Annotated in this window: 90 protein-coding genes and 3 pseudogenes (1 of these 93 running past the window's edge); 48 read left to right on the top strand and 45 right to left on the bottom strand. The window is 72.2% G+C overall.

Features of this window, described 5'->3' with window-relative positions; all coding sequences use genetic code 11:
- The 3 genes from ABZ725_RS06870 to pgm form a co-directional block, all read right to left on the bottom strand.
- Nucleotides 1-430, bottom strand: the 5' end (the start) of a protein-coding gene (locus ABZ725_RS06870) for a heavy metal translocating P-type ATPase (RefSeq protein ID WP_358801680.1). Its footprint begins 1,847 nt before the window's first position; the window shows 430 of its 2,277 coding nt (coding positions 1-430); its start codon is at nt 428-430; the stop codon falls past the left edge of the window.
- Nucleotides 430-729, bottom strand: a complete 300-nt coding sequence (locus tag ABZ725_RS06865; RefSeq protein ID WP_358801679.1) for a hypothetical protein — start codon at nt 727-729, stop codon at nt 430-432. Before ABZ725_RS06865 ends, ABZ725_RS06870 begins: the two co-directional genes overlap by 1 nt.
- A gap of 146 nt (nt 730-875) precedes the next feature.
- Nucleotides 876-2,516, bottom strand: a complete 1,641-nt coding sequence (gene pgm / locus ABZ725_RS06860; RefSeq protein WP_358801678.1) for a phosphoglucomutase (alpha-D-glucose-1,6-bisphosphate-dependent) — start codon at nt 2,514-2,516, stop codon at nt 876-878.
- A 200-nt stretch (nt 2,517-2,716) separates the two neighbouring features.
- Here pgm and ABZ725_RS06855 point away from each other — a divergent pair, with 200 nt between their 5' ends.
- Nucleotides 2,717-3,370 carry a lysophospholipid acyltransferase family protein gene (locus ABZ725_RS06855; RefSeq protein ID WP_358801677.1) on the top strand — a complete coding sequence of 218 codons (654 nt, stop codon included), beginning with the start codon at nt 2,717-2,719 and terminating at the stop codon, nt 3,368-3,370.
- Between the two features lie 494 nt (nt 3,371-3,864).
- Here the strand turns inward: ABZ725_RS06855 and ABZ725_RS06850 are convergent, their stop codons facing one another.
- Nucleotides 3,865-4,914: a LacI family DNA-binding transcriptional regulator gene (locus ABZ725_RS06850; protein WP_358801676.1), complete on the bottom strand. Its 1,050-nt coding sequence runs from the start codon at nt 4,912-4,914 to the stop codon at nt 3,865-3,867.
- Nucleotides 4,915-5,173: 259 nt separating this feature from the next.
- Here ABZ725_RS06850 and ABZ725_RS06845 point away from each other — a divergent pair, with 259 nt between their 5' ends.
- The 5 genes from ABZ725_RS06845 to ABZ725_RS06825 all read left to right on the top strand — a co-directional run bounded on the left by ABZ725_RS06845 (nt 5,174) and on the right by ABZ725_RS06825 (nt 12,749).
- A complete protein-coding gene (locus ABZ725_RS06845) occupies nt 5,174-6,100 on the top strand; it encodes a sugar ABC transporter permease (RefSeq protein ID WP_351913600.1) in 927 nt (308 codons plus the stop codon).
- Between the two features lie 3 nt (nt 6,101-6,103).
- Nucleotides 6,104-7,027, top strand: a complete 924-nt coding sequence (locus ABZ725_RS06840; protein WP_358801675.1) for a carbohydrate ABC transporter permease — start codon at nt 6,104-6,106, stop codon at nt 7,025-7,027.
- Nucleotides 7,028-7,119: 92 nt separating this feature from the next.
- The gene (locus ABZ725_RS06835; protein WP_358801674.1) at nt 7,120-8,457 is read left to right on the top strand and encodes a sugar ABC transporter substrate-binding protein; all 1,338 of its coding nucleotides are present in this window, start codon (nt 7,120-7,122) and stop codon (nt 8,455-8,457) included.
- Nucleotides 8,458-8,559: 102 nt separating this feature from the next.
- Complete coding sequence (locus ABZ725_RS06830; protein WP_358801673.1) at nt 8,560-10,608, top strand: beta-galactosidase; 2,049 nt, start codon at nt 8,560-8,562, stop codon at nt 10,606-10,608.
- 113 nt (nt 10,609-10,721) lie between these two features.
- Nucleotides 10,722-12,749 (top strand): glycoside hydrolase, encoded by a 2,028-nt coding sequence (locus ABZ725_RS06825; protein ID WP_358801672.1) that lies wholly within the window; start codon nt 10,722-10,724, stop codon nt 12,747-12,749.
- A gap of 63 nt (nt 12,750-12,812) precedes the next feature.
- Here the strand turns inward: ABZ725_RS06825 and ABZ725_RS06820 are convergent, their stop codons facing one another.
- The 6 genes from ABZ725_RS06820 to ABZ725_RS06795 form a co-directional block, all read right to left on the bottom strand.
- Nucleotides 12,813-12,953: a hypothetical protein gene (locus tag ABZ725_RS06820; protein WP_358801671.1), complete on the bottom strand. Its 141-nt coding sequence runs from the start codon at nt 12,951-12,953 to the stop codon at nt 12,813-12,815.
- A gap of 71 nt (nt 12,954-13,024) precedes the next feature.
- The gene (locus tag ABZ725_RS06815) at nt 13,025-13,912 is read right to left on the bottom strand and encodes an STM4011 family radical SAM protein (RefSeq protein ID WP_358801670.1); all 888 of its coding nucleotides are present in this window, start codon (nt 13,910-13,912) and stop codon (nt 13,025-13,027) included.
- A gap of 10 nt (nt 13,913-13,922) precedes the next feature.
- Nucleotides 13,923-15,263: an STM4012 family radical SAM protein gene (locus ABZ725_RS06810; protein ID WP_358801669.1), complete on the bottom strand. Its 1,341-nt coding sequence runs from the start codon at nt 15,261-15,263 to the stop codon at nt 13,923-13,925.
- On the bottom strand, nt 15,260-16,075 hold the full coding sequence (locus ABZ725_RS06805) for an STM4013/SEN3800 family hydrolase (protein ID WP_358802064.1): 816 nt from the start codon (nt 16,073-16,075) through the stop codon (nt 15,260-15,262). Before ABZ725_RS06805 ends, ABZ725_RS06810 begins: the two co-directional genes overlap by 4 nt.
- 7 nt (nt 16,076-16,082) lie before the next feature.
- The gene (locus ABZ725_RS06800) at nt 16,083-17,297 is read right to left on the bottom strand and encodes an STM4014 family protein (RefSeq protein ID WP_358801668.1); all 1,215 of its coding nucleotides are present in this window, start codon (nt 17,295-17,297) and stop codon (nt 16,083-16,085) included.
- A gap of 11 nt (nt 17,298-17,308) precedes the next feature.
- Nucleotides 17,309-18,265: an STM4015 family protein gene (locus ABZ725_RS06795; protein WP_358801667.1), complete on the bottom strand. Its 957-nt coding sequence runs from the start codon at nt 18,263-18,265 to the stop codon at nt 17,309-17,311.
- Between the two features lie 174 nt (nt 18,266-18,439).
- Here ABZ725_RS06795 and ABZ725_RS06790 point away from each other — a divergent pair, with 174 nt between their 5' ends.
- Together ABZ725_RS06790 and ABZ725_RS06785 are read left to right on the top strand one after the other, a co-directional pair.
- Nucleotides 18,440-18,766 carry a hypothetical protein gene (locus tag ABZ725_RS06790; RefSeq protein ID WP_358801666.1) on the top strand — a complete coding sequence of 109 codons (327 nt, stop codon included), beginning with the start codon at nt 18,440-18,442 and terminating at the stop codon, nt 18,764-18,766.
- A gap of 22 nt (nt 18,767-18,788) precedes the next feature.
- Entirely contained in the window at nt 18,789-19,856 is a 1,068-nt protein-coding gene (locus ABZ725_RS06785) for a DUF6745 domain-containing protein (RefSeq protein ID WP_358801665.1), read from the top strand.
- Nucleotides 19,857-19,880: 24 nt separating this feature from the next.
- On the opposite strand, the gene ABZ725_RS06780 is transcribed toward ABZ725_RS06785, so the two are convergent.
- Complete coding sequence (locus ABZ725_RS06780; protein ID WP_358801664.1) at nt 19,881-20,627, bottom strand: FAD binding domain-containing protein; 747 nt, start codon at nt 20,625-20,627, stop codon at nt 19,881-19,883.
- 178 nt (nt 20,628-20,805) lie between these two features.
- Between ABZ725_RS06780 and ABZ725_RS06775 the strand changes: the two genes are divergently transcribed.
- Nucleotides 20,806-21,732: a GNAT family N-acetyltransferase gene (locus tag ABZ725_RS06775; RefSeq protein WP_358801663.1), complete on the top strand. Its 927-nt coding sequence runs from the start codon at nt 20,806-20,808 to the stop codon at nt 21,730-21,732.
- 32 nt (nt 21,733-21,764) lie between these two features.
- On the opposite strand, the gene ABZ725_RS06770 is transcribed toward ABZ725_RS06775, so the two are convergent.
- Nucleotides 21,765-22,865, bottom strand: a complete 1,101-nt coding sequence (locus ABZ725_RS06770) for a M23 family metallopeptidase (protein ID WP_358802063.1) — start codon at nt 22,863-22,865, stop codon at nt 21,765-21,767.
- A gap of 312 nt (nt 22,866-23,177) precedes the next feature.
- Here ABZ725_RS06770 and ABZ725_RS06765 point away from each other — a divergent pair, with 312 nt between their 5' ends.
- Nucleotides 23,178-24,149, top strand: coding sequence for an STM4015 family protein (locus ABZ725_RS06765; RefSeq protein WP_358801662.1), 972 nt, complete (start codon nt 23,178-23,180; stop codon nt 24,147-24,149).
- An 18-nt stretch (nt 24,150-24,167) separates the two neighbouring features.
- Here the strand turns inward: ABZ725_RS06765 and ABZ725_RS06760 are convergent, their stop codons facing one another.
- Together ABZ725_RS06760 and ABZ725_RS06755 are read right to left on the bottom strand one after the other, a co-directional pair.
- On the bottom strand, nt 24,168-27,542 hold the full coding sequence (locus ABZ725_RS06760; protein ID WP_358801661.1) for a pyruvate carboxylase: 3,375 nt from the start codon (nt 27,540-27,542) through the stop codon (nt 24,168-24,170).
- Between the two features lie 130 nt (nt 27,543-27,672).
- Nucleotides 27,673-29,454, bottom strand: a complete 1,782-nt coding sequence (locus ABZ725_RS06755) for an FAD-binding dehydrogenase (protein WP_358801660.1) — start codon at nt 29,452-29,454, stop codon at nt 27,673-27,675.
- A 228-nt stretch (nt 29,455-29,682) separates the two neighbouring features.
- Between ABZ725_RS06755 and ABZ725_RS06750 the strand changes: the two genes are divergently transcribed.
- The 3 genes from ABZ725_RS06750 to ABZ725_RS06740 all read left to right on the top strand — a co-directional run bounded on the left by ABZ725_RS06750 (nt 29,683) and on the right by ABZ725_RS06740 (nt 37,822).
- A complete protein-coding gene (locus ABZ725_RS06750) occupies nt 29,683-30,840 on the top strand; it encodes a helix-turn-helix domain-containing protein (RefSeq protein WP_358801659.1) in 1,158 nt (385 codons plus the stop codon).
- A gap of 140 nt (nt 30,841-30,980) precedes the next feature.
- Complete coding sequence (locus ABZ725_RS06745; protein ID WP_358801658.1) at nt 30,981-36,158, top strand: family 43 glycosylhydrolase; 5,178 nt, start codon at nt 30,981-30,983, stop codon at nt 36,156-36,158.
- A gap of 86 nt (nt 36,159-36,244) precedes the next feature.
- Entirely contained in the window at nt 36,245-37,822 is a 1,578-nt protein-coding gene (locus ABZ725_RS06740; RefSeq protein ID WP_358801657.1) for a hypothetical protein, read from the top strand.
- Here the strand turns inward: ABZ725_RS06740 and ABZ725_RS06735 are convergent.
- The 5 genes and pseudogenes from ABZ725_RS06735 to ABZ725_RS06715 all read right to left on the bottom strand — a co-directional run.
- Entirely contained in the window at nt 37,805-40,603 is a 2,799-nt protein-coding gene (locus tag ABZ725_RS06735) for a hypothetical protein (RefSeq protein WP_358801656.1), read from the bottom strand. The two genes, ABZ725_RS06740 and ABZ725_RS06735, sit on opposite strands and share 18 nt — an antisense overlap.
- Entirely contained in the window at nt 40,600-41,724 is a 1,125-nt protein-coding gene (locus ABZ725_RS06730; RefSeq protein WP_358801655.1) for an AAA family ATPase, read from the bottom strand. The genes ABZ725_RS06735 and ABZ725_RS06730 overlap by 4 nt, the downstream gene beginning before the upstream one ends.
- Nucleotides 41,725-41,780: 56 nt before the next feature.
- The gene (locus ABZ725_RS06725) at nt 41,781-43,265 is read right to left on the bottom strand and encodes a VWA domain-containing protein (protein ID WP_358801654.1); all 1,485 of its coding nucleotides are present in this window, start codon (nt 43,263-43,265) and stop codon (nt 41,781-41,783) included.
- 8 nt (nt 43,266-43,273) lie between these two features.
- Complete coding sequence (locus ABZ725_RS06720) at nt 43,274-44,635, bottom strand: hypothetical protein (RefSeq protein WP_358802062.1); 1,362 nt, start codon at nt 44,633-44,635, stop codon at nt 43,274-43,276.
- Between the two features lie 69 nt (nt 44,636-44,704).
- Nucleotides 44,705-45,208: pseudogene (locus tag ABZ725_RS06715) on the bottom strand (hypothetical protein); the annotation flags it as partial.
- Nucleotides 45,209-45,438: 230 nt separating this feature from the next.
- Here ABZ725_RS06715 and ABZ725_RS06710 point away from each other — a divergent pair.
- Nucleotides 45,439-47,694, top strand: a complete 2,256-nt coding sequence (locus ABZ725_RS06710; protein WP_358801653.1) for a helix-turn-helix domain-containing protein — start codon at nt 45,439-45,441, stop codon at nt 47,692-47,694.
- A gap of 346 nt (nt 47,695-48,040) precedes the next feature.
- On the top strand, nt 48,041-49,027 hold the full coding sequence (locus ABZ725_RS06705; protein ID WP_358801652.1) for a helix-turn-helix domain-containing protein: 987 nt from the start codon (nt 48,041-48,043) through the stop codon (nt 49,025-49,027).
- 51 nt (nt 49,028-49,078) lie between these two features.
- Here ABZ725_RS06705 and ABZ725_RS06700 read toward each other — a convergent pair whose 3' ends face one another.
- Nucleotides 49,079-49,480, bottom strand: a complete 402-nt coding sequence (locus tag ABZ725_RS06700) for a hypothetical protein (protein WP_358801651.1) — start codon at nt 49,478-49,480, stop codon at nt 49,079-49,081.
- Between the two features lie 64 nt (nt 49,481-49,544).
- A complete protein-coding gene (locus ABZ725_RS06695; protein WP_358801650.1) occupies nt 49,545-50,153 on the bottom strand; it encodes a flavin reductase family protein in 609 nt (202 codons plus the stop codon).
- Between the two features lie 287 nt (nt 50,154-50,440).
- Between ABZ725_RS06695 and ABZ725_RS06690 the strand changes: the two genes are divergently transcribed.
- Both ABZ725_RS06690 and ABZ725_RS06685 read left to right on the top strand, forming a co-directional pair.
- The gene (locus ABZ725_RS06690) at nt 50,441-52,315 is read left to right on the top strand and encodes an NlpC/P60 family protein (RefSeq protein WP_358801649.1); all 1,875 of its coding nucleotides are present in this window, start codon (nt 50,441-50,443) and stop codon (nt 52,313-52,315) included.
- A gap of 102 nt (nt 52,316-52,417) precedes the next feature.
- A complete protein-coding gene (locus ABZ725_RS06685; RefSeq protein WP_358801648.1) occupies nt 52,418-53,602 on the top strand; it encodes a cytochrome P450 in 1,185 nt (394 codons plus the stop codon).
- Nucleotides 53,603-53,652: 50 nt separating this feature from the next.
- Here the strand turns inward: ABZ725_RS06685 and ABZ725_RS06680 are convergent, their stop codons facing one another.
- Complete coding sequence (locus tag ABZ725_RS06680; RefSeq protein ID WP_351911583.1) at nt 53,653-53,826, bottom strand: hypothetical protein; 174 nt, start codon at nt 53,824-53,826, stop codon at nt 53,653-53,655.
- A 126-nt stretch (nt 53,827-53,952) separates the two neighbouring features.
- Here ABZ725_RS06680 and ABZ725_RS06675 point away from each other — a divergent pair, with 126 nt between their 5' ends.
- Entirely contained in the window at nt 53,953-54,588 is a 636-nt protein-coding gene (locus ABZ725_RS06675) for a class I SAM-dependent methyltransferase (RefSeq protein ID WP_358801647.1), read from the top strand.
- Between the two features lie 7 nt (nt 54,589-54,595).
- Here the strand turns inward: ABZ725_RS06675 and ABZ725_RS06670 are convergent, their stop codons facing one another.
- The 5 genes from ABZ725_RS06670 to ABZ725_RS06650 form a co-directional block, all read right to left on the bottom strand.
- A complete protein-coding gene (locus ABZ725_RS06670) occupies nt 54,596-55,171 on the bottom strand; it encodes a phosphatase PAP2 family protein (RefSeq protein ID WP_358801646.1) in 576 nt (191 codons plus the stop codon).
- The gene (locus ABZ725_RS06665) at nt 55,164-56,465 is read right to left on the bottom strand and encodes a diacylglycerol kinase family protein (protein WP_358802061.1); all 1,302 of its coding nucleotides are present in this window, start codon (nt 56,463-56,465) and stop codon (nt 55,164-55,166) included. Before ABZ725_RS06665 ends, ABZ725_RS06670 begins: the two co-directional genes overlap by 8 nt.
- Before the next feature lie 149 nt (nt 56,466-56,614).
- Entirely contained in the window at nt 56,615-58,342 is a 1,728-nt protein-coding gene (locus ABZ725_RS06660) for a hypothetical protein (protein WP_358801645.1), read from the bottom strand.
- A 166-nt stretch (nt 58,343-58,508) separates the two neighbouring features.
- Nucleotides 58,509-60,503: a DUF1996 domain-containing protein gene (locus ABZ725_RS06655; protein ID WP_358802060.1), complete on the bottom strand. Its 1,995-nt coding sequence runs from the start codon at nt 60,501-60,503 to the stop codon at nt 58,509-58,511.
- A gap of 193 nt (nt 60,504-60,696) precedes the next feature.
- Nucleotides 60,697-61,398 (bottom strand): hypothetical protein, encoded by a 702-nt coding sequence (locus ABZ725_RS06650; RefSeq protein WP_358802059.1) that lies wholly within the window; start codon nt 61,396-61,398, stop codon nt 60,697-60,699.
- Nucleotides 61,399-61,726: 328 nt separating this feature from the next.
- On the opposite strand from ABZ725_RS06650, the gene ABZ725_RS06645 reads away from it, so the two are divergent.
- Nucleotides 61,727-62,164 carry a cupin domain-containing protein gene (locus ABZ725_RS06645; RefSeq protein WP_358801644.1) on the top strand — a complete coding sequence of 146 codons (438 nt, stop codon included), beginning with the start codon at nt 61,727-61,729 and terminating at the stop codon, nt 62,162-62,164.
- A gap of 130 nt (nt 62,165-62,294) precedes the next feature.
- Here ABZ725_RS06645 and ABZ725_RS06640 read toward each other — a convergent pair.
- Nucleotides 62,295-62,472, bottom strand: a pseudogene (locus tag ABZ725_RS06640) (phospholipase); the annotation flags it as partial.
- Between the two features lie 228 nt (nt 62,473-62,700).
- Here ABZ725_RS06640 and ABZ725_RS06635 point away from each other — a divergent pair.
- The 6 genes from ABZ725_RS06635 to ABZ725_RS06610 all read left to right on the top strand — a co-directional run bounded on the left by ABZ725_RS06635 (nt 62,701) and on the right by ABZ725_RS06610 (nt 73,039).
- Nucleotides 62,701-63,342, top strand: coding sequence for a lipoprotein (locus ABZ725_RS06635; protein WP_358801643.1), 642 nt, complete (start codon nt 62,701-62,703; stop codon nt 63,340-63,342).
- Nucleotides 63,343-63,445: 103 nt separating this feature from the next.
- Nucleotides 63,446-65,992: a SpoIIE family protein phosphatase gene (locus ABZ725_RS06630; RefSeq protein ID WP_358801642.1), complete on the top strand. Its 2,547-nt coding sequence runs from the start codon at nt 63,446-63,448 to the stop codon at nt 65,990-65,992.
- A gap of 81 nt (nt 65,993-66,073) precedes the next feature.
- Nucleotides 66,074-68,770: a SpoIIE family protein phosphatase gene (locus tag ABZ725_RS06625; protein WP_358801641.1), complete on the top strand. Its 2,697-nt coding sequence runs from the start codon at nt 66,074-66,076 to the stop codon at nt 68,768-68,770.
- Between the two features lie 167 nt (nt 68,771-68,937).
- The gene (locus ABZ725_RS06620; RefSeq protein WP_358801640.1) at nt 68,938-70,302 is read left to right on the top strand and encodes an FAD-dependent oxidoreductase; all 1,365 of its coding nucleotides are present in this window, start codon (nt 68,938-68,940) and stop codon (nt 70,300-70,302) included.
- A 64-nt stretch (nt 70,303-70,366) separates the two neighbouring features.
- Nucleotides 70,367-71,332, top strand: a complete 966-nt coding sequence (locus ABZ725_RS06615; protein ID WP_358801639.1) for a DUF1152 domain-containing protein — start codon at nt 70,367-70,369, stop codon at nt 71,330-71,332.
- A 114-nt stretch (nt 71,333-71,446) separates the two neighbouring features.
- The gene (locus tag ABZ725_RS06610; protein ID WP_358801638.1) at nt 71,447-73,039 is read left to right on the top strand and encodes a serine hydrolase; all 1,593 of its coding nucleotides are present in this window, start codon (nt 71,447-71,449) and stop codon (nt 73,037-73,039) included.
- An 18-nt stretch (nt 73,040-73,057) separates the two neighbouring features.
- Here the strand turns inward: ABZ725_RS06610 and ABZ725_RS06605 are convergent, their stop codons facing one another.
- Nucleotides 73,058-74,755 (bottom strand): serine/threonine-protein kinase, encoded by a 1,698-nt coding sequence (locus ABZ725_RS06605; RefSeq protein WP_358801637.1) that lies wholly within the window; start codon nt 74,753-74,755, stop codon nt 73,058-73,060.
- Nucleotides 74,756-74,967: 212 nt separating this feature from the next.
- Between ABZ725_RS06605 and ABZ725_RS06600 the strand changes: the two genes are divergently transcribed.
- On the top strand, nt 74,968-75,486 hold the full coding sequence (locus ABZ725_RS06600) for a hypothetical protein (protein WP_358802058.1): 519 nt from the start codon (nt 74,968-74,970) through the stop codon (nt 75,484-75,486).
- A gap of 28 nt (nt 75,487-75,514) precedes the next feature.
- Here ABZ725_RS06600 and ABZ725_RS06595 read toward each other — a convergent pair whose 3' ends face one another.
- A complete protein-coding gene (locus ABZ725_RS06595; RefSeq protein WP_351911569.1) occupies nt 75,515-76,003 on the bottom strand; it encodes a roadblock/LC7 domain-containing protein in 489 nt (162 codons plus the stop codon).
- A 211-nt stretch (nt 76,004-76,214) separates the two neighbouring features.
- Between ABZ725_RS06595 and ABZ725_RS06590 the strand changes: the two genes are divergently transcribed.
- From ABZ725_RS06590 to tgmB, 6 genes and pseudogenes are all read left to right on the top strand, one after another.
- Nucleotides 76,215-76,928, top strand: coding sequence for a hypothetical protein (locus ABZ725_RS06590; protein ID WP_358801636.1), 714 nt, complete (start codon nt 76,215-76,217; stop codon nt 76,926-76,928).
- Between the two features lie 25 nt (nt 76,929-76,953).
- Nucleotides 76,954-77,055, top strand: a pseudogene (locus tag ABZ725_RS06585) (GntR family transcriptional regulator); the annotation flags it as partial.
- A 390-nt stretch (nt 77,056-77,445) separates the two neighbouring features.
- On the top strand, nt 77,446-78,660 hold the full coding sequence (locus ABZ725_RS06580) for a hypothetical protein (RefSeq protein WP_358802057.1): 1,215 nt from the start codon (nt 77,446-77,448) through the stop codon (nt 78,658-78,660).
- 262 nt (nt 78,661-78,922) lie between these two features.
- On the top strand, nt 78,923-79,210 hold the full coding sequence (locus ABZ725_RS06575) for a YkvA family protein (protein ID WP_358801635.1): 288 nt from the start codon (nt 78,923-78,925) through the stop codon (nt 79,208-79,210).
- Between the two features lie 225 nt (nt 79,211-79,435).
- Nucleotides 79,436-79,627: a putative ATP-grasp-modified RiPP gene (gene tgmA, locus ABZ725_RS06570; RefSeq protein ID WP_351911565.1), complete on the top strand. Its 192-nt coding sequence runs from the start codon at nt 79,436-79,438 to the stop codon at nt 79,625-79,627.
- A 16-nt stretch (nt 79,628-79,643) separates the two neighbouring features.
- The gene (gene tgmB, locus ABZ725_RS06565) at nt 79,644-80,630 is read left to right on the top strand and encodes an ATP-grasp ribosomal peptide maturase (protein WP_351911564.1); all 987 of its coding nucleotides are present in this window, start codon (nt 79,644-79,646) and stop codon (nt 80,628-80,630) included.
- A 23-nt stretch (nt 80,631-80,653) separates the two neighbouring features.
- Here tgmB and ABZ725_RS06560 read toward each other — a convergent pair whose 3' ends face one another.
- The 3 genes from ABZ725_RS06560 to ABZ725_RS06550 all read right to left on the bottom strand — a co-directional run bounded on the left by ABZ725_RS06560 (nt 80,654) and on the right by ABZ725_RS06550 (nt 83,673).
- A complete protein-coding gene (locus ABZ725_RS06560; protein ID WP_358801634.1) occupies nt 80,654-80,899 on the bottom strand; it encodes a DUF5133 domain-containing protein in 246 nt (81 codons plus the stop codon).
- A 117-nt stretch (nt 80,900-81,016) separates the two neighbouring features.
- Nucleotides 81,017-82,786, bottom strand: a complete 1,770-nt coding sequence (locus ABZ725_RS06555) for an ABC transporter ATP-binding protein (RefSeq protein WP_358801633.1) — start codon at nt 82,784-82,786, stop codon at nt 81,017-81,019.
- A gap of 26 nt (nt 82,787-82,812) precedes the next feature.
- On the bottom strand, nt 82,813-83,673 hold the full coding sequence (locus tag ABZ725_RS06550) for an aldo/keto reductase (protein ID WP_358801632.1): 861 nt from the start codon (nt 83,671-83,673) through the stop codon (nt 82,813-82,815).
- A gap of 319 nt (nt 83,674-83,992) precedes the next feature.
- Between ABZ725_RS06550 and ABZ725_RS06545 the strand changes: the two genes are divergently transcribed.
- Complete coding sequence (locus tag ABZ725_RS06545) at nt 83,993-85,348, top strand: diaminopimelate decarboxylase (protein ID WP_358801631.1); 1,356 nt, start codon at nt 83,993-83,995, stop codon at nt 85,346-85,348.
- A gap of 92 nt (nt 85,349-85,440) precedes the next feature.
- On the top strand, nt 85,441-86,331 hold the full coding sequence (locus ABZ725_RS06540; RefSeq protein WP_358801630.1) for a Gfo/Idh/MocA family oxidoreductase: 891 nt from the start codon (nt 85,441-85,443) through the stop codon (nt 86,329-86,331).
- A gap of 1 nt (nt 86,332) precedes the next feature.
- On the opposite strand, the gene ABZ725_RS06535 is transcribed toward ABZ725_RS06540, so the two are convergent.
- Together ABZ725_RS06535 and ABZ725_RS06530 are read right to left on the bottom strand one after the other, a co-directional pair.
- Nucleotides 86,333-86,668 (bottom strand): hypothetical protein, encoded by a 336-nt coding sequence (locus ABZ725_RS06535; RefSeq protein WP_358801629.1) that lies wholly within the window; start codon nt 86,666-86,668, stop codon nt 86,333-86,335.
- Between the two features lie 43 nt (nt 86,669-86,711).
- Nucleotides 86,712-87,602, bottom strand: coding sequence for a GNAT family N-acetyltransferase (locus ABZ725_RS06530; protein WP_358801628.1), 891 nt, complete (start codon nt 87,600-87,602; stop codon nt 86,712-86,714).
- A 258-nt stretch (nt 87,603-87,860) separates the two neighbouring features.
- On the opposite strand from ABZ725_RS06530, the gene ABZ725_RS06525 reads away from it, so the two are divergent.
- Nucleotides 87,861-88,973, top strand: coding sequence for a PP2C family protein-serine/threonine phosphatase (locus tag ABZ725_RS06525; protein ID WP_358801627.1), 1,113 nt, complete (start codon nt 87,861-87,863; stop codon nt 88,971-88,973).
- On the opposite strand, the gene ABZ725_RS06520 is transcribed toward ABZ725_RS06525, so the two are convergent.
- Nucleotides 88,933-91,176 carry an MMPL family transporter gene (locus tag ABZ725_RS06520; RefSeq protein ID WP_358801626.1) on the bottom strand — a complete coding sequence of 748 codons (2,244 nt, stop codon included), beginning with the start codon at nt 91,174-91,176 and terminating at the stop codon, nt 88,933-88,935. The two genes, ABZ725_RS06525 and ABZ725_RS06520, sit on opposite strands and share 41 nt — an antisense overlap.
- A 132-nt stretch (nt 91,177-91,308) precedes the next feature.
- Between ABZ725_RS06520 and ABZ725_RS06515 the strand changes: the two genes are divergently transcribed.
- The 4 genes from ABZ725_RS06515 to ABZ725_RS06500 all read left to right on the top strand — a co-directional run bounded on the left by ABZ725_RS06515 (nt 91,309) and on the right by ABZ725_RS06500 (nt 95,745).
- Complete coding sequence (locus ABZ725_RS06515; protein ID WP_351911554.1) at nt 91,309-91,515, top strand: hypothetical protein; 207 nt, start codon at nt 91,309-91,311, stop codon at nt 91,513-91,515.
- 57 nt (nt 91,516-91,572) lie between these two features.
- Nucleotides 91,573-92,976: a Si-specific NAD(P)(+) transhydrogenase gene (sthA, locus tag ABZ725_RS06510; RefSeq protein ID WP_358801625.1), complete on the top strand. Its 1,404-nt coding sequence runs from the start codon at nt 91,573-91,575 to the stop codon at nt 92,974-92,976.
- Nucleotides 92,977-93,301: 325 nt separating this feature from the next.
- Nucleotides 93,302-94,774 (top strand): APC family permease, encoded by a 1,473-nt coding sequence (locus ABZ725_RS06505; protein WP_358801624.1) that lies wholly within the window; start codon nt 93,302-93,304, stop codon nt 94,772-94,774.
- 11 nt (nt 94,775-94,785) lie between these two features.
- A complete protein-coding gene (locus ABZ725_RS06500; protein ID WP_358801623.1) occupies nt 94,786-95,745 on the top strand; it encodes a hypothetical protein in 960 nt (319 codons plus the stop codon).
- A 27-nt stretch (nt 95,746-95,772) separates the two neighbouring features.
- On the opposite strand, the gene prcB is transcribed toward ABZ725_RS06500, so the two are convergent.
- A complete protein-coding gene (prcB, locus tag ABZ725_RS06495; protein WP_358802056.1) occupies nt 95,773-96,630 on the bottom strand; it encodes a proteasome subunit beta in 858 nt (285 codons plus the stop codon).
- 71 nt (nt 96,631-96,701) lie between these two features.
- Nucleotides 96,702-97,097 (bottom strand): SgcJ/EcaC family oxidoreductase, encoded by a 396-nt coding sequence (locus tag ABZ725_RS06490; RefSeq protein ID WP_351911550.1) that lies wholly within the window; start codon nt 97,095-97,097, stop codon nt 96,702-96,704.
- A 56-nt stretch (nt 97,098-97,153) separates the two neighbouring features.
- On the opposite strand from ABZ725_RS06490, the gene ABZ725_RS06485 reads away from it, so the two are divergent.
- Together ABZ725_RS06485 and ABZ725_RS06480 are read left to right on the top strand one after the other, a co-directional pair.
- Complete coding sequence (locus ABZ725_RS06485; protein ID WP_358801622.1) at nt 97,154-97,774, top strand: nucleoside/nucleotide kinase family protein; 621 nt, start codon at nt 97,154-97,156, stop codon at nt 97,772-97,774.
- A 41-nt stretch (nt 97,775-97,815) separates the two neighbouring features.
- Nucleotides 97,816-98,451 carry a DUF6461 domain-containing protein gene (locus tag ABZ725_RS06480; protein WP_358801621.1) on the top strand — a complete coding sequence of 212 codons (636 nt, stop codon included), beginning with the start codon at nt 97,816-97,818 and terminating at the stop codon, nt 98,449-98,451.
- On the opposite strand, the gene ABZ725_RS06475 is transcribed toward ABZ725_RS06480, so the two are convergent.
- The 5 genes from ABZ725_RS06475 to ABZ725_RS06455 all read right to left on the bottom strand — a co-directional run bounded on the left by ABZ725_RS06475 (nt 98,441) and on the right by ABZ725_RS06455 (nt 104,962).
- On the bottom strand, nt 98,441-100,273 hold the full coding sequence (locus ABZ725_RS06475; RefSeq protein WP_358801620.1) for a hypothetical protein: 1,833 nt from the start codon (nt 100,271-100,273) through the stop codon (nt 98,441-98,443). The two genes, ABZ725_RS06480 and ABZ725_RS06475, sit on opposite strands and share 11 nt — an antisense overlap.
- A gap of 6 nt (nt 100,274-100,279) precedes the next feature.
- Nucleotides 100,280-101,158, bottom strand: a complete 879-nt coding sequence (locus tag ABZ725_RS06470) for a carbohydrate ABC transporter permease (RefSeq protein ID WP_358801619.1) — start codon at nt 101,156-101,158, stop codon at nt 100,280-100,282.
- A gap of 33 nt (nt 101,159-101,191) precedes the next feature.
- Nucleotides 101,192-102,169, bottom strand: a complete 978-nt coding sequence (locus ABZ725_RS06465) for a sugar ABC transporter permease (protein WP_358801618.1) — start codon at nt 102,167-102,169, stop codon at nt 101,192-101,194.
- A 52-nt stretch (nt 102,170-102,221) separates the two neighbouring features.
- A complete protein-coding gene (locus tag ABZ725_RS06460) occupies nt 102,222-103,553 on the bottom strand; it encodes an ABC transporter substrate-binding protein (protein ID WP_351911544.1) in 1,332 nt (443 codons plus the stop codon).
- Nucleotides 103,554-103,828: 275 nt separating this feature from the next.
- Nucleotides 103,829-104,962, bottom strand: a complete 1,134-nt coding sequence (locus ABZ725_RS06455) for an ROK family transcriptional regulator (protein WP_358801617.1) — start codon at nt 104,960-104,962, stop codon at nt 103,829-103,831.
- Nucleotides 104,963-105,470: 508 nt separating this feature from the next.
- Here ABZ725_RS06455 and ABZ725_RS06450 point away from each other — a divergent pair.
- From ABZ725_RS06450 to ABZ725_RS06430, 5 genes are all read left to right on the top strand, one after another.
- On the top strand, nt 105,471-106,394 hold the full coding sequence (locus ABZ725_RS06450; protein ID WP_351911542.1) for a BadF/BadG/BcrA/BcrD ATPase family protein: 924 nt from the start codon (nt 105,471-105,473) through the stop codon (nt 106,392-106,394).
- 192 nt (nt 106,395-106,586) lie between these two features.
- Nucleotides 106,587-108,497, top strand: a complete 1,911-nt coding sequence (locus tag ABZ725_RS06445; RefSeq protein WP_358801616.1) for a phosphatase PAP2 family protein — start codon at nt 106,587-106,589, stop codon at nt 108,495-108,497.
- 92 nt (nt 108,498-108,589) lie between these two features.
- Complete coding sequence (locus ABZ725_RS06440) at nt 108,590-110,257, top strand: phospholipid carrier-dependent glycosyltransferase (protein WP_358801615.1); 1,668 nt, start codon at nt 108,590-108,592, stop codon at nt 110,255-110,257.
- Nucleotides 110,258-110,358: 101 nt separating this feature from the next.
- Nucleotides 110,359-111,285 carry a MurR/RpiR family transcriptional regulator gene (locus tag ABZ725_RS06435; RefSeq protein ID WP_358801614.1) on the top strand — a complete coding sequence of 309 codons (927 nt, stop codon included), beginning with the start codon at nt 110,359-110,361 and terminating at the stop codon, nt 111,283-111,285.
- Nucleotides 111,286-111,598: 313 nt separating this feature from the next.
- On the top strand, nt 111,599-111,979 hold the full coding sequence (locus tag ABZ725_RS06430) for a hypothetical protein (RefSeq protein ID WP_358801613.1): 381 nt from the start codon (nt 111,599-111,601) through the stop codon (nt 111,977-111,979).
- Nucleotides 111,980-112,000: 21 nt separating this feature from the next.
- Here the strand turns inward: ABZ725_RS06430 and ABZ725_RS06425 are convergent, their stop codons facing one another.
- Nucleotides 112,001-112,672 carry a peptidoglycan-binding domain-containing protein gene (locus ABZ725_RS06425; protein WP_358801612.1) on the bottom strand — a complete coding sequence of 224 codons (672 nt, stop codon included), beginning with the start codon at nt 112,670-112,672 and terminating at the stop codon, nt 112,001-112,003.
- Nucleotides 112,673-112,729: 57 nt separating this feature from the next.
- Nucleotides 112,730-113,557 carry a hypothetical protein gene (locus ABZ725_RS06420; protein ID WP_358801611.1) on the bottom strand — a complete coding sequence of 276 codons (828 nt, stop codon included), beginning with the start codon at nt 113,555-113,557 and terminating at the stop codon, nt 112,730-112,732.
- Between the two features lie 167 nt (nt 113,558-113,724).
- Between ABZ725_RS06420 and ABZ725_RS06415 the strand changes: the two genes are divergently transcribed.
- Complete coding sequence (locus tag ABZ725_RS06415) at nt 113,725-114,573, top strand: bifunctional methylenetetrahydrofolate dehydrogenase/methenyltetrahydrofolate cyclohydrolase (RefSeq protein ID WP_358801610.1); 849 nt, start codon at nt 113,725-113,727, stop codon at nt 114,571-114,573.
- Between the two features lie 121 nt (nt 114,574-114,694).
- A partial coding sequence (locus ABZ725_RS06410; RefSeq protein WP_358802055.1) for a TetR family transcriptional regulator occupies nt 114,695-115,343 on the top strand: 649 nt, incomplete at its 3' end.

Here is a 115,343-nt window from a genome sequence, read left to right as displayed (position 1 = left end):
GCCAGGCGCCCCAGACCGCGACGGGCGCGGCGAGCACGAAGCACAGCCACTGCCAGTTGCGGAACTGAAGGACGGGCGCCATCGACAGGACGAGCACGGGGACCGCGAGCAGGGCGGTGACGACCAGTCGGTGCCGCTGCTGCCGGGCGACCTCGGACTCGCCGCCGCCGTCGTCGGCGGGCTCGCGCTTCTCGGGCGGCCGGGGCAGGGCGGCCGTGTAGCCGGCCTTCTCGACGGTCGCGACGAGTTCGTCCCGGCTGATGTCCGCGGGATGGCTCACGCGGGCCGAGCCGGTCGCGAGATTGACGGTCGCCGTGACGCCGTCCAGCTTGCCGAGCTTCTTCTCGACCCGGGTCACGCAGGCCGCGCAGGTCATGCCGCCCACGGTCAGATCGGTGATGAGCATGGTGCTCACCGGGTCCGCGCCCATCAGCCGCCTCCCCCGTGCATGTCCCCCATGCCACCCATGTCACCCATGTCACTGGTGTCACCGGTGCCGCCCGTGTCGCCGGCTCCCCCGCCGCCGCTGTCGCCGTCGTCGCCGCTGCCCGTGCCGGTTTCGGTGCCGTGCATTCCGGGTGCGACGGGGCCGGCGGCAGCACCGGCCGCGTACGACACCGCGAAGATCAGGGCCAGCAACAGGAGGAAGCCGCAGAGGGCGGGCGGGGGCGCGGCTCTGCGTAAGGCCGCGCCCGCGCCGAGCAGGGAGGATTGCCGGGACTCGTCCATCAACCGCGTCTCCAGACCACGTCGTACGACGTCGTCGGGATCGCGCCGTACCGATTCAGTAGTCGGACCGGCCGAGGACCGAGTTCCGCGGCAAAGATATGGCGCGCGTCACACCGGGGGTGGGGTGAGGTACGCCGTTCCCGGGCTCAGCCGGCCAGCGCCGCGTCCACGACGTCCTTGGCCTCCTCCTGGACGCGGCGGAGGTGGTCGGGGCCGAGGAACGACTCGGCGTAGATCTTGTAGACGTCCTCGGTGCCCGACGGGCGCGCCGCGAACCAGGCGTTGGCGGTGGTGACCTTGATGCCGCCGATGGACGCGCCGTTGCCCGGCGCCTCGGTGAGCACGCCGGTGACCGCCTCCCCGGCCAGGGTGTCGGCGGTGACCTGCGCGGGCGAGAGCTTGCCGAGCAGCGCCTTCTCCTCCCGGGTGGCCGCGGCGTCGATACGGGCGTAGGCGGGCGAGCCGAAGCGTTCCGTCAGACCGGCGTAGTGCTCGGACGGCGTCTTTCCGGTGACCGCCGTGATCTCGGAGGCCAGCAGCGCCAGGATGATGCCGTCCTTGTCCGTGGTCCAGACGGAGCCGTCGCGCCGCAGGAAGGACGCGCCGGCCGACTCCTCGCCACCGAAGCCGAGCGATCCGTCGACCAGCCCGTCCACGAACCACTTGAAGCCGACGGGCACCTCGACCAGTCGGCGCCCGAGGTCGGCGGCGACCCGGTCGATCATCGAGGAGGACACCAGCGTCTTGCCGATGCCCGCGGCGGCGGGCCACTGCTCGCGGTGGGCGTAGAGGTAGGCGATGGCCGCGGCCAGGTAGTGGTTGGGGTTCATCAGGCCCGCGTCCGGTGTGACGATGCCGTGCCGATCGGCGTCGGCGTCGTTGCCGGTGGCGATCCGGAAGCGGTCCCGCTGGTCGATGAGGGAGGCCATCGCGTACGGCGACGAGCAGTCCATGCGGATCTTGCCGTCCCAGTCGAGCGTCATGAACCGCCAGGTGGGGTCGGTGAGCGGGTTGACGACCGTCAGGTCGAGCCGGTGCTGTTCGGCGATCCGGCCCCAGTAGGCGACGGAGGCCCCGCCGAGCGGATCGGCGCCGATCCGGACGCCGGCCGCGCGGATCGCGTCCAGGTCGAGGACGTTCGGCAGGTCGGCGACGTACGTGCCGAGGAAGTCGTACCGGGCGGTCGTGGGCGCGGCGAGCGCCTGGGCGTAGGGGATGCGCCGGACGTCCTTCAGACCGGCCGCGATGATCTCGTTGGCCCGGTCCTGGATCCAGGAGGTGGCGTCGGAGCCGGCGGGGCCGCCGCTCGGCGGGTTGTACTTGAAACCGCCGTCGGCGGGCGGATTGTGCGACGGGGTGACGACCACACCGTCGGCGAGGGCGGCGCTGCGGCCCGCGTTGTGGGTGAGAATCGCGTGCGAGACCGCGGGCGTGGGCGTGTAGCCGTCGGCGTCGTCGATGAGCACGGTCACGCCGTTGGCCGCGAAGACCTCCAGGGCGGTGACCCGGGCAGGCTCGGACAGGGCGTGGCTGTCGGCGCCGAGGAAGAGGGGGCCGTCGGTGCCCTGGGCCGCGCGGTACTCGCAGATCGCCTGGCTGGTCGCGGCGATGTGGTCCTCGTTGAACGCCGTGTTGAGCGAGGACCCCCGGTGCCCGGAGGTGCCGAACGCCACGCGCTGCACCGGGTCGGCCGGGTCGGGGTGCAACGCGTAGTACGCGGTGACCAACCGGGCGACGTCGACGAGATCCTCGGGGCCGGCCGTCTGGCCCGCTCGCTCGTGCTGCATGTGCCCGCTCCTCAACGTCTGTGATCATTGACCTGCAAGTCCCATCCTCCCTTGTGGGAGCGGCCGTCCGCGAGTACGGGGCCGGTTTTCCGTTCCGTGCGTCGACCCGGGACCGGGATCTGAGTAGCCGTACTCAGGCGTGGGCATCGCCGCGCCACGAGACTGGGGCTCCGATCACCTTTCAGCGGAGAGGCTCCCTCGTGTTCAGCCGTGCCGTCATCGCCCTGACGCCGTTCTTCGGGCGGCTCACCGTCACCAGTGAGATCAAGCTGCGTCTGCCCGCGGGGACCATCTTCGTGGCCAACCACGACTCCATGGCCGACCCCGCCGTCGTCATGACCGCACTGCGGCGGTACGAGCTGGAGCCGGTGGTCATGGCGACGGCGGGGCTGTGGCGCATACCGCTGCTCGGCCGGGCGCTGACCCGCGAGGGCCACATCCCGGTCCGGCGCCGGACGGCGCACGCGGCGCTGGCGCTCGACGCCGCCGCCGAGGCGCTGGCGGGCGGACGGCACGTCCTCCTCTACGGCGAGGGCGGGCTGCCGCGCCGCCGGGACGCTGCGGCGACTCCGCCCGAGCCGTTCCGCACCGGCCTCGCCCGGCTGGCGCAGACGACGGGTGCGCTGGTCGTGCCGGTGGGCCACGCGGGCGCCCGCCGCATCGCCTCGGGCTCTACGGCGAAGCAACTGGCAGGCACCCTGACGGCCCCGATCCGCCGCCCCCACTGCCACGTCCACCTCGGCGCGCCCCTGCGCCTCCCCAAGGAAACGGAGAGCGGCACGACAGCCGCCCAGCGCGCGGTCACCACGGCCTGGCGCACAGCGGCCCGCGCCATCGGCGAACACCCGAGGTAACCGAGCCCGACACAGAGCTGCGACTGCGCCCGCCCACAAAGGCCAACAACGGACCCACAGCCGCACCGCCCGCCGCCCCCACAGCCCGGCGCACAGCAACCCCCACCAACGGCGAACACCCGAAGTAACCAAGACCGGCACACGGCTGCGGCCCCGACTGCCCACAAAGGCGAGCAACAACACCACGGCCGCACCCGCCCGCCGCCCCCACAGCCCGGCGCACAACAGCCCGCGCCAACGGCGAACACCCGAGCTAACCGAGCCCGGCACACGGCTGCAGCCCCGACTGCCCACAAAGGCGAGCAACAACACCACGGCCGCACCGCTCGCCCTCCCCGCGCCCTCGGCGCACGGCGGACCTGCGTCGGGCGCGACCACCCCGTGGCGCCCGAGCCCGACCCGCACGCCGAACGCGACCGCGACCGCGGCCGCGGGAGCCAGGGCGAGCGCCACCCCCATCGGCGACGCCGGGGCGCCCCCAACCCCGGTCGCCGCTACGGCTGCCCGGTCCGCGGCGGCGCCGTGCTGTCCCGAAGGACCAGCCGGGTAGGCACCAGCGTCGTTCCCCGTTCCGAGCCGTCCGGGCGCATCTTGCGGAGCACCGCCTGGACGCAGAGGCGGCCGACCTCGGCGAAGTCCTGGTGCAGGGTGGTGAGCGGGGGCAGGAAGGAACCCGCCTCGGGGATGTCGTCGAAGCCGATGACGCTGACGTCCTCCGGCACCCGGCGCCCCCGTTCGTGCAGGGCGCGCAGCAGGCCCAGGGCCATCTGGTCGTTGGCCGCGAAGACCGCCGTGCACTCCTCCCGGGCCGCGAGCTCGAGGCCCGCCCGGTAGCCGGACTCCGCCGACCAGTCGCCCCTGACCAGGGGCGGCGGGGTGCGGCCCGCCTCGGCGAGCGCGGCGCGCCAGGCGTCCGCGCGGCGCTGCGCGGCGAACGAGTCCGCGGGGCCGCCCAGGTGCCAGACGGTCTCGTGGCCGAGGTCGAGGAGATGCTGGACGGCGGTGCGGGTGCCACCGGCCTGGTCGGTGTCGACGACGGTGTAGTGGTCGCCGGCGTCGGAGTCGACCACCACCACCTGGACGTGCGGCGGGAGTTTGACGGTCGCCGCGTCCAGCAGGTGCACCTCCATGATGACGATCACCGCGTCGACGGCGAGTTCCTCCAGCCGGGAGAACGCGCCGCGCACCTCGTCGGTGGTGGGGACGGCCACCGGGAGCAGCGTCACCGCGTACCCCTCGGCGGCAGCCGAGGTGGCGATGGCCTCCAGGGTGCGCACATTGCCGGTGGTGGACAGCGTGAAGGTGATGACGCCGATGGTGCGGAACTCCCCGCGCTTGAGGGCGCGGGCGGCGCTGTTGGGCCGGTAGCCGAGCTCCTTCATGGCCTCGAGCACCTGCTGCCGGGTCTCCTCGTTCACTCCCGCGTAACCGTTGGAGACCCGGGAGACGGTCTGCGAGGACACGCCGGCGAGCCGGGCGACATCCGCCATGGAGGCCGTGGCCCGATGGCGTCCCGGCGCCCTCGCCGGTGTTCTTTCAGCCATGTCCACTCGGTGGGCCCACCTCTCTGTCGGCTCGGGTGTCACGGTCTCCCCAGAGGACCCTCACGCATCGTCAGAGGACCCTTGACCATCGTTATCGGGGCAGTGTAGACATGCCGCCATCAGATGTTTACGTAAACATAACAGTTCACCGAGCCTCTTGCGTGGCTGATGTTTGCGTAAACATCATGGTGTCGGCGGGGCGGCCGGAAACCTCCGCGCAACACCTGCCGGTTCCAGGACTGGACGAGCGAGGAACGACATGACGACGCTGCAACCGCCGGTGGCCGCCGAGCCGCGGCCGGCACCTCCGCCGGCGAAACGGGACCGCCGATCCTGGACGGGCTGGGGCTTCATCGGCCCCTTCGTGGCCGTGTTCGCCCTGGTGTTCCTGGCTCCGATCGCATACTCGATCTACCTGAGCCTCTTCCGGGACCAGCTCATCGGCGGCAACCAGTTCGTCGGCCTGGACAACTACACGCGGGCCTTCCAGGACGACGCGTTCTGGTCGGCAGTCGGCCGGGTGGCGCTCTTCCTGGTGATCCAGGTGCCGATCATGCTGGGCATCGCCCTGCTGGTGGCGCTGGCACTGGACAGCGGCCGGCTCTACGGCAAGAGCTTCTTCCGGATCACGATCTTCCTGCCGTACGCCGTGCCCGCCGTGGTCGCCACCCTGATGTGGGGCTTCATGTACGGCACCAAGTACGGCCTGGTGGGCGACATCAACTCCGCGTTCGGTGTCACCCTGCCCGACCTGTTCTCCCCGGGCTGGATCCTCGCCTCCATCGGCAACATCGTGACCTGGGAGTTCGTCGGCTACAACATGCTGATCTTCTACTCGGCACTGCGGGTCATCCCGACCTCGCTGTACGAGGCGGCGGAGATCGACGGCGCCGGCCAGTGGCGGATCATCAGCTCGATCAAGCTGCCCGCGATCCGGGGCGCGATCGTCATCGCGACGATCTTCTCGATCATCGGCAGCTTCCAGCTCTTCAACGAGCCGAGCATCCTGCGTCCGCTGGCGCCGAACGCCATCACCACGGACTACACGCCGAACTTCTACACGTACTCGCTGTCCTTCAACGGCCAGCAGCACAACTACTCCGCGACGGTGGCCATCATCATGGGCGTCATCACGATGATCGTCGCCTACGCCGTCCAGCTGCGCGGCATGCGCAAGGGAGCGTGACCCGTGAGCACCTCTGTCACCGCCTCCCCCGCGAAGAACACCGCCCCGAGGCTGCGGACCCCCCGTAAGAAGCACAGCCCGAGCAAGCCGAAGCGCAATGTGCTGCTGACGGTGCTGATGGCCCTGATGGTCCTCTACACCGTGGTGCCGCTGATCTGGCTGGTCATCAACGCCACGAAGACCCAGACGGGCCTGGCCGACTCGAACGGCCTGTGGTTCGCCCACGACTTCGCCCTGTGGGACAACATCCGGGACACCTTCACCTACCACGACGGCATCTTCGGCCGCTGGCTGCTGAACACCCTGCTGTACGTGGTGCTCGGTGCGGGCGGCGCGACGCTGCTCGCGGTGCTGGGCGGGTACGCGCTGGCGAAGTTCCAGTTCCCCGGCAAGCGCGCGATCTTCGCCGTGGTGATCGGCGCGGTGGCCGTGCCGGGTACGGCGCTGGCGGTGCCGACCTTCCTGATGTTCAGCAAGATGGGACTGACCGACACCCCCTGGGCAGTGATCATCCCCTCGCTGGTGTCGCCGTTCGGCCTCTATCTGATGTGGGTGTTCGCCGCCGAGGCCATCCCGACCGAGCTGATGGAAGCGGCCCGGATGGACGGGGCGAGCGAGGTGCGGACCTTCTTCCAGGTCGCGCTGCCGCTGCTGGCCCCCGGGATCGTGACCGTGCTGCTGTTCACCACGGTCGCCACCTGGAACAACTACTTCCTCCCGCTGATCATGCTGAAGGACCCGAACTGGTACCCGTTGACGCTGGGTCTGAGCGCCTGGAGCTCCCAGGCACAGACCATCGGCGGCGACGTGATCTTCAACCTCGTGATCACGGGGTCCCTGCTCACGATCCTTCCCCTGATCGCCGCCTTCCTGTTCCTCCAGAAGTACTGGCAGTCCGGCCTCGCCGCCGGAAGTGTCAAGGAGTGACGTGGGCCGCGCCCCCAAGCCCCACATTTGAGCACCACCAGCACCACCCCCACCCTCACCTGTCCCGCCCACGAAGAAGTGGAAGCAGCCCCATGCGCAGAACAACGAGCCGCATCCTGCGCGGCATCGCCCTCGTCTCCACCCTCGCCCTGGGCGCCACCGCCTGCGGCGGCTCGGACGACGACTCCGACACGAAGGCCGTCTCCGCCGGCGACATCCAGGCAGCCCTGGACAAGGGCGGCGACATCACGGTCTGGGCCTGGGAGCCCACCCTGAAGACCGTGGCCGCCGACTTCCAGAAGAAGTACCCGAAGGTCAAGGTCAACCTGGTCAGCGAGCGCTCCGGCGACAAGCACTACACCGCGCTGTCCAACGCGATCTCGGCCGGCAAGGGCGTCCCGGACGTCGCCCAGGTCGAGTACTTCGCGCTCGGCCAGTACTCCCTGACCAAGGGCCTGACCGACCTGGCCCCCTACGGCGCCGACAAGCTCGCCTCGAAGTACACGCCCGGCCCGTGGAACGCGGTCAGCGACGGCGACAAGGTCTACGGCCTGCCGATGGACTCGGGCCCGATGGCGCTGTTCTACAACAAGACGGTCTTCGACAAGTACAAGATCGCCGTCCCGACCACCTGGGACGAGTACCTGGAAGCGGCCCGCAAGCTCCACAAGGCCGACCCGAAGGTCTACATCGCCAACGACACCGGTGACGCGGGCTTCACCACCTCCATGCTGTGGCAGGCCGGTTCGCGCCCCTACAAGGTCGACGGCACCAAGGTCGCCATCAACTTCGACGACGCGGGCGCCAAGAAGTTCGAGACGGTCTGGCAGACGATGATCGACGAGAAGCTGCTCGCCCCGGTCACCGGCTGGACCGACGACTGGTACAAGGGCCTGGGCGACGGCTCCATCGCCACCCTGGCCACCGGCGCCTGGATGCCCGCCAACTTCGTCACCGGCGTCCCGAACGCCAAGGGCCAGTGGCGCGCTGCGGCGATGCCGGCCTGGACCGCGGGCGACAAGGCGAGCGCGGAGAACGGCGGCAGCTCGCTGGCGGTCCCGGCGCTGGCCAAGAACAAGGAACTCGCCTACGCCTTCGCCGAGTACGCCAACGCCGGTGACGGTGTCGCCACCCGCGTCGGCGAGGGCGCCTTCCCCGCCACCAAGGCGGAGCTGGAGTCGCCCGCGTTCCAGAGCAAGAAGTTCGACTACTTCGACGGCCAGGAAGCCAACAAGATCTTCGCCGAGTCCGCGGCCAACGTGGCGAGCGACTGGTCGTACCTCCCGTTCCAGCCGTACGCCAACTCGATCTTCAACGACACGGTCGGCAAGGCCTACGTCTCCGGCACCAAGCTGGCCGACGGTCTGAAGGCCTGGCAGGACGCCTCGATCAAGTACGGCGAGGAGCAGGGCTTCACCATCGAGAAGTAGCAGTACGGCAGTAGCAGAAGTAGCAGTAGAGAAGCAGTAAGCGCCGGGCGGCGCGGCACCTTGGCCGCGCCGCCCCCGTGCACCACCTTCGGAAGGACCGCCATGATCTCCACCCTCCAGTCCCGCATGCTGCGCGGGGCGGACGGTGACCCCGCCGCGCCGCGTCTGGCCTACGGCGCCGACTACAACCCCGAGCAGTGGCCCCGGGACGTGTGGGAGGAGGACGTCCGGCTGATGCAGGCGGCCGGCGTCAACGTCGTCTCCGTGGGGATCTTCTCCTGGGCCCGGATCCAGCCGGGCCCGGACGCCTGGGACTTCGGCTGGCTCGACGAGGTCATGGACCTGCTGCACGCCGGCGGGATCGGCGTCGACCTGGCCACCGCCACCGCCTCCCCGCCGCCGTGGCTGACCACGGCCCACCCGGAGATCCTGCCGGTGACGGCGAACGGCGAGACGCTCTGGCCGGGCGCCCGCCAGCACTGGCGGCCCACCTCGCCCGTGTTCCGCGAGTACGCCCTGCGCCTGGTCCGTGAGATCGCGGACCGCTACAAGGACCACCCGGCCCTGGTCGCCTGGCATGTCTCCAACGAGCTGGGCTGCCACAACGTCTACGACTACTCGGACGACGCGGCCCGCGCCTTCCGCCTCTGGCTGCGCGCCCGCTACGGCACGCTCGACGCGCTCAACCACGCCTGGGGAACGGCGTTCTGGTCGCAGCGCTACAGCGACTGGGAGCAGATCCTGCCGCCGCGGCTGGCCGCCTCGCACCCCAACCCGACCCAGCAGCTGGACTTCAAGCGGTTCTCCTCGGACGCGCTGAAGGACCACCTCATAGCCGAGCGGGAGATCCTGAAGGAGATCACGCCCGGCGTCCCGGTCACCACCAACTTCATGGTGATGGGCAACACCAAGGGCATGAACTACCCGGACTGGGCGGGCGAGATCGACTTCGTCTCCAACGACCACTACGTCCACCCCGGCCCGCAGGACCGCGACGAGCTGTCGTTCTCCGCCAACCTGACCAGCGGCATCGCCGCCGGCCGGCCCTGGTTCCTGATGGAGCACTCCACCAGCGCCGTCAACTGGCAGCCCGTCAACGTCGCGAAGCGGCCGGGCGACCTGGCCCGGGACGCGCTGCTGCACGTGGCGCACGGCGCGGACGCGGTGTGCTACTTCCAGTGGCGGCAGTCGGCGGCCGGCGCCGAGAAGTACCACTCGGCGATGGTCCCGCACGCCGGCGAGGACAGCGACCTCTTCCGCGCGGTGGCCGACCTCGGCGCCAAGCTCAAGGCCCTGGCCCCGGTGGCGGGTTCGGAGCGGGAGTCGGCGGCCGTCGGCATCCTCTACGACTGGCAGTCGTGGTGGGCCAGCGAGCAGGACTCCCACCCCACCTCCCTGCTGGACTACCGGCAGGAGGCGCTCGACTGGTACTCGGCGCTGCTCGCCCTGGGCGTGCGCGCCGACCTCGTCACCACCCGGGCCGAACTCTCCCGCCACCAGGTCCTGATCGCGCCCGTGCTGCACGTCGTCCCGGCCGAGCTGGCGAAGGACCTCACGCGCTACGCCGAGCAGGGCGGCCACCTCGTCACCACGTACTTCTCCGGGATCGTGGACGAGAACGACCACGTCTGGCTCGGCGGCTACCCGGGCGCCCTGCGCGAACTGCTCGGCATCCGCATCGAGGAGTTCGGTCCGCTGCTCGCCGGACAGAGCGTGGAGCTGGACGACTCCGGCGTCGGCAGCCTGTGGACCGACCGGATCACCGTCACCGACGGCGACACCGAGGTCCTGGCGCACTACCGCACCGGGGACCACGCCGGACGGCCCGCCGTGACCCGCCGCTCGACCGGCGACGGCTCGGCCTCGTACGTCTCCACCCGGCTCGGCGTCGACGGGCTGCGCTCGCTGCTGCCGCGGCTGCTGGAACCGGCCGGTGTGCGCAGCGAACTCCCGGCGCAGGCACGGGGGTCGGTCGAGCTGACCGTCCGACGCGGCGCCGAGGAGCGGTTCCTGTTCCTGGTCAACCGGACCGACGACACCGTGCAGGTGCCGGGTCTGGACGGAGCGGCGCTGATCGGCGCCGAGACCGCGGACGGCGTCCTCGTCCTCGGGCCGAGGGAAGTCGCCGTCGTGCGGCAGCCCGGCCGCTGAAGTCCCCCTCACGACTCCTCGGCGCGGTATGCGTCCGTGCCGAGGGCCATCCCCTCCTGCCCGTTCGGCAGGAGGGGCCCACCACAGCGACCGCACCGCAGTTGGGAGCACAGATGGCACGCCGTACCCGCAGCAGACGGACCCTCGGGGCCGCCGCACTCACCGCACTGGCCACCGGGGCCGCCCTGCTCGCCGTCCCCGTGCAGGCGCACGCCGAGGCCGCCGTCACCGTGACGCCGGACCCGTCGTACCAGCAGGAGAAGTTCGAGGGCTGGGGCACCAGCCTGGTCTGGTTCGCCAACGCCACCGGCGACTACCCGCCGGCGATCCGCGAGAAGCTCGCCAAGCTGCTCTTCGACGACGACGGCCTCGCGCTGAACATCGCCCGCTACAACATCGGCGGCGGCAACGCCCCGGACGTCACGGACTATCTGCGGGCCGGCGGCGCCGTCGAGGGCTGGTGGAACGCGCCCGAGGGCACCACCCGCGAGGACACCGACTGGTGGAGCGCGGACGACCCGGCGGACTGGAACAAGGACGCCGACGCCACCCAGCGGTGGTGGGTGGAGCGCATCAAGAAGGACATCACGCACTGGGAGACGTTCAGCAACTCCCCGCCGTGGTTCATGACGGAGAGCGGGTACGTCTCCGGCGGCTTCAACGCCAACACCGACCAGCTGAAGACCGATTCGGTCGACGACTTCGCCGCCTATCTGGCGGGTGCGACGAAGCGGCTGGAGAAGTCCGAGGGCATCAAGGTCGACACGATCGACCCGTTCAACGAGCCCAACACCGGCTACTGGGGCACCCGGCTCGACGCGAACGGGCAGCCCGTCGGCGGTCGGCAGGAGGGCGCCCACATCGGGCCCGCGCTCCAGCAGAAGGTGCTGGCCGCGCTGGCCCCCGCGCTGAAGAAGGCCAAGGTCAAGGCCGAGATATCGGCGATGGACGAGACCAACCCGTCGATCTTCGCGACGAACTGGAACTCCTACTCGCAGGAGTCCAAGGACCTCGTCGACCAGATGAACGTCCACACCTACGGCACCGGGCAGCGCACCACGGTGCGCGACCTCGCCAAGGCCGCCGACAAGCCGCTGTGGATGAGCGAGGTCGAGGGCGACTGGGGCGACGGGCAGAGCTTCACCGACATGCGGCCGGGCCTCGGGCTGGCCCAGCAGATGGTGAACGATCTGCGTGAACTGGAGCCCACCGCCTGGGTGTTCTGGCAGCCGGTCGAGGACTACGACAACATGAAGCCGGGCGGCGAGTCCGCCAAGGGCGGCAACTGGGGTTCCATCCAGCTCCCGTTCAGCTGCACCTCGACGGACACCCTGCAGTCCTGCCCGATCTACACGAACACCAAGTTCGACACGGCCCGCAACTTCACGCACTTCATCAAGCCCGGCGACAAGCTGATCAAGGTGGACGACACCTCCAGCGCCGCCGCTGTGACGAAGGACGGCAAGGGCGCCTCGCTCGTCCACGTCAACAGCACCACCGCGGCCCGCACGGTCACCCTCGACCTGTCGAAGTTCCGGAACATCAAGGGCAACGCGACCGTCACGCCGACCGTGACCAGCGCCGACGGCAAGCTCCAGCAGCAGGCCCCGGTCAAGGTCGTCGACGGCAAGGCGACCTACACCGTCCCGGCCCAGTCCGTGACCTCCTTCGCCGTCAAGGGCGTTTCGGGCGTCGCCAAGAACGCCGGCCTGTTCAGCAAGGGTCACTCGTACACGCTGACCGGCGTCCAGAGCGGCAAGGCGGTCACCGTCTCGGCCAACGGCACGAACCTGGTCATCAGGTCGGCCAACGGCACCGTCGCGCAGCAGTGGCAGCTGGACGCCCGGTACGGGAAGACCGGCGCCCGCCAGCACTACGTCTTCGCCAACCCGGCGGAGGGCAAGCGCCTCGCCGTCCGCGACAACGTGCCCGTGATCGAGCCGGACACGGACGAGCGTGACCCGGCCACCGAGTGGATCATGTCGACGACCGGTGACGGGACGTGGACCCTGGTCAACGTGGCCACCGGGCGCCTGCTCGAGGTCGGCGGCCAGGCGACGAACGAGGGAGCGGCCGTCACGACCTGGCAGGCCAACTCCGGTTCCAACCAGCGCTGGAGGGTCACGGACGTGACTCCGTGACGCCCTGACCCGACGGTGGCCCGCCGCGCGATCCCTCGCGCGGCGGGCCACTCGCGTCGACGGTCACTCGGGCAGCTCGCCCTGGTCCGTGGCGAAACGCTGACGCTGCCCCGAGCCCTCGCCGTCGTCGCTCCGGTGTCCCAGCGCGTCCCGGGGCAGTCGGCAGGTGCTGACGTGGACGGCCTGAGCGACCAGCAGGGTCAAGGGCCGGTAAGAACACCAGCCGAACACCCCAGGAACACCCACCGCCACATCGCGCCCCCGCCCCCCGCCGGTCATCCGGGAAGTACGACCGGCAGCGGGCCGCCGGTCTGCAGGTGTGCGGGGCCCGGTATACGTTCCAGCACTCCGCCCGCGAAGACGTCGTACAGCGGCAGCGTCTCCAGGTGGACATAGCCGATGTGACAGTCGCAGACGGCGAGCGGGCAGGGGCGGGGGCGCAGGGCCGCGCGGTAGGAGCCGTCGTAGAGGTTGCCCAGCTCGGCGCGGACGAAGTGACAGCGGCGGACGGTCCCCTCGCCGTCGACGGAGATCACGGACTCGCCGGTGCGGCAGGGCAGTCCGGCGCTGGTGTGCGGACGACGGCTGTACGGGAAGAGCGGGTCGAGGGCGGTCCAGAGGTCGGCTTCCGCGTCGGTGTACGTGTGTCCGTCGGCCGCGTTGATCCACAGGTAGACGTGCGGGGGCAGGTCGGCCCGCAGCCGACGGGCCGCGTCGAGGTGCTCGGCGAGGCCGACGATCCCGACGCTGAAGCGGATGCCCCGGTCCGTCAGGTCACGGCATTTGGCGAGGAAGCGGTCGTAGGGCGTCTGCCCCGGGTGGTAGGTGCACCACAGGGCGAGCGTGTCGGGGTCGGCCTCGGCCAGCCAGTCGGTGCGGCAGCTGAGGTTGGTCTGGATCGCGACCCGGCGGATGTGCGGGAGGTGGGAGAGCTCGGCGAGGGTACGCCGGTACCAGGAGCGGACCAGGCCCTCGCCCCAGGGGGTGAAGAGGAGGGAGAGCCGGTCGTCGGCCTGGGCGGCAGCCCAGTGCGCGAAGCGCTCCAGGGCAGCGCGGTCGGTACGGAGCTGGGCGGTGGAGTCGCGTCGCTTGGCGAACGGGCAGTAGGGGCAGTCGTAGTCGCAGGAGGCGAGCGGGCCGCGGTAGAGGAGGGTCAGGTCCATGACGGCCGGCTCACTTCCGCTCGTAGGCGGCCATGGCGTCCCGTACGGCCGGGGAGAACAGCTCGGGGCCGATGGCGTCGGAGTGGGCGAGGCCCTCGGGGGTGAGCCGGAGGGTGGTCGGGTCGGCGTCGGTCAGCCAGCCGCGGTCGGCGACGCGTTCGAGTTCGGGGCCGAAGTCGTCGGCGGGCGCGCTGCCCGGGAAGCGGGCGCGGTAGTCGTCGAGGCGCAGGCCCTCGGCCTGGAGCAGCGACTGCAGAAGGTGCCGTCGGCGTGCCTCGTGGGCGTCCATGGCGTAGCCGACCTGCGCATGGGCGAAGTCGGCGGCGGTGCCGGCGACGTAGTCGTCGATGATGCCCCGGATCTGGTGCATGTCGACGGCGTAGTCGAAGGAATAGTGCAGGCCGGCCGTGTAGGAGCGGGCGCCGCAGCCGAGGCCGATCATGCCGTCGGTCTGGCAGGCGTAGTCGTCGGCGCCCTGCGGCGGGGCGTCCGTGCGGCGGAACATGCGCATGGACTGCTGGGTGTAGCCGCGGGCGAGGAGGTGGTCGCGGCCCGCGCGGTACAGACGCAGCCGCTGTTCGTCCCAGGCCGGATCGGGGCCCGTGCGCCGTCTGTCCAGGCCGGTGAGGGGGCGGACGTAGAGGGGGTAGAGGTAGAGCTCCTCGGGGCGCCAGGCGAGGGCCGCGTCGAGGGAGTGCAGCCAGGTCTGCTCGGTCTGGCCGTCGATGCCGTAGATCAGGTCGATGTTGAGGACCGGGATGCGGGCGTCGCGCACGCGGGTGAGGGCCGCTTCCACGTCGGCGCGCCGCTGCGGGCGGACGGCGGCCCGGGCCTCGGAGTCGACGAAGCTCTGCACGCCCAGGCTCAGTCGGGTGGCGCCCCGGTCGGCCAGTACGGCGAGGCGGTCGGCGGTGGCCGTGGCCGGCGAGGCCTCGACGGACAACGGGACCGCGCGCAGGTCGGCGCCCATGCGGTGCTCCGCGATGTCGCAGAGGCGCCACAGCTCGCCGGCGGTGAGGAAGGTGGGGGTGCCGCCGCCGAAGGCCGCCGTGGCGAACCGGACGTCGCCGGTGTCTCCCAGCGCTTCCCGTACGGCGGTGGCCTGGCGTTCCAGGGCGTCCAGGTAGGCGCCGGTCAGGCCGTCGGGGGCGCCGATGCGGGTGAAGAGGTTGCAGAAGCCGCAGCGGACCTCGCAGAACGGTATGTGCAGGTAGAGGGAGAGCGCGTCCTTGGGCTCGGCCGCCCACAGGTCCCGCAGCAGGGGTCGCTCTTCGAGTGCGCGGTAGGCCGTCTTGTGGGGGTAGGCGTAGACGTAGTGCTGGTAGGGGCTGGTGCGCTGGGCGGTGGTCATACGGCGGCCTCGGCGGGGTCGAGGAAGAAGTGGGCGTACGGCACGGTCCACACGGACTCGTGGCCGAGGCGGTGGCCGGTGTAGCCGTCGTCGCCGTAGGCGGTGCCGTGGTCGGAGCAGACGATCGCGAAGCAGCGGCGTCTGCTGCTCGCGGCGGCGAAGAGCCGCCCGATGTGCCGGTCCACGTACTCCAGGGCGGCGGCGTGGGTGGCGCGGGTGTCTCCGGTCTCGCGGGTCGCGCCGGGCAGATGGAACCAGTTCGGCTGGTGCAGCGCGGAGACGTTGACGAAGAGGAACAGCCTTTGTTCGGCGGGGAGTCGGGCGATGACCTGTTCGGCCCGGGCGACCTGGTTCTCGAAGGAGTCGGCTGAGGTGACGCCGAACTCCGGTGTCCAGTGGGACTCGTGGAACAGGCCGGGCAGCACCGAGCCCAGTGGGCCCTGCTTGTTGAAGAAGCCCACTCCCCCGATGCAGACCGTGCGGTAGCCGTTCTCGGCCAGACCGGAGACCAGGTCCGGGGTGTCGTAGACATAGGTCCCCGGGGCGGTCGTCTCGCTGCCCGCGAAGCTCGCCGCGAACAGCCGGGGGTGCGGTCCGGGGGCGGCCGGGGTCGGCAGGAAACCGGCGAAGATCGCCTGGTGCGAGGCGTAGGTGAAGCTGCCCGGGGCGTGTCGCTCCTCCCAGCGGCCGCCGGGGAGATGACGCGCCAGGTTCGGGATGCGGCCGGCTGCCGCCAGCTCGACGGCGACGTCGTACCGGAGCGTGTCGAGCGTGACGAGGAGGAGGTCGTGGCTGCCCACCACCTCGTTCATGTCCGGCTCAGACATGGCGTGCTCCGGAATGGCGTGTTCCGGCATGGGGTGTTCCGGCATGGGGTGTTCCGGCATGGGGTGTTCCTGTTCTGTGCCGGCTTCCGTGCCGGGCGAGGTCGCGTAGGACGGCGGCCACCTGGGCGGCGTACGTGTCGAGGCCCTCCGCGCCGCTGCCGGGCAGCCCGGTGAGCCGGGGCAGCAGATCGCCGAAGGCGTTGACCTCGCCGATCGCGGCGCTGCGCCAGCCGACGGCCGGCAGCAGGTCGACGCCGACGCACAGGGTGCGCGGGAAGCAGGCCGCGGCCCGCTCGCACACATCGAGCACATCGGCCCAACGCGCGCCGGCCGCCTCGAAGGACCGCCGGACGTCGTCGAGATCGCCCCGACGGCCGCCGAGGTGGAGGTTGGTCATGGGTGAGCGGCTGGTACGGACGACCGCATGGGTGGCCCGGCCGGCCACGACGACGACCCGCAGATCGGCGGCCCGGCCCTCCTGGGAGGCCTTCGGCAGCCAGCGTTCGAGGTGCAGTCCGTCCGGGGCGAGCGCGTCGACGATCGCGGCGATGTCTGCCTCGCTCTCGTAGCGGCGGACCTTGAGGGAGTTGTACAGGCATCCGTCGGCGGCGAGTTCCACGGAGGTGGTGGCTCTGACGCGGCCGCCGCCGCCCGACTCGACGGCGAGGACGCCCGACGCCGACGACCCGTGCGGGGGTTTCACGAAGAGCCGGGGCATCCGGTGCTCGCGCATCGCCGCCCGTACGTCGTCCCAACCGCGCACCGGCGGGGCCTGCGGACCCGAGGTGGGCGAGGCGGGGACCGGGACGCCCGCGGCGTCGAGGACGCCGTGGCAGAGCCGTTTGTCGAACAGCACAGCGACTTCGTCGGGGTCGTCGAGGCGGACGCCGCCGCGCAGCGTGCGCACGGCGGCGGTGAAGCGGGCGTACCAACGGGCCGAGCCCTCGACCCGGGTCGGGTCGCCGGGGCCCCGCAGCAGCCGGTCGACCTCGGGGTTCTCGCCGGGCGAGTCGACCCGGACGAGCTCGTCGGCGGCGAAGTCGGCTCCCCCCGCGCGCAGTACGTGCGTCCAGGCGACGACCCGCGGGGCGGGCAGACCGGCCGCACGCACCGCGTCCTCGAACAGGGTGACCCGACGGTTCTGGGGGTTGCCGACGACCGCGAACCGCGGCCCCGGCTCACTCGCCGGCGGCGACACAGTGCCCATGGGTGTGCTGCTCACTCCCCCACGGCCACATAGCGCCAGACCGTGCCGTCGTCGTCCGCGTCCTCTTCGGCGTCGCCGCGGTCGAGGTCCACTTCGACGCCGGCCGGCTCCAGGGTCTGCCGGACCCGCTGCATCAGCGGTTCGCTCAGGTAGTGGTGGTGCAGGTCGAGCTTCTCGAGGTGGCTGAGCGGCTGGCCGCCGAGCAGGGCCGCCGCGCCCTCGTCGGTCAGGACGCCCATGGAGAGGTCCAGCGTCTCCAGACGGGCCACGACGGGGGCGGCGGCGACCGCGGCAGCCACGGCGTCCTGCATCTCGCTGTTGCGCAGGGCCAGATGGCGCAGGCTCGGCAGCCGGGCGCCGGACAGGATCGGCTCCAGGTCGGCCGGCTCGCTGTCGCCGCCGTAGTCGGGGGTGCCCAGCCACAGGTCGAGGCGGACCAGCGCGGGCAGGTCGCTGCCGCCGATTCCGCGCACCACCTCCGCGGGCAGCCCGCCCGTCTCCACCACGAGCCTGCGCAGCGCGCCGTGGTGCAGAGCGGTGAAGCCGAGCCCGGATCCACCGCGCACCCCGAACTCCTCCAGCTCGGGGAACGCGGCCAGGAGGGGGGTGACGTCGGTCTGGTTGATCCAGGAGATCTCGCACTCCTCCCCCACCATGTCCCCGAGGAACAGTGCCCGCAGGGCGGGGAAGCGCTCCCGGGCCGCCACCAGCGCCTCGATGATCTCGGAGGGGTCCTCCTCGTACGCGTCCTCCCAGGCCCCGACGATCAGGGCCTTCACCCGGGTGGTGTCGACGGCGGCGCGGAAGCGGGCGAACACGTCCGTCCACTTCTCCTCGGCGTCGTAGGCCTCGCCGGAGATCCGCCAGGCGACGGCGTCCGGGCCGACGGGGCGCGGCTGGTGCTTGATGCCGGGGAACGTGTACGCGGGCAGCCCGTACAGCGCGTCGAGGTGGTCACCGATGGTCATGCGGCTGCTCCTGGGAGGAAAAGGCGTGCGGTCCGTGATGTGTTCGCAGTTCTACCAACAGGCACTGACAACGCTCCTCGGCGGGGCCTCGGGTTCGGGGCGTTGTCAGTGGCGGCCCGTACGGTCTGGGTTCTGAGGCCGGTGCACGGTGCGCCCGGCGGTGAGGGGAGAGCCATGTACCGGCAGGGAGACGTGCTGATCGTGCCCGTCGACGAGGAGGCGGTGCCGCCGCATGTGGCGGTCGCGCCCAGGGAGCGGCGGGATGCACGGGGCCGGCTGGTGCTGGCCCTGGGCGAGGTGACCGGGCACGCGCACGCGGTGGTGGGCCCGGGTGATCTGGTGCGGGAGCCCGGGCCGTTCGGTCCGCTGCTGCTGCATCTGCCGCAGGGCGGCCGGGTGGTTCATGAGGAGCATGCGGCGATCGCGTTGCCGAAGGGGTGGTTCCGGGTGATCCGGCAGCGGGAGTACGTGCCCGGATCCGTGCGGATCGTGGCGGACTGAACAGAGGGTGGGGGACGGACAGATGACGACTACGGAGATTTCCGAGGCAGTGGTGGCAGTGGTGGAGGGCGCCTCCTCCGACGATGTGCGCGAATGGCGCGCCTGCGCCGCGGCGATCGGGCCCGCCGACCGCGCGGCCGCCGAGGAGGGCGTGCGCCGGGCCTACCGGCAGGCCGGTCTTGCCGAGCCGGAGCTCGTGGTGTGGGCCGGTTCACCGCGCGAGGCCGTCACGCTGGTGCGGGACCTGGCGGACAGGGGCGCGAGTGTGCGGGAGGCCGTGCGCAGCGTGCCGTGGGCCCGCGAACGACAGCGGCTGCACACGGAGTTGGGCCCGGCGGGCTGGGCCGCGCACTGGGCGGCCACGGGCGGGGGCCTGTGGGAATCCACGCAGGCGCTCGTCGACCGGATCCGTGCCGGGGTGCTGGAGGAGCTGGTCGCCGGGGAGCGGAGCGGCTCCGCCGCCGAGACGGAGATCCGGCTGATCCTGCTGGACGCCGTGCTCGGCCAGCACGACGCGCCGTGGCTCGCCGCGTTCCCGACCGACCGCGGCCCGCTCGAGGGGCTGGCCGCGGTCGGCCGCAACGCCGGCTGGTGGTGGCCGTTCGCCCGCGTGGCGGTGGTGTGCGAACGGCCCGTCGCCCTGCACCGCGACGAGGCGGGCCGGCTCGACAACGGAGACGGTCCGGCGCTGGCCTACCCCGACGGTTTCGCCCTGCACGCCTGGCGCGGGATGCCGGTGCCGGCCGACTTCCTCGCGGAGTTGCCGACGCTCGTACCGGAGCGGATCCGGTCCGAGGAGAACGCCGAACTACGCCGGGTCATGCTGGAGTACTACGGCTACGACCGCTATCTGGCAGACTCCGGCGCGCGTCACGTCCATCGCGACGAGACGGGCACGCTGTGGCGGATCGACCTTGCGGACGACGAGCCCGTCGTCATGGTGGAGGTCCTCAACTCCACGCCGGAGCCGGACGGGACCCATCGCACGTACTGGCTGCGGGTACCGCCGGCGACCCGGACGGCGAGAGAGGGCGTCGCCTGGACGTTCGGGCTCCACCCCGACGTGTACGCGCCCGTGCGGGAGACGTGAGCCGGTGAGTTCCCCGGGCGGGCCTCAGGCGGCCGCGGCGCGGGCCAGTACGTCGGCGACCTCGGTGCGGACCACGTCCCGGGCCGTGGCGGGCAGACCGGCCAGGTCCGTGCCCGCCAGGGCGTCGAGGACCTCTTCGGCGCCGGTGCCCGCGTCGTACGGCGTGCTCTCGCTGAGCACCTCGTAGCCGTCGCGCACGGCCACCCGCAGCCGGGCGGGGGCGGCGGGCCCGTCGGAGGCCGCGCCCTCGGTGTGCACCGCGGCGGCGACGACCAGGGGCGGCGGGCCGCCCGCCTCGCCCTCTACCTTGCGGTAGCCGCTGGCCAGGGGCGTGCGCCAGCGCAGGGCGAGCAGCACATGGCGCTTCGCCAACAGCTCGCTCAGGTCGGTGTCGTAGACGCCCTCGGGCTCCAGGACGGTCGCCCGGGCGTCGAGGACGAGCGCTGCCGGGAGCAGACAGCGCAGGGTGCTGCCGACGATGTTGCCGCCGACCGTGGCCGCCCGGCGCACCGCGCCCGTGCCCACGCCGGAGGCCGCCCGGTGCAGCACCTCGGGCACGGTCGCGTCGACGCGGTGCAGCAGCACGGCACCCCCGAGTTCCTCGGGGCCGACCACGCCCGCCTCCGGCAGGTTGCGCAGCGAGACGGCCTGCTCGGGGAAGCCGTCCCGCTGCCAGCCGGCCCAGACCAGCGTGGCGCCGCCTATCGGTACCGCTCCCTCGGCCAGACACCGCTGTGCTTCGGCTATGGAGGAGGGAAGACGCAACTGCACGACAACCAACCTGCCTTCCCGGATAGTTCGTGGGGAGGAGCGTGTCACTCACCCGCATGATCAATGGCAGAACGGATTCTGCCCAGGCGCGCGGGGGCGCATACAGGGCTCATGGCTGCATCTCGCACAACGTCAAATTGCGTTGCGGCGGGTCCTGTCCGCCCGGACCCTGGACTTCATGCCCTACCTCTTGCGCCCCGCCACTCTCGCCGACGCGCCCGCCGTCACCGACCTGCTCAACGAGATCGACCTGCTGGAGATCGGCCGTCCCGAGACGGATCTGCACACCGTCGAGGCGGATCTGAAGCATCCGAAGACCGATCTCGCGCAGGACTCGTGGCTCGCCTTCGACGGGGACCGGCTGGTGGTCTACGGGCTGCTGTGGGACGACTCGGCGGGCGAGCGCATCGACGTCGACCACTATGTGCTGCCCGCTCACCAGGAGGCCGGAAAGCTCGTCCTGGAGGCGATGGAGGCCAGGGCGCTGCGCCGGGCACAGGAGAACGGCGCCGAGCGGGCGGTGGTGCATCTGCACCTGAACGTGCGGCCGACGCTCGACACCGCTCTGCTCCACGAGCGGGGCTGGTCCGCGGTCCGCCGCCATCACGTGCTGCGCCGCGCCGTGGACCCGACGACCGACCGCGCGCCGCAGCCGCCCGCGGGGACACGGCTGCGGCCCTGCGCCACCGAGGCGGACCGGGTCCGCGTCCACGAGCTCCACCAGGCCACTTTCGCGGAGCACTACGACTTCCAGCCCCGCGAGTACCGGCAGTGGCTGCACGACATCGACGCCGAGGGGCTGGACTGGTCGCTGGTGTCGATCGTCGCCACGGACGACCTCGGGGACGCGGGCTTCCTGCTGGCCCGCGACGACCGGGAGGCCATGGGGTGGATCCGCAACATCGGCGTCGTGCCCGAAGCCCGCGGGCGCGGGCTCGCCGGGCTCCTGCTGGGGCACGCCTTCGCCGCGTTCGCCGCCCGGGGGCGGGACACGGTGGGGTTGGGCGTGGACACCTCCAACGCCACCGGCGCTCCGCAGCTGTACGAACGCAACGGGATGACCGTCCACTTCGCCGTGGACACCTGGGAGGCGGTCCTGCGCTGAACCACCCCCCGGGGCCTGTCCGGCTGCCGCCGTCAGCCGTTCGAGGCCAGCCAGGGCTGCGGGTCGGCGTAGTAGCCGTCGTAGATCACCTCGAAGTGGAGGTGCGGGCCGGTGGACAGACCGGTGGAGCCGACCCGGCCGATCGGGGCGCCGGTCTGCACGGTCTGTCCGACGACGACCTCGATGGCCGACAGGTGACTGTACGTCGTCTGCAGCGGCTTGCCGTCGATGGCGCCGTGGTCCACGACGATGCGGTTGCCGTACGCCTTGGTCATGGCCGCGAACACGACCGTGCCCTCGCGCGCCGACGAGACCTGGGCGCCCTGGGGCGCGCCGAAGTCCACGCCGGTGTGGAGCTTGGTCACGCCCGTGAGGGGGTGCTGGCGCGAACCGAACGGGGAGGTGATGGTGAGGGCGGTGACGGGCGCGGCCAGGATCGCGTTCGCCGGTGCGCCGCCGGCGGAGTCGTCCCGGTCGAACTCCTCGTACCGCGCGAACAGCGCCTTCACCTCGGTGAGGTAGGTCTGTGCCTCGGCGGGCACCTTCCCTGCCCCGGCGACCGCGTCCGTGCCGACCGCGTACGCGGCGAGGGTCAGGTCCACGAGTTCGCCGGAGACGGTCCCGTCGGTCCTGAGGTCGGTGATCTTCTCGGCGAGGGAGCAGTCCTGCCGGCCCAGCGCCATGATCGCGTCGGCCTGATCGAGCGGCGAGGAGCTGCCGTTGCCGTCGTCGTCCTTGCCCCAGGTCCGCCATTCGGCGTCGGTGAACGCGGCGATGCCCTGCTCGTCGGCGGCGGAGGCTGCGGCGGTGGCGGGGGCGTCGGTGGCCGTGGCGCTGCCGTTGTCCCAGCCGGAGAGCTGGTCGATCTGGGCGGCGAGGAAGGACGGGGTGACGACCGTGCAGGCTTCGGCCGCCTTGCGCAGCCAGGGCCCGTACGTCGCGTCGACGCCGTTCGCGGCGGACTGCTGCGGGCTTTCGTCCTGCGCCCGGTCCGTGGGAAGGCCGCCGGTGAGGGCGAGGAATCCGGCCACCACCGACAGCGTCAGCAGGCCCGGCAGCACCATCAGGGTGAAAGCGCCGGGCCCGCGTCGACGCGGGGGCGGGGCGGAGGGCCGGGGAGACGGCGGGGGCAAAGTCGCCGGTTCGTCGGTGGCCGTGCGGGTCTCGACGGCGGGCTCGTCGCTCACGCGGAGAACTCCGGACGGTCCGTCACGAGCCGTTCCGGGAAAGTGCTGTTGTTCACGGCCGGACGCTAGTCCGCCGCCCGGCGCACGTCACCGGACGCGGGGGCAGACCCGCTGTCCGCAGGGGCAGACCTGACCGTCGGCGGTCCGGCACGGGCCCGGTCCGGTCGGCGGGGCTTGTCGGAGGGGCTTGATAGAACAGGCGGCGCACGGGCCGGGATCGTCGTCGCCGGCCGCCGCACCGCACGGAAGGCTCCTGCCTTGACCCTGAGTCACATATCGGAACTGCACGGTCTGCCGGTCTACGACTTCCCGCTGCCGGGCCACGCCGCGGACCTGCCGGCGGCGGATTCCGTCGCCTGGAAGATCTCCTGGCACGAGGGGAACGGGAAGGAGGACGACTACGCCGCGTGCTGGGACCGTTTCCTGGAGACCGTGGACCCGGCGGGCGTGCGGGCCCTGGTCCTCGGGGCGGGCGCCTACGGCACCGAGAACGACTACGCCGACCCGCGCGAGACCGCCGAGCAGCTCGCCGCGGCGGCGGACCGGCTCACCGGTCTTCGGGCGCTCTACCTCGCCGATCTCGAATTCGAGGAGTCCGAGCTGTCCTGGATCGTCCAGGACGACGTCAGCCAGTTCCTCGCCCCGTTCCCGAAGCTGGAGGAGCTCGGCGTACGCGGTTCGGGCAACGGCTTCAGCGGCGGCCCGGGGCTCCAGTTCAAGCCCCTGCGTCATGACGGGCTGCGCATCCTGCGCTTCGAGAACGGCGGGCTGCCCGCCCATGTGGTGCACGGTCTCGCCGCCTCCGAGCTGCCCGCGCTGGAGCACCTGGACATCTGGCTGGGAGAGGAGTGGTACGGCCGCAGCACGACCGTCGCCGACCTGGCGCCGATCCTGGACGGCTCCCGCTTCCCCGCGTTGCGCCGACTGGGCCTGCAGAACGCCGACATCCAGGACGAGATCGCCGCGGCCGTCGCCGCCGCGCCGGTCGTCGCCCAGCTCACGGCCCTGCACCTGGGTCGCGGGACGCTCGGCGACGCCGGCGCCGAGGCCCTCCTGAGCGGTCAGCCGCTGCTCCACCTCAAGGAGCTGGACCTGTCGCACCACTACCTGTCGGACGCCATGATGGAGCGGGTGCGGCAGGCCCTGGAGCCGCACGGGGTGCAGGTCGACCTCTCCGAGCAGGAGCGTCCGGAGGAGGACGGCACGCGGTACGTGGTCGCCGGCGAGTGACCGCCGGCGACCGCGGTCTCACCCCACGACGACGAGCAGGTCGCCGCCCTCCACCTGCTGGATCCGGTTGATGGCCAGCCGCGACACCGTTCCGGCGTTCGGGGCGGTGATCGTGGCCTCCATCTTCATCGCCTCGATGGTGGCGACCGTCGCGCCGGCCTCCACCGCGTCGCCCTCGGCGACCGCCAGCGTCACGACGCCCGCGAACGGCGCGGCGACATGCCCGGGGTTGCTCCGGTCGGCCTTCTCGGTCACGGGGACGTCGGAGGCCGCCGCCTTGTCGCGGACCTGGATGGGCCGCAGTTGGCCGTTCAGGGACGACATGACGGTGCGCATGCCGCGTTCGTCGGCCTCGCCGACGGCCTGGAGCTCGATCAGCAGCCGCACGCCCGGGTCGAGGTCGACGGCGTACTCCTTGCCCGGGCGCAGGCCGTAGAAGAAGTCCTTGCTGTCGAGCACGCTGGTGTCGCCGAAGGCCTGGCGGTGGGTCTCGAAGTCGCGCGTCGGGCCGGGGAAGAGAAGCCGGTTGAGGGTGCTGCGGCGGCTCTTCTCCAGGCCCTCGCGGTCCTCGGTGGTCAGGTCCTGCACGGGCTTGGCCGCGGCGCGGCCCTGCAGCGCCTTGCTGCGGAACGGCTCGGGCCAGCCGCCGGGCGGGGTGCCGAGCTCGCCGCGCAGGAAGCCGATGACGGAGTCGGGGATGTCGTAGCGGTCGGGCGTCGCCTCGAAGTCCTGCGGGGACACGCCGGCGCCGACCAGGTGCAGGGCGAGGTCGCCGACCACCTTGGACGAGGGGGTGACCTTGACCAGGTGGCCGAGGATGCGGTCGGCGGCGGCGTACATCGCCTCGATGTCCTCGAAGCGGTCGCCGAGGCCGAGCGCGACGGCCTGCGTGCGCAGGTTGGAGAGCTGTCCGCCGGGGATCTCGTGGTGGTAGACGCGTCCGGTCGGGGAGGCGAGGCCCGCCTCGAAGGGGGCGTAGATCCTGCGGACGCCCTCCCAGTAGGGCTCCAGGTCCCCGACGGCCTGGAGGTCGAGCCCGGTGGGCCGCTCGGAGTGGTCGGTCGCGGCGACGATCGCCGACAGGGAGGGCTGTGAGGTGGTCCCGGCCATGGAGGCCACGGCGCCGTCGACGGCGTCCGCGCCGGCCTGGATCGCGGCCAGGTAGGTGGCGAGCTGGCCGCCCGCGGTGTCGTGGGTGTGCAGGTGCACGGGCAGCTCGAACTCGCGGCGCAGCGCGGACACGAGCTTGGCCGCGGCCGGGGCGCGCAGCAGGCCGGCCATGTCCTTGACGGCCAGGACGTGGGCGCCTGCCTCGACGATCTGCTCGGCCAGCCTGAGGTAGTAGTCGAGGGTGTAGAGGCGCTCGTTGGGGTCGGACAGGTCGGAGGTGTAGCAGAGGGCGACCTCGGCGACTGCCGTCCCGGTCTCGCGGACGGCGTCGATGGCGGGCCGCATCTGGCCGACGTCGTTGAGCGCGTCGAAGATGCGGAAGACGTCGATGCCGGTGGCGGCGGCCTCCTGCACGAAGGCGTCGGTGACCTCGGTCGGGTACGGGGTGTAGCCGACGGTGTTGCGGCCGCGCAGCAGCATCTGGAGGCAGATGTTGGGGACGGCCTCGCGCAGGGCGGCAAGGCGTTCCCACGGGTCTTCGGCGAGGAAGCGCAGGGCGACGTCGTAGGTGGCGCCGCCCCAGCACTCCAGGGAGAGCAGGCCCGGCAGCGTCCGGGCGACCAGCGGGGCAGAGGCCAGCAGGTCCTTGGTGCGGACCCGGGTGGCGAGCAGCGACTGGTGGGCGTCGCGGAAGGTGGTGTCGGTGACGCCGATGGTCGGCGACTCTCGCAGCCAGCGGGCGAAGCCCTCGGGACCGAGGTGGACCAGCCGCTGGCGGGAGCCCGCGGGCGGCTCGCCGGCGGGCAGCGACGGCAGTTTGGCCGTCGGGTCGATCAGCTCGGGCCGCTCGCCGTGCGGCTTGTTGACGGTGACGTCGGCGAGGTAGGTCAGCAGCTTGGTGCCGCGGTCGGCGGAGGAGCGGGCGGTGAGCAGATGCGGCCGCTGTTCGATGAACGACGTGGTGACGCGGCCGGCCTGGAAGTCGGCGTCGTCCAGGACGGCCTGGAGGAACGGGATGTTGGTGGCCACGCCGCGGATGCGGAACTCGGCGACGGCGCGCCGGGCGCGGCCGATCGCGGTCTGGAAGTCCCGGCCCCGGCAGGTCAGCTTGACCAGCATCGAGTCGAAGTGCGCGCTGATCTCGGTGCCCGCGTGGGTGGTGCCGCCGTCGAGGCGGATGCCGGAGCCGCCGGGCGAGCGGTAGGCGCTGATGCGGCCGGTGTCCGGGCGGAAGCCGTTGGCGGGGTCCTCGGTGGTGATCCGGCACTGCAGGGCCGCGCCGTGCAGCTTCACGGTCTCCTGGGAGAGCCCCAGGTCGGCGAGGGTCTCGCCGGCGGCGATGCGCAGCTGGGCCTGGACCAGGTCGACGTCGGTGACCTCCTCGGTCACCGTGTGCTCGACCTGGATGCGCGGGTTCATCTCGATGAAGACGTGGTTGCCGGCCGGGTCCAGGAGGAACTCGACGGTGCCGGCGTTGCGGTAGCCGATCTCGCGGGCGAAGCGGACGGCGTCGGCGCAGATGCGGTCCCGCAGCTCGGGGTCGAGGTTGGGCGCGGGGGCCAGCTCGATCACCTTCTGGTGCCGGCGCTGGACCGAGCAGTCCCGCTCGAAGAGGTGGATGACGTTGCCCTCGCCGTCGGCGAGGATCTGCACCTCGATGTGGCGGGGGTCGACGACGGCCTTCTCCAGGAAGACGGTGGGGTCGCCGAAGGCGGACGCGGCCTCCCGGGAGGCGGCCTCGATGGACTCGCGCAGGACGGCCGGGTTCTCGACGCGGCGCATACCGCGCCCGCCGCCGCCGGCGACCGCCTTCACGAACACGGGGAAGCCGATCTCCTCGGCGGCCCGGACGAGTTCGTCGACGTCGTTGGAGGGGGCGGACGAGCCGAGCACGGGCACGCCCGCGGCGCGGGCCGCGGCCACCGCGCTCGCCTTGTTGCCGGTCAGTTCGAGGGTGCGGGCGTCGGGCCCGACGAACGTGATGCCCGCCTCTTCGCACGCACGCGCGAGTTCGGGGTTCTCGGAGAGGAACCCGTAGCCCGGATAGACGGCATCGGCGCCCGCCCGGCGTGCGGCGCCGACGATCTCGTCCACGGAGAGGTAGGCGCGCACGGGATGCCCGGGTTCGCCGATCTCGTAGGCCTCGTCCGCTTTCTGCCGGTGCAGCGAGTTGCGGTCCTCGTGCGGGAAGACGGCGACCGTGCGCGCGCCCAGCTCATAGCCGGCGCGGAATGCACGGATCGCGATCTCGCCGCGGTTGGCGACCAGCACCTTGCGGAACATCCTGGACCCCTTCAGCCTGACGGTGACGGGACCCATCGTGGCGGTGAGTGACCGGCTTGGCCATGTGAGTCCGGCCACTCACCGCATGTCTCGCTCGTTCGGACCGTGATCGACTACATTCGACGCCCGATCAGGTCGCCGTGGCCGCCGCCGCGGCCCGTCCGGCCTGGCGCCCCGAGTAGAGGCAGCCGCCGAGGAAGGTGCCTTCCAGGGAGCGGTAGCCGTGGACTCCGCCGCCGCCGAAGCCGGCGACCTCTCCGGCCGCGTACAGGCCGGGCACGGGGTTCCCGGCGGCGTTCAGGACCCGCCCGGAGAGGTCGGTCTGGAGGCCGCCGAGGGTCTTGCGGGTGAGGACGTTGAGGCGTACGGCGATCAGCGGTCCGGCGCTGGAGTCGAGGATCCGGTGGATGGACGCCGTACGGCTGAGCGAGTCGCCGGTGTAGTTCAGGGCGTTGCGGATGCCCATGACCTGGACGTCCTTGGTGTAGCTGTTGTCGATCTCGCGGTCGCGGGCCTCGATCTGCCGTTTGAGGTCGGCGAGCTGGATCAGGTTGTCGCCGGTGAGCTTGTTCATGCCGGCGACGAGGTCGGTGAGCGTCGTGGCGACGACGAAGTCCTCGCCCTTGTTCTTGAACTTCTCGATCGGCTCCGGGGTCTGCCAGATGCGGGACAGCAGCTGCCAGATGTTCTTGTTGGTGAGGTCCGGGTTCTGTTCGGAGCCGGAGAGCGCGAACTCCTTGGCGATGATCTTCTGGGTGGTGACGAACCAGGAGTAGTCGTAGCCGGAGTCGGTGATGGTCTTGAGGGTGTGCAGGGTGTCGTAGCCCGGGATGTCGGGGGTGTCGAACCGCTTGCCCTTGGCGTCGAACCACATCGAGGAGGGGCCGGGCAGGATGCGGATGCCGTGGCCGGGCCAGATCGGGTCGTAGTTGCGCAGGCCCTCGGTGTAGTGCCACATGCGGTCGGGGTTGACGATGCGGCCGCCCGCCTTCTCGGTGATGGCGAGCATCCGGCCGTCGACGTGCGCGGGGACGCCGGTGACCATGAACTTCGGCGGGGTGCCCATCCGGGCGGGCCAGTTCTGCCGTACGAGGTCGTGGTTGGCGCCGATGCCGCCGGAGGTGACGACGACGACCGGGGCGCGCAGCTCGAACTCGCCGACGACCGTGCGGGAGCTGGGCTTGCCGCGGGCCACGCTGCTGGGTTCCAGGACGGCCCCGCGGACGCCGGTGACGACTCCGTTGGTGGTGACGACCTCGTCGACGCGGTGGCGGAACTTGAAGGTCACCTTGTTGTCGTCGACCGCGGCCCGCACCTTCTTCTCGAACGGCTCGACCACGGCCGGCCCGGTCCCCCAGGTGACGTGGAAGCGCGGCACCGAGTTGCCGTGGCCCGTCGCGAGGCCGCCGCCGCGCTCGGCCCAGCCGACGATCGGGAACCACTGCACGCCGAGCCCGGCCAGCCAGGACCGCTTCTCGCCGGACGCGAACTCGACGTAGGCCTTGGCCCACTGGGCGGCCCAGTAGTCCTGGCCCTTGGGGTCGTCGACGCCACGGTCGAAGCCGGCCGTGCCCTGCCAGTCCTGCCAGGCCAGGTCGTAGGTGTCCTTCACGCCCATGAGCCGCTGTTCGTCGGAGTTGACGAAGAAGAGGCCGCCGAAGGACCAGAACGCCTGGCCGCCGATGCTCGCCTCGGGTTCCTGGTCGAGGAGCAGCACCTTGCGGCCGGCGGCGGCCAGCTCGGCGGTCGCGACGAGTCCGGCGAGTCCGTGGCCGACGACGATCGCATCGGCGTCCTGCGCGGCGCCGAAGGCCGGGAAGGCCTGGGCCGCGAGGGTCGCGCCCGCGACGACCCCGCCGGCCACGGTGAGGGCGCGGCGGCGGGTGATGGCTGCGGCGGCGGGGATGTCCATGAGCGGCCCTCCTGGGGAAGTTGCAAGGGGCGGTGCTTGGGCGATGCTTGACCAAGGCTTGGGCGGTACATGGGCGCGTGACGCAGGGGTGTTCCTGCGACAGAGGCACTGTTACCGTCGGTAGCCCACAGGAAACCAGGTCGTCACAGCGGTGCGATAGTGCACGGCAGCCAACACGGCCACCGCTTGCTTGTGGCCCGGAGACAGCGGCCGGGCGGGAAGGGAACCATGACCGTCGTTCACGGCCCGGAGCAGATCGCGGCCGTCCTGCGGGGCATGGCCGACGATCCCGAGGTGTGCGGCGAACTCGTCGGGGCCGCCCGCAGCCAGTCCCCGGAGCTGTCCCGGCTCGCCGAGGAGGCGACCCGTTCGCATGTGACGGCGATGATCCGGGCGGCCGGCCCCTGGTTCACGGCGCTGGAGCGGCGGGGCGCGGTCGAGGAGCAGGACTTCACCGCCGCGCTGCTGCTGGGCGCGGACCGTGCCGTCCAGGGGGTCGCGATGACCTCGGTGCTGCGCGGGGTGCAGGCGGCGCTGGCGCGCGCGGCGGAGATCGCCGTCGACCGCTGCCGGGGCGCGGGGGTGCCGGACCGGGTGCTGCTGTCGGTGGTCCTGCGGCTGCAGGAGTACGGCAACGCGGTGGAACGGCATGTGGTGCACGGCTATCGCGCGGCCGAGCACGAGGCCCCGCGCGCGATGGGCGCGCTGCGCACCCGCCTGTTGCGCAGGATCCTGCTGGGCGAAGTCACGCCGCACACCCAGGAGTTGGCGCAGGCCGGGATCCGGGCCGACCCCACTGGCCGGTATCACTGCCTCGCCGCGGTCCCGGCCCGGCGCCGCTCGCTGCGCTCGGCGCACGTGGTCACGGGGACGGTCGACAGACACCTGGCCGGGCTGTGTCCCCGGCCGCCCGGCGCCGACGAGATCGCTCCGGACGCCCTCGTCGTGCTCGCGCCGGTTGCCGCCCTGTCCGAACTGCCCGCGCTGTACCGGCTGTGCGTGCGGGCGGTGGAGCTCGGCCGGGAGCAGGGCCTGCGCGGCCTGTACGACGTCACCGACTTCGCGGCCCGGCTCGCGCTCGCCGAACAGCCGTTGCTGGGTTCGCTGCTGAGCAGCCGGTTTCTCGGGGAGCTCGATCCGGCGAACGAGTTCCATCGCCAACTCGCCCTCACCGCACTGGCGTTCCTCGACAACGGACGCCGCCTGGACCAGACGGCCGCGGCCCTGTTCACCCACCCCAACACCGTCCGCTACCGGCTCGGCCGACTCCGGCAGATCACCTCCGCGTCCCTCGCCGAGGGCGCTCTGGGTCCGATGGACGGGCTCCACTGGTGGTGGGCGCTCACCTCCTGGCTGGACTTCCCGGGACCGGCGACACGCGACTGAGCGGTACGCCTCGGCCCATACCCGCCCCGCATTCCCGATGTTCGACCTGTCGGACATTGTTCGAGATCTATTGACGTGACCCTGCACACCGTTTGACACTCTCGCAACATCACGTCACACGGCTGAAACGGCGGGCGCATATGACGCACAGGGAACGACTCCGCGAACGCGCGAGACGCGGGGCGGGACAACTGGCCGCGCTGACCGCCGTTTCACTCCTCGTGGGCCTCGTCGGGGCCGCGACTCCCGTCCAGGCGACGGAGAGTACGGCCGAGAGCGCGGCCGGGGGCGCGGGCGTCACCGACGGCCTCGCCCTCTGGTACAAACTCGACGGCGCGTCCGGCACGACGGTGCCCGACTCCTCCGGCCACGGCCTGGACGGCACGGTCAACGGCACCGCCGACTGGTCGGCCGACGGCCAGGGGCTCGCCTTCAACGGCTCCGACACCTACGTCAAGGCGCCCAACGACGTACTCAAGGGCCTGAGTTCGATCAGCGTCGCGATGGACGTGAAGCTCGACGCGGCCCAGACCACCCCGTACTTCCTCTACGGCTTCGGCAACACCAGCGGCGGCAACGGCAACGGCTACCTGTTCACGACGGGCAACTCCTACCGGACCTCGATCGCCACCGGCAACTGGTCGACGGAGCAGACCACCAAGCCCGCCGACTCCCACAACCTGACCCGCTCCGTGTGGAAGCACGTCACCTACACCCAGACGGGCAGCACCGGGGTGCTGTACGAGGACGGCGTGGAGGTGGCCCGCAACTCGGCCGTCACCATCACCCCGGGCGCGATCGGCGCCGGCACGACGACCGCCAACTACGTGGGCAAGTCGGTGTACTCGGGCGACAAGCTGTTCAAGGGCAGCATGCGCGACTTCCGGGTGTACGACCGCGCGCTGGACGCCGCCGAGGTCGAGCAGCTCGCCCTCCCCGTGACCACACAGGGCGTCGAGGACGACAAGGCCGCGCTGAACCTCGGCGACACGAGCGCCGTCACGGCCGACCTGTCCCTGCCGAAGACCGGCGCCGCCGGCGGCTCCACGATCACCTGGGCCAGCGACGACACCGACCTGGTGAGCGACGCCGGCAAGGTGACCCGCCCGGCCGCGGGCGAGCCGGACGGCCACGCCACGCTCACCGCGACCCTGAAGAAGGGCACGGTCACCGCCACCCGCGCCTTCGACGTCACGGTCCTCGCCGCGTTCGACGACGCCACCGCCGCCGCGCAGGCCGCCGAGGCGCTCACCGTCCACAACCTCGACGACGTACGCGGCAACCTCGCGCTCCCGGCGACCGGTTCCTACAGCTCGACCGTCACCTGGAGCTCCGCACGACCCGACGTCGTCTCCGCCGACGGCGTGGTCCACCGCCCGGCGCACGGCGCCGGCGCGACCACGGTCGAACTGACCGCGACCGTCGCCAAGGGCACGGCGAAGGCGACCCGCGTGTTCACCGCGAAGGTCCCCGAGCTCCCCGCGAACGAAGCCCTCAAGGGCTATATGTTCAGCTACTTCACCGGCGAGGGCACCTCGGACGGCGAGCAGCTGTACGCCGCGCTCAGCAAGGGCGACGACCCGCTGAAGTGGCGGGAGTTGAACGACGGCAAGCCCGTCCTGACCTCCACGCTCGGCGAGCAGGGCCTGCGCGACCCGTTCATCATCCGCTCCCCCGAGGGCGACAAGTTCTACCAGATCGCCACCGACCTCAGGATCTACGGCAACGGCGACTGGGACGCCTCCCAGCGCACCGGCAGCAAGTCCATCATGGTCTGGGAGTCCACCGACCTCGTCCACTGGACGGACCAGCGGCTGGTGAAGGTCTCCCCCGACAGCGCCGGCAACACCTGGGCGCCGGAGGCGTACTACGACTCCACGCTCGGCGAGTACGTCGTGTTCTGGGCGTCGAAGCTGTACGACAACGAGGCACACTCCGGCGACACCTACAACCGGATGATGTACGCCACGACCCGTGACTTCTACACCTTCAGCGAGCCGAAGGTCTGGATCGACCGCGGCTACTCGGTCATCGACTCCACGGTGATCCAGCACGACGGCACCTACTTCCGGCTGTCGAAGGACGAGCGCAACAACTCCTCCTCCACTCCCAACAGCAAGTTCATCTTCGAGGAGAAGAGCGACTCGCTGCTGAACCTGTCCTGGGACGCGGTCGCCGAGGGCATCGGCAAGGGCGCGATGAACGCGGCCGAGGGACCGCTGGTGTTCAAGTCCAACACCGAGGAGAAGTGGTACGCGTTCCTCGACGAGTTCGGCGGCCGCGGCTACCTCCCGTTCGAGACGACGGACCTCGCGTCCGGCGTCTGGACCCCGGTCGCCGACTACGACCTGCCGGCCAAGCCCCGCCACGGCACCGTCCTGCCGGTCACCCAGGCCGAGTACGACCGGCTGCTGCGCGCCTACCAGCCGGACCAGCTCGTCGAGTCCGTCGAGGACATCTCGGTGCAGACCCGGATCGGCGAGGCCCCGGTGCTGCCCGCGACCGTGATCGCCACGTACGCCGACGGCGTCAAGCGCCCGGTGGCGGTGGACTGGGACGACGTTCCGGCGTCCGCCTACGCACAGGCCGGCACCTTCGCCGTGACGGGCGCTCTGCCGGACAGCGCCGCGCTGCCGGTGCGGGCCGAGGTGACGGTCTCCACGGAGGGCGCCGAGGTGCCCGCCGACCTGCTGCTGCACTACGGCTTCGACGAGACGTCCGGCAGCATCGCCCGGGACTCCAGCGGCCACGGCTACCACGGCACCTACGTCCGCACGCCCGCCTTCGGCACCGGCGTGGACGGCGGCTCGTTCACCATGTCCGGCGCGAGCGACTCGCCGTACGTGAAGATCCCGAACGGCGTGCTGAAGAACGCCGACAGCGTGACGGTGTCGACGTACGCCAAGTGGAAGGGCGGCAGCAGCTTCCAGTGGCTGTTCGGGCTCGGCCCGGACAGCGACAAGTACCTGTTCGCGACGCCCTCCAACGGCGGTTCGAGCCTGTACTCGGCGATCACCAAGGCCAGTTGGTCGGCGGAGTCGAAGCTGACGGCCGGCTCGCAGCTCACGCCCGGCGCGTGGCGGCACGTCACCGTGACCCTCGACGGCACGACCGGCACGATGGTCCTCTACGTCGAGGGCATCGAGGCGGCCCGCACCACGACCTCCATCAAGCCGTCCGAGCTGTACGACGCGAACAAGGACTACAGCGGCTACATCGGCAGGTCCCTGTACTCGGCCGACCCGTACTTCGGCGGCGAGGTCGACGACTTCCGCATCTACGACCGCGCCCTGACGGCCACGGAGGTCATGGAGCTCAGCGGCAACACCGCGGGCATCGCCAAGGCCACCCACCCCGCACTCAAGGTCGACGCGATCGTCGACAACACCGACAGCAGGATCACCCTGCCGCTGAAGGAGGGCACCGACCTCACCGCGCTGGCACCGGAGTTCACCCTGGCCCACGGCGCGGCGATCAGCCCCGCCTCCGGCAGCGTCCAGGACTTCAGCAAGCCGGTGACGTACGAGGTGACCGGCTCCGACGGCAGGAAGCGCAGCTGGACCGTGTCGGCGCTGGTGATGAAGAGCCCGGTCCTGCCGGGGCTCAACGCCGACCCGAACATCGTCCGCTTCGGCGACACCTTCTACATGTACCCGACGACCGACGGCTTCGAGGGCTGGAGCGGCACGCAGTTCAAGGCCTACTCGTCGACCGACCTGGTGCACTGGACGGACCACGGCGTCATCCTCGACCTGGGGCCCGACGTGAGCTGGGCGGACAGCAGGGCGTGGGCGCCGACGATGGCCGAGAAGGACGGCAAGTACTACTTCTACTTCTGCGCCGACGCCAACATCGGGGTCGCGGTCTCGGACTCACCGACCGGCCCCTTCACCGACGCGCTGGGCAAGCCGCTGCTGAAGGCGGGCGACTTCACCGGGCAGATGATCGACCCGGCGGTCTTCACCGACGACGACGGCCAGACCTACCTGTACTGGGGCAACGGCCGCGCCTATGTGGTCCCGCTCAACGACGACATGGTCTCCTTCGACGCCTCGAAGGTCACCGACATCACCCCGAGCGGCTACAACGAGGGCACCTTCGTCATCAAGCGGCAGGGCACCTACTACTTCATGTGGTCGGAGAACGACACCCGGGACGAGAACTACCGGGTCGCCTACGCCACCGGCCCCTCCCCGACCGGTCCGTGGACCAAACGCGGAGTGATCCTGGAGAAGGACCTCTCGCTGGGCATCAAGGGCCCCGGCCATCACTCGGTCGTCCAGGTCCCGGGGACCGACGACTGGTACATCGCCTACCACCGGTTCGCCATCCCCGACGGTGACGGCATGCACCGGGAGACCACCGTCGACAAGCTGGAGTTCGACGCCGACGGCCTGATCAAGAAGGTCGTGCCGACGCTCATCGGCATCGACCCCGTCACCGTCGTCCACGCCGGTCCGGACGCCGGGGGCGTCGAGGGCTCCGCGCTCGCGCTGAACGGCACGGTCTCCGGGGCGGGCGGCGCCAAGTGGACGGTCGAGAAGGGCGCGCCGTGCACGGTCGCGGACGCCGCTGCCGCCCGGACCACGGTCACCTGCACCGACGACGGCGCCTTCACCCTCACCCTGACCGGCGGCCGCAGCACCGACACGGCCGTCGTCACCGTGACGAACGCCGCGCCTTCGATCACGTCCGCCGCCGGGCCGTCGTCTCCGGTCTCGGTCGCTCGGCCTGCCGTCGTCACCGCCCGGTTCACCGACCCGGGCGCCGGTGACACCCACACCTGCACGGTCGACTGGAAGGACGGCGGCAAGCCGACCGCAGGCACGGTCACCGCGTCCGGCTGCCGTGCGGAGCACGTCTACACCTCGGCGGGCATCCGTCAGCCGGTGATCACCGTCACCGACGACGACGGCGGCGCTGCCACCACGACGCTGCCCGAGGTGATCGTGTACGACCGGGCGGCCGGCCCGGTGGTGGGCGCGGGAACCGTCGGCAAGGCGTTCTTCTCCCTCTCCGTCGGATACCTTCCCGGGGCCTCCGCCCCGGCCGGGGCGGTCGCCTTCGACCTCGGTTCGGCCCATCTGAAGTTCCGGTCCGCCAGGACCGACTGGCTCGTGGTCGCCGGCTCCCGGGCCGTCCTCCAGGGCTCCGGCACGGTCAACGGAAAGGCCGGCTACAGCTTCCGGATCACCGCGACGGACGGCCCGGACACCTTCCGCATCAAGATCTGGAAGACGTCCGGCGGCCAGGTCGTCCACGACAGCGGCACAGTGCCGGTCCGCGGCATCGTCACGGTCGGAGTTCGACGCCGGTAGGACAACAGTGAACGGTTAAGGTCATGGGCCCCCCTGCCCTGCGGCAGGGGGCCCGTTCCGTGTTCTTTCCCTGGGGGGTTCGAGACGTGCCGACACCTGACGACATCTGGCAGGACGCCGACCTGCCCACCCGGCGGCTCGCCGGGCTGGCGCTGAATCCCGCCGCTGCGCAGGAGGACCTGCTGCACCTGCTGGCCGAGGCCCCGCTCGCCGCACGGATGGTGCTGTGCCGGGACCGGGTCCTGCCGTCGGCGGTCGTCGACGCCGTGATCGCACACCCCGACCATCGCACCCGCAGCTTCTTCGCCCGCAATCCCCATGCCGATCCGGCCCAGCGGGCACGGCTCCTGCACGATCCGCACTGGTTCGTCCAGGCCCACCTCGCTCAGGGACCCGGGCTGGACTACGACGGGCCGCCACTGCCCGACGACGCCATCGTGCACATGCTCAACAGCTACGAGCAGGAACACCTCGGCGGTTCCTTCTACCGGCAGATCTCAGCCGGGCTGCGCCGATCCATGCACACGCATCCGGATCCGAAGGTCCGCGCCTTGGGCGTCGGCATGCAGTGGACGCCGCTGCCCCCCGAGACATGGGCCGCGCTGCTGACGGACCCCGACGACGAGGTCCGGTCGAGGGCCGAGCGGCATCTGCGCGGCGAGGACCCGGTGTGGGTCGAGAGCGTCCTGCCCGAAAGACCATGTCACGGCCGCACCGACATCCTGATGCACAGGGCGCTCAGCAGGGCGGTCGTGGACGGGGTCCTCAGCACGCCGGCCGGCCCGCAGGACCGGTCGATGATCGCCGGAAACCCGACCCTGCCGCCCGACGTGGTGAGGCTCCTGGCCGCCGATCCGGACCCGGAGGTCCGTGCGGAGATCGCCGGCCGCACCGACCTCGGCCCCGCCGAGCGCCACACCCTCGCCGCCGACCCCCTGCCGGACGTGCGCAGGGCGGTCGCACGCCACCCGGACCTCGGCCTCGCCGAGCGCCAGGCCCTCGCCACGGATCCCGACCCGGGCGTGCGGCTGGCCGTCTCCGTGCACCCCGCGTGGAACGAGGAGGAGCGGGCCGGAATCGACTACGCGGTCCCCTTGGACGGGCTCTTCCTGTTCCGTCCCGAGCCGTTGACGCCCCCGGACCCCGAGGCCGTCCGCCGGGACGCGCTGTCCGGTCACCCGATGCTGCGCCGAAACGCCGCGTGGGTGCACACCCTGCCGGCGGACCTGGTGGCCCGGCTGGCCGTCGACGACGACCTGGGCGTGCGCGTCCTGCTGGCCCAGAACCACCCGGACGCCCCGGCGGCCCTGCTGCTGCGCAGCTTCCTCGAGTACACCGGCCATGAGCGCGACCGCCTCCTCACCCGCCCGGACTTCCCCACCGACGGACTGGCCGGTTACGCCGACGACGAGGATCCCGCCGTCCGGGCGCTGGCCGCCCGCGACCCCGAGGTCCCGCCAGCCGCCGTGGAGCGGCTCACCCGGGACCCCGACCCCGCCGTCCGGGCCGCGTTCGCACGCCACCCGAACCTTGCGCCGTCCCGACTGGCGGAGCTCCTCGACGACGAGGAACTGGTCCACCACGCGGCCGCCAACCCGACATTGCCCGCACCGACGATCCGCGCTCTGGTGAGCGCCTGCACCGGGTCAGCCGACGGCGAGTAGCGCTTCCAGTGCCGTCGCGGTCTCCGGGTGGCGGGCGAGCAGGGCCGCTCCGGCGGGTGTGGCCTCGACGGCCTCCCATGAGCCTTCGCAGCCCAGCAGGTCCGCGAGCGCATCGCAGGTCGCGGGGTGGGCGGTCAGGAGCGGGAGGGCGACTCCGGTGCTCGCCGCCGACTCCAGGCGCAGGCGCGGCGGTTCCTGCGGGAGTCGCCAGGGCGGCACCCAGCTGTCCAGCTCGGCGAGCCGGGCGGGGAAGACCCGGCCGGCCTCGCGGATCAGCAGCGGGGCCAGCTCGCTGCCGCCCGCCCGCAGGCCGGTGATCAGCGTCGGGAGCCAGGGCAGCAGCACCGGGTCCGGGAGCCGGGCGAACGCGTTGGACACCGCCTCGACGACGAAGTCGGCCAGCCCCGGCACCGGTTCCAGGGCGTGCACGAACCCGCTGAGGTAGCGGGGGTAGGCGGGGACCACCAGCGGGTTGCCGAGCAGTTCGGCGCAGCGCGCCCGCAGTGCCGTCCGCGACAGCGTGCCCAGGTGGGTCTGCGCGGCCCACAGCAGTGCGGTGCGGGAGGGCTCGGTCGGGTGGGACTGGGCGAGGGCGAGTTCGAGCTGGGTGCGGTCGCAGCCGAGGGACAGGGCCAGGCTCTCCATGCCGAACAGGAAGCCCAGCATGGCCGCGACCTGGCGGACGGTGGCGTCGTCGTCGGTGAACGCCGTCGGCAGCAGCGTGCAGTAGTGCGCGTAGCCGGCCTTGACGAAGGACTCGATCCAGGGCGGCAGCACCGGTTCGGCGGTGCGGTAGTAGGCCAGCAGCCGGCGCACCCGGCGCAGCACCTCCGGCGCGCCGTCGACGCTGCGTTCGCCCGCCAGCACCTCCAGGGCCCGGGTGCCGAGTTCGTCGGCCAGCCGGCGGCTGCGCAGATGCAGGATCGCGTCCTCGACGGCCTCCAGGACCTGCGCCGCCGTGGCCTGCGGGGCGTACGCGGCGCGGCGCAGCCGCTGTTCGAGGACCTGCTCGATGCTGACGCCCTCGTAGCCGAGCTCGATCAGAGCGCGCTGGTGGGTGCCCAGGGCCAGGTCCCAGGACTCCTGGATGGGGCGCTCGCCGAGCCGTCGCTCGCCCATGATGGGCCGGGCGGCGCCCTCGGGCAGCAGCCGGCGCAGCATCCACAGCAGGTCGGAACAGTGCTCCAGTTCCGGCCGCGAGGCGATGTCCAGCAGGGCGCGCTGCACTCCGCGCTGCTGGAGCTTCAGGTTCAGCGGGGCGAGCCGGTCGTGCACATCGCGGGCCAGCGGCGGCAGCGCGTCGTATCCGACCTGGCCGACGCGGTCGCCGCCCATCATGATCTCGACCAGCCGGCCAACGTCCCGCCGGCCCGGGACGGCGTCCTTCTCGATGCAGGTGACGGCCGCGTCCTGGAAGTCGTACGGCGTCGGCTTGGCGCGCTCGCGCATCCCGGCCAGCAGGATCGACGTCTCGAAGACGGCGATGGCGTCGGCGGTGGACGCGAGATAGCCGTTACGGCGCGCCGCGCGCACGATGTCCACCGACCAGCCGAGCAGTTCGGCCTCGTCGAGGGGGTCGAGCGCGGGCGGGCGTCGGAGGAAGCCGGTGAGCCGGTCGGCGGGCGGCGCCGCCGCGGCCGGGACCGGCGCGGGAAGAGCCTTCCTCGTCGGCTTCTTGGTGCCCGCCTGCCCCGCGAGGCGGAACGGCCGGACGCCGGTGCGCTTGACGTTCTTCGCCCATTCCGTCGCGGCGATGGACACCGAGCCCGCGGCGAGGCCGAACTGCGCCTCGATCGCCGCGTGGCTGGACGGGATCAGACCGTGCCGCCACTTGGTGGGGCTCGGCGGGCTGATGGTGAAGGTGTCGCTGCCGTGCACGCCGAACTCCTCGACCCGGCTGGCCGCGTGGAAGGCGCCGCAGACATAGAGGCAGTCGGCGGGGTCGGCGCCGGTGGCGGCCAGATGCTCGCGCATCCGCGTCCACATGTACCGCTCACGGTCCTCGTCGACCCGCGCCCTGCCCGGGTCGCCGGGGGCGAGACGCCGGAAGAGGCTGCCGATGAGCAGCATCACCTGACGGTAGGTGTCGTGGTCGCTGTCGCCGAGGGGCAGTTCCACGTACTGGTGCCACCACTCCGACCAGTGGCGGACCCGGCCGTGGCGCAGGAGGTGCTCCTCCAGTTCCGCGAAGCGCGGGCGCAGACGGCCGATCTCCACGCCGACGGCGTCGCCGTGCAGGGCGGACTGCTCCTCGGCCTGCGGCACGTCGGAGTCGGCGTCGGCCTCGGACTCGGACTCGGCCACGGAGTCGGTCTCCCACTGGAAGACGTGGTCCGAGGAGCGGTCGACGAGGACCAGTTCGACGCCCGGGGTGTCGAGCGCGTAGGCGATGGCCTGGTACTCGGCGGAGGCCTCGGTGACCGGGGCCACCACGGAGAGCGGCGCCCAGTCGAGCGGGAAGCCCTCGATCTCGCTCGCGAAGGCCTGGACCGCCACCGGGAGACGGCAGTTGCGCAGCTCGGTGAGCAGCGGCGCCATGTCCTCGCACAGCTCCAGATAGACCACCTTCGGCTGCTTCTCGCGCAGCCGACGGGCCATGGCGATCGCCGAGGCCGGGGAGTGGTGGCAGACCGGGAAGATCTCCAGGGGCTCGCGCACCGCGCGTTCGACGTCGTCGACGATGCCCCGCAGGATGCCCTCCAGGGCTCCGGGTCCGTCGGCGAACGCGGTTGCCGCCTCGTGCAGTTGACCGCGCAGCGCCTCGAAGGTGCCGCCGCTCATGACAGGGTCGCGATCGCGTCGCGGCCGCCTTGGAGGAACTCCGGCCAGGAGCCGCCTTCTTCCTTGCTGCGCGGTTCGACCACGCCGTGCAGGTACTTGTTGAGAATGGCGAGGTCCTCGGGCTCGCGCCGGGCCAGGGAGCCGACGAGCGAGGAGGCGAGGGCGTGTGCGGTGAGGGCGCGCTCGCCGAAGAAGTTGCTGTGCAGGATGGCGTCCTCGAGGACGCCGATCTGCTCGGCCGTGGACAGGGCGGACTCCAGCTTCTCGTCGTCGCTGCCGGCGGCGGCCGAGGAGGCCCGCAGGTCTGCGAAGCTCTGCAGCAGCACGTCCAGCAGGGTCGGCGGGACGTCCAGCTCGATCTGGTGGCGGCGCAGCAGTTCCTCGGTGCGGAAGCGGACGATCTCCGCCTCGCTCTTCTTGTTCGTCACCACCGGGATGCGGACGAAGTTGAAGCGGCGCTTGAGCGCGGAGGAGAGGTCGTTGACGCCCCGGTCGCGGCTGTTGGCGGTGGCGATGACCGAGAAGCCGGGCTTGGCGAACACGATGTTGTCGCTGTCCTGGTCGCTGCCCAGCTCCGGGACCGAGATGTACTTCTCGGAGAGGATCGAGATCAGCGCGTCCTGGACGTCGCTGGTGGAGCGGGTGAGCTCCTCGAAGCGGCCGATCGAGCCGGCCTCCATGGCCGTCATGATCGGCGAGGGGATCATCGACTCCCTCGACTGGCCCTTGGCGATGACCATCGAGACGTTCCACGAGTACTTGATGTGGTCCTCGGTGGTGCCCGCCGTGCCCTGCACGACCAGGGTGGAGTTGCGGGAGATCGCCGCCGACAGCAGCTCCGCCAGCCAGCTCTTGCCGGTGCCGGGGTCGCCGATGAGCAGCAGGCCGCGGTCGGAGGCGAGGGTGACGATGGAGCGCTCGACGAAGCTGCGGTCGCCGAACCACTTCTGGGAGATCTCCCGGTCGAGGCCGTCGGCGCGCTCGGAGCCCAGGATGAACAGCCGGACCATCTTCGGGGACAGCCGCCAGGAGAACGGCTTGGGGCTGTCGTCGACGGACTCCAGCCAGTCGAGTTCCTCGGCGTACTTGAGCTCGGCGGGGGCGCGCAGCAGGTCGGACATCGCGGTGCCTTCCAGGAGAGGGGTGATCAGGAGAGAGGGGTGACCCAGAGGGGTGTTCAGGTGAGGAACGTCTTGAGTTCGTGGACGAGCTTGCGGATGTGACCGGAGATCACCGGTGTGCCCTGGTCCTTGAAGCGCTCCCGGAACCACGGGTTGACGCTGCCGCGCCCGGAGCTGGTCACCGAGCCCACGGGGATGAACTTGACCCCGGAGCGGTGCAGGGCGGCCATGCTGTCGAACAGGGGCTGGCTCTGCCACTCGTAGAAGTCGGAGATCCAGACCACTACGGTGTTTCGGGGCTCGGCGACCTTCGGCTGGGCCAGGGCCATCGCGACCGTCCCGTCGGTGCCGCCGCCGAGCTGGGTGCGCAGCAGGCTCTCGAAGGGGTCGTGCACCCACGGGGTGAGGTCGAGCGCCCGTGTGTCGTACGCGATGAGGTGGACGTCCACCTTCGGCAGACCGGCGAAGATCGACGCCAGGATGGTGCAGTTGACCATGGAGTCGACCATCGAGCCCGACTGGTCCACGACCACGATGAGCCGCTGCGGTGTCGTCTTGCGGGCGGTGTGCCGGTAGTAGAGGCGGTCGACGTAGAGGCGTTCCTCTTCGGGGCTGTAGTTGGTGAGGTTCTTCCAGATGGTGCGGTCGAGGTCGAGGTTGCGGAACACGCGCTTGGGCGGGACCGAGCGGTCGATCGCACCGACCGTGGACTTCTCCACCTGGGTGCGCAGCACTTCGGCGACCTCGTCGACGAAGCGGCGGATCAGCGCCTTGGCGTTGGCGAGGGCGACGCCGGAGAGGTTGTTCTTGTCGCGCAGCAGCTGCTCGATGAGCGACATGCTCGGGGTGAGCCGCGCGGCGAGCTGGGGGTCGGCGAGCACCTCGCGCAGGTGCATGCGCCGGACGAGGTCGGCTTCGAGGGCGCCGAGTTCGGGGCCGATCGTGGGGATCAGGTTGCTCAGGTCGGGCGTCCGGCCGGCGCCTCCGGAGCCGGTCGGGCTGACACCGGGGCCGCCCGGCACCCGGCCGCCGCGCAGCTCGCCCGGTGCGCAGCCGAGCGCACGCTCCAGCCAGCCGGCGTCGCTCTGCCAACGGGACAGCTGCCCGGCGCCGACAGCTCCGGAGCCGGTGGCGAAGACGTTCAGCAGCACCTTGGACACCAGGGCCGCGCGCCGGACTTCGGCGGCACGGTCCCGAGGGTCGCCGACGGCCGCGTCCTCGGTGTCGGTCTCGGTCTCGGTCTCGGGGACCATCAACCCGTCGAACTCCGCCGCCAGTTCCGGGTGGCGCTGCACGATCGAGTCGACGGAGGCCTGCGGGTCCAGCAGCGCGGGCGGCAGACCGATGTCCTCGACGACGGCGAGGCTCGCGGACTCCAGGCCGGCCTGCTCCTCGGGGTCGAAGAGACGGGCGAGCAGCCGCCAGTAGAGGACCTGCCGACGGTTGTCGTCGGGAACTGCCGCCGGCACGTCGGCCGCGCCGGCCGTATCAGCCGTGTCGGCTGTGCCGGCCGTGCCGGCCGTGCCGGCCGTGTATTCCATGTCGTCGCTCATTTCCGGAGCAGCCTTCCCGCCCGTTCGCGCAGGACGGTCACGGCGTCGGTGGCGGCCTTCTCGGCCCGGGCGCCGGTCTTGTCGGCGGTGCCGCCGGCCCACGCGCCCGCGTGGAGGGCGACGGCCTTCCTGCGCACGGTGGTCTCGACGGCGAGCGGCTGGAGCCGGAACCCGCCGCCGTCCCAGCGGAGCAGGGCGATGCACGCGCCGGAGGCGGCGACGGCCTCGGGCGTCAGCGGGCTCGCGGTCGGGATGCGGTCGGTGTCGACGGGGAGAGCGCGGCCGGCGACGGTGAAGGTGAGGGTGTCGCCGTCCTGGCTCCTGTCGTAGCCCTCCAGGAACACCGGCTCGGCGATGCGCGCCGGGTGGCGGTCCAGGGGCGCGGTGGGCAGGGCGGTGGCGGTCGGCAGGACGACCCGCGCGGTGGCGAGGGCGTCTGCGGGATCGCCCTGGCGGGCCCTGGCGTCGTCCCACAGGAGATCGCCCTCGTCGGTGAGGGGCATCGCGTCGAGGTCCATCGCCCGGCCTTCGCCGAGGGCCGTGAGCAGCGACAGGTGCGGCCGCAGCAGCTGCCAGACGCCCGCCTCGACGACGGTGTCCGGCTTCGGCGCCGAGACGCTCGCGCGGACCAGTCGGGGTGCGGCGCCGTCGGCGGGTTCGAACACCGCGTGGACCTGGGCCTGTGCGGCGGTGGCGTGTTCGTGCAGGTCCACGCCGAGCGGCAGCAGCCGGCCGGTGACGGCCTCGACCGCGGGCACGTCGGCGGCTCCCGGCCGGGTCAGCAGCAGGGCGCGGGCCCACAGGTCGCCCCAGCGGCGCGCCGGGATCCGGTCCAGGGCCGCGCCGGGGCAGGAGGCGGCGAGCTCGGCGGCGAAACCGTCGAGCAGGGTCGCCAGGCGGCGCAGACCCGGGTCGGGCAGCATGGCGGAGACGATCGGTGCGGCCCCGCCGGCCAGTTCGTGGTCGATGCCCTGCCAGCCGGTGCGCGCGAGGTCCGCCAGCCAACTGCGGGCCGCCGCCGGCAGGTTGGCCTCGGGCCGCGCTCCGACGGCCGTCGGCTCCCGCTCCTCCCGCGTGCGGCCCGTCACCTCGTCGGCGCCGACCGTCAGTGCGTCGTGCACCGCGCCGAGCAGGGCGGTGCGGGCGGCGGCGAGGGCGACGAAGTGGTCCTCGCTCGCGGCTCCGACCGCGGCCTTCTCGGCCGCTTCGGCGACCCGGGCGGCGAGCGGGGTGCCGGCGACGGCGCGGACGAGCTCGGCGAGGTCCTGCACCCGGTCGGGGCGGGGGCGCAGCAGGCCCGCCACGAGGGTCCGGTCGAAGGCGTCGACCGCCGCCAGTGCCTCGTCCAGCCCAGCCACGGGCGCGGCGGGGCAGCCGGTCTCCTCTTCCTCCGCCGGTTCGGGCTCGTCGGCGGGCGTGCCCGTCGCGGCAGCCGCCCGGGTCGGCGGGAACCACTGCAGCTCCGGCAGCGGGGCGGTGACCGGGGCGAGTTCCAGATAGGCCAGGTGGCGCAGGAACCGGCTGAAGACGGACGCCGCGGCCGCCTTTCCGTCCGCCGGCGAGGGCCGGGTGCCGGTCATCGCGGCGGTGAGAGCGGCGGCGTCCGCCTGCGCGCCCCCGGGCTCGACGCGCAGATAGCGGGCGACGCGGTCCGCGCCGTACTGCAGCACGGCCTCGGTGACCAGGGCGCGGATGTGGTTGCAGAACGAGCCCCGCGCGCCGCCGCAGGGGCGGTTGTTGTTGGTGCTGCACGCGAAGGCGTACGTGCCGGCGGCGACCGACGAGACGTACACCCGCTCGATGTCAGAGCCGCTGGAGACCACGCCCTGCAGACGTCCGTCGGCCAGTTCGACGAAGGGGACCTTGGCGAGCTTGCGCGGCCTCGCGGGCGGGACCACCCGGGCCGTACTCGACTTCTCCCAGTCCGACACGCACCATCTCCTTTGCGGCACAAGGCTTCGCGCACGCCGAATCGGCGCAGCGCAGGGGGGTTGTCGCAACCGATCGGCGCAACACTGACGAACTTACCGGCGACCACTGACAACGCCGTCCGAGCACCCGGCGACGGGCGACGAGCCTCAAGCAGGTCCCGGCTCTTCTAGAATTCAGATGATCATGCTCGGGGGCGACGGCAGGGGCATGCCGAGGCGAAGGGGCGGGGTTGAGCGGGGAGCGGGCGGCGTTCGGGGCGCTGCTGCGGGAGTTGCGGCTGTCCGCGTCGCAGACCATCGAGGGTCTGGCGGAGGCGTCGGGCGTGAGCGTGCGGGGCATCGGGGATCTGGAGCGGGGACGGCGGGCGGCTCCGCAGCGGCGGACCGTCGCCGCGCTCGCGGACGGGCTGGGCCTGGACGAGAGCCAGCGGCAGCGGCTGCTGACGGCGGCGCGGGCCGGGCGCACCGGGGGCTACAGCCCGGTGGGCGTACGGGCGTTCCCGCGGGGCGTGGACGACTTCGTGGGCCGGGAACGGGAGTTGACCCGGCTGGCGGCGCTCGCGGCGCAGGAGGCGGCGGCCCAGCCGGCGGTGGTGGCGGTGTGCGGTCCGCCGGGCACGGGCAAGACGACGCTGGCGCTGCACGCCGCCCGGGATCTCGCCGACCGTTTTCCGGACGGGCAGTTGGTCCTGGACCTGCGCGGCACGGACGACGATCCGCCCGGTCCCGCCGAACTCGTGCTCAGCGTGCTCAAGGCCCTTCAGGTGGCCGACCGTGACCTGGCGCAGGCCGGGCCGTCGGGTCATCCCGCGCTGTACCGACGGCTGTTGGCGGAGCGGCGCTGTCTGCTGGTCCTGGACAACGCCCGTGACGAGGGTCAGGTGCGTCCGCTGCTGCCGGCCGCGGGCGCGGGCATGGTCGTGGTGACGAGCCGGCGGATGCTGACCGGTCTGGACAGCGTGCACCGGCTGCCGCTCGGGGAGCTGGAACCCGCGGAGGCGGCCGAGTTCCTGACCTCGCTCGTCGGAGCCGATCGTGCCGCCGCCGATCCGGCCGCCCTCGCCGATGTCGCCGAGCGCTGCGGTCATCTGCCGCTCGCACTGCGGGTGGCGGGCAACTGGCTGGCGACCCGCACCGGTTGGACGGTCCGCCGGCTCGCGGACCGCCTCGCCGTCGAGGACCGCCGGCTGGACGCGCTGGCCGCCGGCGACCTGCGGGTGTCCGCCGCGTTCGACCTGTCCTACCGGCAGCTGACGCCCGCCGCCGCCCGGTTGTTCCGGCGTCTCGCCCTCGTCCCCGGCCCGGACGTCGGTGCGGCCGGCGCCGCCCGGCTGACCGGTCAGCCGCTGTTCGACGCCGAGGACACCCTGGAGGAACTGGTCGAGACCGGGCTGCTGGGCGCGCCCGGGGACCGCTACCGGCTCCACGACCTGCTGCGGCTGTACGCCCGGAGCCGGCTCGAGGCCGAGGAGTGCGCGCCGGACGCCGATCTGGCCCGGGCGGCGCTGTACGACTGGCTGCTGGAGACCACGGTCGTGGCCGGCCGCTGGTTCGAGCCGGACCACGGCAGCCCGCCGCCGACCTGGCAGGGCACGGTCGATCTGTCGAGCGCGGACCGGGCGCGCGGGTGGCTCCAGTCGGAGGGCGCCAACTGGCTGGCCGCCCTGCGCGCCGCCGCGGCCGCCGGTGAGCACACCGCTGTGGTGGAGGTGGCCGAGGCCCTGCACTGGTTCTCCGACCAGTGGATCTTCTGGGGACACTGGCCCGAGGTCTTCGGCGCCGCCGCCGACAGCGCGCGGGCGCTGGGCGATCCCGTCCTGGAGGCGACACACCTCAACTATCACGCCTGGGCGCTGCTGACCTGCGAGGACCGCCCCCATGACAGTCTCGACCGCTCCGCCGAGGCCCTCGCCGCCGCGCTGCGCGCCGCCGACACCCGGCAGCAGGCCTGGGCCCATATCTATCGCGGGTGGGCGCTGCGCCGGCTGGGCGACTTCATACCGGCCGCCGACCACATGCACCGCGCGGCCCCGTTGTTCGAGGCCGTCGACGACCTGCCCGGCAGCCTCCAGGCCCGGCACGGGCAGGCCTCGGCGCTGCTGGACTCCGACGATCCCGAGAAGGCGCTCGTCGCCTACCGCGACACGCTGGCGTTCGTGGACCGGGCCGGTGACCGGCTGCCGTCGCACATCGCTGATTTCTCCCGGGGCCAGCTGCACTCGGGCCTGGGCGCCTGCCATGCCCTGCTGGGGCGGTGGACGCAGGCCGTCGACGACCTGAGCACCTCCGTGGCGATCTCCCGGAAGAGCGGCAACACGGCCATGGAGAGCCGTCAGCTCGTCGACCTGGGCAACGCGCTGCTGTCCGCCGGTCGGCCGACGGAAGGCCGCGAGGCCTTCGCCCGCTGTGTCTCCCTCGGTCTCGACGCCGACCCGCAGCGCGTCGCCGAGGCACGCAGCGTCCTCGCCCGTCTCGACGCGCCCTGAACTCGCCCTCCCGTCCCCGGGGGCGCCGCACCACGGGGAGGGCGGCGGGACGGTGACGGGCACGCGCCATCGACGGGCGAGGGGTCCCCTCGCCGTGCCCCCCATCCTGGTCCCGCGGCCTCCCCCGCGTCTTGTCCCGCAGTGCACCGTGCTGTTCCCTCAGTGCACTGCTGAGCGCAGCTCTGCGCAGGCACGGCGGACGGCCGCGCCCGCGCCGTCCGCATTTTTCTGCCTGCTTCCTGCCTGGAGACCGCCGGGGCCGACTGCTTGGCTGGTGACGGCGGGAGGAACGGGCCGCTGTCCGATCCCTCTCCGCCGGTTACGCACAGGTGGAGAGGAGAGCCAGGTGGCTCTGGTGGTGACGACTGCTTCGGTTCCCGAGGGAGAGAGACTCGCGTACTGGCAGGACGCACTGGGCAGAGCGCTGGTGCCCATGACCGTCACCGCGCGGGGCGACGGCCCGTTCGAGGGCCGGATCTCCACCGAGCGACTGGGCTGTCTGCGCATCTCCACGATCGAGGCCGACGCACACCGCCTGAGCCGCACGCAGGCCCATGTCGCCGACGCGTCCGCGAGCACGGCCACCGCCGGGGGCTGTGTGGCGGTCTGCGTCCAGACGGCGGGCACGGCGACGCTGATCCAGGACGGCCGACGCGCCGTCGTCGCCGAAGGCGACCTCGTCGTCTACGACACCGCCCGGCCGTATTCGCTGGACTTTCCGGGACGCTTCTCCGCCCATGTCGTGCACATGCCCCGGCGGGCGGTGGGTCTGCCCGTCGCGGACCTGCGGCAGGTGACCGGGACCGCGATCGCCGCGACGGAGGGGGTCAGCGCCCTGCTGGTGAGCTTCCTGACCTCGCTGAGCTCGTCGGTCCCGCCCTGCGCCCCGGCCGTGGCCGCCCGGCTGGCCACGGGCGTCGTGGACCTCTTCGCCGCGCTGGTCGACCAGTGCAGCGGGCGGGCCGCGGTGCGGGAGCGGAGCCCGGGCGACCACCACGTACTGCGCGTGCGCGACCACATCGACCGCAACCTCGGCGATCCGGATCTCTCCCCGCAGACCGTGGCGGCGGCGCACCACATCTCCGTGCGCTATCTGCACCGGCTGTTCGAGGGCGAGGGCGTCACGGTCGCCCGGCTGATCCAGCAGCGCCGTCTGGAGCGGTGCGCCCACGAGCTGGCCCGGTCCGACGCCATGGCTCCCACCGTGTCGGCGGTGGCGCAGCGCTGGGGCTTCGCCAACCCGGCCCACTTCAGCCGGGTCTTCCGCGCCGCCTACGGGCTCTCCCCACGCGAGTGGCGCGACGCGCGGCACGATCTGCTGCCGACCGGCTGAGGGCCGCGGCCGAGGACCGCGGCCGAGGACCGCGGCGAGGTCGGCTCGACGTCACGTCGAGGAACGGTCCCGGCTCGCGGTCCACGCGTAGATCAGGGCCGCCCCGGCGATGGTGGCCGCCGCCGGACCGACCGCGCGGAAGCCGCCGCGGGAGCGCCAGGACAGCACCGAATCGACCGAGTGGGCGGACAGCGCCGATCTCGCACTGAGCCAGGAGCCCACGGAGACGAAGGACACGGCGGAGCCGACGGACCCCACGGACAGGAAACTGCCGACCGAGGCGATGGACAGCGAGCTGCCGACCGAGCCGATGGAGAGGAACGAGTCGACCGAGCCGATCGACAGCGCCGAGTTCTTCGACCACAGCGAACGCCAGGAATTGTCGGCACGGTCGACGCCGCAGGAGCCGTCGAGGCCGTTGGAGCCGTCACGCTTCGTCACGGATCTCGTCATGCTCCGATCATAGGCCCGGAAGGCCGGACCGGTCAGGACGGCGGCCCGTCAGGACGGCGACCGGTCAGGACGGCGGTTGGTCGCGGTAGGGGATGCGGGCCAGGTCGCGGATCTCGCCGACGGTGCCCCACTCGTTGCCGCCGAGCCGGGCCAGGGGCCGCAGCCGCCGGATGTCGGGGTGGCCGTCGACGAGGACGTCCTTGCGTACGGCGGCGTGCACGACCTCGCCGAGGACGAGTGTGGAGTCGCCGATGCCCAGGGTCGAGTGCAGTCGGCACTCCAGGGCCACCGGCGAGGCGGCCACGCGGGGCGGCTTCACCCGCAGCGAGGGCTCCTGCTCGATGCCGACCGCGTCGAACTCCCCCTCGTGCGCGGGGAAAGCGGTGGCGGTGGCGTTGATCTGCTCGAAGAGCTCCTCCGGCGCGAGGTTGACCACGAACTCGCCGGTGGCCTCGACGTTGCGCAACGAGTCCTTGCGGCCGACGGAGGTGAACTGGACGATCGGCGGGTCGGTGCAGGCGACGGTGAAGAACGAGTGCGGGGCCAGGTTGGCGGTCGTTCCGTCCGCCGCCAAAGTCGACACCCAGGCGATCGGGCGGGGTACGACGACGGCGGTGAGCAGCCGGTAGAAGGCTCCCGCGCCGAGGGACCCGGGGTCGTAGTCGATGCGCATGTCGGCCAGTTCTACCCGACGCGGGCCCCCGGCAGCGGAACCGGGCCGCGCGCGGCGCTCCGAAACCGAGGCACACGACAACGGTCCGTGACGACAAGAGACGAAGGTCACGAATACGTATCGGACATTTGGCCCTTCAACCTTCACACCAGTCACACATGTTGGCTAGGTTGACGCCTAGCCGTTTCGATTGCCCTTCAGGGCACGGGGCTTGGGGCACCCGCACCAGGGGTCGCCCGGATTCCGCCGCCGACTGGCAGGCGGAGCACGGAAGGAGTACGTCTTCCATGGCGACGGATCGCAGCCCGCGCTCCCCAGGCAACAGCACCGACGAGCCGAGCCGGGCGGAGATCCAGCAGCGGGTCAGTTCCCTCTACGACCGCGCCGAAACCGACACGGGCACCTACAACGCGACTCGCGCCGCGTCGACTCGCTCACGCAGGGGCGGCGGCTCCGGCGGACGCCGGACGGACGATCAGTCACTCGAAGCGGTGGCCAAGCAGTGGTTCGACTCGGCGCGCAGCAAGGTCGGGCCGATCACGCCCGCCGTGCTGCCGGCCGATCGTCAGCCTGCGCGCCCGGCCCGGCCCGCGCGCCCGGCGAGCGCACCGGAGCGTTCGGCCGACAGCCCCGTGGTGCGGGAGCTGGAGGCCGCCACCCGACGGGGTCCCGAGCTGACCGGCCGCGCCGTCGCCGCGCTGCCCGCCGTGCCCGAGCAGCGCCGGGACGAGCCCAAGGCCCTCGCGCCCGCCGCCCTCGCCCTTCCCGCCGCGCCCGCGTCGCCCGCCTCTCCGGCCTCGCCCGCCGCCGCTCCCGCGAACCGGCAGGCCTCGCTCAAGAACACCAAGGAGCAGATCGGGCGGAAGCTCGCCACGGCCCGGGAGGTGCTGGCCCGCGCCATCGCGCAGCCGGTGCAGCCCCAGGCAATGCAGTCCCAGGCCATGCAGTCCCAGCCGATGCAGCCGCAGGCCATGCAGTCCCAGCCCATGCCGCCTGAACCCATGCAGTCCCAGGTCATGCAGCCCCAGACGATGCAGCCCCAGGCAATGCAGTCCCAGGCCATGCAGCCTCAGGCCGCGTCGGCCATGCCCACGGCCGTCCTGCCGGTGGTCGAGGCGCAGCCGGCCGAGCCGCAGCAGGTCCAGCAGCCCTGGGACACGGCGGAACAGCAGGCGTTCCGGGCGGAGATCACGGCCGCGTGGGCGGGACGGCCGACCGCCGCCGCTTCCGGAGCGGCTGCACCGGGCGACACGGGGAGCTTCCTCACAACCGGTGAACTCGGCTTCGCCACACCGGCGTCGGGCTTCGCGACGCCCGAGGTCGCGGCCCCCGCGCCCTCCGCTCCTGACTACCGTGCGTCGGAACTCGGCTTCGGCACACCGCCGTTCGGTCTGCCGATCCCCGAACTCGGCCTGGCCGCACCGGGAACCGCCTTCCCGGCGCCGGGCGCCGGTCCTGCCACGTCCGGCTACCAGCCGTCCGAACTCGACGGCTTCACACCGCCCTCCGGGTTCGCGGTGCCCGAGCAACTCCCCCTCATGACACCGGAGTCCGGCTTCGCGGCGGCACCCACCGGCTACGCCTCCGGCTACCAGACGTCCGAACTCGGCGTCATGGCACCGGCGTCGGACCTCCTGACGAACGGCACCGGTTTCCAGGCCGCTCCCGCCGGTTTCCCCGCCGAGCCCGTCCTCCCGGCCGCCGTTCCTCAAGCCGTTCCCCAAGCCGCTGCCCCCCAGACCACCGCTCCCCCGGCCGCGTTCCCCACCGACGTCACCTCCAGCACGACCGGCACCGCGTACCTCGGGAAGGCGGACAAGGCGCTCGCCTTCGCCCGCGCCCAGATCGGCCGGCCGTGCGTGTGGGGAGCCACGGGGCCGGAGTCCTACGACTGCTCCAGCCTCACACAGGCCGCCTGGAAGACCGCCGGGGTGACCCTGCCGCGGGCCGCCATCGACCAGGCCCGGGACTTCACCCGGATCAGCCTGGCCGATCTGCGCCCGGGCGATCTCGTCTTCTTCTTCGACGACCTCAGCCACACCGGACTGTGCACGGGCAACGGCATGATGATCCATGCGCCGGGCCCGGGCTCGTACATCCGCGAGGAGGCGATCCTCCCGTTCGGCGAGGGCGCCCTGCGGGGCGCCGTCCGCCCCTTGTGAGGGCGCACGCGCACAGGGGTGCGCGTGGCCGGTTTTCGCGCATCGCGGGAGCGGGCGTCCCGGGGAGACTGGCGTCCGGTGCTGCGAAGCGGAGGACGCGCGATGGGGGACTCGCGAGAAAGCGTGCGCAAGGTGGAGCGGGGGCCCGCCCGGCCGGGCTGCCCGGTGCGCCGCGGAGCGGACGGGACCTGGGAGGTCCGGGGCTACGCGGCCGCACGTGAGGTGCTGCGCGGCGCGGAGACGGTGCAGGCCGGTCTCGGGATAGAGACGGTGGAGAAGATGCCGTCCCGCATCCGCCGCCCCGTGCTCTACCAGGACGGCCCCGGACACCGTGAGCAGCGGCGGCAGACCGCCCGCTTCTTCACGCCCCGGCGCGTGGACGAGCACTACCGCGAGCTGATGACGCGCGTCGCCGAGGAGCAGGTGGCGACGGTCCGGGCCGTCGGTACGGCGCAGCTGTCCGATCTGAGCTTCACCATGGCGATCGAGGTGGTGAGCGACATCCTCGGGCTGACGCACAGCCGTCCGGGGCTGAAGTCCAGGCTGGAGCGGTTCTTCCCCGAGGAGTTCGGTCAGCCGGGGCTGACCAGCCTCAGGGGTCTGTACTGGCTGGTGCGCCAGAACGCGAACTGGCTGCGCATCCATCTCGCCGACGTCCGTCCCGCGATCCGTGCGCACCGCCGTCGGGAGCGGGACGACCTGATCTCCCATCTGCTGGCCGAGGGGTGCTCGGACGCGGAGATCCTCGGCGAGTGCCTGACGTACGCGGCGGCGGGCATGGTCACCACACGCGAGTTCATCTGCGTCGCCGCCTGGCATCTCTTCGACGATCCGCGGCTCCTGGAGCGGTACCGCGCGGCCGAGGAACCGGAGCGGCTGGAGCTGCTCCGGGAGATCCTGCGGCTGGAGCCCGTCGTGGGACGCCTGTCCCGGCGGGCCACCGCGCCGCTGCGGGTCGGGGAGTCGTCGGTCGCCCCGGGCGAGCTGATCACCGTCTTCGTCGACGAGGCCAACGCGGACCCGGAGGTCGTCGGCCGCGCCCCGGACCGCCTGCGTCCGGGGCGGGTGCTCGCACAGGGCGCGGGGACGGCCGGGCTCACCTTCGGGGACGGCGCTCATCGCTGTCCCGGCGCCGGGGTCGCCGTCCTGGAGGCGGACGTCCTGCTGAGCCGGCTCTTCGCGCTCGACGGTCTGCGGATGACCGGCCGACCGCGGATCTCGTTCAAGGACGAGATCGGCGGCTACGAGATCCGGAACCTGACGGTGACCACGGCCGCGCCGGGATGACACACCTCAGCGCGTCGCCTCAACGCCTTGGCTCAGCGCCTTGGGCTCACTCAGTGCAACGCGGAGTCGGTGCGCGCCTGAGCCCTTCTGGCGTTGTTGTAGGCGCGCAGGAGCAGTTTGGAGACGGCGCAGGGCGACCGGTCGAAGTGGCACTGTCGGCACGTGCGTGCGTGCTCCTCGTAGGCGTTGCGGGCCTCTTGCAGGGCATCCTCGGGAGAGGGCATGGGGGGTCCTCCGAACGGAACGGCGGTTACCCGGGGCTTAGCTACTCACCAGTAGCACCCCGTCAAGAGGATTTGACCATGTTACTCACGGTAGCGGAAAATGCGATCCCCACTGAGGAGGCCGGTTTGACGAGCGAGGACGACAGGCAGCGCGCGGCGCGGGTGTTCGACGCGCTGGGGCCCGTGTACGAGAAGGCGTTCGCGCACTCCGAGGCGCATCACCGGTCCCTGGAGTGGCTGCTCGGGCGGCTCGCGCCGCGGAGCTCCGTGCTGGACGTCGGCAGCGGGACCGGGCGGCCGACGGCCGCGACCCTGGCGGGCGCCGGCCATGACGTACTGGGCGTCGATATCTCCCCCGTGATGGTCGACCTCGCCGCACGACAGGTGCCCGAGGCCGCCTTCCGCTGCGTCGACGTGCGGGAACTCCCACTGGAGGAAGGCTCGTTGCACGCAGCCTGCGTGTACTTCTCGCTGCTCCAGATGGAGCGGGCGCAGCAGGCCGAGGTGATCGGCAGGCTGGCGCGGGCGCTGCGGCCGGGAGGCAGTCTCGTGCTCGCCACCGTGCCGCTGGACGTGGAGGGCGTCGACGCCGTGTTCATGGGGCAGCCCGTGCGGGTCACGAGCTTCGCCGGCCCGGATCTCGTCGACGTGGTCACCGGAGCCGGGCTGACCGTGCTGGCCGAGGAGAACGTGCTGTTCACCCCCGACCATCCCGAGGCCGTGCCCGAGCCGCAGGTCTTCCTCCAGTGCGGCAGGAAGTAGGAGGCGCTCAGCCCTCGTTGCGGGCGGCGAGCGCAAGGACCAGTGCCGCCGAGCCCGTGCCCAGCAGGGCGCCGGCCACCACGTCCCCCGGGTAGTGCACGCCCGTGTGGACCCGCGAGTAGCCCACCGCGCAGGCCAGCAGGCCCAGCGGGACCGCGGTGACCGGCAGGGTCGGGCCGACGGCGGCCGCGAAGGCGACGGCCGAGGCGGTGTGCCCGGAGGGGAACGAGGCGGAGTGCGGCATCGGCACATGCCGCCCCGGGAACGGCGAGTCCTCGGCGCGGTGCGGACGCGGGCGGCGTACGAGCTGCTTGCCGAGCAGGTTGGCGGTCGCCGAGGCGATGCCGATGGCCGCGACGCCCATGGCGGCGGCGCGCCGCTGGCGGCCGCCGCGCACGGCGAGCGCGGCGGCGACCGCGAAGGACAGCTTGGAGTGGTCGGCGGCGGCGGACAGCCGGCGCAACGCGGTGTCCAGGGTCGGCGTCCTGGTCACGCTGACCGCCTCGTACAGCGCCTGGTCCAGGGTGGCGAGGTCACCGACCAGGCGCAGGGTCGGGGGGAGCTTCGGGCGGCGGTCAGACATCGTAGGCCTCCTTGATCGTGCGGGGGTCGGGATGGCCGAGCGCGAGGCGGAAGACGCGCCGCCAGTCGACCGTGGGGGGCGCATAGGCGGCGCCCGGGCGGTGCCGGGGCACCCGGACCCGCAGCGCGGCGGGCCGTACCGTGCACACGACGGGGGTGGTCAGTTCGAGTGCCTCGCCGTCGACGGCCACCGCTATGCGCTCCCGGTCGGCCTCGACGACGACGCTCCGGGAGATCACCGAGGTGATGCTGCCCGCGCGCTCGCCGAGCAGGGCGAGTTCCGCGGCCTGGGCCGCGCCCTCGACCCGGATGCCGATCACGCCGAGCAGTCCGGCGTCCAGCCGGGGGCGGCGGCCGCCGCCGAGCGGGTCGGCGCGGGCGTAGGCGTTGTTGCTGACCAGGAGCGCCTGCGGCGCGTGCAGCCGGGCGTCGTCCGTGCGGACGTCCAGCGTCGGGCCGGAACCGCCAAGCAGCAGGTCGGGCAGGTGTTCGAGGGCGGTGGCTGCCTTGGCGTCGCGGTACTCCGGGCTCTGCACTATCTCCGCGTACGCGCCGAAGGAGACGGTGTTGACGAAGGCCCGGCCGCCGACGTCGCCGAGGTCCACGCGGAGTTCGACGCCGTTGGTGAGGGCGTCCAGACTGCGCACGGGATCGGTGCGGTCGAGGCCGAGGTCCATGGCGAAGTGGTTGCGGGTGCCGGCGGCGACGACCAGGAAGGGCACGTCGTGCTCGGCGGCCACGGCCGCGACCAGCGCCTGGGTGCCGTCGCCGCCCGCGACGCCGATCAGATCCGCGCCCTCGGCGACGGCCCGGCGGGCTTCGACCGCCGGGTCGGTGTAGGTGTCGTCCGTGCCGAGCAGGATCACCCGGGCGCCGAGCGCCTCGGCGTGCGCGACGAGGCCGTGTTTGACGACCTTGCCGCCGCCCGAGCGCACGTTCATGATCAGGACCGGTCGGCGCGGCGGCGGGGTCTTGCGGCCGTGTGTGCCCTTGGGACGGCGCACGCTGCGCAGCGAGGCCCGGGCCGAGGCCAGGGCGCCCGCCCACAGCCCGATCGCGCCCACCGCCACCGGCCACAGGCCGGAGGTGGCGTACAGCACCAGCACGCCCACGGGCGCGGTGACGGCGACCAGTCCGCCGACCAGTCGGGGTCCGCCCCGGTGCGCCAGCATCCACCAGACGCCCGCGCCGGCCAGGGCGAGCAGGGCGAATCCGGCGAGCAGGATCAGCCAGCCGCCGGAGTCGGCGCCCGCCACGACCACCGCGACGCAGGCGGCGACCAGCACCAGCGCGATCCGGGCCCAACCCCGCGCGCGGGCGACGGCGTCCTGCTGCGCCGGGCGCAGGTGCGGCAGCGCCCATTTCGATCTACCCGTCTCGTTCACCGTGCGCCCGCCATGCTCCGAAGCTCCCTGTCCTGCGTCTACAGCGCCAACGATCTCCGTCAATTGTCCATGCCACAGCACTCCGATGTGACCTCGCCCGCGCCGTCGGCGGTGGCGTCGAGGCGGCAGAAGCAGGACGCCCGGACGGGTACGTCGGCCAGCGCGGCCGCGAACTTGAGCTGCTGGGCCACGATCCGTGCCTCCGCGTCCTTGCCCAGCCGGACCAGGCACTCGTGGAAACCGTGCAGCGACCAGACGTTGCCGGGGTGCTGGGACGGGCGCGGCAGCGTGTCGTCGAGTCCGAGATCGGCGCGGTAGACCGCCTCGGCCTCCGCGATCCGGCCCTGTTCCAGCAGCAGTGCGCCGTAGGCGTGCCGGGTGGGCTGCATCCAGCCCCAGGGCTCGTCGTAGGGGAGGGCGTCGTCCAGTGCGATGGACCGCTCCAGGGCGGCGAAGGCCAGGTCGTGGTTGCCCTTGCGGTACTCCAGTTCGCCGTCGAGCATCGCGGACGCGATCGCGAGGACGTCCTGGCAGGTGTTGTTGAACAGCATGCGGGTCTCGGGCACACGGTCGACCGCCGCGTGGAACAGGGCGCGTTCGGCCTCGGCCTCGGGGACGCGGCCGGTGGCGGAGAGGGCCACGCCGCGGGCGTAGTGGAGCATCGCGGTGGTCACGCTGTAGAGGACCGGGTCGGCGGGCGGCGGCAGATCGAGGACGTCCTGCCAGCGGCCGAAGCGGATCAGCACATGGAACCGCATGGTGAGGAAGGCCTCCAGCCAGTCGGCCATGGGCGGGCTCGGCACGCGCAGCAGTTCCTCCGGGATGGAGGCCTCCAGCCGTTCCACGGTCTCCAGGGCGGTCCCGGCCTGGCCGAGGAACATCGCGCCGTAGATCTTGAAGTGGTAGTCGTGCGACCGGTACAGCGTGTAGAAGTTCATGGCCCCGGACCGCGCCCGGTACTTCTCGTCGGCGGCGATCGCGGCGGTGTTGTCGGTGACGACGCGCCGGTAGTCGCCGCACAGCACGTCCAGATGCGAGGGCATGTGCTGGAGGTGACCGGCGTCGGGCACCAGGCCGCGCAGCCGGTCGGCGACCTGGAGAGCGGCCTCGGGGGTGGGCGACATCTCCATGAGGTGGATGTAGAAGTGCAGGACGCCGGGGTGCCGGGCCGCGGCCGCGTCGGCGAGCGCGCGGTCGAGCACCGCCTTCGCCTCCCGGGTGCGGGCGCCCTCGGCGGGCTCGCCGGTGCGCAGGTCCCACAGCTGCCAGGGGGTGAGGTTCATCAGGGCGTCGGCGTACAGGGCGGCGACGTCGAGATCGTCGGGGGCGAGCTCGTGGACGGCCCGCATGGCGTCGGCGTAGGGCTCGTTCCACACCGAGCAGTCCTCGGCGGGGCGGGTCTGCGGGAAGCGGGCGCGCAGCGCGCCGATCAGGGCCCGTTCGACGGGGGTGGCGGCCGCGGCCTTCTCGTGGGCGAGCTCGACCGCGGCGTGGGTGCGGGCGACGGTCGTCGTCAGGTCCTCCTCGTCGAAGAACTCCCACGGCTTGTTGTAGTTGGGGCCGAGGGCGTAGGCGATGCCCCAGTGCGCCAAGGCGCAGTCGGGGTCGGCGCGGACGGCGGCCTCGAAGCAGACGACCGCCTCCTCGTGGTGGAAGGCGTACGACCAGACCAGTCCGCGGTCGAACCACAGTTGGGCCTCGGCGGACGAGGTCGTCACGGACCGCCCGTGACTGCCGAGGTCGTAGTACTCCCCGGTGTGCTCCCCGCTGTCATTGCTGTCTTTCATGGGTCTCCCGTCGTCGCGCGCTGTTCGAGTCGAGCGACGTATACCGCGTGCTCCGGGACCGGGACGGTTTCTTGCGTGCGGGAGCACCCGTACGGGGCGGGGGCGGCGCGAGCGAGGGGCCCGCCGGCAGTGCGGCGGGCCCCTCGTCGTCTGTTCAGGCCGGAGCTCAGTTGCCCCGGGTGCTGCGGCGCAGGACCACGAAGCCGCCGATCACCAGCAGGGCGCCGAGAGCGCCGGGCCACAGGCTCGCTCCCGTCTCGGCGAGGTCGCCCTGGACCGCCTGCGGTTCGGTCCCGCCGGGGAGGGTCCCGGTGCCCGTGTCGGCCGGCGGCGTGGTCTGGGCCGGGGTGGACACCGGGGTGGACACGGTCGGCGGAGCGGTCGCGGGCGCGCCGATCTCGCCGCCCGAAGCGCCCGAAGCGGCCGACGCTGCCGCCGACGCGGCGGCGGGCGCCGAGGTGGCCGCCTTGGGCGACGGCTTGGTGTCGCGGGTGGGGTCGGCGGTGACGGGGACGCCGGCGCCGTCGTCGCCCGTGTCGGGCTCGGTGTCGACGGGGTCGGTGGTCGCGGGTGCGGTGGCGGGTGCGGTGGTCGCGGGCTCGCTCGCGGGCGCCTCGGGGCTCTGGGACGGCTGCTGCCCGCCGTCGTCCGAACCGTTGTCGTCGCCGTTGCCGCCGCCGTTGTCTCCGTCTCCGTTGTCTCCGTCGCCGCCGTTGCCGTTGTCCCCGTTGCCGTTGTCTCCGTCGCCCGCGCCGTCGTCCGCGCCCGCTCCGCAGGTGCGGCCCTCGTTGATGCAGTCGACCATCTCCCGCATCAGCTTCTCGTCGAAGACGTTGATGAAGTCGCCGTGGTCCGTGACCGGCTTGTGCAGCTGCTCGGGGAAGGAGTCCACCGCGAACAGCGGAGTGGTCTTCCCGCCGTCCTGAAGGCTCGGCGCGTCGACGTCGTACACGATGCGCTGCACCAGCTGCGGAACGGCCTCGAAGCCGGCCGGGCAGGTGCCGTCGGGGGCGGCGAAGGCCACATGGGTGCGGTGGTTGGCGCTGTCGATGTTGGCGCCGTCCCAGCAGCTCTGGAAGCGGAAGGTGCGCACCACGTCGCTGCCGGCCGGGCAGAGCGGGTACTTGTCCTTGAGCTGGCGGTCCTCGAACCCGGTGCAGCTCCAGGACGCGTTGGCGTTGGCCGGGCCGTTGACGAAGGCCTTGGCGTCACCGGTGATGATGCGCAGCAGCCGGGGCATCTCGGTCACCTTGGAGCTCGGGTTGCCGACGAAGGTCAGCGTGACCTGCTTGGCCGTGACGATCTCGCCCGCGTTGCCCTCGATGCCGCCGCCGGGGCTCTTCGCGTCCTGCTCCTGGGTGCCGTTCTGCAGACGCAGGACGGGCCAGTAGTAGGTGGACTTGTCGCTCTGGTCCACACAGCTCGTCTCGGCCTTCGCAAGGTCGTCGTCGGAGGCGAAGGCGTTGTTGGACTGGTTGCCGATGTAGTCGTGGAAGTGGTGGGCGCCGTTGGTGACACCCGGCGCGACGATCACGTTGTCGGAGTTGAACAGCCCGTTGGCGTTGACTCCGCAGCTGGTGACGAAGGTGCCGCGGGAGGGACCCGAGCGGGGGTCGGGAAGCTGCTGGGTGGCCGCGACGGTCGTGATGTCGACGTAGTCCCCGGCGACGGGACCGTTGCCGGCCTGTCCGCCGTTGCCCTGCTGGCCGTTCTGACCGGACTCCTGAGCCGAGCCCTGTTCCTGGCCTGCGTCCTGCCCCTGCTGCCCGCCCTGCTCCTGCTGCTTCTGCTCCTCGGTGATGCGCAGGGAGCAGGCGGCCAGGGCGTCCACGCCGTCCGGGCGGTCGCCGTCGCGGTCGATGGCCTCGGCGATACGGCCGATCGTCGCGCCGCGCTTCTCCTTCAGCGGGTTCATCACCGCGTTGTCGGCGAAGCCGGGGTCCTGCCGCACCGCCTGCGCCTGGTCCTGCAGTTGCCGGTAGGCGGCGGCTATCTGTTCGTCCAGGAGCGCGAGTTCACGGTCGACCTCGGGCCTGGCGCCCTCGGGAACGCTGGTGAGGCTGTTGCCGACGTCGGGACAGTCGATGGTGACCGAGCCCCCTCCGGTCAGCTCCACCGCCTCGCCGTTGGAAGTGGCCGAGGCGTAGACGTTCGCCGCCATCAGCCCGCCGCCGCCAAGGATCAGGGCGACCGCGGCGAAGGTCGCCCGCCGCCCACCCGTCTGGCGTCTGCGCCTGTTCTGTACCAAGGAATGCTCCTACGCGTCGTCGGCGGCCACGGCCATGAAATCCCCCGACCCAATACGCAGCCGGAGGCGGGAGTGTTCAACCGCCCCACGAATTCATAGCAACATCTCAGGCAAGCGCCGCACCCCGCCCCTCCGGAACGGCCGTGACCTGCCTCTTACGGCGGGCGCGCTCGTGCAGCAGACCCATGACGACGGCGGCGGCCACCGCGATCAGGTGCTCGCGGCCGGCGAGGTTGGGCTTGGCGATCGACTCCAGCACCATCGAGCCGCCGGTGAGCGTGAACACGATGGGCGCGCGGCGGACGACCGACAGGTAGGTGAAGAGTCCGACGACCGCGGCGGACGGGCCGGTGTCCAGCACCTGACCGACCTCGGGCGGCAGTCCGAGACCCCACAGGCCCGGCCCCGTCGCCAGCATCACCCGCACGGTGAGGGTGCCGGCCAGGGTGGACGCGTAGGCGATCAGCAGGGTCCGACGGCGGCCCAGGGCCAGCTCGGCCAGGGCGAAGGCGAGGAACAGCTGGGTGATGCCGGCCCACACCGGCAGGTCGAGGGCCGGGACGTAGAGGGAGACCGGGGTGCGCAGCAGGGCCAGCCACAGGGGCAGGTCGCCCTGCACCCCGCCGAGGATCCGCACCGCCGTCGCGCCCGCGGGGTGCTGGGCGATGGCATGGAAGAAGATCACGCCCGCGCAGGCCACGAACGCCAGCAGCAGCGCGCCGGGTCCGCGCCGACGCAGCTGCCGCAGCGGGTCGACGACGATGCCGTTCCACTCGTCCCGCAGCGTCCGGCCGACGAACGCGGCCAGGCGCGCCGGTGCGCCACGGCGCGGCTCAACGGCGGCACGGCGGTCCGCGGCGCGGCTGTCGCGAGGCTCGTTCTCCACGCGGTCGCCGTGCGGCCGCTCCACTTCCGGACGCAGGATGCTCAAGGTCGTCCCCAAACACTCGTCGCACGATGTTTCGTGCGAGTCACGTCATGGAAGACGCGAAGACGGCCCGGCAGGATCATCCGTCCCGCAAGCCGTCTACCTCACATGTGCCTCGCCGTCGCGCGGCCCGACCTGCCGACGGGCACCGCGCGCCTGCTGACTCCCGGTCACGCCGCTGTAACTCAAGTGGGTTAATGTCACTTCTGTGGAACGCACTGACCAGCGGAACATGACCCCGGCCGGGTTACGTCGCACGGCGGGACCGACCACCGTCGAACCCGTGCCGACCCTGCTCGCCGACGGCGTCCTCACCGAAGAACTCGCCCTGGCCGTGCCCGAGGGCACCCGGGTCGCGGTGGCGAACTATGCGATTGCGCCGGGCGGTTCGCTGCCCTGGCACTACCACGAGGGCCGGGTCGTCGCCGTGGTGACGGCCGGTGTGCTGACCCGGACCCTGGCGGACGGCTCCGAGTGCGTGACGCCGGCCGGCGGGTGCATCGTCGAGCCGGTGGGACCGCAGGGTGTGCACAGGGCGGAGAACCGGGAGCCGGAGCCCCTGCACATCTGCGCCCTGTTCTTCCTCCCGCAGGGCAGTGCGTTGTCTACGCGCGCAGAACCCCCCGAGGCACTCGCGTACGGCTGACCGGAGCCGGAGATCAGCGTTGCGGTCGGCGACCCGCCTCCTGGGCCGGGAACGTCTGCTCGGCGCCCGGCAGGGTGGGCTTGGGCAGGGTGGCGACCTCCGTCTGCGCCTTCCGCAGCAGCTCCATCGCGTCGTCGGGCAGCAGCAGGACGACGTGCTCGACGTCGGCGAGCGAGCCGCGGCGCGGCGGTCCGGCCGCGACGGCCCGCCGCACGCTGCACGCTCGGCGGGAGCAGGGCGAGGGCCGCGGCGGCGCCCAGCGCGCCGGCGGCCGAGCCCAGGAGCCTACGACGGGTCAGTTCGGCCATGTGCGGTGTGCCCCTCGGATCGGCGCGGTCCGGCTCATGCCGCTATGCGTTCCCGGTCGGGCCCAGATCTGACGGTGCGTCACTCTTCCGCATCGGTGCAACCGGTCCAACCGGTCCGGGCGCCGGAAATCTCGGTGACGAGGGCCATGACCTCCTCGGTTACAGTGCCCCGCCGGCATCGCGCCGGCGTCGAGAGGAGACACAGCGGTGCGCTTTGGGGTGGGGAACGTGGGGAACGTCGGGCGGGGGCTGACGCTGGCAGCCCTGTTGACCGGGCTGGTCACGGGGTGCGGGGCCGAGGACGCCGACTCGGACACGGCGTCGGGGGCGTCGGCGAAGGTCGCCGAGCGGGGCGGGTCCGTCGGGGCCTCCGGGTCCGCCTGCGAGCTTCCGGTGACCTTCGACATCGCCGAGTTCTGGAAGGCCGAGGCCGTCGACACCGCGGAGGCGACCGCCGCCGCCGGCGACCTGGCCGAGCTCGTCGACGTGTTCGCGCGCCAGGGCCCGGTCACCATGGCCTGTGAGATCGACGCCAAGCCCGCGGGGAAGATCGGCTTCCTCCGGGTGTGGACCGGCAAGCCCGGCGACGCCGACGCACGCGCAGTGCTGGAGGCCTTCGTGGCCGCCGAGCCGGAGGCGAGCGGGGCGAAGTACAACACGTTCGAGGCGGGCGACGTCACCGGCGCCGAGGTCGAGTACGTGACCACGAGCAAGGTCCTCGAGGAGTCGAAGACGGAGCACGCCCTCGCCGTCACGACCTCGGCGGGTCCCGTCGTCCTGCATCTCGGCGGTCTGGACACCGACGAGCACAACGCGATGCTCCCGGCGTACGAGCTCGCCAAGAGCACGCTGCGCCCCACCGCCGCCTGACCGGCCCGGGTCTCTCCGCCGTCTGCCCGGATGCACATCCGGGCAGATGTGGCGCATTCTTGCTGTGAGGCACACGCGGCGGCGCACGGACTAGGTAGGGCCGATGACTGGGAGCGCCGAGGACGAGCGGAAGCCGTCCGGACCGTCGCCCGCGCTGCTGACCGGGGTCGTGGCGGACGCGCTGCGGGCGGCGGGCGGCAACGCCGGCGGCGTCTACCTGTGCTCGGGCACGACCGGGCTGCTGCGCCTCGCGGTCCTGGCGGGGCTGCCCGGGAAGCTGTTCCGCCCCTGGTGGCGGCTGAACGTGGACCGGCCCTTCCCGGTGGCCGACGTGCACCGCACGGGCATCCCGGTGGTACTGGCCAACGCCACGGAGAGCATGCGCCGCTATCCGCAGTTCGCGGCGGGGCTGCCCTTCCAGTTCGGTTCGCTCTATGTGCCCGTCGTGGCCGACGGCCGGTCGTTCGGTGTGATCACCGTCCTGCGCCCGGCGGCGGCCGACGCGGCGGAGATCCTGGCGGAGCGTGAGCGGCTGACGGCCGTCGCGGACGCCATGGGCGCGGCCCTGCTGCGTCTGGAGGAGTACGGGGAGGCCGTCACCTGGGACGACGAGCCGCTGTGCGTCCGGCCGCCGGTCGCGGGACCGGTCCCCGGGCGCGCCGGGCAGTTCTCGTGGGACCCGGCGACCGACGCCGTCACCGTGGACGAGCGGGCCCACTCACTGTTCGGACTGGGCCCGGGCGACGCCCACGGCACGCTGGACGCCCTCACCCGGGCTCTCGAGCCGACGGACGCCCATCGGCTCCCCGGCCTGCTGCGCCGGACGGCCCAGGGGCGGCCCCCGCCGCTGCCGATCCAGGTGCGCACCGCCGAGGGCGCGCTGCGGCTGCTGGAACTGTGGGAGGCGGCCGACGCGGCGACGGGCGCGGGACCCGGGCCGGCCGACGCTCCCGGCCCGCTCCGCGCCCTCGTCGGCGTGGTCCTGGACCCGGGCCCGGGCTCCTTCGCCGACGGAGCCGCCGACCTCCTTCCGGAGGGCGTGTTCTGCCTCGACCGGCTGGGGATCGTCGTCTACGCCAATCCCCGGGCCGGGCACCTCCTGGGCGTGCCCCTGGACCGGCTGGTCGGCCGGCCGCTGTGGGAGGCCGTGCCGTTGCTGAACCAGCGCACCTATGAGGAGCACCTGCGCGCCGCCCTGCTGTCTCCGGAGCCCGCGCACTTCCATGTGCGGCTGCCCGCCGTCACCGACCGGCCCGCCGTCCCTCGAGCGTACGAGGGCGACTGGCTGCGCATGTCCCTGTATCCCGGCGCGGATCTCGTCACCTGGACGGCGGTCCCGGCGAACCGGGTGCCGGACGAAGCGGCCCCCGAGCCGGTGGACACGGACGTCCCGGCGCCGGGCGCCGCCACCGCTCCCCTGTACCGGCCCATCGTGCTGGCCATCGCGCTGACGGAGGCGGTGACCGCCCGGCAGGTGTCGGCGGTGGTCATGCAGGAGCTGCTGCCCGCGTTCGGCGGCCGCATGCTGGCCATCTACCTGCTCCACGAGCGGCATCTGTACCTGGCGTGGGAGTCCGGCTTCCCCGAGGGCTTCCTGGCCCCCTTCGAAGGGGTCGGGCTGGACGCCCGGCTGCCCGGCGTGGAGACGCTCACCACGGGACGGCCGCTCTTCTTCGACTCGATGCAGAAGCTGTCGGCCGCCTATCCGGGCATCGAGCTCGACGCCCCGGTGGGCGCCCGCGCCTTCCTCCCGCTGATCGCCTCGGGCCGCCCGGTCGGCTCGTGCATCCTCGGCTTCGACGGTCCGCGCAGCTTCAGCACCGAGGAACGCACGGTGCTGACCGCGCTCGCCGGGCTGATCGCCCACGCGCTGGAGAAGGCCCAGCGCTACGACACCGAGGCCGCCCTCGCGCGCGGGCTGCAGCAGGCCCTCCTGCCCAGGCGGCTGTCGCAGCACCCGCGCGTGGAGACCGTCGGCCGCTATCTGCCGGGCACCAAGGGCATGGACGTGGGCGGCGACTGGTACGACGTCGTGGAGGCCGGGGACGGGCTGGCCCTGGTCATCGGGGACGTCCAGGGCCACGGGGTGCAGGCGGCGGCCACCATGGGGCAGCTGCGCAGCGCGGTGCGGGCGTTCGCGCTCGGCGACCGGCCGCCCCAGGAGGTCATGGGCGGCACGAACCACCTCCTCATCGACCTGGACCCGGGCCAGTTCGCCAGCTGCTGCTACGTCCGGCTGGATCCGGCCACCGGGGTGGCCCGGGCGGCCCGCGCCGGGCATCTGCCGCCGCTGCTGCGCCATCCCGACGGCCGCACCCAGATCGTGGAGCTGCCCGGCGGGGTGGTCCTCGGGGTGGACCCGCGCGCCCACTACCCGGTGACGGAGCTGCGGCTGGAGCCGGGCGCGATCCTCGCCCTGTACACGGACGGGCTGGTCGAGCGGCCCGGTCACGACATCGACGAGGGCATCACCGCCCTGCGCGGGGCGCTGGCCGCGGCCGACACCTCTCCGGGCCGTTCCCTCGGCGACGTCGCGGACCGGCTCACCGCGATGGCGCGGCAGACCGCGGACCGGCCCGACGACATCGCCCTGCTGCTGGCGACGCGGCGCGACGGCGAGGCAGCTCCCCCGGGGCGAGGGCAGGGCTAGGTCGGCCTAGGTCGACGACGCGGCCGGTGACGCTCTGTGACGCCTCTCGCCTCACGCGGCCGGGCAGTGTAGACATGGCACATGGTCCGACTCCTGGGGCGCTCGGATGCCCGGCCGGCCCGTCGTCCCCGGGGCCAGCGGGGCCGGCGCACGCCCGAGTCCGCGCTGGGCAGGCGCAGTCTCGCCGCGCAGGTGTTCGTCCTGCAGGTCGTCGTCGTGCTGGTGCTGGTGGTGGCCGCCGTGGTGGCGCTGCTGCTCCAGGTGCGGCACGACACGACCCAGGAGGCCCGTAACCGCTCCGTCGCCGTCGCCCAGACGTTCGCCAACTCGCCGGGCATGGTCGCGGCGCTGGCGAGCCCGGATCCGACGGCGATCCTGCAGCCCCGGGCCGAGGCCGCCCGCGAGGCCTCGGACATGGACTTCATCGTCGTCATGAACACCGACGGCATCCGCTACACCCACCCCAAGCCGGACCGCATCGGCAAGAAGTTCGTCGGGAACATCCAGCCCGCGCTGGACGGCGGCGTCGTGGTCGAAGAGGTGAACGGGACCATCGGCAGGCTGGTCCAGGCCGTCGTGCCGGTGAAGGCCTCCGACGGGCGGGTGGTCGGGCTGGTGTCGTCCGGCATCACCACCGAGCACGTCGGCGGCACCGCCGACCGCCAGCTGCCGCTCGTCCTCGGCAGCGCAGCGGTGGCCCTCGCCCTGGCCACCCTGAGCACGGCGCTGGTCAGCCGCCGGCTGCTGCGCCAGACGCACGGTCTCGGACCGCGCGAGATGACCCGTATGTACGAGCACCACGACGCGGTGCTGCACGCCGTGCGGGAAGGCGTGATCATCGTCGGCGACGAGGGCGACCTGCTGCTCGCCAACGACGAGGCGCAGCGGCTGCTCGACCTGCCCCCGGACGCCGAGCGCCGGCAGGTCGTCGACCTGGGCCTCGACCAGGACACCGCCGAGCTGCTGGCCTCGGGACGGATGGTCACGGACGAGGTGCATCTGGTCGGGGACCGGCTGCTCGCGATCAACCAGCGGCCCACCGACCTGGCGGGCGGACCGGCCGGCAGCGTCGCCACCCTGCGCGACTCCACCGAGCTGCGCGCCCTGTCGGGCCGGGCGGAGTCGGCTCGCGAGCGCCTCGACCTGCTGTACGCGGCCGGCGTCGGGATCGGGACGAGCCTGGACGTGGCCCGTACCGCCGAGGAGCTGACCGAGCTGGCGGTGCCGAGGTTCGCGGACTTCGCGACCGTCGACCTGTTCGACGCCGTCCTGGACGGCGAGGAGCCGGAGGCGCGGGGCGCGCTGCGGCGCACGGCGCTGAGCGGGATCCGCAAGGGCGCGCCGCTGTATGTGGTGGGCGAGCGGATCCGGTTCGTGGACTCCGCCCCGCAGGCCCGCAGTCTGCACGGTGAACGGGCCGTCCTGGAGGCCCGCCTCGCCGAGTCGCCGGGGTGGCGCGCGCAGGACCTCGAACGGACCGAGCAGGTCGTGGAGTTCGGCATCCACTCGCTGATCACCGTGCCCGTGCGGGCCGGGTCGCTGATCCTGGGCGTGGTCAGTTTCTGGCGTTCGGAGCGGCCCGACCCCTTCGACCCGGACGAGGTGACGCTCGCGGAGGAGCTGGTGGCGCGGGCCGCGATCTCCATCGACAATGCGCGCCGCTTCACCCGCGAGCACGGCATGGCCGTCACGCTGCAACGGAGTCTGCTGCCCCGCAGCCTGCCCGCGCAGAACGCCCTGGACATCGCCTACCGCTATCTCCCGGCGCAGGCGGGCGTGGGCGGCGACTGGTTCGACGTGCTGCCGCTGTCGGGGGCCCGGGTCGCCCTGGTCGTCGGCGACGTGGTGGGCCACGGGCTGCACGCGGCGGCCACCATGGGGCGGCTGCGCACCGCGGTCCACAACTTCTCCGCACTGGACCTGCCCCCCGAGGAACTCCTGGGGCTGCTGGACGAGTTGGTGGCGCGCATCGACCAGGACGAGGAGGACGACGGCGCGGGCGCGCCCGTCTCCGGGGCGACCTGTCTGTACGCCATCTACGACCCGGTCTCCCGGTGCTGCACGATCGCGCGGGCCGGCCATCCGCCGCCGGCGCTGGTCCACCCCGACGGCCGGGTCGAGTACCCCGACGTGCCCGCCGGGCTGCCGCTCGGGCTGGGCGGGCTGCCGTTCGAGACGGTGGAGCTGGAGCTGGCCGAGGGCAGCTCGCTGGTGCTGTACACCGACGGGCTGGTGGAGGACCGGGAGCGGGACATCGACACCGGCCTGGAGCTGCTGCGCACCGCCCTGGAGCGGGGCTCCGACGGCACGCCCGCACAGACCTGCCAGGCCGTCCTGGACGCCCTGCTGCCGCCCCGCCCGAACGACGACATCGCGCTGATCGTGGCGCGGACCCGGGCGCTGGACGCCGACCGGGTCGCCGAGTGGGAGGTGCCGGTGGATCCGGCCGCGGTCGGTGAGGTGCGGGCGGCGGTGGCCCGGCAGCTGGCGCGCTGGGACCTGGAGGAGCTGTCCTTCACGACGGAGCTGATCCTGAGCGAGCTGGTCACCAACGCGATCCGCTACGGCAGCGCGCCGGTGCGCGTCCGGCTGCTGCGCGACCGCACCCTGATCTGCGAGGTCTGCGACGGCAGCAGCACCTCGCCGCATCTGCGGTACGCGGCCATGACCGACGAAGGCGGGCGCGGCCTGTTCCTCGTGGCGCAGCTCACAGACCGCTGGGGCACCCGCTACACCCCGACGGGCAAGGTCATCTGGGCCGAACAGCCGCTGCCGTGAGGCGCGTTGGGCCGGCCTTCGCAGGGCCGTCGGACCGACCGCCCACCCCCGAATGACTCATAAATGATGTTTATGAGCTCATAGACCGGACCCGCGTACCGGGTAAGGCTTGCCTTAGCTTAGGCTTCCCCCGAGTCGATCTGTCGTCACTCGAAGGGAACCTGATCATGCCCCGCCCCCTGCGGGTAGCCATTGTCGGAGCCGGCCCCGCCGGGATCTACGCCGCCGACGCGCTGCTCAAGTCCGATGTGGCCGCCGAGCCCGGTGTCTCCATCGACCTCTTCGAGCGCATGCCGGCCCCGTTCGGCCTGATCCGCTACGGCGTCGCCCCGGACCACCCGCGCATCAAGGGCATCATCACGGCCCTGCACCAGGTCCTCGACAAGCCGCAGATCCGTCTCTTCGGCAACGTCGACTACCCGACCGACATCAGCCTGGACGATCTGCGCGCCTTCTACGACGCCGTGATCTTCTCGACCGGCGCGACGGCCGACCGCGAGATGACGATCCCGGGCATCGACCTCGACGGCTCCTACGGCGCCGCGGACTTCGTCTCCTGGTACGACGGCCACCCGGACGTGCCGCGCACCTGGCCGCTGCACGCCGAGAAGGTCGCGGTCCTGGGCGTCGGCAACGTCGCGCTCGACGTGGCCCGCGTCCTGGCCAAGACGGCGGACGAACTGCTGCCGACGGAGATACCGGCCAACGTCCACGAGGGCCTGAAGGCCAACAAGGCGCTGGAGGTCCACGTCTTCGGCCGCCGTGGCCCGGCGCAGGCGAAGTTCTCGCCGATGGAGCTGCGGGAGCTGGACCACTCCCCCAACATCGAGGTCATCGTGGACCCCGAGGACATCGACTACGACGACGGCTCCATCGCGACGCGGCGCGGCAACAAGCAGGCCGACATGGTCGCCAAGACGCTGGAGAACTGGGCGATCCGCGATGTCGGCGACCGCCCGCACAAATTGTTCCTGCACTTCTTCGAGTCGCCCACCGAGATCCTCGGCGAGGACGGCAAGGTCGTGGGCCTGCGCACCGAGCGCACCGCGCTGGACGGCACCGGCAACGTCAAGGGCACCGGCGAGTTCAAGGACTGGGACGTCACGGCGATCTACCGCGCCGTCGGCTACCTCTCCGACAAGCTGCCCAAGCTGCCCTGGGACCTCGACTCGGGCACCGTCCCGGACAAGGGCGGCCGGGTCATCCAGGAGAGCGGCGAGCACCTCCAGTCCACGTACGTCACGGGCTGGATCCGGCGCGGCCCGGTCGGTCTGATCGGCCACACCAAGGGCGACGCCAACGAGACGGTGTCGAACCTGCTGGACGACCACGCGAACGGCCGTCTGCAGACGCCGGCTTCGCCCGAGCCGCAGGCCGTGGACGCGTTCCTCGCCGAGCGCGAGGTCCGCTTCACCACCTGGGAGGGCTGGTACAAGCTGGACGCCGCCGAGAAGGCGCTGGGCGAGCCGCAGGGCCGCGAGCGCGTGAAGATCGTCGAGCGCGAGGACATGCTGCGGGAGAGCGGCGCGTAACCGCCGCACCGGGGGGCTCGGAAAGGCCTCGGCCGACCGGGCCCCCGCCTGTTAGCTTCCCGGGGTGTTCTCTCTCCACGAGCCTCCCCTCTTCACCCGGCTGCGCGACGCGCGCCGGGTGCTCGTCGCGGGCGCGGGCGGCGGTTTCGACGTGTACGCCGGCCTTCCGCTGGCGCTCGCCCTGCGGTCGGCGGGCAAGGAAGTCCATCTGGCCAACCTCTCCTTCGCCGACCTGTACGGCCTGCCCACCGAGTTCTGGCTGCAGCCGGACGTCGCGGCCGTCGAACCCCAAGTCCCCGCCCACGGCGACTACTTCCCCGAGCGCACCCTGGCCCGCTGGCTCGACCGGCACGACCTCCCCGCCACGGTGTACGCCTTCCCGCGCACCGGCGTGGCGCCGCTGCGGGACGCCTACCGGGCGCTCGTCGACCATCTCGGCGGGGTGGACGCCGTCGTCCTGGTGGACGGCGGCACGGACATCCTGATGCGGGGCGACGAGCACGGTCTGGGGACGCCCGAGGAGGACATGGCCAGCCTGGCGGCCGTGCAGGGGCTCGACGACGTCCCGCAACGGCTGGTGGCCTGCCTCGGCTTCGGCGTGGACACCTACCACGGGGTGAACCACTCCCTCGCCCTGGAGAACCTGGCCGCACTGGACCGCGAGGGCGCCTACCTCGGCGCGTTCTCCCTCCCCCGCGACAGCACGGAGGGCGCCCTCTACCTCGACGCGGTCGCCGACGCCCAGGCCTCCACGCCGGGCCGCCCGAGCATCGTCAACGGCTCGGTCGCGGCCGCCGTGCGCGGTGACTTCGGCGATGTGCGCTTCACCGAGCGGACCCGGAACAGCGAGCTCTTCGTGAACCCGCTGATGGCGGTGTACTTCTGCGTCGACGCCGTGGGACTGGCCCGCCGCAACCTCTACCTGGACCGCCTGGCGGACACCGTCCTCATGCGTCAGATCAGCACCCGCATCGAGGAGTTCCGGGACGGGCTGCCCGTGCTGCGGCAGCCTCGGGCCTTCCCCCACTGAAGGGCGGCCGAAGGCTGCCGTGGCCGTGCCAGGGCCGGCCGGCACGGACTGTCAGCACGACCACACACCGCGTGGCCGCCGCTCAGCAGGACACCCTTCGCGGTGAGGCGTTCAATGGTCGGTATGAGTGTTCGACGCGGGACGCCGTACCGCCGAGGGAAGCTCCGGACGGCGGCCCTGGCCCTGGCGCCGCTCCTCGTCGTACCGGGCGCACTCGCCGCCGCTCCCCCGCCCCAGCCGCCCCCGCAGCTGACTCGGTCGGACGTGGACGCGGCCGTCGGCAAGCTCGACTCCATCGTGCGGGCCGGGATGGACCGCACGGGCGTGCCCGGGGTCGCGGTCGGCGTCGTGTACAAGGACAAGGTCGTCCATCTGAAGGGCTTCGGCGTCCGGCACGCGGGGCGGTCCGCGCAGATCGACCCGGACACGGTGTTCGAGCTCGCGTCGCTGTCCAAGCCGTTGACGTCGACCGTCATCGCCGGATCGGTGGGCGACAAGACCATCGACTGGGACGACCCCGTGGCCGGCCGGCTGCCCGGCTTCGCCCTCAAGGACCCCTGGGTCACCCGGCAGGTGACGGTGGCCGACCTGCTCTCCCACCGCAGCGGCCTGCCCGACCACGCGGGCGACCTGCTGGAGGACCTCGGCTACGACCGCACCTACATCCTGAACCACCTGCGGTACGAGCCGCTGACCCCGTTCCGCGCCTCGTACGCCTACACCAACTACGGGCCGACGGCGGCCGGGCAGGCGGTCGCCGACGCCGCGGGCACCACCTGGGAGAAGCTCGCCGAGGACACCCTCTACAAGCCCGCCGCAATGGACTCCACCAGCTACCTCTTCGCCGACTACCAGGCCGCGAAGAACCGCGCCGACGTGCACGTCCAGGCCCCCGACGGCACCTGGAAGGCCCAGTACGTGCGCGACGCCGACGCCCAGGCCCCGGCGGGCGGCGCCAGCTCCACCGCCCGTGACATGTCCCGCTGGCTGCGCCTGCAACTGGCGAACGGCAAGCTCGACGGCGAGCAGATCATCCCGGCCGAGCAGCTCGAACACACCCACGTCCCCGCGATCGTCTCCCAGCCCCCGCCGGCGCCCGCGGGCCGCACCGGCTTCTACGGCCTCGGCTGGAACGTGAGCTACGACGACCTCGGCCGGCTGCGCCTGAGCCACTCGGGCGCCTTCGCGCTCGGCGCGAACACCAACGTCACGATGCTCCCCGGCGAGGAACTGGGCATCGTGGTCCTCACCAACGGCAAGCCCGTCGGTCTCGCCGACTCCATCGCGCAGAACTTCTTCGACACCGCCGAGCACGGGAAGCCCACGACCGACTGGCTCGACCTGATCGGGAAGATCTACGCGCAGCAGGAGGAGGCGGAGCGCTCGCCCACCGACTACTCCGAGCCGCCCGCCGACGCGGCCGCGGCCCGCCCCGACGCCGCCTACACCGGGAGGTACGCCAACGGCTACTACGGTCCGCTGACGGTCTCCGTGTCGGGCGGCGAACTGACCATGCGGCTGGGCCCGAAGCCGACGACGTTCCGGCTGACCCACTACGACGGGGACATCTTCAGCTTCGCGACCGTCGGCGAGAACGCCGTCGGGCTGTCCGGCGTCACCTTCCGGGGCGACCGGGACGGCAAGGCGACACGGGTGACAGTGGAGGCCTTCGACGAGAACGGACTCGGCACCTTCACCCGTGGCTGACCGGGCCGCCGGTCGCGCTCAGCCGTCGTCGCGGGGGTGGGTCTCTATCACCCGACCGTGCACATCGGCCTCGATCCAGGCGCTGCCGTAGTCGTCGGACAGGTAGACGCTCATCGACGGATCGCTGTCGAAGACAGTGGAGGCGGGGCTGATCGACAGATAGCGGGTCGTGGGCTCCGCGATGTTGAGGCTGCTGTCGGCCTTGGCCAGCAGCGCGGGCACGGCGTCCCAGTCGTAGACGCCGAGGTCGACGGGGACCGCTCCCCGCATGATCGTGCCGCCCGCTCCGTCCTTCACCGCGACGTCCCCGCCCCGGTAGGTGTACCGGTCGTAGAGCTTCGGGTGGCCGGGGACCGGGGCGTTGGCCATGGCGTACTCCCCGTACACGGTGAAGCTGGTGACCTTCGTACTTCCCATGGCGGCGGTCAGCTTCGCGACGGCCGTCTTGACGCCGTCCGCGTTGAGCAGGTCGACCTTCTCCGCGGAGACGCCGTCGGAGGAGGCCCCGGACGAGCCGGACGAGCCGGACGAGCCGGCGGTCTGCTTCACGCTCGGCGAGACCGAGGCGCTCGCCGTCGCCGCGCCACCGCTGCCGCTGCTCTTGTCGTCGGTCTTCGTCTGCGAGAGCAGCGACCAGGCCAGGGTGCCCGTCAGGGCGGTGGCGACGACGGCTCCGGTGACGGCCAGGACCCGGGCCCGGCGCGCTCGTGCCGGGGCGCCGGCGTTCGGGGCGGTGGTGAGGTAGGGGTGCGGGGCGGGCGTCACATCGGCGACAGCCGCCGCCGCGGGCGGGGAGAGCGGGTAGGAGGTCGGCGTCGAGGCGGGTCCGGCGGTCGCAGGCGTCGACGACTGCGGCTGCGGCTGCGGCTGCGGTGCGCCGTCGATCACGGCCGTGAGCATCCGGTCGACCTCCGCCGCGTCGGGGCGGGCCTGCGGGTCCCGGACGAGCAGTGCCGTCAGGACGCCGGTCAGCGGCCCCGCGCGGCGCGGCGCGGGAACGTCCTCGCCGAGCACGGCGGCCAGCGTGGCGAGCGTGCTCTCCCGGCGCAGCGGATGGTGGCCCTCCACGGCGACGTACAGCAGCATCGCCAGCGACCAGAGGTCGGCGGCGGGACCGCCCTCCTTGCCCCTGACCCGTTCCGGGGCCATGAAGTCGGGCGAGCCGATGACGGCGCCGGTGGCGGTGAGACTGGCGGACTCCCGGATCGCGGCGATGCCGAAGTCGGTGAGCACGGGCCGCCCGTCGGGGCGCAGCAGGACGTTGGCGGGTTTCACATCGCGGTGTTCGATGCCGACGGCGTGCGCGGCGCGCAGCGCGGACAGCACCTCGCGCCCCAGCCGTGCGGCCTCGAGCGGAGTCATCGGGCCCTGCTGGAGCCGGTCCTGGAGCGAGCCGCCCTCGACCAGCTCCATCACGATCCACGGATACGTGTGCTCGCCGCCGTCGACGATGTGATGGATGGTGACGACGTTGGGGTGGTGGACGCGGGCCAGCGCGCGGGCCTCCCGCAGGACGCGCTCGCGCAGTGTGCGGGCGCCCTCGGGGTCGTATTCGGCCAGGTCCGGATCCGGGGGCCGCACCTCCTTCACGGCCACGTCCCGGTGCAGGGCCAGATCGCGGGCCCGCCACACCAGGCCCATGCCTCCGCCGCCGAGTCGCTTCACCAGTTCGAAGCGGCCGTCGACGACGCGTCTGTGGGGTCCCCCTGTGCTCATGGGAGGGAGCTTAGGGGTACCGACCGACAGTCGGTGTGTCGGCCAGAGGGGGCACACCGCGAATGGTCCGCGGGGCCACGGGCATGCTGTGAACGAGGTCACATCCGGTGGGCCGTACCGGGCCGTGCCGGAACCCGGACCGCTCCCCACTCGCACCCCCGCTCGCTCACCGCCCTCCCCTCTGCCCACGAAGGACAAGTGCTTTGGCTCTTATGCACCCTGACGCCCCCTCGCCCTCGGCCCGCCGCCCGGGCCGCTGCTGGACGATCCGTGTGGTCGGGCACCGGGACCGCACCGCCTCGGTCACCTGCTCCTCGGCGTGCGCGATGCCGCCGCGCTCGCGGGACCTGCCGGCCCTGCGCCGCTTCGCGGTGGCCCATGCGGCCGCGCACGCCAAGGCGGCTGCGGTGCATCACGACGCCGCCTGCTGGTGCCGCCGCCAGCGGTGCGCGCTGCACGAGGGCGCCCGCGTGGCCTGTGCGGGCGCGGTCGTCCTCGTCCTGCGGCACGACCCGGCGGTCGGCCAGGTGTGGACGCTCAGCGAAGTCTGCTCGGCGTGCGCCGCGTCGCTGCCTCACGCGCGCGTGCTGAGCCGGCCTGCTCCGCCGCGACCCCGGATCGCGCAGGCGGCTCGGGACGCGGAGGCGAGGCCCCCGGCCGTGGGACCGCCGCGCCTCGTCCCCGGCGGCTTCAGCGCGCCCTCGGCGAAAGCGGAGGACGGCGCGGCGTGACGGGCGCCGGACGACTGAGGTCGCTGGTTCAGCGCTCGCGCCGGGACTGCGGCGGGATCCGGATGGGCAGGGCGCCGAGCAGTCGTTCGCGGGCCGGCGGCGGGGTGGGCTCGCCGTCTGCGATGACGGGCCGGTCGTCCGTGAACCGGGCGGCCGCCACCAGTTCGGCGATGCGCGCGCCGCTGCGCCGCCCCTCCAGGTGCAGCCGTCCGACGTTGGCCCGGTCGTCGGCGAGCAGCGTCAGAACGGCGCTCGGTCCGGCCGCGTACGTCGCCAGGTAGCCGTCGGCTCCGCGCACCAGCAGTTCGCGGAACTCGCCGCGGGCCGCGAGGTCGACCATGCGGCTGCCGACGCCGAGCGCCGCCGCGGTGAGCGCGGCCAGCCCCTCCGGCTGTACGTCCGGCATGTCCTGGGCGAGGACGAGACCGTCCACGCTGGCCGCCAACGCCCCCGTCAGCTGCGGCATACGGGCGCGCAGCCGGTGCAGTTCGTGCAGAACCTCGGCCTCGACGGCCATGACCGGTGTCCCTTCGGCGCGTTGTCGTGCCTCCGACGCTGAGGCTACGGAAAACAGCGGCCGGAATCCATGACTTTGGCATTTTCCAAAGGAACATGCTGCACAGCGCATCGCGATCTCAACACACCTGCCGCACAAGGCGAGTTGAGGGTTGCGTGACCGCTGCGGACGTCTCATGCTGGCCGCATCACCGAGGCCGGGGGGCCACGAGATGCGATACGGGCGCGGTATACGGGTCGCCGTCCTGCTGGGTGTGCTGACGCTGACGGCCGCCTGCTCGAACGGCGACGACGGCGATGGCGAGGACGCGGCAGGCGTCACATCGACGCAGTCGGCGCCCGATGCCTCGAGCAGCCCGAGCCCGTCCGAGTCCCCGTACTACGACGGCGACGACAACGTGCTGATGGCCAAGGACGACTGCTACGGGCCCCCGACGGGTGACCAGCAAGGGCAGGTCGTGGAGATGCCCTGCGAAGACCCGGACGCCATCGGCAAGGTCCTCAAGCGCGTCGAGGAGGAAATAGGGATGGGCTCCTACGCCGACTGCCCCGACGCCACGGACGACGTGCTGGGCATCACCGGCGAACCCGGATGGGAGATCGCCGGCTCGCGCGACTACGTCAAGTACGCGAGCGGTGTGGGCTACGCCTGTGTGCGCAACCTCAGGGCCCCGCACCCAGGCGAACCGGGCGGCGGCGGCATGGACATCGACATCGGCGACTGCGTGGAGGCCTCGGACACGGGAGAGAAGTACGAGGAGGTCCCCTGCGAAGGGGAGGTCGTCCCCGACGGCAAGGTCGTCGACATGACGGATGCGGACGGCAGGTGTCCGCGTACGGACGACACCGTGGTGAGGGAGAACTCGCTCGGCAGCACCATCCTCGGCGCTCTGGAGTACTGCGTGCGGGCCTACACGCAACCGTGAGGACAGAGCCCCCGGAGAGTCGCACATGCCCCGAGAGGCGCCGTACCTCGCCGTAGCCGACTCGCTGCGCGCACGGATCCTCCCGGGAGAGTGGGCGATCGGCGAGCGACTGCCGTCCCGGGCGCGGTCCTGGAGCAGGTCGGCGCCTGCGTCGGTCGTGACCGAGGGGTACGGGCCGTTGCCGACTGCCTCCGCACGCGGACAGGGCCCGCCCCGACGCGGATGGTGGGCGAGCCCTGTCCGCCGGGTCCGATTCTCGGATCCCGGAGCCCGGCGGGCCCATGGGTGCGGGACCGCCGACCGTGGTGAACGGCGCGCACCCCGTACGGGCGACGCACACCCGTACGCGATCCCGGGGATCCGGACGCGTGGCGGGCCTCACATCGGGGAAGGCGCACCTCGACGGGCTCCTTCGGCGCCCGCGCCGCCGACCCGCTTGATCGCCCACGCCTCGCGGCGCGCGATACTGGCATGCGTACCTCGCCGCCATGTCGTCGCCGCCCTCACGAATGGACTCATGCACATCTCCGCGACCGTTCCGTCCACGGCTCCCGCCACGGTGTGGCAGTCCCGTGGCCGCCACACCGGCCCCACCGCGCCGGACGTCCTGCGCAAGAACCTCCAGGCCCTCAAGGTCGCCGAGACCGTCCAGGACTTCATGGAGCTGCCCGACGCCGACACCCCCGAGGGGGCGACGGCCTTCGAAGCCCGGTGGCTGGTGGCGGACGACGTGACCGTCCGCGCCCGGCTCACCCTCGCCGAGTGGTCGGGCCAGGGCCAGGAATGGACGCTGACGGCGGAGGCGGAGCAGCCGTGGGATCTGCGCTGGCCGTCGCCCGCCGGCATGTTCTGGCCCTGGGAGGCGGACGCCGCGTGGGGGCACGAGACCGTCACCGGTGAGCGCTATCTGCGCACCAACCCGCTCCCCGCGGACGAGAAGGAGCTGCGGCGCACGCTCCGCAACGCCCTGCGCGACGCCTGGACCGTCCATGTCGTCGTCCACGAGGCCATGACGCCGGACGAGCGGGGCCGGCGGTCGCTGGTCCCGCTGCTGCCGCCCGGCCTGCAGCACCGGGTCGTCGAGCACCGGGCGGCCCCGCACCAGCTGCGCACCGTGAACTGGGCTCTCAAGGAGTCCGGGGTGGAGGTGCCGCGCGGCGGTGCGCTGGTGCTGCCCGGCGCTCCGGCTCCGGCCGACTACGACGTCGCCGACTTCTCGGTGCGCAGTGTGTTCCTGGACGGCACGCATCCCACCGAACTGCTGGACGCGGTGCGGCGCTTCGCCGCCCTGCCCAGGCCGCTGCCGGAGGGCGCCGAGGCCGCGCTCACCGAACTGCGCGAGCAGTGGCAGCTGCTGACCCTGGAGGAGGAGCTGGCGCGCGAGCGCAGGCTGGTGGTGATGTACAAGGAGGCGCTGGAGGCGATGACGGAGTCCCGGGACCTGTACCGGGAGGCCGCCGAGCACGCCCACGAGGCGCTGGCCGCTTACCGGGAGGCGGCCGCCGAGGCGGGTGAGTTCCGGCAGGCGCCGGCCAGGAAGAGCGGTTCGCCCTTCCAGCAGTTGGGCCGGACCCTGGAGCGGCTCAAGGAGACGACCATGGGCCTGCGCCCGGCGTCGACGGCGTCCTCCGCCGCCCCGCCGGCCGACCCACCGGAGCCCGCGGGCTCCGCCTCGGACGCCGTCTCGGACGCCGGAACCGGCGCCGACGAGCCGAGGGCGACCGAACGGTAGAACCCCCGGCGGGCAGCCGCCCCGGACGGGGCCGGGGCCGGCGGGCCCGCCGAAGGCCCGCCGACCCGCTGCCGACGCCTGCCCGGCCGACGTCGGTCCGGCGCGCTCCGCCACTCGGACGCGGCACCCGTGTGAGATCCCGGGTGTGACGCCTCCGATGCGGTAATTCCGCCGGAAACGGGAATTCGGAACCCCGAAGCGGGGAAATCGTCAGAGAGACAAACAGAGCAGACGCCGCGCGACGGACCATATGGGAGGGCCCGTGGATGCGCCAACCAAGCTCGTAGTCGTCGCGGTGGTGATCGCCGCCGTCCTGTTCGCCGTGGCCGCCGCGGTGCTGGTGCGTCTGGTCCGGGCCCGCCGGGGCCTCAGACGGGCGGGACTGCCCACCGGCCCGCGCTGGGTGTTCTGGGGGGCGGTCGCGTACTTCGTGCTTCCGGCCGACGCGCTGCCCGACCCCGTCTACCTGGACGACATCGGCGTCCTCCTGCTGGCCCTGCGTTCGCTGCGCCGAGCACCTGAGAACGCCCCGACCCAGGCCCCCGACTGACGTTCTCCGAAGCCGATTTCAACCCTGCCCGAGCCCGATCTCCCCTGCTCCGCGCCCTGGTCGAGGCCCAACTCCCCGATGATCACGGAGAGTAAGGAAACCAACCACCCGTTCGATTCGTATAAGTGACTGAAGGACGCACACATCCAGCAGCACTGAAGCGGGCCCGAGTGACGTCGCACAGCGGCACCGCTTGATCGAGGCAGTACCGACGAGGGAGAGACGATGCAACCGTTCACGCTCAACTACGCACGCCCTGCGGCCGAGTTGGAGTTCGCCACTCCGTACGCCTATGACCCCGGACTGCAGTTGAACGTGACTCTCGACGGCCGGATCGCCGCTCGTGATCACGCTCTGCTGAGAGAACTCGGGACCACGACCTCGACCGCGGGCTCCAAGACCCACTTCGACGACTGAACACGGACCGACGCAAATGACCGTGCTCATTCTGACCTGTGAAGAGGACGTCACCGCGGACATGGTGGTCGTGCACCTGAACGCCGCGGGCGTCCCGGTCGTCCGGCTCGATCCCGCCGACCTGACCTATTCCGTCGCGCTCTCCGGCGAGTACGTGCACGGAGCCTTCCGGGGCCATCTGTCGTCCGCCGGGCGGCTGGTGAGCCTCGACGGAGTCAGGTCGGTGTGGGTCCGCCGGCCCGGCTCCCCCGCGGCCAAGGCGCCCGAACCGTCCGCGTGGCTCACGGAGGAGGCCTCGCAGGCGCTGTACGGCATGCTCCGCGGTACCGACACGCGCTGGATGAACCATCCGGACGCGTCCCTGCGGGCCCGGCACAAGCCCTGGCAGCTCCGGCTCGCGCAGCGCAGCGGCCTGCCCGTGCCGGCCACCCTCATCACCACGTTCCCGCAGGCGGCCCGCGAGTTCGCGGACCGCTATCCGGATCTGGTGGTCAAGCCGGTGTCCGGGGCGCACCCGCAGGATCCGCCGCGTGCCGTGCCCACCACCAGGGTCCCGGCGGACGCCGACTTCGCCACCGTCGCCTACGGTCCGACGCTGCTGCAGCGCCGGGTGGCCAAGCGGGCGGACATCCGGTTGACCGCGGTCGGCGACCGTCTCCTGGCCGCCCGCAAGGAGACGGCTCCCGGAAGCGACCCGGACGTGGTGGACGTGCGCTTCTCGCCGTCCACCACCCCGTGGCGCCCCGCCGACGTCCCGCCGCGCCTCGCCGAGGCCGTGCGGAGGTATCTGCGGGAGGCCGAACTGGCCTACGGCGCCTTCGACTTCGCGGAGGACACCGACGGGACCTGGTGGTTCCTGGAGTGCAACCAGTCCGGGCAGTTCGGCTTCGTGGAGGTGGACACCGGCCAGCCGATCGCCCGCACCATCGCGGAGTGGCTGGCCGGGTCGCCCCCGGAGCGCACCGCCCGGCGAACCGACCGGTGCGGCTCGACCGCCGGCTGAGACACCAGGACTCCTGGCCGTCCTCAGACGGCCAGGAACAGTCCGCTCTCCGACTTCCCCACGGGCACCGCCGCCGCGGACTCCAGCAGCGCATCCGCCGCGGCGACCGCCTCCCGGACGTCGGCCGTGCCCATCAGCAAGCACAGGGTGTACGTCACGTCCTGGAGTTCACACACCGTCTGCGGCCGCTCCCGCTCCGCCTGAGCGATCTTCAGCGTCGCGTACCGGGCCAGCAACGTCCTGGCGACCTTCGGGTCCGGAACGATCACGAGCGCCCCTCTCTGCGGTGGTGCGCTGCGTGTGCCCGGACCAGGGCGGATCATGCACGTCGGACGGACCTGTCACCCGCCGGGGTCGAGATCGGGCCACCCGGGGTCGACGGGCCGTCACGCGACCTGCCCACTGTGCAGGTCCGTGTACGCGCCGCCGCGCCGCAGGAGTTCGTCGTGCGTGCCGGTCTCCAGGATCCGCCCCTCCCCCATCACCACGATCCGGTCCGCACCCCGCACGGTGGACAGCCGGTGCGCCACCACGAAGGTGGTGCGGCCGTGCAGCAGCCGGGCGAGGGCCTGTTGGACGAGCGCCTCGGACCGGGTGTCGAGCGCGGAGGTGGCCTCGTCCAGGACCAGCACCTTCGGGTCCCGGATCAGGGCGCGGGCGATGGCCAGGCGCTGCTTCTGCCCGCCGGACAGCCGGGCCCCACGCTCGCCGACGAGGGTGTCCGGACCGTCCGGGAGCCGCTCGACGAACTCCAGCGCGTTGGCGTCGCGCAGGGCCGCGCGGACGGTCTCCTCGTCGGCCTCGTCCTCCATGCCGTAGGCGACGTTCTCGCGGATCGTGCCGTCGAAGAGGATCGACTCCTGCGGCACCACCGACACGAACCGCCGGTAGGTGCGCAGATCGAGGGTGTTCATGTCGGTTCCGTCGAGCAGCACCCGGCCCGAAGTCGGCCGGATGAAGCCGATGACGAGGTTGAGCACCGTGGACTTGCCCGCGCCGGACGCCCCGACGAGGGCGACGGTCTCGCCCGGTGCGGCCGAGAGGGTGAAGTCGCGCACCGCCGGGCGGTCGTCGTCGTACGCGTAGCCGACGTCCTCGAAGCTCACGGACCCGTGCAGCGCGGTGAGTTCGGGTTTGCCCGCGTTGTCCTCCAACTCGGGCGCCTGGAGGACCTCGCCGACCGAACGCACCGACTCCAGGCCCTTGGTGATGACCGGGGCCAGCCCGGTCAGGGTGGTGGTGGAGTTGGTGAGGGTGGTCAGGAAGGCGCTGAGCATCACCACGTCGCCCGCGGTGACGCCCCACAGGCCGTAGTACGAGATCAGCGCGGCGCCGGTGAGGACGAGCACGCCGATCACGTTGAGCAGCACCCAGGCCAGCGAACCGAACCGTCCGTTGAGCAGGTCGAGGCGCATGCCGGAGGTGAGCAGCCGGCTGAGGACGCCGTCCATACGGCGCAGCGCCTTGCGCTCCAGGCCGTGGGCGCGGGTGACCGGGATCAGGCGGGTCATCTCGGTGACGCGGGAGGACAGGGTCTCCACCTCGTGCCGGAAGTCCTCGTTGTGGGTGCGCAGTCGGGCCCGCAGCCGGTCCACGAGCAGGGCGGCGGCGGGCACCACGACGAGGAAGACGGGCACGAACTCCGGGGTGCGCCAGGCGATGATGACGAGGCCGCCGGTGAGCACGGTGAGTGCGCCGAGGCCCTGTTCGGCGGTCTGCTGCACCATCTGCTCCACGGTCTCGACGTCCCGCACCACCTTGGCCTGGAGCACTCCGGCGCTGACCCGGGAGTGGTAGCCGATGGACAGCTGCTGCATCCGGGTGCAGAGCGCGGAGCGCAGGGTGGTTCCCATGCGGCGGACGCTGCCGTAGAGCAGGCGGACGTAGAGCAGGTGCAGCGGGTAGTTGACGAGCAGGATGAACAGGATGACTGCGGTGCTGGTCCAGAGTCGGCCGATCGGCTGGTGCTGGACGACGGTGTCGATGATGGACGCGGTGATCAGCGGCAGCAGCCACACCGGGCTGTGCTTGACCGTGAAGACGCCGGCCGCGGCGGCGAGGCTGCGGCGGTCGGCGCGCAGGAGGTAGGCGAGGGTGCGGATCGGGTGCTCGCCCCGGTATCGGTGGTCGAGCGGTCCTTCGTACGACGACGCCATGAACGTCGGTCCTCCTGGTGGTCGGGTCAGACGGCGGCGTCCAGCTCCGCGAGTTCAGCGGCGGTCAGGACGAGGTCCGTCGCGGCGAGGGAGTCGAGGATCGTCTCGGGACGGCTCGCGCCGGGAATGGGCACCACCACCGGCGACTTGGCGAGCATCCAGGCCAGGCAGACGCGCTGCGGGCTGACCCCGTGGGCCTCGGCCACATGGGCGAACGGCGCGTAGGAGGAGCCCAGTTCGCGGGCCCGGGCGATGCCGCCGAGCGGGCTCCACGGCAGGAACGCGATGCCGAGCTCGTCGCACAGGCGCAGTTCGGGCTCGCTGGAGCGGAAGGCCGGGGAGAACTGGTTCTGGACGGCGACGAGCCGGCCGCCGAGGATGTCGTTCGCCTGCCTGATCTGCTCGGGGTCGGCGTTGGAGACGCCGGCCGCGCGGATCTTGCCCTCGTCGAGCAGTTCGCGCACCGCGCCGACGGACTCCGCGTACGGGATCCGCGGGTCGGGGCGGTGGAACTGGTACAGGTCGATCGCCTCCACCCCCAGCCGGCGCAGCGAGGCCTCGCAGGCCGCCTTGAGGTGCTCGGGGCTGCCGTCCAGGGTCCAACTGCCGTCGCCGGGGCGCAGATGGCCGCCCTTGGTGGCGACCAGGACGTCCCCGCCCCGGTCGTGGGAGGCGAGGGCCTTGGCGATCAGGGTCTCGTTGTGGCCGACCTCGTCGGCGCCGAGGTGGTAGGCGTCCGCGGTGTCGATCAGCGTCACGCCGGCGTCCAGCGCGGCGTGGATCGTGGCCAGGGAGCGGGCTTCGTCCGGGCGTCCTTCGATCGACATGGGCATGGCGCCCAGACCGATCGCGCTGACGTCCCGGTCACCGATGCGGCGGGTCTGCATGGGCTCGCGACCTCTTTCGGAGTGCGGCTGCGGGCGGGCAAGGGGAAGTCCGGTGCACCGGAAGGTGAGGGCGGAACACCGGACGTCCTCCAGCCTGACCCCGCCGTCGGCCGCGGGTCCAACGCGAGAAAGCGAACGCATTCAGCAGCAGAGCCGCTCAATCGCCGGGAACACGTCACGCGGAGCCTGGCGGCGCAGGGTTCCGGTCGTTCCGGTCGTCTTTGTGCCGTCCCCCGAAGACGAATGGCCGGCGCGGGGCCAGTCTGGAAGTGTCACCTGCCGCGGTGACAGCGCTTACTCGCCCGAAGGAGACCAGGACGTGCCGCTTCCCGCCGAGAACCATCACAGCGACGCCTCGCCCGTCGCGCTCGCCGTCCGTCAGGCCGTCGTGGACGGGCTGATCGGGGAGGACCGGCCGGTGGCCGGGTTCCTCGACGTACGGGGCGTGCGCGACACCGTCGCCGGGCTGCACGAGGCGTTCGCGCAGGTGCCGGATGTGCTGCACGCCTTCGCCGCCAAGGCCTGTGCGCTGGTGCCCGTGCTGCGGCTGCTCGCCGACGCCGGGATGGGCTGCGAGGTGGCCGGCCCCGGCGAGCTGCGGCTGGCGCTGGACGCGGGGTTCGCCCCGGCGCGTATCGTGCTGGACTCGCCGGCCAAGACCCGCCGGGAGATCCGCGAGGCCCTCGCCCTGGGCGTCGCGCTCAACGCGGACAACCTCGACGAGCTCGAACGGATCGACGCGCTGCGCCCCGCGGACTGCGCGTCCGTGCTCGGGCTGCGGGTCAATCCCCAGGTCGGCGGCGGGTCCATCGGAGCGATGAGCACGGCGACCGCGACCTCCAAGTTCGGCGTGGCGCTGCGCGACCCGGGGGCCCGCGCGCGGGTCGTCGAGGCCTTCGCGCGGCGCCCGTGGCTGACCCGGCTGCACGCGCACGTGGGCTCGCAGGGCTGCCCGCTGTCCCTGATCGCGGCGGGCCTCGCGGCGACGCACCGGCTCGCCGAGGAGATCAACGCGTACGTCGGGCGCCGCCAGGTGACCAGCCTGGACCTGGGCGGCGGGCTGCCGGTGAACTTCGCCGACGACACGGTCACGCCGACCTACGCCGAGTACGTCGCCGCGCTCACGGCGGCGGAGCCGGCGCTGCTGGACGGCCGCTACCAGGTGGTCACCGAGTTCGGCCGCTCCCTGATCGCCAAGAACGGCTTCACGGCGGCCCTCGTCGAGTACGTGAAGGACGCGGGCGGCCGCCGGATCGCGCTCACCCACGCGGGCGGGCAGGTGGCCACCCGTACGGTCTTCATGCCGGAGGCCTGGCCGTTGCGGGTGTCCGCGTTCGGGCCGGACGGCACGCCCAAGCGGACGCCCCTCGTACGGCAGGACGTCGCCGGGCCGCTCTGCTTCGCCGGGGACGTCGTGGCCCACGACCGGCCGCTGCCGGAGCTCGCCGAGGGGGACCTGGTGGTGCTCCACGACACCGGCGGCTACTACTTCTCGGCGCACTGGTCGTACAACAGCCTGCCCAGGCCCGCCGTGTACGGCTATCTGCTCGACGGCGCCCACGTCACGTTCGCCACGGTCCGGTCCGCGCAGACGGTGCGGGAGATCTCCCTGGAGAGCGGTCTGGCCCAGGCTGACGCCCTGCTCACGGGCTTCACCGCGGCGGCCCGCCCCTGAGACGGGGCTGTCCAGGGCGTCCCTGCCTGTGCGAGGCTCGCCCACGGCAGAGATCACTTGAATGTTGGACAGCAACAGGGAGAGTCAGCGGTATGCGCATCGGTCTGCTCGGCACCGGCCCTTGGGCCCAGATGGTCCACGCGCCCGTCCTCGCCGCCCACGACGACCTGGACTTCGTCGGAATCTGGGGCCGGCGCCCGGAGGCCGCGAAGGAACTGGCCGACCGCCACGGGACCCGGGCCTACGACGACGTCGACGCCCTGCTGGCGGACGTGGACGCGGTGGCCGTCGCCCTGCCGCCGGACGTCCAGGCGCAGCTCGCGGTGCGGGCCGCCGGGGCCGGCTGTCATCTTCTGCTGGACAAGCCCGTCGCGGCGACGGTCGCGGGAGCGCAGGCCGTGGTGCGGGCGGCGACGAAGGCGCAGGTCGCCTCGGTCGTCTTCTTCACCAGCCGGTTCGGGTCCGAGCCCAGCGCCTGGATCGCCGAGCAGGCGGCCGCCGGAGGGTGGTTCACGGGACACGCCCAGTGGCTCGGGGACGTCTTCCACAGTGACGGCGACAGCCCGTTCGCCACGCCCTGGCGCGGCGAGAAGGGCGCCCTGTGGGACGTCGGTCCGCACGCGCTGTCCATGCTGCTGCCGGTCCTCGGCGACGTCCGCCGGGTGACGGCCGCGGCCCATGGCCCCGGCGACACCGTCCACCTCGTCCTGGACCATGCCGCCGGCGCCTCGAGCACACTGACGCTCAGTCTGACGGCCCCGCCCGCGGCGACGGGCGCGAGCCTCGAACTCCGCGGCACGGCCGGGGTGACCCAGCTCCCCCAGGGCACGGGAGACGCCCACACCGCCCTCACCCGGGCCGCGGACGAACTGCTCGCCGCGGCCCGCGACGGCCGCCCCCACCCCTGCGACGCGGCTTTCGGGCTGCGCGTGACGGAGATACTGGCCGAAGCCGAGGCGCTGTTGGAGGCCGGAACGCGCTGAGTCAGTCCGCCTGGCCCTCTTCGAAGGGCTCGTCGCTCCACCGGAACCAGGCCACGTCGTCCTCGATGTGCAGCAGGAACTCCGGGACGGGCCCGCGGGGCGAGATCAGCGACACCCGGCGGCGTATCTCGGCCTGCAGGAGTTCCCACTCCTGCCAGTCCTCGGCCTCCATGAGCACCAGCTCACGGGTGAACAGGGGCTCGACGGCGTGGTACGCCGGTCCGGCCGTGAAGCGCCCCGACAGCCAGGGGAAATCCGCCTCGGCGACGACGATCTCGCCGAGGTCCGCCCCGCCGGCGAGGTCGCGCACCTGCCAGACCTCGCCGTCGAACCCCATCACGCCTCCGTCACCCGAAGATCACCCGCTGATCACCCGACGATCACCCGCCGATCTCGAAATTTACCCGTTCCCGGACGATCGGGTAGCCGGCCCTGGCGAAGTGGGCCGCCATCGGGAAGTTGCCCTGGTCGGTGGCGGCGGCGATGAACTCGGCGCCCCGTTCGGCCAGGTAGTGCGTGCACTCGGCGAGCAGGTCGTAGGCGTACCCGTGGCCCCGCTGTTGCGGCAGGACGCCGATGAAGCCGACGCAGGGGCCGGAGGGGTTGTGGGCCGGGATGTGGATGCCGGCCAGATCGCCGTCCGGGGTGCGGGCGACCTGCCACCACTCGCGCGGGGACGGGCACCAGCGGAAGAAGTCCATCTCCTCCTGGGCGGCCTGGTCGAGGCCGCCTTCCTTGATGGCCTTGCGGGCATGGGCGTCGAGGGTGTCGGAGTGGATGCGACGCAGCGCGTCGAAGAAGACCGCGTCGTCGGGCTCGGGGGAGAAGATCAGCCGGCCGGGGCGCTCGGGCAGGCCGCACTGCGGGGTCCAGCGGTACACGAAGCGTTCGACCAGCGGGGTGTGGCCGGCCGCTCGGGCCACGGCGTGCCGGGCCTCGGCGGCGGCTCGCATGGCGGGGTCGTCCCGCCAGCCGCCGGGCATGACCAGCTCCAGGCCGACCTGCCAGGGTGCGGTGCGCAGGAGTTCGGCGGCGGCCTCCTCCTCGCCGTCGGCGAAGTCGAACCACTCGACGACGAGGGGTTCGGCGTCGTCCGGGCCGCCCCACCAGGCGGCGCGGGCGACGACGCGGCCGTCGCGCAGGGCGACGCGCTTCCACTGCGGGCGGTAGGCGATCCTGCCGAAGGCCTCGGTGGCGCGCAGCGGGTCGGGCAGGGTGTCGAACAGATGGACGTCGCTCTCGTCGAGAGCGCGGATGACCAGATCGGTCACGGATTCCTCCGGGATGCGTACGGATCGATGCGCTCCCGGGCGTCGGACACGGAGATCGGACTCAGCGGTCGGATCCAGCGGTCAGACGGGGCACGCCGGGGTCACGGGGTGGGAGCGCGGGATGGGTGTGAACTTCAAGGCGCTCGCCTCCTTCCGTGGGTGTCCGGGCGTGCGCTCACACGGTAGGGGGTCGTCCTCGCTCGCGTCCATCGGTTTTCTCGGCGTGCGCGGGCCCGTGCCGGGGTGGAGCGTGGGGGTGTGGCACGACAGGACGGGGACCGGCCGGACGGGCCGGGCCGGCGTGGGTGGCTGCGGGGCGCGCCGCCGCCGCGCTGGGTGCGGGCGCTGCCCCTCGTCCTGATCGCGGGCGTCTGCGCCGCCACGCTGGCCAGCCCCGACCCGCTGGACATCGGCTTCGTGCTGGGCGCGATCCCTCCGCTGGCCGTCCTGTCGTACGGTCCCGTGGCGACCGCGCTGCTCGGCGCGGCGGTCGTCGTCATGCTCAACGTGCCCGCGTTCCAGCTGGACCGGCCGGGGCAGACCGATGTGCTGACGGTGTGCTTCGTCGCCGTGCTGAGCGTGTTCGTGGCGTTCGTGCGCCGCCGCCGGGACGTCCAGCTGGACACCGAGCGCACGATCGCCGAGGCCGCGCAACGCGCCCTGGTGCCGCCGGTGCCCGAGCGGGTGGGGCCGGTGCGCTGCGCGGGCCTGTACCGGGCGGCGCAGGAGGGGACGCTGGTCGGCGGCGACTTCTTCGACGTGCGGACGAGCGCCCACGGGGTGCGGGCGGTCCTGGGCGATGTGCAGGGGCACGGGCTGGCGGCGGTGGCGACGGTGGCCGCGCTGCTCGGCGCGTTCCGGGAGGCGGTGCTCGACCTGCCGACCGTGGAGGAGGTGGCCGCCCGTCTCGACCGGCGGCTGGTGGTGGACTCGGCGCGGGTCGCCCATGCCGAGCTGTTCGCGACGGCCGTCCTGCTGGAGTTCACGCCGGACGCGGACGCCGTGCGCGTCGTCGTCTGCGGGCATCCGCCGCCGGTGCTGCTGCGCGAGGGTCGCGCGAGCGAGGTGGACGCCGTCCCGTGGACGCCCCTGGGGCTCGGCCTCCCGCAGGGCGCCGCGCTCACCGCGTACGTCCTGCCGCTGCGCCCCGGAGACCGGCTCTTCCTCGCCTCGGACGGCGTCTCGGAGGCCAGGGACGACGCCGGCGTCTTCTACCCGCTCCTCGACCGGCTGCCCGCCCTCGCCGCGGACGGCGACACCGACCCGGCGGCGACGGCCGACCGGGTGTGGGCGGACGTCCTGCGGCACTCGCCCACCGTCCGCGACGACGTCACGATGCTCGTTCTCGCGCCTGCGAGCCCTGACCGCTGAGGGTCTCCGCGTCGCCCTCGGCGTCGATGTGCGGCAGCACCCGGTCCAACCACCGTGGCGTCCACCAGGCGTGCTTCCCCAGCAGCGTCATCACGGCGGGCACCATGAGCAGCCGGACGACGGTGGCGTCGATCAGCACGCTGACCGCGAGGCCCAGGCCCAGCATCTTGACCACGATGTTGTCGCTGATGATGAACGCCGCGAACACGCTCACCATGATCAGGGCGGCGCAGGTGATGACCCGGGCGGTGATCTCCAGGGCGTGGGCGACGGAGTCCTCGGCGTCGCCGGTGCGCAGCCAGTTCTCGTGGACGCGGGAGAGCAGGAAGATCTCGTAGTCCATGCTCAGGCCGAAGATGATCGCGAACATCATCATCGGCACATAGCTCTCGATGGGCACATCGCCGTTGACGCCCAGCGCGGGACCGCCCCAGCCCCACTGGAAGACAGCGACGACGACGCCGTACGAGGCCGTGATCGACAGGACGTTGAGGACGGCGGCCTTCACCGCGACGAGCAGGCCGCGGAAGACGGCGAGGATGATCAGGAAGGCGAGGCCCACGACCACGCAGATGATCAGCGGCAGCCGGCTGGCGACGATGTCGCGGAAGTCGACCTGGGCGGCGGTGGTTCCGGTGACGTAGCCCTTGGCGTCGTAGCCGGAGACCGCGTCCGGCAGGGTCGTGTCCTTGAGCCGGTTCGTCAGTTCGGTGGTGACGGCGTCCTGCGGGGCCTGGCTGGAGTAGACGGTGGCGAGCAGGATGTCGCCGTCCTGGGTGGTCGTCAGCGGGGTGACGGTGGCCGCGTCGGGGACCGCGTCCAGGCTCTTCTGCGCCTGGGACTGGAGGTCGGAGCGTTTGTCGGAGGGGACGGACGTCTGGTCGATGACGACGGTGAGGGGCCCGTTGGAGCCGGGGCCGAAGGCGTCGGTCATCAGGTCGTAGGCCCGCCGGTCGGTGAAGGAGGTGGGATCGGCCCCGTCGCCGATGTGACCGAGCTGGATGGAGAAGACGGGGATGGCGAGGATCGCGATGACGGCGACGCCGCCCCCGAGGTACTGCCAGGGTCTGCGCTCGACGCGCTTGGCGTAGCGGTGCCAGGTGCCGTGCGGGGTGGCGCCCGGTTCGGCGTCGGTCTCGGCGACGGGCTTGCGCACATGCCAGCGGTCGATGTGGTGGCCGATGAGCCCGAGCAGGGCGGGGACGAGGGTGAGGGCGCCGATGACGGCGGAGACCACGGTGATGGCGGCGGCGAGGCCGAGTTTGCCGATGAAGGACACCCCGGACGCGTACAGGCCCATCAGGGCGATGATCACGGTGGTGCCGGAGACGAGAACGGCGCGGCCGCTGGTGGCGGTGGCGTGCCCGGCGGCCTCGGCGGGGTCGGCGCCGTTCATCAGGTTCTGCCGGTGCCGGGTGATCAGGAACAGGGCGTAGTCGATGCCCACGCCGAGGCCGATCATGGTGGCGAGGGTCGGTGAGACGGTCGCGAAGGTGAACGCGGCGGCCAGCAGGCCGAGGACGGCGAGTCCGCCGACGACCCCGACGAGCGCGGTGACCAGGGGCAGTCCGGCCGCGATGACACTGCCGAAGCCGATGAGCAGGACGACGACGGCGACCGCGAAGCCGATCGCCTCGCTGATGAGGTCATTGGCCTTGGGCCGGGCCAGTTCGCCGAGCGTGCCCCCGTACTCGACGTCGGCGCCGGCAGCCCGCAGCGGCTGGACGGCCTGGTCGACGCCGGTCAGGTAGCCGTCGCCGAGGGTGTTGGGCTGCTCGTCGAAGCGGACCGTGATGTAGCCGGTCTTTCCGTCGCTCGACACCGGACCGACCTTGGTCGGGCTGACCGAGAGGGGGTTCTGCACCGAGAGGACGTGGGGCAGCTTCTGCAGGTCGCCGACCGTGGTGGACATCTGCGAGCTCAGTGCGCTCAGGGCCTGTTCATCGTCGTGCAGGACGATCTGGGCGCTGTATCCGCCCGCCTGCGGGTCGTGCTCCTTGAGGACGTCGAGGCCCTTCTGGGACTGGGTGTCCGGCAACTGGAAGTTGTCCTCGTAGGTCCCGCCGACGGACCGGTCGAGCACCTGGAGGGCGACGAGGGCCACCAGCCAGGCGACGATCACGAGCAGGAAGTGGCGGGCGCACCAGGCGCCGAGCCTGCGCAGTCCCCCGCGTCGCGGTTTCCCAGCGGTGGTGGGTGCCATGCGCCCATTACACGTCCACTCGATCTTCGCGGCATCTCGGAGGCACCCGATCCGGAACTGATCGCGATTGCAGGCTGCGGCTACAGGATGAATGGTGTTAGTACATTCCTTCGGACCCGAGGAGCAGATGCCATGCCGAAGCCGAAGCCAGGCGCCTCCGGGCCGTCCCCGGACCGCGTCACCCCGGACGAACTGCTCCACACGCGCACCGGCACCGAGGTGTCGCCGGAGGACATGGTCCTCGTCACCGGGCGGGACCTCACGCCGCGCAACCTCGAGTGGGCCCGCCGCAAGCTCGACGAGGAGGGACCCTCCGCCATCGAGAAGCTGCTGCCGTGAGGTAGCCGGGCAGCGGCCTCTTCCGCCGCGGGCACCGCAACTGTCAGACTGCGGAGGATGCCCGACTTCGACATGCTCGTCCTCGGATCAGGTCCCGGCGGTCAGAAGGCCGCCATCGCCGCGGCCAAACTGGGCCGCCGGGTCGCCGTCGTCGACCGCCCCGACATGGTCGGCGGGGTCTCCCTCCACACCGGCACGATTCCCTCCAAGACGTTGCGCGAGGCGGTGCTCTATCTCACCGGGCTCACCCAGCGCGACCTGTACGGCCAGAGTTACCGCCTCAAGGAGAACATCACCGTCGCCGACCTGACCGCCCGGACCGAGCATGTGGTCGGGCGGGAGATCGACGTCATCCGCAGCCAGTTGTCCCGCAACCATGTCGCCCTGTTCGCCGGCACCGGCCGGTTCGTCGACGCGCACACGGTCGCCCTGCGCGAGATCACCGGGCAGGAGCGGCTGATCAGCGCCGAGCACATCGTGATCGCCACCGGGACGCGGCCGGCCCGGCCGGACAGCGTGGAGTTCGACGGGCGGACGATCCTCGACTCCGACAACGTCCTGACGGTCGAACGGGTGCCGCAGTCGATGGTGATCGTCGGCGCGGGTGTCATAGGTATGGAATACGCCAGTATGTTCGCCGCGCTCGGCAGCAAGGTGACCGTGGTGGAGAAGCGGGCCGGGATGCTCGACATGTGCGACGTCGAGGTCATCGAGTCGCTCAAGTACCACCTGCGGGACCTGGCGGTGGCCTTCCGGTTCGGGGAGACCGTGGCCGCCGTGGAGCGGCATCCCCGGGGCACCCTGACCGTGCTGGAGAGCGGCAAGAAGATCCCGGCGGACGCGGTGATGTACTCGGCCGGCCGGCAGGGCCTGACCGACGAACTCGACCTCGACAAGGCGGGGTTGGCGGCCGACCGGCGCGGCCGGATACCCGTCGACGAGCACTACCGCACGCAGGTCCCGCACATCTACGCCGTCGGTGACGTCATCGGCTTCCCGGCGCTCGCGGCGACGTCGATGGAGCAGGGCCGGGCGGCCGCCTACCACGCCTGCGGCGAACCCGTCGGGCAGATGCACCACCTCCAGCCGATCGGCATCTACACCATCCCGGAGATCAGCTTCGTGGGGCGGACGGAGGACCAACTCACCGAGGACCGGGTGCCCTTCGAGGTGGGCGTCGCCCGGTACCGCGAACTGGCCCGCGGGCAGATCATCGGCGACGCGCACGGCATGCTCAAACTGTTGGTCTCGCCCGAGGACCGCAAGCTGCTGGGCGTGCACTGCTTCGGCACCGGGGCGACCGAGCTGATCCACATCGGTCAGTCGGTGATGGGCTGCGGCGGGACCGTCGACTATTTGGTCAACGCGGTGTTCAACTACCCGACGCTGGCGGAGTCGTACAAGGTCGCCGCCCTGGACGCCACCAACCGGCTACGGCAGTTGGACCGCATCGGGGACTGAACAGGGGCCGAGCAAGGGCCGGGCAGGGGCCAAGCGGAGACAGAGCGGGGACCGAGCGAAGACCGAGCGGGGACCGAACCGGCGGTCATGAACATTACCCACCCGTCAATCTTGAAAGCTCAAACGGTGGGGCTATAGTCACTCGCACACTCGGTGTGACCGTCCGCCGACACAGAGCTGGAACGGTATCCTCCGCGCGCCCGCCGCCGACGTATCCCGAGGTCATCCCCTCTCGATGCGCGGCGGTGCTCCACTCCTCACCCCCCATACGCCGTCGGATCCTCCCCGACACCGGGCGGCGTGCACGACGGAAAGCGGCACAACGATGAGCAACAGCACCGGAAGAGGGCTCCAGGCGAACGTGCTGGGCACCTTCGACACGGTGGTGATGGCGGTCGCGGGCAGCGCCCCGGCCTACTCCATCGCCGCCACCACGGCGGTCCTGGCCGGCGCCGTGGGCCTGGCGGGTCCGGCGGCACTGCTGTACTGCGCGATACCCATGCTGGGCATCGCGCTGGCCTTCAGCCGGCTCAGCCGGATCGACGTCAACGCAGGCGCCAGCTACTCATGGGTGGGGCGCACGCTCCACCCCTTCCTGGGCTTCATCAGCGGCTGGGCGCTGGTCATCTCGGCGACCATCTTCATGGTCGCGGGCTCGCTGCCGGCCGGTTCGATGACGCTCGCCCTGTTCGACGAGGACCTCGCCGACAACACCGCCCTGTCGACCGTCGTCGGCGCCGCCTGGTTCCTGGTGATGCTGGCGGTGGTGCTGGGCGGGGCCCGGCTCACCGTACGCGCGCAGTTGATCATGTCGGGTGTGGAGCTGGCGATCCTGGCGCTGTTCGCGCTGCTCGCCGTCTTCCACACGGACAAGTCACTGCCGTTCGACTGGTCCTGGCTCGGTTTCAGTCACTTCGACGGGGTGTCCGGCTTCGCCTCGGGCGCACTGGTCGCCGCGTTCTACTACTGGGGCTGGGACGTGACCAGCAACCTCAGTGAGGAGACCCGCAACAGCCGCCGGACGACCGGTCTCGCGGGACTCATCGGCGTGGGCATCGTCTTCCTGCTGTTCGAGGTCTTCACCATCGCGGTGAACATCATCCTCAGCTCGCAGCAGATCGAGGACAACGGCGCGAACGTGCTGGCGGCGCTGGGCGAGGAGGTGTGGCCCGGCTGGGGCGGCAAGCTGCTGATCGTGGCCGTGATGCTGTCCACCGTCGCCACCCTGGAGACGACCCTCATCCAGGTCACCCGCTCCCTGTTCGCGATGGGACGCGACCGTACGATGCCGTCCGCGCTGGGCAAGGTGCACCGCGAGTGGAACACGCCCTGGGTGGCGATCTCGGTGGTGGGCGGGGTGGCGCTGGTGCTGTTCGTCGCCTCCAACGCGCTGGGCTCGGTGGGCGACATCCTCGGCGACGCGATCTCGGCGATCGGCCTGCAGATCGCCGTCTACTACGGCCTGGCGGGCCTGGCGGCCGTCGTCGCCTATCGCAAGACGCTGCTGAGGTCCCCGTCCGACTTCCTCCTCGGCGGGCTGTGGCCGCTGTTCGGCGCGCTGTTCATGTTCTGGATCTTCGTGGAGTCGCTCGGTGAGCTGGACCCCGCGGCGATCGCCATCGGCATCGGCGGACTCGCCCTGGGGCTGGTGCCGATGCTCTGGTACTGGCGGCAGGGCAGCGACTACTACCGGCCCGCCCGGCTGGACGCCTCGCAGACCGTCGAGACCGACTATCTGCCGGACGGCGACAAGGCCGGGCAGAGCGCCGTCCACGAGGGTCTCTCCACCGACTTCTGAGAGGGGACCCGATGGCGCGGGACCGCTTCGCCCCCGATTTCGACCCCGACTGCGGGGACGCCGCCCTCTCCTCCACCCGGCACGACATCGTCATCGGCCGCTGGCAGGGGCTGCGGGACCTGTTGCGCGCGACCGGACCCGACTGGCTCGTCCGCGGTCACCGGGTCCGGCTGCTGGCGCAGGCCTGCGCGGGCAGTTCGACGGTGGAGACCTGGCTGGCCGCCGAGCCGCACAGCGCCGACGCGCTGGTGCTGCGGGCGGCCACGGAGACCGCCCGGGCGTTCAACGTCGCCATCGCGGCCGGCCGGGGCGCGCCGGTCGACCGGACCCGCGTCGACGCCGCGGTGCTGGCCTGTCTGGCCGCGACCGAGGCGTATCTGGACGACCCCACACCGTGGACCTCGCTGATCTCGGTCGCCCGGCTCTACCCGTCCGGGGTCCGGCGGCAGGAACTGGCCCGCTGGTGGGACGAGTTGCACCGGCGGGACCCCTACAGCATGGAGGGCCACCTCCAGGTCCTGCACTACTACTCCGCCCGCTGGCACGGCTCGCACGGCCTGATGTACGACTTCGCCCGGGACGCGGCCGGCGTGGCCCCGCCGGGCTGTCCGCTGCCGGTGCTGGTGCAGTACGCGCGCGTCGAGGAGTTCCGCCACACCCTCGACGCCGCGCAGGGCCGTTCCGCCTCGGTGGCCCTGAGCCAGCACTGGAAGAACGACGGCGCCGTCAGCGACGTCCGCCGCACCTGGGAGCGCTGGATCATGGGCCGCTCGGGAGAGGCCGTCGCCCCGGGCGAGTTGCGCGACTTCAACTACCTCGCGCACGCCGCGTGTTCGGCGGGCGCCTCGGATGTGGCGGCGCCGCTGCTGCGGACCCTCGGCCGCCGGGCGACCCGCGCTCCCTGGTCGTTCACCGGGGATCCCACGCAACAGCTCGTCAAGTGGCGCAAGGAGTGGGGGGTACGCGACTGAACCGGGCGCTCTGCCCCGGCCGCCGGGTCACGGAGCGGCGTTCGGGCCGTCCGGCCGACTGCCGCGGCGCTCGACCATCTCACGGCTGAGCCCCTCCGTCTCCGGCTCGGGCAGCCGCTCGAAGCCCTCCTCGGTGATCACCGAGACGATCGGGAAGATCCGGCGGCTGATGTCGGGGCCGCCGGTGGCGGAGTCGTCGTCCGCCGCGTCGTACAGGGCCTGGAGCGCGGCGAGGGCCGCATCCCGCCGGGACATGTCGGCGCGGTACAGCTTCTTCAACGCCCCGCGCGCGTACGGGGAGCCGGAGCCCTCGGCGTGGAAGGGCGACTGCTCGTACAGGCCGCCGGCCACGTCGAAGCTGAATATACGGCCCCGGGCGCCCGAGGCGGCGGCCGCGGTGTCGTAGCCGACCAGGAGCGGGACGACGGCGAGGCCCTGCATGGCCTGACCGAGGTTCTGCCGGATCATCGTGGCCAGCCTGCGCGCCTTGGCGCCGAGCGTCATGGCGACGCCCTCGACCTTCTCGAAGTGCTTGAGCTCGACCTGGTACAGCTTCACCATGTCCAGGGCCAGGCCGACGGTGCCGGCGAAGGCGACGGCGGTGTGGTCGTCCGCCGGGTGCACCTTCTCCAGGTCGCGCTGCGCGATGACGTTGCCCATGGTGGCGCGGCGGTCACCGGCGATCAGCACACCGTCGCGGTAGGTGAGCGCCAGCACGGTGGTGCCGTGCGGGAAGCTGTCCGGGGCGGCCCGGACGCCGTCCGGGAACGGCGGGCGGGTCGGGAGCAGCTCGGGGCGGTGCACCGCCAGGAACTCGCTGAACGAAGAGCCTCCCGCCGTGAAGAACTCCTCGGCCAGCCGGCCCTCCTGCCCACGCTCGCCCATACCGCTCATGTCATTCCTCTCGCCGCCCGATCCGACATCCCCTACCTACCAGCGGCCCACGGCCGGGAAACTCAGTCGTGCGGGAACGAGTGGTGCTCGTGGGCGATCAGCCAGCGGCCGCGCTCCTTGCGCAGGCCGAAGGTCAGCCGTAGCCGCAGGGTGGGCTGCGCGGCCAGTTCCTGTGGTGTGCCGCAGCGCAGCAGGGCGTGTGCGTAGGCGACGTCGTGCCCGGCGGTGACGTCGAGCGTGTCGATGTCGAACAGGGCGCCCTGCGCCTGCCAGGCGAAGAACGGCGGCCAGCAGGCCCGGTAGGCGGCCAGCCCGCGGATGCCCTCGTGCGGCGCGGGCACGTCGTACATGACGAGGTCCTCCGCGTGTCCGGCGACGACGGTGTCGAGGTCGCCCCGGTGGACGGCGGCGGCCCAGCGGCTGATCAGGACGCGGATCTGCGTCTCGTCGTCGTACACGGTCGTCCTCCTTTCTCCGTGGGGTCTCCTTCCAGGAGACTGCGACACTCGGCTGTGTGCTCACTTTCGACGATCTGCTGTCGCGCGCCCGCGCGCTCGCCGGGGACGGGCGGCGGCGTGTGCTGCTCGGCATCGCGGGCAGCCCCGGCGCGGGCAAGACCACTCTGGCCGAGCGGCTGGCGCGGGAGCTGGACGGCGCCGCGCACGTCCCGATGGACGGCTTCCACCTCGCCGACGCAGAGCTGGACCGGCTCGGCCGCCGCGACCGCAAGGGCGCGCCGGACACCTTCGACGCGGCCGGGTACGCGGCCCTGCTGCGGCGGCTGCGGGAGGACACCGACGAGGTGGTGTACGCGCCCGGCTTCGAGCGGGTGCTGGAACAGCCGATCGCGGGGGCCGTCCCGGTGGCGCCGTCCGCCCGGCTGATCGTCACGGAGGGCAACTACCTGCTCCTCGGCACGGGCGCGTGGACGCGCGTGCGCGCCGAGCTGGACGAGGTGTGGTTCTGCGAGACCGACGAGGAGGAGCGTGTCCGCCGCCTGGTCGCCCGGCACGAGCAGTTCGGCAAGGGGCATGCGGAGGCGGTGGCCTGGGTGGATCGAAGCGACCGGCGCAACGCCGAGCTGGTGGCGGCGACGCGGGAGCGGGCGGATCTGGTGGTGCGCGTACCCGTCTGACGCCGACCGCGTTGTCAGTGCCTGCCGTTACGGTCGGTGGCATGACTGATGGAATCGTGTGGCTGGTGGACGACAGCGGCTGGACGTCGGGGGTCGTCTTCGCGCGGGGCATCTCGCCCGAGGAGCTGGCCGTGCGCATGGGAGGCGCCCCGGGCGGCGCGACGGAGCCGATCACCCACGCGGACGTGTCGGAGCTCGAGATGGAGATCTACCGGCCGGGCGCGGACGGGGACGGCGTGATCCGCGTGGGCCGGTCCGGGGAGTGGTCCTTCGCCTTCGAGTACGGCGACTCCACCGGCGCCGACCTGCTCGAGGAGATATCCGCGGACGGCGTCGAGGCCGTGCACTACGTGCCGCCCCTGGAACACCCGCCCGCCACCTTCCGCTACGCGCGCGACGGTGTGTTCGTGACCGGGCACGGCCTGACGGAGGAGATCTGGCGCTGGGGGCAGGAGCCTGATCTGCTCCTGCCCGACCTGGTCGCCGCGGGGATCCTGAGCGCCGACGGAAAGACGTACTTCCCGCCGGAGGACGAGCACTACAAGAAGGCGTACCGCCGCAGCCTGGGCGTCGTGGAGCGGCGGTTCGGGCTGTCCCTGTCCCCCGCGTTCCTCCAGGACGCCCAGCTGCCCGCGTACGCGGTGCGCGGCGAGCCGGACATGGACCTCAACGGCTGACCGCCCGCAGCGTCAACTGCGGCTCGGCGTGCGCGTCGGCAGGGCCGAGTACGGCGGTGAAGGCGTCCGTGGTCAGGACGAGCCCGTCCTCGCCCCACGCCGCCGACACCGCGAGGGGCTCCTCGACGCCGTGGCGCACGGCGAAGACGTGGAGGTCGTCCGGCGCGTCCGCGATCGGGCCGGCCTCCAGGGCGCTCGAACCGACCAGGTGGGCCCATCCCTTGTCCGGGTTTCCGTAGCCGCGCGGGTCCTCGGCGAGGGCGAACGCGGCCTGTTCCTGGGTGAGTTCGGCGCGGGCGTCGAAGTGCTCCGGGCCCTGTGCCTCGGGGTGGGTCAGGCGCAGGGCGCCCGCCGAGGAGACGGCCGCGTGGGCGGTGCGTCGGACCCGGTCGCCGTCGTCCTCGGCGTAGGGCAGTCCGGCCAGCAGGTACGGCGTGCCGGTGAGGCGCTCCACGGCGACCGTCGTCCACAGGGTGGTGCCGTCGGTGACGTACAGGGAGCGCACGGACCGCAGGACGTGGTCGCGGCCGACGACCGGCTTGGTGACCAGTTTGGCCGTGAGGCCGTCGGCCCGGGCGTCGCGGACGCGGACCTCGCCCATGGGGCGGCAGAGCAGGAAGCCGTCGGTGACGGGGCCGAAGCCGTGCTGGCGGCCGACCGCGGCGGGCAGGCAGTAGGTCCCGGCCGCCTCGATCACCGCCGGGGTCATGTGGTCGTCGAAGGCCACCGAGACCGTGCCGGCGCGCAGTTGGTGCCGTGCGGGCGCGGCGCAGGGCGTGCGGTGCCAGGGTGTGTCGTCCTGGATCTGCCAGACCAGCATCCACGCGAAGTGGCCGTCCACCCCGCCGTCCGCCTTGACCGCGTGCCGGGCCCAGCGGCTGTCGCCCCGGTAGCGGCCCAGGTCGGAGCCGATGCGCGCGCCGAAGTAGCGCAGTCCGAGGACCGACTCGAAGGCGGAGTGCTGTTCGCTGTAGCGGGGGCCGCCGTTGTCGAAGCCGCCGCCGGTGAGGCGGGCGTCGAGGTAGCGGGCGAGGGCGTCGCCGTCCTCGGCGAAGACGGCCTCGCCGCTGACCCGGTGGGCCTGGGCGAGGAAGGAGAGGGAGATCGGGCCGTAGTTGTTGTCGTAGGCGCCGCCGTGCTCCGGCGGGAGCAGTGCGCCCCGGTCGCGCACCCGGTGGGCGCGGATCTCGGCGCAGTACAGCTCCAGTGCCCGGGCCCGGACCTCGGCCCCCTCCGGGGCGGGCAGCAGGGCGGCCAGCATCAGGCCGCCGACCACACAGCCGATCGCCTGGTTGCCGGCCTCCTGCGGGTTGAAGAAGGTGGCCCCGGTGAGCCAGCTCCAGTAGCCGCGCGCCACTTCCAGCAGTTCGGCGCGCTGTTCGTCGTCGATCAGGCCGTCGGCCGTGTCGAGGACGTTCACGGCCTGGAGCAGCGCCCACACCGTGCTGGGCCAGTCGCCGATCGGGTGCGCGCCGGCCGCCAGGGTGTAACGGGCGTACGGCAGGCCGCAGTCGCGCACCCGCAGGTTCGGGTAGCCGGGGTTGTCGTCCCGGTAGACCCGCTCGCGCAGATGGAAAGCGAGGCTGCGGCGGACCGCGTCCGGCAGCCGCGGGTCCTTGCCGCGCTGCCAGGCCAGGGCCAGCAGTGAGGTGATGCCGAGGGAGGTGTCGCCGATGTCGTCGACGCAGTCGGGGTGCTCGAGGTTGCCCTCCGGCGTCAGCCGCCGCAGGGCCTGCTCGACGACGTCGGCGAGGACGGCGTCGTACGCCTCGGGGGTGTCGGGCAGGTCGTGCAGCGGGCCGCGCTGGTGGAGAAGGTGCACGCGGGATCAGCCCTTCATACCGGAGGTCGCCAGTCCTTCGACCAGCCTCTTCTGGAAGATGAGGAAGCAGATGAGCGTCGGCAGGAGGGCGAGTGTCGACATGGCGAACATCGCGCCGTAGGACGAGCCGCTGGTCTGGTCCAGGAAGAGGGTCAGGCCGAGGGGAACGGTGAACTTGTCGTTCTGCTGGAGGTAGACGAGCTGGTGCAGGAAGTCGTCGTACGTCCAGATGAAGGTGAAGATCGTGGTGGTGACCAGGGCCGGCTTCATCAGCGGCAGGATGATCTTCCAGTAGATCTGCCAGGGGTTGGCGCCGTCCATCATGGCCGCGTGGTCCAGCTCGCGCGGGATGGAGCGGATGAACTGGACCATCAGGAAGATGAAGAAGGCGTCCACCGCGAGGAACTTCGGCACGATCAGCGGCAGGTAGGTGTTGATCCAGGTCAGGTTGTAGAAGATCGTGTACTGCGGGATCAGCACGGCCTGGGTGGGCAGCATCAGCGTGCCGAGCATCAGGCCGAACCAGATCTTCTTGCCGCGGAACTCGAAGCGCGCGAAGGCGTAGGCGGCCAGCGAGCAGGAGACGACGTTGCCTATCACCGCGCCGATCGTGACGATCAGCGAGTTGGTGATGTACAGCGAGAAGGAGTTGCCCGAGCCGCTCCAGCCGTCCGCGTAGTTCTGCGGGTTCAGCTTGTTCGGGATCAGACCGGGGTGGGTGAAGATCTCGGTGTCGGGCTTGATCGAGCTGCTGAGCATCCACAGCAGCGGGTAGAGCATGACGATCGCGACGCCGATGAGCAGGGTGTGGATGAAGATGCGGCGGGCGCCGGTGGCCGAGCGGAGCTTCTGCAACGGCGACGCATTGGGGGTGATGGCGGACATGGGGGAAGGGACTCCTCGCTCAGACGTCAGGCGTCAGTCGTCGTAATGGACCCAGTAGCGGCTGGCGATGAAGTTGACCGCCGTGAAGCCTGCGATGACCAGGAACAGCACCCAGGCCAGGGCCGAGGCGTATCCCATCTGGAGGTCGGTGAAGCCCTTCTTGTACAGGTAGAGGGAGTACAGCATCGTCGAGTTGAGGGGTCCGCCGGTGCCGTTGCTGATGACGAAGGCGGGGGTGAACGTCTTGAACGCGTCGATGATCTGGAGCACGACGTTGAAGAAGACGATCGGGGTCAGCAGCGGCAGGGTGATCTTGAAGAAGCGGGTGACGGGGCCGGCGCCGTCGATCGCGGCGGCCTCGTACACGTCCCGCGGCAGCTGCTTGAGGCCGGCGAGGAAGATGACCATCGGGGTGCCGAACTGCCAGACGGCCAGCAGGATCAGCGTGTAGATCGCGGTGTCGGGGCTGGAGATCCAGTCCTGGCCCTCGATGCCGAACCAGCCGAGGAAGTCGTTGAACAGTCCGTCGCCGCCGAAGACCTGGCGCCACACGATGGCGACGGCCACCGCTCCGCCGAGCAGCGAGGGCAGGTAGAAGGCGGCCCGGTAGAGGCCGATGCCCTTGAGGTCCCGGTTGAGCAGCATCGCCACGCCGAGGGCGAGCGCGAGCTTCAGCGGGACGGAGACGACCACGTACAGGAGCGTGGCGTGCACCGTGTCCCAGAAGACCGGGTCGTGGGCGAACATCCGCTCGTAGTTGTCGGTGCCCACCCACTTCGCGGGCGTCAGAAGGTCGAAGTTGGTGAAGGACAGATACAGCGAGTCGAGCATCGGGTAGATCGTCAGGCCGAACAGGCCGACGAACCAGGGGGCCAGGAAGAGGTACGGCCACCAGCCTCCGCCCCGCCGTCTGGCGAGGCGGCGGCGCATACGGTCGCGCTCCCGCTGGTCGGACGGGGTCGCCGGGGTCGGCGCCTCCTTCACGACCTCATCGGTCTTCGCGGTGGTCATACTCATCTCCCTGACCCTCTCCCGGTGTTTCTGCGTGCTGTGCGGGCCGCCGTTACGCGGACAGGATTCCTGCCGCCTGGTCGAAGAACTCGGTGAGCTGGGCCTTGATCGACTTCTTGCCGAAGGCGACAGCGAGGTTGGACTGGAACAGCAGGTCCCAGACCTGGTCGGCGCCCTGCGGCGGGGGCACCGGGTTGGGCAGCGCGTTGGTCGCCTTGGCGACGCGCTGGGAGATGTAGTCGGCGTTCGCCATGTTGAGCTTGTCGGTCTCGGTCAGGCCCGCGGAGATCAGGTTGCGGGCCTTGTCCGTCGGCGGGATGCCGCGCAGCAGCTGGAAGTCCTTGATCGCGCTCTCGTCCTGTGCGATGAACGAGATGATCTTGACGGAGTCGGCGACCTTCGTGCTCTTCTTGGTGGCGCTCAGCAGCACACCGCCGTTGACGAAGTTGCCCTCGCGGGCGCCGGAGAAGTCACCCTGCGGGGTGGGCAGGAAGTCCAGCTGCGCGTCGGTGATCGAGCCGCCCGCGCCGTAGACGCCGGAGTCGAAGGTGAAGAGCGCCTTGCCGATGACGACCGCGTTCTTGGTGAGGTCGTTGTGCGCGGCGGAGGTGACCGCCGGCGGCGGGCAGGCGTTGACCTTGCGCATCTCGGCCCAGTACTCCCACCACTCCTGGAGGGTGTCGGCGGTGAAGCCGACCTTCTTGCCGTCGTCGGAGAAGAAGGTCTGGCCCTTCTCCCGGGCGAAGACCTCGAAGCACTGGAGGGTGCTGCCGCCGCCGTCGTCGACGCCGTAGATCTTGCCGCTGCTCTTCTTGTAGACGTCCGTGGAGATCGCCTTGAGGTCGGCCCAGGTCCACTCGCGGTCCGGCAGCTTCAGACCCAGCTTCTCCAGGCCGCTGCGGTTGACGGTGAGCTGGTTGACGCCGATGCCGGACGGGACGCCGTACAGCTTGCCGTCGACGGTGCCGTTGGCCAGGAGCGTCTTGGAGAAGCCGGTGAGGTCGAGGCTCTTGCCGACGTACTCGTCGAGCGGGGCGAGGACGCCCTTGCGGGCGTACTGGGCGACCAGCGCGGTGTCCATCTGCATGAGGTCGGGGGCGCTGCCGCCGGCGACGTTGGTGTTGAACTTGTCGAAGTACCCGTCGTACCCGGAGTAGGTCTCCTGGATCTTGATCTTCGGGTTGGCCTTCTGGAAGGTGGCAAGGGCCTTCTTGTACGCCGCGTGGCGCTCGTCGCTGCCCCACCAGGTCATGGTCAGCTTGCTGCTGGTGCTGCCGGCTCCGGTACCGCCGGAACAGGCGCTCAGCGAACTGCCGAGCGCGCCGGCGACGGCGAGACCGCTCGCAGTGCGGAAGAGGGTTCTGCGCGAGATCTGGTGACCCACCGGGTCCTCCCTGGATGTGCGTGACGGATTTCCGGGCCGGTCGCTGCGGCACGGGTGCATTGTGCGGGAATATGCGCTTTCCGGGGGGCGCGGCCTCGCCCGGCCGCGTCGTTCCTTGCGGGTGGGGTCCCCGGCCTTCAGGCCGTCACCCAGCGAGCACGCCCTCGCATGGCTGCCGTACATCTTCGTGTACCGGCGGGACGCTACCCCAAGCCGGCGTCCCGACCGACTTAGAAAGCGCTTGTCCGGACATTGGCAGACTGAGTCCGAGGCCGTCAATCCTTAGCCCCCGCGGCCTCGGTCACGGTTTGGACTCCCCGGGCGACCGCGAGCCGCGCCGCGCCCGCGACGGTGCCGGCATCCCCCACCGTGCTGCTGACCACCTCGGTGGGCCAGCTCAGCCGCGCCAGCTCGGCCCGCACACCTGGCAGGAGCTGCGGATCCGCGCCCGTGCTGCCCCCGAGCACGATCAGCCCCGGGTCCAGCACGGCGGTCACGGCGGCGGCCAGCCGGCCCACGTCCGCGGCATGCCGGGCGACGACCTCGCGGGCCGGGGCCCGGCCCTCGCCGGCCAGCGCGAAGAGCCGCTCGGTGGTGCGGGGACACGGGCCGTCGGCGCGGCTCCAGGCCGCCGCGGCCCGGCGCAGCAGGGAACGGGCGCCGATGTACTCCTCCAGGGCCTCCTGGCGCGGCTCACGGGCCTCGTCCCACGGATAGGGCAGCCGGGCCAGCTCACCGGCGGCGCCGTTCGACCCGCGCAGCACCTGGCCCCCGACGACGATGCCGAGACCGATGCCCACGCCGATCCGCAGGTAGCCGAAGGTGTGACGGCCGTGGGCGGCGCCCTCGTGCAGCTCCGCGAGCGCCGCACAGTTGACGTTGTTCTCCAGATGGACGGGAACCCCCGGCGGCAGCGCGACGGTCACGGCGTCGAAGACGGGACCGGCCTTGGCCGTCGCGGGCCGCATGCCGCTGCCCTGCCGGTCCCGCTTTGCGACGTCGCCGACGGCGACGACGATGGAGCGCAGCGGAAGGCCCGCGGGAAGCGCGGTGAGCGCCTCGCGCACGGCGTCGGCGGCGTCCTTGCGGGAGGCGGTGGCCTCGGCGAGCAGCGCGCCGTCCAGGGCGCAGCCCCTGACCCGGGTGAGGGCGGGCCCCAGGTCGACGGCGAGGACGGCCCCGGCGGCCGGCCCGAGTCGGTATACGGCGGGTGAGCGGCCGGTGCCGCCGGACACCGTGCCGGAGTGCGCGGCGAGCCGGGCGCCCTCCAGTTCCGCCACGGCGGAGGACACCGTCGGCTTGGACAGCCCCGCCATGCTCGCGAGCTGCGGCCGGGTCGCGCTGCCCGCCCGGGCCAGCACCGCGAACACCGCACTGGCGCTCTCGGTGAGGCGGGGGGCTTCAGCCACGTCGAGTTCCACAGTTTCCCCCACACGGGTACAGGGCCGCGCGCCCGGACCGATCGGCTCGGCGGGCTGCGGCGATGGGATGCACCGACGTCGCGCGTTCCCGCCTCGCGACGGCCCCGAAGGCCCCGCGACGGTCGAGTGCGCGATAACTCTTGACGCACTGTACTTCGTTAGTTAACTTCCTAACGAACTTCACGGTACTCGCCTACCGTGCTTCGTCAGAAGCCCGTCCCGGGGCTTCCCTAGGGCCTGTCCGGCCGATCAAGCCGCAGGAAATCGCCGGTGCCGAATCAGCGCCGGGGAGCGGGGTGTGGTGCGTGCAGCTGCAAGGCGGAGGAGGGCGTCGACGCGGAGCGTCGGCAACCGACGACAACGCCGCAGATGTGCGTGCCACACCCCGCGTCTGCGGCATGATCGGCCGGACAGGCCCTGGTTCACCGAAACCCGGCTTTTTGCAGGTCACGGTTCGCCCGCCGTCGTATGTCAGCGCATCGACGAAAGAGGATCCGTGCAGGACTCTCCCCCTTCGAGCCCCCTCGTGGTCGGCGTCGACGTGGGCGGCACCAAGACACATCTGCGCGCGCTCGCCGGCGCGGAGGTCGTCGCCGACCATGTCCGCGCCAGCACGGGCTGGCGGCCGCACGACCCGGCCGCCGCCGCGCGCCGGCTGGTCGACCTGCTCCACGAGGCGCTGCCCGCAGGTCTGCGCCCCACCGCGATCGCCGTGGGGGCACACGCCTGCGAGACCCCTCTTCAGTGCGCGCGGATCCGCGTCGCGCTCCAAGAACTTCTCGGCGTTCCCGCACACATCGTGGGCGACGCCGAACTGCTCGTTCCCGCCGCCGGTCTGGAGAAGGGCGTCGGCCTGGTGGCCGGCACCGGCTCGGTCGCGGTGGGCCCGGGTCTCGACGGCCACCCCGTCCAGGTGGGCGGCTGGGGCGCGGTCCTCGGCGACGAGGGCGGCGCCGCCGGTCTGGTCCGCGAGGCGGCCCGGGCCGTGTGGGCGGCCCACGACCGCGGGGAGGCGCCCGACGCCCTGGCCCGTGGCCTGGTCGCCGCGTTCGACGTGCCCGAGGTCCCGGCGCTCGGCGCCGCCCTGGAGGCCGCCTCCGACGTCTCCGCCGAGTGGGGACGGCACGCGCCCGTCGTCTTCGCGGCCGCCGCCGAGGGCTCCGCGTCGGCCCGGTCCGTGATCGCCGCGGCGGGCCGGGACCTCGCCGCGCTCGTCGCCCGGCTCGCCGCCCGCGGGGTCCCGGTCGACGACGTGGTGGTGGCCGGCGGCACCGTGCTCGGCCAGCCCGCGCTGTACGAGGCGTTCACCGTCGCCCTGCGCGCCGCCGTACCGGGAGCGCGGCCGCAGCCGCTGACCGTGCCGCCGGTCGAGGGCGCGGTGGCGCTGGCACGTGCACTGCTGGCGCGTTCGCTCCTGTGAGACGCCGGTCTCACGTTCACCTGCAGGACACGCACCGGTCGCCGGGCCATCGCAGAAGAGTCACAGCCTGGCCGTAGATCTTCGCTCGTACGCGTCATCCGGCTCACAGGTCGTCAGAAGACCCACGGGCCGCACGTGATCGCACCTCTTCCCTCTGGCCCCTCGGCCGAAGAACTCAAGAGAGGCATTCCCATGCCGTCAACCACCGGGACCCACACCTCCTCGGCCGTGAACAGAAGGCGCTTTCTGAAGGTCTCCTTCGGTGGCTCGGCGGCCCTGGTCGCCGCCCCGACGCTGGTGTCCTGGCTGGGCGCCGCCGACGCCAAGGCCGCCACGAGCCTCCCGTTCGTCGACGACTACAAGACGAACCTCACGACCAACCTCACGCCCGAGACCAACGCCGTGGTGCGGATCCTCGGCGGCTTCGCCCAGGTGTGGAAGACGGGTTCCGCGTGGAACACCGGTACGCCGCTGCGGCCCGAGATCCTGCGCGCCAACGTGCGCTACTCGATCAAGATCACCAAGGCCCGCACCGAGGCGCAGGGCAGGGAGGCGTTCGTCTACGACCGCCAGCACCAGAGCTACGCCATGATCGGCGGCCTCGGCCCGCTCGCCGCGCTCTACAGGACCGGCGCCAAGGCCGTCACCTCGATCACCAGCGCGCCGGACACCACGCCCGCGACCACGATCAGCGACGCCGTGCCCGCCGGCGCGCCCGCCGGTTCCGCGATCGGCGCCGGCTCGTACACCTCCGACCTGGGCCAGGTCGCCAAGCTCGTCGACACCGTGCGCGGCCCGTTCGCCTCGGGCAACCCGGGCAAGTACGCCTTCCAGTACCCGCGTCCGTGGCGCATGAACGAGAACAGCCAGGTCGTCGACACCGGGAAGACCGACGCGCTCGGCTACCCGGTGTACGACTCCGAGGTGGTCGTGGTCCCGCAGCTGCTGCGCCAGCGCAGCACCTCCCCCGTCGACGACGGCGGCTTCCCCAGCGGTCACACCAACGCCTTCCACCTGGCCTCGCTGGCGTTCGCGTACGCGGTGCCCGAGCGGTTCCAGGAGCTGGTGACCCGCGCGCTGGAGCTCAGCCACACCCGGATCATGTCCGGCATGCACTCCACCGTCGACGTCATCGGCGGCCGCATCATGGCCACCGCGCTGGCCGCCGCCACGCTCGCCGACCCGGCCAACGCCGACCTCAAGGCGGCCGCCCGCGCCCAGGCCCTGGCCTACTTCACCGCGCAGACCGGAACCACCGCCGACACCCTGGCCGCCTACGCGCACTCCGACGCGAGCGACGCGTACGCCGACCGCGAGGCCAACGCGCGGGCCAACGAGCCCCGCTTCACCTACATCCTGAAGCGCGAGGGCCGCAAGACGCCGCTGACCGTGCCCAAGGGCGCGGAGGTGCTGCTGGAGACCCGTCAGCCGTACCTGACGGCCGAGCAGCGCCGCGCGGTGCTGCGCACCACCGCGCTGGAGTCGGGCTATGTGCTGCTGGACGGCCTCGAGCAGTGGGGCCGGCTGAACCTGTTCGCCGCAGCCGACGGCTACGCCTCGTTCGAGTCGGACGTGACGGTCACCCTGGACGCGTCGAAGGGCGGGTTCCACGCGGCCGACGTCTGGCGCAACGACATCGACGGCGCCGGTGGTCTGACCAAGCTCGGCTCCGGCACGCTGACGCTGAGCGGGCACAACGACTACCACGGCGCCACCGTCGTGGAGGCGGGCACGCTGGTCGCCGCCCACGCAGGCGCGCTCGGCCGGGGCGACGTACGGCTCACCGGCGGCACGGTGCGCGCCGAGCTGCCGGTGCGGGTGCGCGGCAGCTGGACGCAGACGCAGGGCGCGACCCTCGACCTGCCGCTGCGCCGCAACCACGGCGCCGTGCTCACCGTGTCCGGCCGGGTCACCCTCGGCCAGGGCTCGGTGCTGTCGCTTCGCCTCGACGACAAGCAGCCCGCGGTCGCCGGGACCACCGTCCCGGTGATCGACGCCAAGCTGCGCGGCCAGTTCGACAAGGTGGAGCTGAACTCCGACAAGCTGCGAGCCGTACCCGTGTACACGGCAGACGGTCTGTCGGTACGACTCCTCAAGCGGTAACGCCCTCGGCGGCGGGAGCTGATGCAGAGTGGGCCCATGAGGCCGCTCCCTGATCGCTCCCGCCACCGCCCGGCCGGTTCACCGCGGGGCGGATGATGGCGCACCGACCGCACTCGGTCCTGGAGACCGCCCCCGACGCGCGACCGGCGCGGCCCGCCGCCCGTCGGCTCCTGCGCCCGGCGCTGCTCGTCCCGGTCCTGGTGGTCGTCCTGCTCGCGCAGCTGGCCGTCGCGATGGTCACCGCCGCGGTGCAGGAGACGCCGACCATCGACGAGCCGGTGTACGTCGCCACGGCGGCCGAGTACCTGCACGAGCACCGCGTGCGCCTCAACCCCGAGCACCCGCCCCTCGGCAAGCTCGTCGTCGCGGTCGGCGTGGCCCTCGCCCACCCGCATGTCGACCCTTCGTTCTCCGGCGGCCAGGAGGCGGCGGGGCAGCATCTGCTGTACGAGTCGGGCAACGATCCCTGGCGGCTGATGCTGTGGGCCAGGCTGCCGGTGATCGTGCTGACGCTGCTGTTCGGCCTGGTGGTGTTCGCCTTCGCCCGCGACCTGGCCGGCCCCGCGCCCGCGCTGACGGCGCTCGCCCTGTACTCCCTCACCCCCGACGTCGTGGCGCACGGTTCGCTGGCCACGCTGGACGTCCCGGCGGCCGGCTTCGTGCTGACGTCGGCGTGGCTGCTGTGGCGGGCCCGGCGGGGCAGGCCCGTCCTGTGGCTGCCGCTCGCCGGGGTCGCGCTCGGCGCCGCGCTCGCCACGAAGATGAGCACCCTGGCCGCGGTCCCCGTCCTGTTGGCCCTGGCGGCGCTGACGGTCCGGGTCCGGCGGCCTCGCGACGTCCGCGGCTGCCTGCTGGGGGCCGGTGTCGTGGCGGTGAGCGCCGTGGCCGTCGTCTGGGCCGCGTATCTCGCGGTCGATCCGCGGCTGCGCTGGGATCCTCGGGCGGCCCAGGTGCCCGCCGTGCACGGGCTGCACGGGCTCCTCGTACGGGCCCTGCCCCTCCCGCAGGCGTACCTGGACGGCATGCGGATCCAGTTCGGTCTGGAGAACCGGTCGTGGCAGGGCTTCCTGTTCGGGCACGTGTACTCCGGCGGGCGCTGGTACTACCTGCCGGTCGCACTGGTCGTGAAGACCCCGCTCGGCATGCTCGCCCTGTGGACGGCCGGGGCGGTCGCGATGATCGCGGTGCGCCGGCTGCGGCCCGCCGCGCCGTACGTGCTCCTCCCGGCCGCCGTGCTGCTCGCCTCGGCCATGACCGGGGCCCGGGATCTGGGCACCCGGTACGCCGTCTTCGTGCCGATGTTCCTGGCGGTGGCCGCGGGCTGCGTCCTGGCGGTGCGGTGGCGCTGGACGCCGGTGACGGCCGCGGCGCTGGTGGCGTTCGTCGCCGTCAGCTCGCTGCGCACGTTCCCGTACTACCTGCCGTACTCCAACGAGGCGTTCGGCGGGCCGGCGAGGACGCATCTGCGGCTGCACGACTCCAACGTGGACTGGGGCCAGGACCTGGGACGGCTGGCGGCCCGGCTGCACACCCGGTACCGGGGCGAGCGGGTGTGGCTCGTGTACAAGGGCAGCGGCGAGCCCGCCTACTACGGCATCCACGCCGGCGATCCGCTGCGGGCGCCCGCGCGCACGGTGCACGGACTGCTGGTGGTGTCCGACTCCGCCGCCGCCAAGGCGAAAGGCCGGCTGGCGGCGCTGCTGCGCACCAGCCGACCGGTCGACGAGGTGGGGTACTCGATCACGCTGTACCGGCGGTAAGCCGCGATCACCGGGTGCACGAAGGGGTCCTCTTCGCCCTCCCTGGCCGACCCGGTCCCTGAGCTATGTTGAGCTTCGTGGAAGACAAAGGAGGCGCACCGGTGCCATCGCCGCAGCAGGCACGCGCACAGGCATCCGCGATCACCTCGGGCAGAACCGGTCCGGAGACGGAGGCGTCCCCGACCTCCCGGCTCCGGGCCCTCTTCGACGGACCCCATCTGTCCCCGGGCCAACGACGCATCGCCCAGTATCTGATCGAGCACATCACCGAGGCGGCGTTCCTGTCGATCACCGACCTCGCGGACCGGGTCGGCGTCAGCCAGCCGTCGGTGACCCGGTTCGCCGCGGCGGTCGGCTTCAGCGGGTATCCCGCGCTACGGGAGAAACTCCAGTCGATCGCGCTGGGCACCCTGGCCGCCGGCGGCCCCGCGGCGGCGGAGGTGAACCGGAGCAACGAACTCCAGGCGGCGGTCGACGCGGAGATCGAGAACCTGGAGAACCTACGGCGCGACTTCGCCGACCCGGACCTGGTCATCGACGTCGGCCGCCAACTGTCGCAGTCGACGCCGCTGACCATCCTGGGGCTGCGCATCTCCGCCTCGCTCGCCGAGTACTTCGCCTACGCCGCCCGCCGGGTCCACCCGGACGTACGGCTGGTGACCCAGGGCGGCAGCGTCGCCTACGACGCGCTGTTGCAGTCCAGGGAGGCGGGCGGGACCTGGGTGCTGGCGTTCTCGATGCCGCGGCACGCGCAGGAGACGCTGACGGCCGTGCGGGTCGCGCGCAGCGCCGGTCTCAAGGTCGCGCTGATCACCGACCTGGCGCTGGGGCCGGTGGCCGACGAGGCCGACGCCACCTTCGCGAGCGGCACCGGGTCCCGCCTGGTCTTCGACTCCTACGCCGCCCCCGGCGTGATGGCCGCGGCGCTGCTCCAGGCGATGAGCGACGCGGGTCCCGAACGCACGCAGGCGCGGCTCGAGGAGTACGAACAGATCGCCGAGCAGCACCAGTTCTTCCTCCGGGAGTGACCCGGCCCACCTGACCTCCGGACCCCCCCTCCACAGAAAAGACCAAAGGGATCATTGCGGGTATTTCACGTATGAATGTTTTCATACGCCTTGCAAAGCCGACGGCATATATAAATACTGCTCACGGCCGCACCCGCCCGCAAAGGGCTCCTGTACGGGCACCCGAAGCCGCCGTCCCCTACCCGCGTCGGCGCTCGAGGGTGTTCGGGGCCTCGCTTGCGCGAGCGCCCGTGGCGGCGGCCCCGGTCATCCCCTGGACCGGGGCCGCCCCGAACCGTCGGACCACCGTCACGACGCCATACACCCGGAAGCGATGATCATGACCCTGACGACGACGCGCATCAGCTCGGACTGGCCGTGCCAGGTCAAGACTCCCGGCAGCTACGACTGGGAGCGCTCGGCCGCCAAGTGGCTGCGCGAGCTGGTGCCCGCGCGCTACGCGAGCTACCCCGCCCTGATGCGCCACCCGGTGCTGCTCGCCCGTCACGCGCAGATCCAGGTCCAGAACGAGGTCCGGGTGGCCCGCACCGCACTGCAGACCGCCCGCGCCGACCTGCCCCGGCTCGGTCTGCCGGAGTCGGTCATCGAGCACACGATCAAGATGTACGCGGCCGAGGTCATGCAGTTGCAGCACATCGCCCGCAGCGTCCGCGCGGTCACCCAGGCCCTGGTGGACCAGAACGCCGGACGCTAGGACCAGGACCTGTCCGGCCGGTCAGGCCCCCGCGGCGGTACGGGACTCCAGGTCGCGGCGGGTGTCGTCGCCGTAGACGCCGGTCTCGTCGCCGCGGATGCCGTACCAGAGCTGGAAGCGCGCGACGGCCTCGGTGAGCACGGTGTCGTAACGGCCGTCGGTGGGGCCGTTGTCGTACACGTTCGGGATCCTCAGCAGGCGCTGCTGGAGGTCGGTCACCTCGGGGCCGCTGTCGCCTTCCCGGAGCGTGCCGGCTCCGTCGGGGTCGGCGGACGCGGTCGCCGGTGCGCTGACGGTCGGAGAGGCGGCGGGCGTGGACGGTTGGGTCTGCGCGGCGGCCTCGTTGCCCCGGCCGGGCAGCAACAGGGCGCAGGCGAAGCCGACGAGCGCCGCCCCGAGCACGGCGACCGCGGCCACGGCGGCGCGCGGCGGCCCGGAGGACCGTCCGGAGCGCGGACGGCGTTCCCGTCGCAGCCTGTCGTCCCGGTCGGTCACGGGCGGCAGTTGCTGGGTCACGTCCTCGTTGCCGAGCGGTTCCCTCGGCACCGGCACGGCCTCGTAGCTGCCGGTGGCGTCCTCGGTCATCTCGCGGAACAGCTCCGCGAGGGCGTCGGTGTTGCGCGGTCGCAGTACCCGGATGGGTTCCAGGACCGGGCGTTCGTGCGGCTTTCCGGGTTCCTCCGGCGTCGGCACGCTCGTCTCCCTCCCGTCGGTCCCCCGGGAGAGATACGTGTGCAGCGGCGGCCGGGTTCAGCTGTCGAGGAAGCGGCGCAGGGAACGTGTCGTCGCGGCGACGAAGGCGTCCCGTCCGGCGTCGTCGAGGGCGTCCAGGGACAGATACGGGTTGAGGTCCTCCAGCTCCACCAGCAGCAGTTCGCCGTCGGGGGCACGGCAGGCGTCGACGCGCTGGATGCCGTGCGCGAGGCCGTTCCAGTCGACGAAGCGCCGGGCGAACTCCAGGTCCCGCACGGTGGGCCGGTACGGCTGGAGCTCCCAGCGGCGGTCGGGGCGCGGGGCGTACAGGGCGTACTGGAAGTCGTGGTCGACGTAGTAGAAGGACACCTCGTAGACGAAGTCGACGCACGGCTGGACGAGGACCGAGCCGTCGGCCAGGTCGGACAGGGCGTCGGCCGGGACGATCCGCAGGCCTATGGAGTCCGCGCCCAGCTTGGGCTTGACCACGTACCGGTCGGCCTCGGGCAGCCGGTGCAGGTCCTCGGGGCGGTCGACGGTGGGGATGACCGGGAAGCCCTCGGCGCTCAGGTCGAGGAGGTACTGCTTGCCGGCCATGTCGGCGCGGCCGGTGAGCGGGTTGTAGACGCGCACGCCGTCCTGGAGGGCGCGCTCCCGGAAGGCCGCGTACTCCTTCCGGTAGCCCAGGACCGGGCCGCTGTTGCGGACCAGTACGCCGTCGAAGGACTCCATGAGCGCGGCCGCGTCCAGCGGATGGCACAGGGCGAGGTCGAAGTGGGCGCGCAGCCGGGAGGCGAGGAAGACGTCCTCGTCGCAGTAGCGGCGCCCGCGGGCCTCGTAGGCCAGGTCCGTGACATGGAGAAGACGGGGGCGGGCGGCAGGCATGCGGGTCTCCCGGTGGGCTGCGGAGCGGTGCGGAAAGGTTACGTCAGAGGGGGAGCGGCGGTACGGGGCGGTACGGCCGCGACGGACGGGACTCCTGGGCGGCGCCGGACGAGCGGGTCGTACGATGACAGGACCGCCGTTTTCTCCCGAAGGGCTCGTCGACTCCCGTGACCACCGCAACCCTCCTCGACGGCAAGGCCGCCGCAGCCGACATCAAGAGCGAACTCGCCCTCCGCGTCCAGGCGTTGAAGGAGCGCGGCGTCACCCCGGGACTCGGCACGATCCTCGTCGGCGACGACGCGGGCAGCCGTTCCTACGTGGGCGGCAAGCACCGCGACTGCGCGCAGGTCGGCATCGCCTCGATCCGCGTGGAACTGCCCGCCGACGCCTCCCAGGCCGACGTCGAGGCCGCCGTGCTGCGACTCAACGCCGATCCGGCGTGCACCGGCTTCATCGTGCAGCTCCCGCTCCCCGCGCACATCGACACCCACGCCGTCCTGGAGCTCATCGACCCCGTCAAGGACGCCGACGGCCTCCACCCGACCAACCTGGGCCGGCTGGTGCTGGGCATCCCGGGCCCGCTGCCCTGCACCCCGCGCGGCATCATCGACCTGCTGCGCCGCAACCTCGTGCCGATCACGGGCCAGCAGTTCTGCGTCATCGGCTGCGGCGTCACCGTGGGCCGGCCGCTGGGCCTGATGCTGACCCGCAGCACCGAGCACGCCACGGTGACCCTGTGCCACGAGGCCACCCAGGACACGGCCGCGCACGCCCGGGAGGCGGACGTGGTGGTGGCCGCGGCCGGAGTGGCCCACCTGGTCCGGCCGGACTGGATCAAGCCGGGTGCGACGGTGCTGTCCGTGGGCCTGACCCGCACGGTCGAGGGCATCCTCGGCGACGTCCACCCGGACGTGAGCGATGTCGCCGGTTCCTTCGCGCCGCCGATCGGCGGGGTCGGGCCCATGACCCGGGCGATGCTGCTGACGAACGTCGTGGAGGCGGCGGAGCGGATCTGAGGTCCGCACGCCCCCTTGGGCACTCGGTTCCCCTTCCGAGGGAACTGAGTGCCATCGACACCCCTCAGGTGCTACGTTCCCGTCCATGAGCACCACTCACAAGGCCGAGGCCAAGCCGCCCATGCGGGACGCCCTGGTCGCGGCGGCCTTCCGGCTGTTCCTGGAGCGGGGCTACGAGCAGACCACCGTCGACGACATCGTGGCCCTCGCCGGGGTCGGCCGACGCTCCTTCTTCCGCTACTTCCCCTCCAAGGAGGACGTGGTCTTCCCCGACCACGAGCGGTGCCTGGCCGACATGACCGCGTTCCTCGCCGCGAGCGGGACGGAGCACGAGCCGGTGCGACGCGTCTGCGACGCGGCCCGGCTCGTGCTGCTGATGTATGCGGAGAACCCCTCCTTCTCCGTGCAGCGCTACCGGCTCACCAAGCGGGTGCCCGGGCTGCGCGCGTACGAACTGTCGGTGGTCTGGCGCTACGAGCGCGCCCTCGCCGACTATCTGCGGGGCCGTTTCGCTGGCCGGCCCGACGGCACCCTGCAGGCCGACGTGATCGCGGCCGCGGTGGTCGCCGCCCACAACAACGCACTGCGCTCCTGGCTGCGTTCGGACGGCCAGGGCGAGGCGACCGCGACCGTGGACCACGCGCTGGAGTATGTGCAGTCGGCGTTCGGCACGGCCCCGGCACCGGCGTCGGTGTCGCGCCGACGAGGTGGTCCGGCTGGCCGCGCGCGCCACGATCAGCTGGTACCCGCCGCTGCTGAAGTGGCTCGGC

The sequence above is a fragment of the Streptomyces sp. NPDC006872 genome, assembly GCF_040635845.1.
In the GTDB taxonomy this organism is placed as follows: domain Bacteria; phylum Actinomycetota; class Actinomycetes; order Streptomycetales; family Streptomycetaceae; genus Streptomyces.
The sequence above is the reverse complement of the archived record's forward strand: the minus strand, read 5'-3'. Positions and strand labels throughout refer to the sequence as shown.

What these genes read in the sequence shown, in the direction of transcription:
- ABZ725_RS06590 (WP_358801636.1), top strand. Translation starts at nt 76,215, where the DNA reads ATGCGATACGGGCGCGGTATACGGGTCGCCGTCCTGCTGGGTGTGCTG.
- ABZ725_RS06760 (WP_358801661.1), bottom strand. Translation starts at nt 27,542, where the DNA reads ATGTTCCGCAAGGTGCTGGTCGCCAACCGCGGCGAGATCGCGATCCGT.
- ABZ725_RS06775 (WP_358801663.1), top strand. Translation starts at nt 20,806, where the DNA reads ATGCCCTACCTCTTGCGCCCCGCCACTCTCGCCGACGCGCCCGCCGTC.
- ABZ725_RS06815 (WP_358801670.1), bottom strand. Translation starts at nt 13,912, where the DNA reads ATGGACCTGACCCTCCTCTACCGCGGCCCGCTCGCCTCCTGCGACTAC.
- ABZ725_RS06755 (WP_358801660.1), bottom strand. Translation starts at nt 29,454, where the DNA reads ATGGACATCCCCGCCGCCGCAGCCATCACCCGCCGCCGCGCCCTCACC.
- ABZ725_RS06830 (WP_358801673.1), top strand. Translation starts at nt 8,560, where the DNA reads ATGATCTCCACCCTCCAGTCCCGCATGCTGCGCGGGGCGGACGGTGAC.
- sthA (WP_358801625.1), top strand. Translation starts at nt 91,573, where the DNA reads ATGCCCGACTTCGACATGCTCGTCCTCGGATCAGGTCCCGGCGGTCAG.
- ABZ725_RS06430 (WP_358801613.1), top strand. Translation starts at nt 111,599, where the DNA reads ATGATCATGACCCTGACGACGACGCGCATCAGCTCGGACTGGCCGTGC.
- ABZ725_RS06825 (WP_358801672.1), top strand. Translation starts at nt 10,722, where the DNA reads ATGGCACGCCGTACCCGCAGCAGACGGACCCTCGGGGCCGCCGCACTC.
- ABZ725_RS06795 (WP_358801667.1), bottom strand. Translation starts at nt 18,265, where the DNA reads ATGACCATCGGTGACCACCTCGACGCGCTGTACGGGCTGCCCGCGTAC.
- ABZ725_RS06835 (WP_358801674.1), top strand. Translation starts at nt 7,120, where the DNA reads ATGCGCAGAACAACGAGCCGCATCCTGCGCGGCATCGCCCTCGTCTCC.
- ABZ725_RS06630 (WP_358801642.1), top strand. Translation starts at nt 63,446, where the DNA reads ATGACTGGGAGCGCCGAGGACGAGCGGAAGCCGTCCGGACCGTCGCCC.
- tgmA (WP_351911565.1), top strand. Translation starts at nt 79,436, where the DNA reads ATGCAACCGTTCACGCTCAACTACGCACGCCCTGCGGCCGAGTTGGAG.
- ABZ725_RS06785 (WP_358801665.1), top strand. Translation starts at nt 18,789, where the DNA reads ATGACGACTACGGAGATTTCCGAGGCAGTGGTGGCAGTGGTGGAGGGC.
- ABZ725_RS06655 (WP_358802060.1), bottom strand. Translation starts at nt 60,503, where the DNA reads ATGGCGGCGAACGTCTACGCCTCGGCCACTTCCAACGGCGAGGCGGTG.
- ABZ725_RS06600 (WP_358802058.1), top strand. Translation starts at nt 74,968, where the DNA reads ATGCACCCTGACGCCCCCTCGCCCTCGGCCCGCCGCCCGGGCCGCTGC.
- ABZ725_RS06725 (WP_358801654.1), bottom strand. Translation starts at nt 43,265, where the DNA reads ATGGAATACACGGCCGGCACGGCCGGCACGGCCGGCACAGCCGACACG.
- ABZ725_RS06550 (WP_358801632.1), bottom strand. Translation starts at nt 83,673, where the DNA reads ATGCAGACCCGCCGCATCGGTGACCGGGACGTCAGCGCGATCGGTCTG.
- ABZ725_RS06865 (WP_358801679.1), bottom strand. Translation starts at nt 729, where the DNA reads ATGGACGAGTCCCGGCAATCCTCCCTGCTCGGCGCGGGCGCGGCCTTA.
- tgmB (WP_351911564.1), top strand. Translation starts at nt 79,644, where the DNA reads ATGACCGTGCTCATTCTGACCTGTGAAGAGGACGTCACCGCGGACATG.
- ABZ725_RS06580 (WP_358802057.1), top strand. Translation starts at nt 77,446, where the DNA reads ATGCACATCTCCGCGACCGTTCCGTCCACGGCTCCCGCCACGGTGTGG.
- ABZ725_RS06445 (WP_358801616.1), top strand. Translation starts at nt 106,587, where the DNA reads ATGCCGTCAACCACCGGGACCCACACCTCCTCGGCCGTGAACAGAAGG.
- ABZ725_RS06845 (WP_351913600.1), top strand. Translation starts at nt 5,174, where the DNA reads ATGACGACGCTGCAACCGCCGGTGGCCGCCGAGCCGCGGCCGGCACCT.
- ABZ725_RS06480 (WP_358801621.1), top strand. Translation starts at nt 97,816, where the DNA reads ATGACTGATGGAATCGTGTGGCTGGTGGACGACAGCGGCTGGACGTCG.
- ABZ725_RS06440 (WP_358801615.1), top strand. Translation starts at nt 108,590, where the DNA reads ATGATGGCGCACCGACCGCACTCGGTCCTGGAGACCGCCCCCGACGCG.
- ABZ725_RS06520 (WP_358801626.1), bottom strand. Translation starts at nt 91,176, where the DNA reads ATGGCACCCACCACCGCTGGGAAACCGCGACGCGGGGGACTGCGCAGG.
- ABZ725_RS06690 (WP_358801649.1), top strand. Translation starts at nt 50,441, where the DNA reads ATGGCGACGGATCGCAGCCCGCGCTCCCCAGGCAACAGCACCGACGAG.
- prcB (WP_358802056.1), bottom strand. Translation starts at nt 96,630, where the DNA reads ATGGGCGAGCGTGGGCAGGAGGGCCGGCTGGCCGAGGAGTTCTTCACG.
- ABZ725_RS06610 (WP_358801638.1), top strand. Translation starts at nt 71,447, where the DNA reads ATGGTCGGTATGAGTGTTCGACGCGGGACGCCGTACCGCCGAGGGAAG.
- ABZ725_RS06805 (WP_358802064.1), bottom strand. Translation starts at nt 16,075, where the DNA reads ATGAACGAGGTGGTGGGCAGCCACGACCTCCTCCTCGTCACGCTCGAC.
- ABZ725_RS06555 (WP_358801633.1), bottom strand. Translation starts at nt 82,786, where the DNA reads ATGGCGTCGTCGTACGAAGGACCGCTCGACCACCGATACCGGGGCGAG.
- ABZ725_RS06790 (WP_358801666.1), top strand. Translation starts at nt 18,440, where the DNA reads ATGTACCGGCAGGGAGACGTGCTGATCGTGCCCGTCGACGAGGAGGCG.
- ABZ725_RS06745 (WP_358801658.1), top strand. Translation starts at nt 30,981, where the DNA reads ATGACGCACAGGGAACGACTCCGCGAACGCGCGAGACGCGGGGCGGGA.
- ABZ725_RS06810 (WP_358801669.1), bottom strand. Translation starts at nt 15,263, where the DNA reads ATGACCACCGCCCAGCGCACCAGCCCCTACCAGCACTACGTCTACGCC.
- ABZ725_RS06420 (WP_358801611.1), bottom strand. Translation starts at nt 113,557, where the DNA reads ATGCCTGCCGCCCGCCCCCGTCTTCTCCATGTCACGGACCTGGCCTAC.
- ABZ725_RS06500 (WP_358801623.1), top strand. Translation starts at nt 94,786, where the DNA reads ATGGCGCGGGACCGCTTCGCCCCCGATTTCGACCCCGACTGCGGGGAC.
- ABZ725_RS06735 (WP_358801656.1), bottom strand. Translation starts at nt 40,603, where the DNA reads ATGAGCGGCGGCACCTTCGAGGCGCTGCGCGGTCAACTGCACGAGGCG.
- ABZ725_RS06800 (WP_358801668.1), bottom strand. Translation starts at nt 17,297, where the DNA reads ATGGGCACTGTGTCGCCGCCGGCGAGTGAGCCGGGGCCGCGGTTCGCG.
- ABZ725_RS06750 (WP_358801659.1), top strand. Translation starts at nt 29,683, where the DNA reads ATGACCGTCGTTCACGGCCCGGAGCAGATCGCGGCCGTCCTGCGGGGC.
- ABZ725_RS06535 (WP_358801629.1), bottom strand. Translation starts at nt 86,668, where the DNA reads ATGGGGTTCGACGGCGAGGTCTGGCAGGTGCGCGACCTCGCCGGCGGG.
- ABZ725_RS06540 (WP_358801630.1), top strand. Translation starts at nt 85,441, where the DNA reads ATGCGCATCGGTCTGCTCGGCACCGGCCCTTGGGCCCAGATGGTCCAC.
- ABZ725_RS06465 (WP_358801618.1), bottom strand. Translation starts at nt 102,169, where the DNA reads ATGACCACCGCGAAGACCGATGAGGTCGTGAAGGAGGCGCCGACCCCG.
- ABZ725_RS06730 (WP_358801655.1), bottom strand. Translation starts at nt 41,724, where the DNA reads ATGTCCGACCTGCTGCGCGCCCCCGCCGAGCTCAAGTACGCCGAGGAA.
- ABZ725_RS06605 (WP_358801637.1), bottom strand. Translation starts at nt 74,755, where the DNA reads ATGAGCACAGGGGGACCCCACAGACGCGTCGTCGACGGCCGCTTCGAA.
- ABZ725_RS06625 (WP_358801641.1), top strand. Translation starts at nt 66,074, where the DNA reads ATGGTCCGACTCCTGGGGCGCTCGGATGCCCGGCCGGCCCGTCGTCCC.
- ABZ725_RS06660 (WP_358801645.1), bottom strand. Translation starts at nt 58,342, where the DNA reads ATGAAAGACAGCAATGACAGCGGGGAGCACACCGGGGAGTACTACGAC.
- ABZ725_RS06700 (WP_358801651.1), bottom strand. Translation starts at nt 49,480, where the DNA reads ATGACGAGATCCGTGACGAAGCGTGACGGCTCCAACGGCCTCGACGGC.
- ABZ725_RS06505 (WP_358801624.1), top strand. Translation starts at nt 93,302, where the DNA reads ATGAGCAACAGCACCGGAAGAGGGCTCCAGGCGAACGTGCTGGGCACC.
- ABZ725_RS06670 (WP_358801646.1), bottom strand. Translation starts at nt 55,171, where the DNA reads ATGTCTGACCGCCGCCCGAAGCTCCCCCCGACCCTGCGCCTGGTCGGT.
- ABZ725_RS06620 (WP_358801640.1), top strand. Translation starts at nt 68,938, where the DNA reads ATGCCCCGCCCCCTGCGGGTAGCCATTGTCGGAGCCGGCCCCGCCGGG.
- ABZ725_RS06685 (WP_358801648.1), top strand. Translation starts at nt 52,418, where the DNA reads ATGGGGGACTCGCGAGAAAGCGTGCGCAAGGTGGAGCGGGGGCCCGCC.
- ABZ725_RS06515 (WP_351911554.1), top strand. Translation starts at nt 91,309, where the DNA reads ATGCCGAAGCCGAAGCCAGGCGCCTCCGGGCCGTCCCCGGACCGCGTC.
- ABZ725_RS06850 (WP_358801676.1), bottom strand. Translation starts at nt 4,914, where the DNA reads ATGGCTGAAAGAACACCGGCGAGGGCGCCGGGACGCCATCGGGCCACG.
- ABZ725_RS06595 (WP_351911569.1), bottom strand. Translation starts at nt 76,003, where the DNA reads ATGGCCGTCGAGGCCGAGGTTCTGCACGAACTGCACCGGCTGCGCGCC.
- ABZ725_RS06680 (WP_351911583.1), bottom strand. Translation starts at nt 53,826, where the DNA reads ATGCCCTCTCCCGAGGATGCCCTGCAAGAGGCCCGCAACGCCTACGAG.
- pgm (WP_358801678.1), bottom strand. Translation starts at nt 2,516, where the DNA reads ATGCAGCACGAGCGAGCGGGCCAGACGGCCGGCCCCGAGGATCTCGTC.
- ABZ725_RS06470 (WP_358801619.1), bottom strand. Translation starts at nt 101,158, where the DNA reads ATGTCCGCCATCACCCCCAATGCGTCGCCGTTGCAGAAGCTCCGCTCG.
- ABZ725_RS06695 (WP_358801650.1), bottom strand. Translation starts at nt 50,153, where the DNA reads ATGCGCATCGACTACGACCCCGGGTCCCTCGGCGCGGGAGCCTTCTAC.